This is a genomic window from Rathayibacter sp. RFBD1 (assembly GCF_002932915.1).
Lineage (GTDB): Bacteria > Actinomycetota > Actinomycetes > Actinomycetales > Microbacteriaceae > Rathayibacter.
On sequence record NZ_PSWQ01000020.1, the window covers coordinates 171,274 to 279,759 of the forward strand.

Here is a 108,486-nt window from a genome sequence, read left to right on the forward strand (position 1 = left end):
CCGAGGCGGTCGACGCCCTCGACTACGCGCTGGCGAGCGACATCTCGGCCGTCGCCGCCGGCCGCGCGAAGTACACCCTCCTCCTGGAGCGCACGGGCGGCGTGATCGACGACCTCGTCGTCTACCGCACGGGCGAGGACCGCTTCATGGTCGTCGCGAACGCGGCCAACCGGCACATCGTCGTCGAGACGCTCCGCGACCGCACCGCGATGTTCGAGTGCGAGCTGTTCGACGAGAGCGACGACGTCGCCCTCATCGCGCTGCAGGGCCCGCGCTCGCTCGAGATCCTGCAGAACGTCCAGGGCCTCGCCGTCGAGACCGAGCGGGGAGCGGAGTCGGTGCTCGACACGGACGACGCCGCCCGCCTGCTCGCGGAGCTGCGCTACTACCGCGCCGTGCCCGCGACCTTCGAGGCGCACCCGATCCTGATCGCGCGCACCGGGTACACGGGCGAGGACGGCTTCGAGATCTACGTCTCGCCCGACTCCGCTCCCACGCTCTGGCAGGCTCTCGCCGAGACCGGCGCCGGAGCGGGCCTCGTCCCCGCCGGCCTCGCCGCCCGCGACACCCTCCGCCTCGAGGCGGGCATGCCGCTCTACGGCCACGAACTCTCCCGCGACGTCTTCCCCGCACAGGCCGGCCTCGGCCGCGTCGTCGCCTTCGGGAAGCCGATCGACTTCGTCGGCCGCGCGGCCAGCGAGGAGGGTCCCTCCGGAGACGCTCCCGTGCTCGTCGGGCTCGTCGGCGAGGGCCGCCGCGCCGCCCGTGCCGACTACACCGTCCTCTCCGGCGACGACGAGGTCGGAGTGGTCACCAGCGGCGTCCTCTCGCCGACCCTGGGCGTCCCGATCGCGATGGCCTACGTCGCCCCCGCCTCCGCGCAGCCCGGGACGGCGCTCGCCGTCGACATCCGCGGCACGCGCCTCCCGATGACCGTCACCGAGCTCCCCTTCTACTCGAGAAAGAAGAACTGACATGGCCGTGCCCACCGAGCTGCAGTACACCTCCGACCACGAGTGGATCCGGGTCGACGGAGAGGTCGCGACCGTCGGCATCACCGCCTACGCCGCGGACAAGCTGGGCGACGTCGTCTTCGTCGAGCTCCCCGAGGCGGGAGCCCGCGTCGAGGGCGGCAGCGTCGTCGGCGAGATCGAGTCGACCAAGTCGGTGGGCGAGCTGTTCGCCCCCGTCGACGGCGAGGTCCTCGAGACCAACACGGCCGTCGTCGACAGCCCCGAGCTCGTCAACTCCGACCCGTTCGGCGAGGGGTGGCTGATCCGGGTCCGCTTCGACGCCCTGCCCGACGGCCTCCTCGACTCGGCCGCCTACACCGAGCTGGTCGGCGAGTAGATGGCGGCCACCAGGACCCCCGGCGCCTTCGAGTCCCGCCACATCGGGACCGACGCCGACGCGCAGCGCACCATGCTCGCGGCTCTCGGCTACGACTCCGTGGAGGAGCTCGTCACCGCCGCCGTCCCCGAGTCGATCCACGTCCGCGACCTCCCGCAGGTGCTGCCCGCTCCGGCCACCGAGACGGAGGCGCTCGCCGAGCTGCGCGCCCTCGCCGCGAAGAACACGGTGCGTCGGCCGATGATCGGCCTCGGCTACTACGGCACGCACACCCCCGCCGTGATCAAGCGCAACGTGCTCGAGAGCCCCAGCTGGTACACGGCCTACACGCCGTACCAGCCCGAGATCTCGCAGGGGCGCCTGGAGGCGCTGATCAACTTCCAGACGATGGTCTCCGACCTCACCGGCCTCGACACGGCCGGCGCGTCGATGCTCGACGAGGGCACCGCCGTCGTCGAGGCGATGCTGCTCGCGCGCCGCGCCTCGAAGGCGCGCACCGACGTCTTCGTCGTCGACTCCGACGCTCTCCCGCAGACCCTCGCGCTGCTGCGCGGCCGCGCGGAGGCCGTCGGCATCCGCATCGTCGAGCTCCCGCTCTCGCGCACCGCCGCGGAGGAGGTGCCGGAGTGCTTCGGCGCCCTCGTGCAGTACCCCGGCGCGTCCGGGCACCTCTGGGACCCGTCGGCGGTGCTCGCCGCGGTGAAGGCACACGGAGGCCTGGCGGTCGTCGCCGCCGACCTGCTCGCGCTGACCCTGGTGCGCTCGCCGGGCGAGCTCGGCGCGGACGTCGCCGTCGGCACCACGCAGCGCTTCGGTGTCCCGCTGGGCTTCGGAGGACCGCACGCCGGCTACCTCGCCGTCCGCAAGGGACTCGAGCGCCAGCTGCCCGGCCGCCTCGTCGGCGTCAGCCAGGACGCGGACGGCCACCCCGCCTACCGCCTGTCGCTCCAGGCCCGCGAGCAGCACATCCGCCGCGAGAAGGCGACCTCGAACATCTGCACCGCGCAGGTCCTCCTGGCCGTCATGGCGGCGATGTACGCGGTCTACCACGGGCCGGACGGGCTCGCCGCGATCGCCGAGCGCGTGCACGGCCGGGCCGCGCTCCTCGCGCGCCTCCTCCTCGACCGGGGCCACTCCCTCCGGCACGCCGACTTCTTCGACACCGTCTCGGTCGTCGTGCCCGGCGGCGCGGAGGCGGCGGTCGCCCGCGCCCGCGAGGCCGGCTTCGACGTGCGCCTGGTCGACGCCGACACGGTCTCGGTGTCGATCGACGAGACGGTCACCGACCTCGAGGTGATCGCCGTCGCGACCGCCGTCGGGCAGCTGCACTCGTCGTTCGGCTTCCTCGGCGGCTCCGCGCGGAGCATCCCCGCCGAGCTCGACCGCCGCACGCCCTTCCTCGTGCACCCGGTCTTCAGCAGCCACCACAGCGAGACCTCGATGATGCGCTACCTCAAGCGCCTCGCCGACTCGGACTACGCGCTGGACCGCGGCATGATCCCGCTCGGCTCCTGCACCATGAAGCTCAACGCCGCCACCGAGATGGAGGCGGTCAGCTGGCCCGAGTTCGCGGACCTGCACCCGTTCGCCCCCGAGGCGGACGTGCAGGGCTCCCTGGCGCTGATCGACCAGCTGGAGGGCTGGCTCGCCCACCTCACCGGCTACGACTCCGTGTCGCTCCAGCCCAACGCCGGCTCGCAGGGCGAGCTCGCGGGCCTGCTGGCGATCCGCGGCTGGCACCGGTCGAACGGCGACGAGGACCGCACGGTCTGCCTGATCCCCTCGAGCGCCCACGGCACCAACGCCGCGAGCGCGGTCCTCGCCGGCATGCGCGTCGTCGTCGTGGCCTGCGACGAGCTCGGCAACGTCGACCTGGACGACCTCCGGGCGAAGATCGCCGAGCACGCGGGCTCCCTCGCCGCGCTGATGATCACCTACCCGTCGACCCACGGCGTCTACGAGCACGAGGTCGCCGAGATCTGCCGCCTCGTCCACGAGGCCGGCGGACAGGTGTACGTGGACGGCGCGAACCTCAACGCGCTTCTGGGCTTCGCCCGCTTCGGAGACTTCGGCGGCGACGTCTCGCACCTCAACCTGCACAAGACGTTCTGCATCCCGCACGGCGGAGGCGGTCCCGGCGTCGGTCCCGTCGCCGCGAAGGCGCACCTCGCGCCGTTCCTGCCCGGCCACCCGCTCGCGCAGCGGCTCGAGCACGGCGTGGGCACGCAGGGCGAGCGGATCGTCCACGGCGCCGCACCGGTGTCGGCAGCGCCCTACGGCAGCCCCGGCATCCTGCCGATCTCGTGGGCGTACGCCCGGATGATGGGCGAGGAGGGCCTGCGGGCCGCGACCGGGGCGGCCGTCCTCTCGGCCAACTACGTCGCCGCGCGCCTCCGCGAGCACTACCCGGTGCTCTACACGGGGGACAACGGGCTCGTCGCCCACGAGTGCATCCTCGACATCCGTCCGCTGACGGCGGCGACCGGAGTGACCGTGGACGACGTCGCCAAGCGCCTCGTCGACTACGGCTTCCACGCCCCGACCATGAGCTTCCCCGTCGCCGGGACCCTGATGGTCGAGCCGACGGAGAGCGAGGACCTCGCCGAGATCGACCGCTTCATCGACGCGATGATCGGGATCCGGGCGGAGGCCGACCGCGTCGGCGCGGGGGAGTGGCCGGTGGACGACAACCCGCTGCGCGGCGCCCCGCACACCGCCGAGTGCCTGACGGCCGAGGAGTGGACGCACCCCTACAGCCGCGAGCAGGCCGTCTACCCGGTCCGCTCGCTGGTGCGCGGCAAGTACTGGCCGCCGGTCCGCCGGATCGACCAGGCCTACGGCGACCGCAACCTCGTCTGCGCCTGCCCGCCCATCGAGGCCTTCGCCTGATCCGCCCGCACGCGCTCGTCCGCAACCGAGGGTGAGAGAGCAGGAACGGAGCCCCGAGCCCGTCCTCGGCTCTCCGACCCTCGGTTGCGGGCACCGTCGGTCCCTCACAGGTGCGGAGTGGGGCGCAGTCCTCCCGATCCGGGGGGAACGGCGCACGGCGGCTCCGATGCACGAGGGAGCCCGACCGTGTGGAACGCGTGGTGGAGGTGCCGGCAGGGCTCGACGGAGTAGTGACGAGCGAGCAGCTCGACCGTGCGGGCGTCACGCCGCGGCAGCTGAGAGCCGCCGTCGAGCGCGGCGCGGTCCTGCGGCTCCTCGGATGCGATCGGTCCGTCGTCACGTCCGCGGAGCCGGCGGCGCGAACAGCTCAGGCCAGAGGGCGACGGCCAGCGGGTACCCGACGAACGAGACGATGTCGATGATCGAGTGGGCGATCACCAGGGGCAGGGTGCGGCCGAAGCGCTGGTAGAACAGTCCGAACACCAGGCCCATGACCACGTTCCCGATGAAGGGCCCGATGCCCTGGTACAGGTGGTAGCTGCCCCGGAGCAGCGCACTGGTCACCAGGATCCGCCACCGCCCCCAGCCCAGATCGCCCAGGCGGGCGAAGAGGTACCCGATCACGACGACCTCCTCCTGCACTCCCGCCCGGATCGCGGAGAGCACGAGCACCGGCACCGTCCACCAGTACGCGTCCAGCGGCGAGGCCACCACCGCCACGGTGATGCCCAGCGCGCGTCCGACGGCGTACAGCGCGATGCCCGGCGCGCCGATCGCCACCGCGAGGACGGTCCCGGTCCCCAGGTCCGCGAACGGCCGGCGCAGGTCGAGCCCCAGGCGCCCGAGCGGACGGCCCGAGCTCTGCCAGAGCAGGAACGCGCAGAGGGCCACCGGCACCAGGTCGAAGAAGAGCGCGAGCAGCTGGTAGACGAGGTCGAAGCCCGGGCGGTCGCTGAGGGCGCCGTTGATCGTCGCGGTCTGGTCGGCCAGTGCGGTCGAGCGGGTGAGCCGGTTGGCGATGGAGACCACCGAGTAGACCGCGGAGGCGCCCAGCGAGAGCCCGAGGACCAGCAGGATCTCGATGCGGATCCGGCGCCGTCCGGGCGCGGATCCTGACAGGTCGGTGGACACTCCGTGCGTCTCCTCTGAAGTCGATGTGTTGCGCGACGGCCGCCCGGTACGCACGTTTCGTGCAGAACAGCGCAAGGATTCCACCTCCCGGTTACCGCTGTGTAACGGTTGCCACATGCTTTTGTGCAGATAGCGGGCGAATACATAGTCTCGTTGAAGGCATCCGCGCGACGGCCACCAGTCTCGTGCGCCGCCGCCGTCGCCACGCGCACGGCACTCCACGCGTCAGGGAAACCACTTCTCGCGCGCCCCCACATCACTGGAGGAATAGTGAACATCAGACGTTACGGATTCGGGGCTCTGGCGCTCGTCGCCGCGAGCACGCTGGTCCTGGCCGGCTGCAGCAGCTCGAACGACTCGGGCGGAGGTGCATCGGGAGGCGACGCCGCCGCGATCATCTCCACGAACGGCTCCGAGCCGCAGAACCCGCTGATCCCGACGAACACCAACGAGGTGGGCGGCGGCAAGATCCTCGACGAGATCTTCGCGGGCCTGGTCTATTACGACGCCAAGGGCGCCCCCGAGAACGACGTCGCCGAGTCCATCGAGTCGGACGACGCGCAGAACTACACGATCAAGATCAAGTCGGGCCTGACCTTCACGAACGGCGACCCGGTCACCTCCAGCTCGTTCATCGACGCCTGGAACTACGGCGCCAAGCTGTCGAACAACCAGCTCAGCGCGTCGTTCTTCTCGAACTTCGAGGGCTTCAGCGACACCGAGGACAGCGAGCTCACCGGCCTCAAGGCCGTGGACGACACCACCTTCACCGTCGCGCTCAAGTCCCCGCAGTCGGACTTCCCGATCAGCCTCGGCTACTCGGCGTACTACCCGCTGCCCGCCGCCGCGTTCGACGACATGGCCGCCTTCGGTGAGAACCCGATCGGCAACGGCCCGTACAAGCTCGACGGCGACGACGCGTGGCAGCACGACGTCCAGATCGAGCTCGTCAAGAACGACGAGTACACCGGCCCCCGCGAGGCCCAGAACGGCGGCCTGAAGATCGTCTTCTACGCCACCCAGGACGCCTCCTACGCCGACCTCCTCGGCGGCAACGTCGACGTGATCGACCAGATCCCGGACTCCGCCTTCGGCACCTTCGAGAGCGACCTCGGCGACCGCGCCGTGAACCAGCCCTCGGCCGTGTTCCAGTCCTTCACCATCCCGGGCCGTCTCCCGCACTTCGACGGCGAGGAGGGCCAGCTCCGCCGCCAGGCGATCTCGATGTCCTTCGACCGCAAGGAGATCACCGACGTGATCTTCGAGGGCACCCGCACCCCGGCCTCCGACTTCACCTCCCCGGTGATCGACGGCTACAGCGACGCCCTCTCCGGCGCCGACGTGCTCGAGTACAACCCCGACGAGGCCAAGGCGCTGTGGGCTCAGGCCGACGCGATCAGCCCCTGGGACGGCACCTTCAAGATCGCCTACAACGCCGACGGCGGCCACCAGGGCTGGGTCGACGCGGTGACCAACTCGATCAAGAACACGCTGGGCATCGACGCCGAGGGCGACGCGTACCCGACCTTCGCCGAGGCGCGCACCAAGATCGTCGACCGCTCGATCGAGACCGCGTTCCGCACCGGATGGCAGGCCGACTACCCGAGCCTCTACAACTTCCTCGGACCGCTCTACGTGACCGGCGCCTCGTCCAACGACGGCGACTACTCGAACCCCGAGTTCGACACCCTGCTCCAGCAGGGCCTGTCGGACGCCGACGCCGACGCTGCGAACACGACGTTCCAGCAGGCCCAGGAGATCCTCCTGAAGGACCTCCCGTCGCTGCCCCTGTGGTACGCGAACGTGACCGGCGGCTACGGCGAGGGCGTGTCGAACGTCGAGTTCGGCTGGAACTCGGTGCCGCTCTACTACGAGATCACCAAGAACTAAGCTCGAACCACTGGGGCGCTTCGCCCGTGCCGTCGGCCACCAGGTCACGGCACGGGCGGAGCGCCCTGTTTCGGTCACAATCGAATGAGGTCCCCATCCATGCGACTCCGGAACCGGCTGGGCTGACATGCTCGCCTACATCGTCCGACGCATCCTGCAAGCCGTCCCCGTGCTCATCGGCACCACGTTCCTCATCTACTTCATGGTCTTCTCCATGCCGGGGAACCCGCTCCTGTCGCTCTTCGGCGACAAGACGCCGAGCCCCGCACTCCTCGCCCGCCTCGAGGAGCAGTACCACCTGAACGAGCCCTTCTTCGTCCAGTACCTGTACTACCTGGGAGGCGTCGTCCGCGGCGACTTCGGCATCTCGTTCTCCGGCCAGTCCGTCAACGAGATCCTCGCCCGCACCTTCCCGGTCACCCTGACGCTCGCCATGATGGCGATCGTCATCGAGATCGTCGTCGCGCTGACCATCGGTCTCATCAGCGGTCTGCGCAAGGGCAGCTTCTTCGACGCGAGCGCGCTGGTCGTCAGCCTCCTGCTCGTGTCGGTGCCGATCTTCGTGCTCTGCTTCATCGCGCAGTCCTTCTTCGCGATCCAGCTGGGATGGTTCCCTCCGACCGTCGGAGCCGACGCGTCGTTCCAGAGGCTGCTGCTGCCCGCGATCGTGCTCGCCCTCTTCGTGGTCGCCTCGGCCATCCGCCTCACGCGCGGCTCGGTCATCGAGACGGCCGGCTCGGACTTCGTCCGCACCGCGTACAGCAAGGGGCTCTCGCGACGCCGCGTCATCCCCGTGCACGTCCTGCGCAACTCGCTCATCCCGGTCACGACGCAGTTCGGAGCCGACTTCGGCCTCCTGATCGTCGGCGCGACCGTGACCGAGGGCATCTTCAACGTTCCCGGAGTCGGGAACACGCTCTATCAGGCGATCATCCGAGGTGAGCGGCCGACCGTCGTCTCCTTCGTCACGGTCATGGTGCTGTTCTACCTCGTGGTGAACATCCTCGTCGACCTGCTCTACGCCGTACTCGACCCGAGGATCCGCTATGCCAAATGAGTCCACCGGCGGCGCGCAGAAGGCCCGCCGCATCGACCACTTCGTGGCCCCGCTCGAGGAGACGCCGATCGCGTCGGTCGACGCCGTCAGCCTCGACGAGAAGCCCAGCAACCTCTGGACCGACGCGTGGCGCGACCTGCGCAAGCGGCCCATGTTCTGGATCTCGGGCGTCCTGATCCTCGTCATCATCGCCGTCGCGCTGTTCCCGGGCCTGTTCACCTCGGTGGACCCCCGCCAGTGCGCGCTCTCGTTCAGCAACCAGGGCCCCGGCGACGGCAGCCTGCTCGGCTACACCAAGCAGGGCTGCGACGTCTTCTCGCGGATCATCCACGGCACGTCCACGTCGCTGACCGTCGGCCTCATCGTGATCGTGATCACGACTGTCTCCGGCGTCATCGGCGGCGCGCTGGCAGGCTTCTTCGGCGGCTGGGTCGACACCGTGATCATGCGCCTCGGCGACATCTTCTTCTCGATCCCCTACATCCTCGCCGCAGTCGTCATCATGTCCGTCTTCTCGGCCTACCGGAACGTGTTCGTCATCGCCCTGGCGATCGGCGCGTTCGCCTGGCCGACGACGGCGCGCGTCCTGCGCTCCGAGGTCCTCCGCGTGAAGCAGGCCGACTTCGTCGGCGCCGCCACCGCGACCGGCCTCTCGCGCATGGCGATCCTGTTCCGGCACGTGCTGCCGAACTCGATCGCCCCCGTCATCGTCGTCACGACGATCTCGCTCGGCGCGGCCATCACCGCGGAGGCGACGCTGTCGTTCCTCGGCGTCGGCCTGCCCGGCTCGGTCATGTCGTGGGGCAACGACATCAGCCAGGCCCAGCGCGATCTGCGCACCAACCCGCAGACGCTGATCTACCCGTCGATCGCCCTGACGGTCACGGTGCTGAGCTTCATCCTCCTCGGCGAGTCGCTCCGCGACGCGCTCGACCCGAAGGCGAGGGCCCTCCGATGACCGCCACGACACCGAACGCACCGCAGGGGCCGCTGCTCGAGGTCACCGACCTCGAGGTCGGCTTCCAGACCGGCAGCGGACTGGTCCCCGCCCTCCGCGGCGTGAGCCTCACGATCGAGCACGGCCAGACCGTCGCGATCGTGGGGGAGTCGGGCTCCGGCAAGTCGACGACCGCCGCCGCGATCATCGGCCTGCTCCCCGGCACCGGCCAGGTCACCGCCGGCTCCGTGCTGTTCGACGGCAAGGACCTCGCGAAGGCGACGAGGACCGAGCTCGAGGACATCCGCGGCCGCCGGATCGGCTACGTCCCGCAGGACCCGATGTCGAATCTGAACCCCGTGTGGTCGGTCGGCTTCCAGGTCGAGGAGACCATCAAGGCCAACGGCCTCGCGACCGGTCGCAAGGAGGTGCGCGCCAAGGCGATCGAGGTCCTGCAGAACGCGGGCCTCGCCGACGCGGAGAAGCGCCTCAAGCAGTTCCCGCACCAGTTCTCGGGCGGCATGCGCCAGCGCGTGCTGATCGGCATCGGCCTGGCCGCGGCTCCCCAGCTGCTGATCGCCGACGAGCCCACCTCGGCGCTCGACGTCACGGTCCAGCGCCGGATCCTCGACCACCTCGAGACGCTGACGAAGACCGACGGCACCGCGCTGCTCTTCATCACGCACGACCTGGGCCTCGCCGCCGAGCGCGCCGAGAAGCTCATCGTCATGTACAAGGGCCGCATCGTCGAGTCCGGCGCCTCGGTGGAGGTGCTGCAGAACCCGCAGCACCCCTACACGCAGCGCCTGATCGCGGCGGCGCCCAGCCTCGCGTCGCGCCGCATCCAGTCGACGGCCGGCCGGGCCGTGGAGTCGGTCCCCGGCGAGTCGGAGGCCGTCCGCGAGGTCGACCTGGTCGGCGCGGGTGCCGCGCACCACGCCGGCGCGGTCGCCTCGGGCGCCCCGATGATCGAGGTCGACGGCCTCACCAAGGTCTTCAAGATCCGCCGCGGCGGCCTGAAGGCCGAGGACTTCACGGCCGTCGACAACGTGTCGTTCTCGATCCCGAAGGGCACCACCACGGCGCTCGTGGGCGAGTCCGGATCGGGCAAGTCGACCATCGCCCGCCTCGTGCTGGGCCTCGAGACGGCGACGTCCGGAGCGATCTCGATCGCCGGCCGACGGACCGAGAAGCTCAAGGGCCGCGACATGCTGGCGCTCCGGCGCTCCATGCAGCCGGTGTTCCAGGACCCGTACGGCTCGCTCGACCCGCTGCACAACATCGGCAACACCATCTCGGAGCCGCTGCGGGTGCACAAGGTCGGCGACCGGACGTCGCAGCGCGAGCGCGTCCTCGAGCTGCTCGACCAGGTGTCCCTCCCGCGCGTGATCGCGAGCCGCTACCCGAACGAGCTCTCCGGCGGCCAGCGCCAGCGCGTGGCGATCGCCCGCGCGCTCGCGCTGAAGCCGGAGATCGTGGTGCTCGACGAGGCCGTGTCGGCTCTGGACGTCCTCGTCCAGGCGCAGATCCTCCGCCTCCTCGCCGACCTGCAGGCCGAGCTCGGGCTGACCTACCTGTTCATCACGCACGACCTGGCGGTGGTCCGCGTGATCGCCGACGACGTCTGCGTGATGCAGAAGGGCAGGATCGTCGAGCACGCCCCGACGGACACCGTGTTCGACTCGCCGCAGCAGGAGTACACCCGCGAGCTGCTCGACGCCATCCCCGGCGCCGGCATCGAGTTCGCGGTCTGAGCGACCGTCACCAGGGCCCCGGCCCCGCCTGGAGCGCTCCTCGGAGCCCTCCGGAGCGGGGATCCGGGGCCCTTCGCCGTGCGGACGCCTCGCTGCGGTACGATGGATGGTCCCCCTTTTGCACGAGAACACGAGACGAGTCCGTATCCATGGCAAGTGCCACCCGCTCCGACCTGCGCAATGTCGCGATCGTCGCCCACGTCGACCATGGCAAGACCACGCTGGTCGACGCCATGCTCAAGCAGACGAACTCCTTCGACGCGCACGCCCACGTGGACGAGCGCGCGATGGACTCCAACGAGCTCGAGCGCGAGAAGGGCATCACGATCCTCGCGAAGAACACCGCTGTCTCGTACAGCGGCAAGCACGCGAGCGACGGTCCCATCACCATCAACGTCATCGACACCCCGGGCCACGCCGACTTCGGCGGCGAGGTCGAGCGCGGCCTGTCGATGGTCGACGGCGTCTGCCTCCTCGTCGACGCGTCCGAGGGCCCGCTGCCCCAGACCCGCTTCGTGCTGCGCAAGGCGCTCGAGGCGAAGCTCCCCGTCATCCTCCTGGTCAACAAGACCGACCGCCCCGACGCGCGCATCGACGAGGTCGTCGCCGAGAGCCAGGACCTGCTCCTCGGCCTCGCCTCGGACATGGCCGACGACGTGCCGGACCTCGACCTCGACGCGATCCTCGACGTCCCCGTGGTCTACGCCTCCGGCAAGGCCGGCCGCGCCTCGGCGAACAAGCCCGAGGACGGCACGCTGCCGGACGCCGAGGACCTGGAACCGCTGTTCGAGGCGATCCTCAAGCACATCCCCGCGCCGACCTACGACGACGACGCGCCCCTCCAGGCCCACGTCACCAACCTCGACGCGTCGCCGTTCCTCGGCCGCCTCGCCCTCCTCCGCGTCTTCAACGGCACGATCAAGAAGGGGCAGACGGTCGCCTGGGTCCACCACGACGGCACCCACACCAACGCGCGCATCACCGAGCTGCTGATCACCAGGGCGCTCGACCGCTACCCGGCCGAGTCCGCGGGCCCCGGCGACATCGTCGCGATCGCGGGCTTCCCCGAGATCACCATCGGCGAGACCATCGCCGACCCCGAGGACATCCGCCCGCTGCCGGCCATCACGGTCGACGACCCGGCGATCTCGATGACGATCGGCACCAACACCTCGCCGCTCGTCGGCAAGGTGAAGGGCCACAAGCTCACGGCGCGGATGGTCAAGGACCGCCTCGACCGCGAGCTCATCGGAAACGTGTCGCTCAAGATCGTCGACATCGGACGCCCCGACTCCTGGGAGGTCCAGGGCCGCGGCGAGCTCGCGCTGGCCATCCTCGTCGAGCAGATGCGCCGCGAGGGCTACGAGCTGACCGTCGGCAAGCCCCAGGTGGTCACCCGCCAGGTCGACGGCAAGACGCACGAGCCCTTCGAGCACCTGACCATCGACGCTCCGGAGGAGTACCTCGGCGCGATCACGCAGCTCCTCGCCGCCCGCAAGGGCCGCATGGACGGCATGTCGAACCACGGCACCGGCTGGGTCCGCATGGAGTTCATCGTCCCGTCGCGCGGCCTGATCGGCTTCCGCACCGAGTTCCTCACCACCACGCGCGGCACCGGCATCGCGAACGCGATCCTGCACGGCTACGAGCCGTGGGCCGGCGCGATCGTCACCCGCAACAACGGGTCGATCGTCGCGGACCGCAACGGCGTCGTCACCCCGTTCGCCATCATCGCGCTCCAGGAGCGGATGACCTTCTTCGTGAACCCCACCGAGGAGGTCTACGAGGGCATGGTGATCGGCGAGAACTCGCGCAACGACGACATGGACGTCAACATCACCAAGGAGAAGAAGCTGACCAACATGCGTCAGTCCACCTCCGACACCTTCGAGTCGATGACGCCGTCGCGTCAGCTGACGCTCGAGGAGTGCCTCGAGTTCGCCCGCGAGGACGAGTGCGTCGAGGTCACCCCCGAGGTCGTCCGCATCCGCAAGGTGGAGCTCGATGCGAACGCCCGCGCGCGCATGACGAGCCGCCTCAAGAAGCAGGGCTGAGCCCCGGGCGCCTCGGCGCCCGCCCACGACGAGACCGGCCGGAGCGATGCTCCGGCCGGTCTCGTCGTCTCCGCCCGGTGCTGCAGCGTGCAGCGCCGATCCCGTCCCTCGCGGTCCGGATCAGCCCGCCGGACTCGGAGAGGCAGAGGGGGTCGCGGACTCCGCCTCGAGCGTCGAGGTGACGAAGGAGACGAACGCCGCCGCGTCGTCCGGCTTCCCCGTGTACTGCTCGCCGTTCACCAGCACGGTCGGCGTCGACTCGAGCTTCGGAAGGGAGGAGTTCGCGAGGGGGAGCGAGGTGGCCCGCTCGGTCGCGGCCTTCACCCAGGGCCGGAACTCGCCCGCGGTCATGCAGGCGAGGACGTCGTCGTCGGTGACGCCCGCTCCGGTCACCAGCGCCCGCAGAGCGTCGTCGTCGAGGCCGGTCGTCCCCTCCGCCGGCTGCTGCGCGAAGAGCGCCGCGTTCACGGCGAGGAAGCGGTCCGGATCCTCGTCGGCGACGCACGCCGCGGCGTTCGCGGCCCGGCTGGAGTACTCGGAGCCGGCCGAGGAGGAGTCGAGGATCGCCACCGGGTGGATCTCGAGCGTGATCGCCCCCTTCGTCAGCCACGACTGCAACTGCTCGGCGTTCGCCTTCTCGAACTGCCCGCAGTACGGGCAGAGGTAGTCGACGTAGAGGTCGACGGCGACGACTCCGCCCGCCCGCGTGGCGCTCTCGTCGGTCGGGACGGGGGAGGCTCCCGGAGCGAGTGCCGCGGTCGTCGTCGCCGTCACGGCCGAGCCGTCGCCCGCGAGGACGATGCCGTCGCTGAGCATGTTCGCCGGGCCGGCGCTCGCGACCTCCTGCTGGGACCAGACGTTCCAGCAGACCAGGGCCACGACCGCGAGGAGCCCGACGACCGCTCCGCCCTGCCCGAGCAGCCGGTTCCGAAGCCGCCGGCGCCTCTCCGCTTCGCGGCGATCCCGCGCCTGCGCTCGGGCGAGCTCCTGGCGCTCGCGCTTGGTCAGGCCGCTTCTCGCACTGTTCCCGGACATCGCCGACGACGCTACGGGCGCAGGCTTCGGCGCGCCGTGGAGTGCGCCCGCCGGATCCTGGGACGGAGTGCGGGTCCTCTCAGGGATCAGGCGAAGAGGCCGGAGCCGAGGAAGTCGGTCTCGTCGCGGGCACCGGGCGGCACCGCGAACACGGCCGAGCCGACGTGCTTCACGTACTCGTTCAGCGCGTCCGTCGCGAGGTTCCGCTGCACGGTGACGAACTGCTCCGGGGAGCGCTGGAACGAGAGGAAGAACAGCCCTGCGTTCAGGCGTCCGAGCTCGTCGTTGCCGTCGACGAAGTTGTAGCCGCGCCGCAGGAGGCGCACCCCGTTGTTCACGCTCGGGTGCGCGAGACGCACGTGCGACTCCTGATCGATCAGCGGGGCACCTGTGGCGCCGGCCGCTGCGAAGTCGGGCTCGGTGGACTCCGTGCCGCCCGAGAGCGGGGCTCCGGACCCCTTGCTGCGGCCGATGACCCGCTCCTGCTCGCCCAGCTGGCTGCGGTCCCACGTCTCGATGATCATCCGGATCTTCCGCGCGACCAGGTAGCTGCCGCCGACCATCCACGCGGGGCCGTCGGAGGACGGGACCCAGACGTGCTCCTGGACGGCGTCGGCCTCCTCGGACTTCACGTTCGCCGTGCCGTCCTTGAAGCCGAAGAGGTTGCGCGGAGTCGCCTGGGCGGTGGACGTCGAGGAGGTGCGGCCGAAGCCGAGCTGCGACCAGCGGAGCGAGGCCCGGCCGAACGCGATCCGGCTCAGGTTGCGGATGGCGTGCACGGCGACCTGCGGATCGTCGGCGCAGGCCTGGATGCAGAGGTCCCCGCCGCCGGCCGAGGGGATGAGCGCGTCGCCGCGGAAGCGGGGCAGTGCCTGCAGCTGCGGAGGCCGGCGGTCGGCGAGGCCGAAGCGGTCGGCGCCGGACTCGTCCGTGAAGAGGGTGGGTCCGAAGCCGACCGTGACGGTGAGCGACGCGGCGTCGAGCCCGAGCGCCTCCCCGGTGTCATCCGGGGGAGCCGTGTCCGGCCCGTCCACCGCGCCGGTCTCGCCGACCTCGAGGCCCTGGGTCATCCGCGAGGCGGCGAGCGTCCAGTCCTTCAGGAGCTCGACGAGGTCCTCGCGCGTGGTGCCCGCGGCGAGGTCGAACGCGGCGAAGTGCAGCCGGTCCTGCGCGGCGGTGGTGATGCCCGCCTGGTTCGCGCCGAAGAACGGCACGGTGCGCGGGGCGGAGGAGGCCGTCGCGCTCGAGGACGATGTGACGGCCACTGTGCCGCCCACTCCGGCGGCCAGCCCGGCCGTCCCCGCCGAGACGAGGCCGAGCAGCCCGCGCCGCGAGAGGCGGCGGGGTTCGTCGGCGGGCTGCTCGGACTCCGTCGGCCGGGCTCCCTCGTGCTGCTCGGCGTCCACTACGCGGCCGGCTCCTCGACGCCCAGCACCGTGTGGGTCAGCTGCGAGAGCGGCTCGGAGAGAGCGTTGACCGCGTCCGAGAGCTCCTTCTTCTGCTCCGCGGTGACGGTGGAGTACGCGGCGAAGCCGGAGTCGATCGAGCCGTACTGCGCGAGCAGGGCGTCGAGCTCGGAGAACCGCTGCGTGATCCGTCCGGTGAGGTCGGCGCCCTCGTCGCCGCTGGCGGTCGCGATCGGCTCGACGTTGCCGAACGCCACCTCCGCGCCCTGGACGTTCGCGGCGAAGTCGGTGAGGTCGGTGCTCGACCACCAGTCCTCCTCGCCCGTGATCTTGCCGGCCGCGACCTCGTCGAGCAGGCCGATGGCGCCGTTCGAGATGTCGCCCACCGAGACGGTGAAGCCGGGCGCGTTCACGAGGTCGGCCAGGCTCTGCACGTCGTCGACGAGGCCCTGGCCGAACTGCGCGCGCTGCTCGGGGGTGGAGGGCGCCCAGTCGAGGAGCGCGCTCGTGCCGTCGGAGTTGAGCGCACCCTCCGCGGGGGCCCACAGGTCCTTCTCGATGCGGTGGAAGCCGGTCCAGTCCAGGCCCTCGGCGACGGCGTCGACCTCGCGGTAGTCGATGCGCGGGTCGAGGTCGCCGAACGCCTCCGCGGTCGGCTCGATCCGCTCGTAGAAGACGCGGGTCGACGCGAAGAGGCCGCGCGCCTTCTCGTCGTCGCCGGCCTCGTAGGCCTGGGCGAACTCGGCCACCGCGGGGAGCAGCTCGCCCACCTGCGACTTCACGTACGCCACGTAGTTGGTGACCGCCGCCTCCGTCGCCGCCTTCTCGTCCGCCGACTGCGCGGTGGCCTCACCGGTCACGGTGAACTCGCTCAGCCCGACCGGGGCGCCGACCTGCTGGAACTTGCAGGCGGTGTAGTAGGTGCCCGGCTCGAGCTGAGCGACGTAGGAGACGCTCTGGCCCGGGGTCACGTTCTCCTTCTCGCCCACGATCCGCAGCTTGTCCTCGGCCAGGATCTCGAACTCGTTGACGTCCGAGCCGCCGTTGGTCAGTGAGAACGTCACCGCTCCCGCCTCGGCGGTCGCCGTCGACACCTCGCAGGCGTCGTCCCTGATCGCGACGTCGAGCGCGACGGAGGAGGAGGACGCGGGGGTGTTCGGCACGCAGCCCGTGAGGATCAGCGCCAGGGCGCCGGCGCCGGCGAGGCCGAGGGTGACGCGGGGGAGGGTGGGACGAGCGCGCGAGGACATGCTTCTCCTGGATCGGGGCGAGTGCGCCGGCGGTGCCAGAGCGGGTCAGACGGAGGTGGGAGCGGGAGCGGCGACCGGGGCCGCGCTGCCCCGTCGCGGGCCGCGCAGGCGGACCTGGCGGACGAACAGGGCGCCGACGACGACGAGGTAGAGCAGCCAGGCGGCGAACTGCAGAGCGGTCGGCTCGGGCGTGTAGTTGAAGAGGCCGCCGACCACGGCGGTCACGGGCGGCGGGAGGATCGGGCCGAGCGAGAACAGCGGGGTGCCCCAGCCGGGCAGGAGCGACGCCTCCTGCAGGTCGCCGACGCCGTAGGAGAGGACGCCGGCCGCGACGAGGATGAGGAAGCCGCCCGTCCAGGTGAAGAAGCGCCCGAGGTCGATCCGGACGAAGCCCCGGAAGATCAGGTACGCGATGACGACCGAGCTGAGGATGCCCAGCAGCGCGCCGACCGTGCCGACCCACGCACTGGATCCGGACCCCGCACTGCTCGAGGACACGCTCGCCCAGACGAAGAGGGCCGTCTCGATGCCCTCGCGCCCGACGCTGATGAAGCCGAGGACCACGATGCCGAGGGCCGAACCCGCGACGGCGCCGTCGAGCCGGGACTCGAGGTCGCCCTTCATGCTGCGGGCGTTCGCGCCCATCCAGAAGATCATCCAGGTGACCAGCCCGACCGCGAGGATCGAGAGGCCGCCGCCGATGAGCTCCTGGGCCTGGAACGACAGGGTCGAGGGGCCCCAGGTGAGGATCGCACCGGTGACGAGCGAGATCGCGATCGCCGCGGCGATACCGGTCCAGAGCCGCGGCAGCACGTCGCGCCGGCCGAGCTTGGTCAGGTAGGCCACGAGGATCCCGACCACGAGGCCGGCTTCGAGGCCTTCGCGGAGGCCGATGAGGTAGTTTGCGAGCACGCGTGTTCTCTTGGTCGATGGTGGACGAGGAGGGGGCGACTCCCGCCCCGAGTCGATCCGGTCGGCGGGCCTCCGTTGTTCGGTAAGCCTTGCCTAACCCGGGTCGACTGTAGTCCGCTGCCCGGTCGCTGTCCAGAAGCGCCCGCAGCGGAGGCCGCGCAGGACGAGAGGCGGAGAGTGGACGCGGGCCGGGACGCAGCAGCGGAGCGGGTGGTGGCGGTGCACGCCCACCCCGACGACGAGACGATCACCATGGGCGGGACCCTGGCGCGGCTGGTGGCGCAGGGCGCCTCCGTCACCGTCGTCACCGCCACGCGGGGCGAGTGCGGCGAGGTCATCCCCGAGGACCTCGCTCCGCTCGAGGGCTCGGCCGAGCTGGCCGCGCACCGGACGACCGAGCTCGTCGTCGCCCTGACGGCCCTCGGCGTCGCCGACCACCGCTTCCTCGGCGAGGCGGGCGCCCGCGCACCCGGCCTCGCTCCGCGCGTCTACAGGGACTCCGGCATGCAGTGGGGGCCCGGCCGCGTCCCGGTGCCGCTCGAGCCGGTGCATCCCGCGTCCTTCACCGCCGCGCCCGAGGACGAGGAGGTGGCGGATCTCGTCGCCGTCCTCCGGCAGGTCGACGCGGGCGTCGTGCTGTCCTACGACGCGGGCGGCGGCTACGGCCACCCGGACCACGTCCGCACCGCCCGGGTCGCCGAGCGCGCCGCCGAGCTGCTGGGCCTGCGCTTCCTCGCCGTCCTCCCCGACGCGGCCCCGCCCCTCCCCGAGGACGTCGTGATCGAGCTGTCCGCCGAGGACCACGCCCGCAAGCGCGCGGCCCTCGAGGCGCACGCGACGCAGCTGGTGGTCGAGGGCGACGAGGCCCGCCTCTCGAGCGGTCCGCCGTTCCCCATCGGCCGCATCGAGCGCTTCCGCCCGGTCGCGCAGGCGGGCCGTCCGGCGCCGCTGCCGGAGGAGCGTCCGACGCTGGGATCGCGCGTGCTGTCGGGCGTCGCCGGAGTCCTGGTCGGCGCGGTGGTCGGAGCGATCACGACGGTCGCTCACCAGAGCACCGTGTCGGTCGGCGGAGTCGTCCTCCCGGTCGGCCTGGCCGCCTCCCTCGCCGGCGTGCTGCTGCTCCTGCTCGGGCTGCGCCTCGTGCTCATCGACCGGTTCGTCGCGTTCTGCACCGCGATGGGCCTGCTCGGGATGATCGGGCTGCTCGCCCTGCGCAGCACCGGCGGATCCGTCCTCGTCCCGGCGAACGGCCTCGGCGTGGCCTGGACCTTCCTCCCCGCCCTCATCGCCCTCGTCGTGATCGCGTGGCCACGGCTGCGGGCGGCCTCTCCCGCCGCCGCCCCGCGGCCCGCGGACGCCGACGCCCCGTCGGCCCCCGTACGATAGAGACACTGTTCGAAGGGACCTGGAGCACCGTGACCTACGTGATCGCACTTCCGTGCGTCGATGTCAAAGACCGCGCCTGCATCGACGAGTGCCCGGTCGACTGCATCTACGAAGGCGAGCGCTCGCTCTACATCCACCCGGACGAGTGCGTGGACTGCGGTGCCTGCGAGCCGGTCTGCCCCGTCGAGGCGATCTACTACGAGGACGACCTCCCCGAGGAGTGGTCCGACTACTACAAGGCCAACGTCGAGTTCTTCGACGAGATCGGCTCCCCGGGCGGAGCCGCCAAGGTCGGCGTGATCGCGAAGGACCACCCGGTCATCGCGGCGCTGCCTCCGCAGAGCCACTGAGGCCGCTCCCGTGGCCCTCGGCGCGCTGCCCGACTACCCCTGGGACCTGATGGCGCCCTTCGCCCGCACGGCGGCGGAGCACCCCGGCGGGATCGTCGACCTGTCGATCGGCTCGCCGGTGGACCCGACGCCCGCCCCGATCCGCGACGCGCTCGCCCGCGCGACGGACTCGCACGCGTACCCCACGACCGTGGGCACGCCCGCTCTTCGCGAGGCGATCGCCGCCTGGTACGCGCGGCGGCGCGGAGTCGAGGGCCTCGGAGTCGACGAGGTCCTGCCGACGATCGGCTCCAAGGAGCTCGTCGCCTGGCTGCCCTTCCTCCTCGGACTCGGGGAGGGGGACGTGGTCGTGCATCCGCGCGCCGCGTACCCGACGTACGCGATGGGCGCGGCGATCGCCGGGGCCGAGGCGCTCGCCTCCGACGACCCCGCCGAGTGGCCCGCGACGACCCGCCTGGTCTGGCTCAACTCTCCCGGCAATCCCGATGGCGCCGTGCTCGACGTGCCCGCCCTGCAGCGCGCCGTCGCGCGTGCCCGTGAGCTGGGCGCTGTGATCGCGGGGGACGAGTGCTACGCCGAGCTCGGCTGGGACGGCCGCTGGGCCGACGAGCCGATCCCGAGCGTCCTCGACCCGCGCGTGGTGGGGGAGGACCGCACCGGGGTCCTCGGCGTCTACTCGATGAGCAAGCAGTCGAACCTCGCCGGCTACCGCGCCGCCTTCGTCGCCGGGGACGCGGCCCTGATCGCGCGCCTGGTGACCGTCCGCAAGCACGCGGGCATGATCGTGCCCGGTCCGCTGCAGGAGGCGATGATCGTCGCCCTCGCCGACGACGAGCACGTCGCCGCGCAGAAGGAGCGCTACCGCTCCCGCCGCGACCGCCTCCGGCCCGCCCTCGAGTCCGCGGGCTTCCGGATCGACCGCAGCGAGGCCGGCCTCTACCTGTGGGCGACCGAGGGCCGCCCGGCCTGGGAGTCCATCGACCGCCTCGCCCGCCTCGGCGTCCTCGCGGGCCCCGGCGTCTTCTACGGGGAGGGCTTCCCCGAGCACGTGCGCCTCTCGCTGACGGCCTCCGACGAGCGGATCGACGCGGCCGTCGAGCGCCTGTCCGGCGGCCTCTGAAGGGCTCGACCCGGCCGATCCTGGCGGGTTCCGACAAGGCCCCGGCCCCAGCGCTGGGCGATGTCACAGTGCCCCCGCTTTGCCCATAGGCTGTATGTGGTTCGGTCGACGGCGCCTCGCGAGGCCCCGGCTGCACCACGATCCAGACCCGGCGCCGCCCGCTCCGCGCGAGCGCTTCCGGGGTGCGACCGCGACGACCTGGGAGGCGTTGTGACCGAATCCGGCACGCAGAGCGACGGAACCGCGACGGTGGGCTCCACGGAGCCCGCGACCGGGAGCGCCACGACGCCGCCGCCCGCGCCGGCGGAGCAGGAGCTCCCCGAGAAGGTCACGCTCACCTTCGGCGACCGCACCGCGGACTTCCCGGTCCTGCGCAGCGTCGACGGCTCCTCGAGCATCGACTTCTCGACCCTGTCGAAGCAGACCGGCTTCATGTCGCTCGACTACGGCTTCGTGAACACGGCGGCGACCAAGTCGCAGATCACCTACATCGACGGCGACCAGGGGATCCTCCGCTACCGCGGCTACCCGATCGAGGAGGTGGCCACCAACGCGACCTACCTCGAGGTGGCCTGGCTCCTCATCTACGGCGAGCTGCCGACGGCCGACGAGCTCGCGGGCTTCGACGAGCGCATCCGCCGCCACACGCTCCTCCACGAGGACCTCAAGCGCTTCTTCGACGCGCTCCCGCACAGCGCGCACCCCATGTCGGTGCTCTCGGCCGGAGTCTCGGCCCTGTCGACGTACTACGAGGACAGCTCCAACCCGAAGGATCCGGAGGCGGTGGAGCTCACCACGATCCGCCTCCTGGCGAAGCTGCCCGTGATGGCGGCGTACGCCCACAAGAAGGCGATCGGCCAGGCGTTCCTCTACCCGGACAACTCGCTGAGCTTCGTCGACAACTTCCTCCGCCTCAACTTCGGAACGATGGCCGAGCAGTACCAGGTCGACCCGGTGCTCTCGAAGGCGCTCGACCGCCTCCTGATCCTCCACGAGGACCACGAGCAGAACGCGTCGACGTCGACCGTCCGCCTCGTCGGCTCCACCGAGGCGAACCTCTACGCCTCCGTCTCGGCCGGCATCAACGCCCTGTTCGGCCCTCTGCACGGCGGAGCGAACGAGGCGGTGCTCACCATGCTCGGCCGGATCCGCGAGTCGGGCGAGAGCGTGTCGACGTTCGTCGAGCGGGTGAAGAACAAGGAGGAGGGCGTGCGCCTGATGGGCTTCGGCCACCGGGTGTACAAGAACTACGACCCGCGCGCGAAGCTGGTCAAGGAGAGCGCCTCCGAGGTCCTGCAGGCCCTCGGCGTGAAGGACCCGCTGCTCGACATCGCGATGGAGCTCGAGGCCCTCGCTCTCGAGGACGACTACTTCAAGGAGCGGCGCCTCTACCCGAACGTCGACTTCTACACGGGCGTCATCTACAAGGCGATGGGCTTCCCGACCCGGATGTTCACCGTGCTCTTCGCGATCGGCCGCCTGCCCGGCTGGATCGCCCACTGGCGCGAGATGAACACCGACAAGCAGACCAAGATCGGCCGCCCGCAGCAGCTCTACATGGGGTCACCCGAGCGCCACTGGCCGACCGACCGCTGACCGGTCCCCGAGAGCCCGTCCCCGCCGGGGGCGGGCTCTCGCTGTGCAGCGCACCCGCCTCTCGTCAGCCGTCCGAGGCTCGAACCTCTCCTTCGAGGCGGGACGCAGAGCGGCGTGGTCGCCGCGGACTCGATCAGCACGGTTCGTCCCGGGGTGCCGCCTGCTGGGCCCGGCGGCGCCGGACGCCCGTCCTCAGGCGTGCAGGGCGGCGTTCAGCTCGATGCCGGCGCCGGTGCGGGGGAGGACCTCGACAGCTCCGGTGAGTGAGTTGCGGCGGAAGAGCAGGTTCGGCACGCCCGAGAGCTGCACGGCCTTCACGGTCTGCGGGGCGCCGTCGGCGCGCGGCGCTCCGCCGACCACGACGACCTTGGTGCCGGCGGTCACGTAGAGGCCGGCCTCGACGACGGTGTCGTCGCCGAGGGAGATGCCGATGCCCGAGTTCGCACCCAGCAGCGCCCGCGCGCCGATCGAGACGCGCTGCACTCCTCCGCCCGAGAGGGTGCCCATGATGGACGCGCCGCCGCCGATGTCCGAGCCGTCGCCGACCACGACGCCCTGCGAGATGCGCCCCTCGACCATCGAGCTGCCGAGGGTCCCGGCGTTGAAGTTGACGAAGCCCTCGTGCATCACCGTCGTGCCGGGTGCCAGATGCGCCCCGAGGCGGACGCGCGAGGTGTCCGCTATGCGCACCTTCGCGGGGGTGACGTAGTCGGTCAGCCGCGGGAACTTGTCGATGCCGGTGGCCTGGATGCCGTGGCGCCGGAGCGAGGGGCGCAGGCGGGTGAACGACTCCGGCGAGACCGGACCGGCGTTCGTCCACACCACGTTCGGCAGGTGGGCGAAGACGCCGTCGAGGTTCACCTCGTTCGGGCGGACCAGGAGGTGCGAGAGCAGGTGCAGCCGCAGGTAGGCGTCGGACGTGGAGGCGGGCGGCGCCTGCACGTCGATCTGCAGCGTGACCACGTCGATGCGGACCTCGCGGCGCGGATCCTCGCCGGCCTGCTCCTCGAACTCCGCCGGCACGATCCAGGGGTCGCGGCCGGCCGGGATGGTGCCGAGGCGCGGCTCCGGGAACCAGGTGTCGAGGACGGTGCCGTCGGCGGCCACGGTGGCGAGCCCGTATCCCCAGGCGGAGGCGGGCGCGGAGGAGTCTGCGGAGTGCTCGAGGGTCATGCCGATCAGGGTAGCGCGGAGCGTCCGGCCGCTACCCTGGGGCGCATGGCCGATCCGACCACCGCCCCTCCGCTCGATCTGCGCACCGATCCGGTCGCCCTGACGCGGATCCTCTGCGACATCCCGTCCGTCTCGGGCGACGAGCTCGAGATCGCGGACGCGGTGCAGTGGGCGCTCGAGCAGTACGACCACCTCGAGGTCATCCGCGACGGCCACACCGTCGTGGCGCGGACGAACCTCGGCCTCGCCCAGCGCGTCGTGATCGCCGGGCACCTCGACACGGTGCCGGTCAACGGCAACCTGCCCGTCGTCGCCGAGACGATCGACGGCGTCGAGCACCTGGTCGGCCGCGGGACCGTCGACATGAAGGCCGGAGTGGCGGTGCAGCTCGTCCTCGCCGCCGAGCTCTCCGATCCGGCCGTCGACATCACCTGGATGTGGTACGACAACGAGGAGGTCGCAGCGGACCTCAACGGCCTCGGCCGTCTCTCCCGGCACCGCCCCGACCTCTTCTCCGCCGACTTCGCCGTGCTCGGCGAGCCGACGAGCGGAGCAGTGGAGGGCGGCTGCAACGGGACGCTCCGGGTCGACGTGGTCACCCGCGGCGTCCGCGCCCACTCCGCCCGCAGCTGGGTCGGCGAGAACGCGATCCACGCGGCGGCGCCGATCCTCGACCGCCTCGCCGCCTACGTACCGCGCGAGGTCGAGGTCGAGGGCCTCGTGTACCGCGAGGGCGTCAACGCCGTGCGCGTCACCGGCGGGGTCGCGGGCAACGTGATCCCGGACCTCTGCACGGTGCAGGTCAACTACCGCTTCGCCCCCGACCGGTCCGGGGAGGAGGCGCTCGCTCACCTCGAGGAGCTCTTCGAGGGGTTCGAGGTGACGGTGGACGATCTGGCCGAGGGCGCCCGCCCGGGGCTGGACGCACCTCTGGCCCAGGCCTTCCTCTCCGCCGTCGGAGCCGAGGCGAAGCCCAAGTACGGCTGGACCGACGTCGCGCGGTTCTCCGCCATGGGCATCCCGGCTGTCAACTACGGACCGGGCGACCCGCTCCGGGCCCACGCCGACGACGAGCGCGTGGCGGTGCACGAGATCACCGAGTGCACCGAGGGCCTCCGCCGCTGGCTGACCGCGTCCTCGTGAGCGCGAGCGCCACGGCCGTCCCCGTCCGCCTCCGCCTGCGCCTGGTCCCGTGGTGGGCGCGGGTCCTCCTGGTGTACATCGCGACCCGCGTGGTCACGACGGTGATCCTGCTGCAGTTCGCCGCGCACCAGCTCGCGAACCCGTGGACCGGACCCTCCCCGTCCTACTCGGCCTTCGCATCGATGTGGGACGGCCGCTGGTACGAGATCATCGCGGCCACCGGGTACCCCGGCTTCCTGCCGATCACGCAGGACGGCCACGTGGGGGAGAACGCCTGGGCCTTCATGCCGCTCTACCCGGGCGTCGTGAAGGCGCTGATGGCGGTCACCGGCCTCACCTGGGCTCCGGCCGCCGTGACCGTCTCCGTCCTGTGCGGAGCCGGAGCCTGCCTCGTCCTGTACCGCCTCTTCCGGCACTCCCTCGGCGAGTCGCAGTCGCTGACGGCGGTGCTGCTGTTCTGCGTGGCGCCGACCTCGCCGCTGATGCAGCTCGCCTACGCGGAGTCGATGGCGATGCTCCTGACCGCGGTCACGCTCCTCCTCCTGGTGCGGCGGCGCTGGCTCGCGGTCGTGCCCGTCGTGCTGCTGCTGGGCCTGACCCGGCCGAGCGGGCTCGCCTTCGCCGCCGCGCTCGGCCTGTACGTCGTCTACCGGTTCGTCCGGCGCCGCACGGAGCCGTTCCCGCGGTCGGAGTGGCTGCCGGCTGTGGGCCTGACGGCGTGGGGGCTCGTGGTCGGCTTCCTCTGGCCCGCCGTGGCGTGGGCCGTCACCGGGTCGATGACCGCGTACACCGATACCGAGCTGGCGTGGCGTGCGGTCTACATCGGCTACCAGGAGCTGCTCCCGCTGACCCCGTGGTTCCAGGGCGGCGCCTGGTGGGGCTCGTGGTGGTTCGGTGCTCCGGCCGTCGGCGTCGTGCTGGTGGTGCTCCTGCTGGCGGCGTTCGTCGGGATCCTCGCCGCACCGTGGACACGGCGGCTCGATCTCTTCAGCCGGGCCTGGGTCGCCGGGTACGGCGTCTACCTGCTGGCGTTCTTCTTCCCGCAGTCGAGCACCTTCCGGCTGCTGGGCCCGATGTTCCCGCTCGTCGGAGCGCTGGCGGTGCCGCGCTCGCCGGTCTTCCGCGTCGCGCTGGTCCTGCTCGGGATCGGCGGCCAGATCGTCTGGATCTCGATCTGCTGGGCCGTCGCCGGATCGGACTGGACTCCGCCGTGATCGTGCCGCGCGCCCGCCCGGCGCGGTGCTCCTCCGGGGACTCCCGACTCCCGCACGGGTATGCTCGTCGGAATGTCTCCCCTCACGCCAGCCGGTGAGCCGCGACACGCGTCGCCCCTCCTCCGGCCGACCCGCCGGCGAGCCGCGGCGACACCCGCCCGCTCCCCGCTGACGACCGCCTCCTCGACGGACCGCGGGCCGCTCGCGTGAGCGCCACCGCGATCGCGCCGGAGACGGAGGACGCCTCCCCGTCCCGCTCCCGCTGGGGTCTGCTCCGGAGGATCCCGTGGTGGATCCAGGTGCTCCTGGTCTTCGCCGTGTCCCGGGTCGTCACGACCGTGATCATGCTCCGCGTCGGCGCCGTGCGTCAGGGCGTCGAGTGGACGGGACTCCGCGACACCTACGTCCGGTTCGCGACGACGTGGGACGGCGGCTGGTACGAGCGGATCGGGATGACGGGGTACCCGTCGGTCCTGCCGCTCTCGCCGTCCGGAGCCGTGGAGCAGAACCCCTGGGCGTTCATGCCCGTCTACCCGTTCACCGTCCGCGGCCTGATGAACATCACCGGGCTCGACTGGGCGAACGCGGCGGTGCTCGTCGCCCTGGTCTGCAGTGCAGCGGCGTGCCTGGTGATCTACCGGCTGTTCCGCGTCTCGCTCAGCGAGGGCCAGGCGCTGATGGGGATCGTCTTCTTCTGCGTCGCTCCGACGTCCCCGATCCTGCAGATCGGCTACGCGGAGTCCGGCGGCATCCTCCTGACGGCCGTGCTGCTCCTCCTGCTGGTTCGCCGCAAGTGGATCTGGACGTTCCCCGTCGTGCTTATCGTGGGGCTCCTGCGCCCGAGCGGCCTCGCGATCGCGGCGATGACGGGCCTCTACTTCCTCTACCGCGTCTGGCGCCACGTGCGCGGCACCGAGCCGTTCGCCCGCCGGGAGTTCGCCTTCACGGTCTCCCTCACGGTCTGGTCCCTCGCGGTGGGCTTCGCCTGGCTGCTCATCGCCTGGGCCGTGACCGGCTCCTTCACCGCTTACACCGACACCGAGCTCGCCTGGCGCAGCGTCTTCATCGGCGAGGGCGAGCTCATCCCCTTCACCTCCTGGTTCGCCGGTGGGGGCTGGTGGGGAGGCCTCTGGTTCGGCTCGCCGATCACGGGCATGGGCATCACCGTCGTGGTGGTGCTCGGATTCCTGGCGATCCTGTTCTCGCGGGCCACGCGCAGCCTCGACGTCTTCTCGCGGCTCTGGGTCGGCGGCTACGCGATCTACCTCTTCGCGTTCTTCTACCCGCAGTCGAGCACGTTCCGCATCCTGATGCCGATGTTCCCGCTGGCCGGGGCGCTCGCGGTGCCGCGGTCGACCCTCCTGAGGGTGTTCGTGGTGGCCGCATCGATCGTCGGGCAGATCGTCTGGGTGCTGCTGTGCTGGGTGTTCACCCCCGGCGACTGGTCCCCGCCGTGATCGGCTGACGCCCGACTTCCGGGCGCGGTTCGGAACACCTCCGCGGATGCACGATAATAGGGGGATACGTCACGAAAGGGGAACTCTATGGCGGCCATGAAGCCGAGGACCGGAGACGGACCGATGGAGGCTGTTAAGGAGGGCCGACTCATCGTCGTGCGCGTTCCGCTCGAAGGAGGCGGACGCCTCGTCGTCTCGGTCAACGATGCAGAGGCGAAAGAGCTGCACGACGCGCTCGCGTCGGTGGTGTCTCCCGCCTGATCCGCACCGTCGTGAACGCCCGTCGCACACCGTGCGGCGGGCGTTCCGTCTGTCCCCGGTCGGCCGCGCTCGTCAGGCGCGGCGCTTGTTGGCCTGCAGCAGGCCGTCGCCGATCGGCGAGAGCACGCTGACCACGGCGGGGGAGGCGCAGACCTCGGCCACCAGCGTGCGGAACGCCGTCGCGATCTCGTCGCGCTGCGCGGGGTTGGCCACGCGTCCGCGCCAGAGCGCGTGGGGGACGAGGACCGTCCCGCCCGGACGGACGAGCCGCAGCGCGTGCTCGACGTTCTCGATGACCTGCAGCGGATCGCCGTCGACGAAGACGATGTCGTAGGAGTTCTCGTTCATGCGGGGCAGCACCTCGAGGGCGCGGCCCGGGATGAGCCGGAGCCGGTTGGGCGAGATGCCCGCCTCGTGGAACTGGGCGCGCGCGTGCTGCTGGTGCACCGCCTCGGAGTCGATCGAGGTGAGCATGGCCTCGGGGGCGCCGTCGAGCAGCCACAGGCCGCTCACTCCGGTGCCGGTGCCGATCTCGATGATGGAGGTCGCGCGCGCCGCGGCGGCGACCAGCGCGGCCTGCGCGCCGATCGAGGGGGAGACGGCGTCGATGCCCAGCTCGACCGAGAGCCGGCGGGCCGAGGCGATGGCCTCCGACTCGACGACCGCGTCCTCGGCGTACTTCCAGTTGGCATCCTTGTCGGACACGGGGGCGCTCCTCTGATCGGTGCACCGGGCGGATCGCGCCCGGGCATCGTCAGGGTACGGTGGCGCGCGGGCTCCGCGAGGGAGGCGCGGCGGGTTAGTGTTGTCCTCGTGTTCGGTCTGACGTTCGACAAGCTCCTCATCATCGGGGTCATCGCCGTCTTCGTGCTGGGTCCCGACCGCCTCCCGCACTACGCCGCCCAGCTCGGGCAGCTCGTGCGCAAGGTGCGCGGATTCGCCACGCAGGCCCGGGAGCGCGTCAAGGACGAGATGGGCGACGAGTTCAACGACGTCGACTGGAAGAAGCTCGACCCGCGCCAGTACGATCCCCGCCGCATCATCCGCGACGCCCTGCTCGAGGACGACCCGGTCCCCACCGTGAAGCCGCCCACCGCTGTCGCCGCTCCGGTCGTGCCGGGCGGCACCGGCTCCGCGCAGGACAGCTACTACACGACGATGCAGCGCTCCGTCTCCTCCGGCACGCTCTCGAGCGTCGCGCCGCCGCCGATCGACTCCGAGGCCACCTGAGCCCTGCTCCACGAGTAGCCCCGGGCGGGCCCCTCGACCGACGCCGCCCGCACGAAGCCGCGCGGAGGCGTCAGCCGACGGCAAGCGGAAGCCGACGGCCGGTCAGTCCCCGCGGCCGCGCGGCGAGCGTCGCCGCCAGGGCGTCGATCGCCCGGGCAGCAGGATCCTCCGGATCGCCGACGACGACGGGCACGCCCTCGTCGCCCCCCGCCCGCAGCGCGACGGAGATCGGCAGCGACGCGAGCAGCGGCACCTCGTCGCCCGTCGCGGTGAGCCGACGCGCGACCTCGGCCCCGCCTCCGCTGCCGAAGAGCTCCAGCACCGAGCCGTCGGGCTGCGGGAGTCCGGACATGTTCTCGACCACTCCGACGATGCGCTGACCCGACTGGCGGGCGAGCGCGCCGCTGCGCTCGGCCACGTCGGCGGCCGCCGGCTGCGGCGTGGTGACGATGAGGACCTCCGCATGGGGGAGCAGCTGCCCGATGGAGATCGCCACATCCCCCGTGCCGGGAGGCAGGTCGAGCAGGAGCACGTCGAGGTCGCCGAAGTACACGTCGGTGAGGAACTGGGAGATCGTGCGGTGCAGCATGGGCCCGCGCCAGGAGACGGCCGCCCCGCGGGTGTCGCCCTCGAGGAACATCCCGATCGAGATGACCTTCACCCCGTGCGCCACCGGCGGCAGCATCAGCTCGCCGACGCGGGTGGGCCCCGCGACGCGCCCGTCGTGCATCAAGCCGAGCAGGCCGGGGATGGAGAAGCCGTGCACGTCGGCGTCCACGAGGCCGACCGCGAGACCCCGCTGAGCGAGGGCGACCGCGAGGTTGGCGGTGACGGTCGACTTGCCGACGCCGCCCTTGCCGCTGGTGACCGCGTACACGCGGGTGAGCGAGTCCGGGCCGAAGGGCATGCTCCGGCGGCCGCCCTGGAGGCGCTCGGTGAGGGCGGTGCGCTGCGCCGGCGTCATGACTCCGACCACGACGTCGACCGCCGTGACTCCGGGAGCCGAGGCCGCGGCCTCGCGTACGTCGCGCTCGATCGCGGAGGCGGCCGGGCAGCCGACGATGGTCAGCCGGATCGCGACGCGGACGGCTCCGTCGGCGGCCGCCTCGACCGACTCGAGCATGTCGAGATCGGTGATGGGCTTCCGGATCTCCGGATCGACGACGCGGGCCAGCGCCGTCCTGACGGCGGTCTCGATGGCGGCGACGTCAGGCATCGCGCCGCTCGGGCTCCTGCGCCCGATCCTTCTCGAGCTCCTCGAGCAGGCCGCGCAGCTCCGAGCGGATGAAGTCCTTGCTCGCCATGTCGCGGATCGCCAGGCGCAGGGCCACGACCTCGCGCGCGAGGTACTCGGTGTCCGCGAGGTTGCGCTCGGCCCGCTGCCGGTCCTGCTCGATCTGCACGCGGTCGCGGTCGTCCTGTCGGTTCTGCGCGAGCAGCAGCAGCGGCGCGGCGTAGGAGGCCTGCAGCGAGAGGATCAGCGTCAGCACCGTGAAGCCGAGGGCCTGAGAGTCGAAGCGAGCGTCCGCGGGCCCGTAGGTGTTGAACATCAGCCAGAAGACGCAGAAGATCGTCATCCCGACCAGGAACCACGGCGTGCCCATGCCGCGGGCGAACGACTCGGTCAGGCGGCCGAAGCGGTCACTGCTCGGGCGGTTCCGCCGGGAGAGGACGCGGGTGCGCAAGCCCTTCGGAGCGTCCAGGCGCCGGTCCTGCTTGGTGTCCCTAGCCACGCGCGCCCCTCCGTCCCCGTCGTGTCCTGCCTGTCGCCGCGGGTGCCGGCGGCACGAGCGGGACGCCCTGCGTCGCCGTCGTCACCGGCTTCCTCGGTTCGTCGTCGTCGCCGTGGCTGCGCCAGTCGTCGGGGAGGAGGTAGTCGAGGACGTCGTCGATGGTCACGACGCCGACGAGGCGGTGGGACGCGTCGACGACGGGCACCGAGACGAGGTTGTAGCTGGCCAGGATCCGGGCGACCTCGGCCGCCGAGGTCTCGGGCGTGATCGGGTCCATGCTCTGGTCGAGCAGGGTGCCGAGGCGCTCGTGCGGCGGGTAGCGGAGCATCCGCTGGAAGTGCACCATGCCGAGGAAGCGGCCGGTCGGCGGCTCGTAGGGCGGCAGCGTGACGCAGACGGCGGCGCCGAGGGCCGGGGCGAGCTCGTGGCGGCGGATGAGAGCGAGGCCCTCGGCGACGGTCGCCTCGGAGGAGACGATGATCGGCTCCGTGGTCATCAGACCGCCGGCGGACTCCGGAGCGTAGGTGAGGAGCATGCGGACGTCGTCCGCCTCCTCGGGCTCCATCAGCTCCAGGAGCGCCTCGCCGCGCTCCTCCGAGAGCTGGGCGATCAGGTCGGCCGCGTCGTCCGGCTGCATCTGGTCGAGGACGTCGGCGGCGCGGTCGTCGTCGAGCCGGCCGAGGATCTCGACCTGCTCGCTCTCGGGCATCTCCTCGAGCACGTCCGCGAGGCGGTCGTCCGAGAGCTCGCCGGCGACCTCGAGCATCCGCTGCTGCGGCAGGTCGAGGAGCGTGCTGGCGAGGTCGGCGGGCTTGAGCTCGGAGAGGCTGGCGACGTACTGCTCGGCGGACTGCGCCTCGGTCGAGACGCTCTCGCGGACCTCGCGCCAGCCGGCGAAGGCGGTCGCGCCCTTGGCGAAGGGGGAGGGGCTGGTCTTGGGCCGGCGGACGAAGAGCTGCGCGAGCTCCCACTCGCCGGGAGCGGCCTCCTCGATCGCGACGTCCTCGACGACCGCGTCACCGGAGCCGTCCACGAAGCTCACCCGGCGGCCGAGGAGCTCGGCGATGACGCGGACCTCGCCGCCCCGCTGCTCGAAGCGGCGCACGTTGATGAGCCCGGTGGTGATGATCTGGCCGCTGCCGATGCTGGTGACCCGGCCGATCGACACGAAGACGCGACGGCGCCCGGGGATCTCGACCACCAGGCCGACCACCCGCGGGGCATCGTTCTGCCGGTAGACCAGGAGCACGTCGCGGACCTTGCCGACGCGATCGCCGGCCGGGTCGAAGACACTGCATCCGGCCAAGCGCGCGACGAAGACTCTGGCGGAACTCACGGCTACAAACCTAGTCCCGTGCAGCCGGGCGGACGCCGAGCGTTCCCGGCTCGCCCTCGGCCGGTTCTCCGAATCCGTTCAGAGACCTTCAAGTGGCCTGTGCGATTCTGTCCGGGTGACTCAGCAGACGCCGTTCAGCGGCCGAGGGCCGGCCTTCCCCACGATCCCGCGCGGGGAGATCCTCGCCACGTTCGACACGTACCAGGAGGCGCAGGCCGCCGTCGACGTGCTCGCCCGCGCCGACTTCCCGGTGCGCCAGCTCGCCATCATCGGCAACGAGCTCAAGAGCGTCGAGCGGGTGACCGGCAAGCTGACCTGGGGCCGCGTCGCCCTCGCCGGAGCGGCCTCCGGCGCCTGGCTCGGCGTCTTCCTGGGCCTCCTGCTCATCATCTTCTCGCCGACGACGGAGCTCTCCTTCCTCATCGCGGCGGTCCTCCTCGGCGCCGGCTTCGGGATGCTCTTCGGGCTCGCCTCCTACGCCGTGAACCGCCGCCGTCGCGACTTCACCTCGACCATGCAGGTGATCGCGACCAGCTACTCCGTGCTCGTGGACCCCGAGGTGGTCAACCGCGCGCGCAACCTGCTCGACGGCGGCACCTCCCCGGCGGAGGCGCCGCAGACGACCTGGGCTCCGCCGCCCGCCGCGGTCGGCGACCCGCAGCCGCAGCCCGTCCGCCCCGAGGACGACCCGCGCTGACGATCCTCCACGAAGGCCCCCGGTCCGCCGGGGGCCTTCGTCGTTCCCGGGGCGGGGCGGCTCAGGCGGAGCCGACGGGCGGGAGGACGATGTCGACCGCGAGACCCCGGGGGGAGCGGTTGACCAGGGCGACCGTCCCGCCGGCCGAGAGCACGGTGGTGTGCACCAGGGCCAGTCCGAGACCGCTGCCGCCGGAGGCGAGGGTCCGGGAGTCGTCCGGGCGGGAGAAGCGGTCGAAGGCGACCGGGATGAAGGCGTCGGGCATCCCCGGTCCGTCGTCCGAGACGCTGAGCATCAGGCGCCCGTCCGACTGCGAGAGGGAGGCGACGATCATGCCGCCGCCGTTCATCGCCTGGATCGCGTTCCTCACGAGGTTGTCGATCACCCGGCCGAAGTCCTGGGACGCGACCGCGTAGAGCCGCGCGGGCTCGCGCTCGTCGATCTCGTAGTCGATCTCCACCCCCGACTCCGAGGCGAGCAGGCGGGTGCGGTCGACGGCGCCCACCAGCTCGTCGACGAGCTCGGCGAAGGGAGCGGTCGGGCGGACGGTGCGGCTCTCGATGCGCGAGATGTCGAGGAGGGCGGATGCGAGGCGCACGAGCCGGTCGACGCTCTTCTGCGCGTCGAGGATGACCCGGTCGACCGCGACCGGGTCGTCGACACGGTGGTGGGCGATCTCGAGCTGCGCGGAGAGCGCGGCGAGGGGAGTGCGGAGCTCGTGGCTCGCATCCGACACCATCTGCTTCTCCCGGGCCAGCGACGCGGTCTGCTTGGTCAGGAACGCGTTCAGCGTCACCGCGAGCTCGTCGATCTCGTCGCGCGTGCCGACGACCGGGAGCTGGTCGCCCTGCCCGGGCTCGGCGGCGATCTGATCCGCGCGCGCCCGCATCCGGCGCACCGGGGCGAGGGCCGCGCCCGTCAGGATCCACGAGGCGAGCCCGAACGTGACGACGAGGAAGATCGCGGCGTAGACGAGCACGTGGGCGAAGTCGTCGAGGACGAGCTGCGACGCGGCCTGATCGCGGGCGGAGGCGACCTGCCAGACGCCGCGATCGCTCTCGATGGCCGTGAAGCGGACCAGGTAGCTGCCGTTCGCCGTCGTCACGTCGGCGTACCGGGGCGAGGTGTCGGCGGGCTCCTCCGCCAGAGCGCTGAGCACCTCGCCGCTCAGGCGCGAGGGCATGGTCGAGGTGCTGACGCTCCCGTCGGGCGCGAGGGCGAGGAACAGCTGGCCCGTCGACGAGCCCTGCGTCCGCGGGACGTTGCCCGCCGAGATGTCGCGGCGCACCTCGTCCTCGATCGACATCAGGATCGTCCGCTCGCTGCGGTCGACGATGCCGGTGACCACCTGGTAGAAGAGCAGCGCCGCGAGCGCGAAGAGGGCGGTCGCCACAGCGACCGTTCCCACGGTGATCCTCGCGCGGATCGAGAGCGCGCCGACCCGGCGGCGTGCCGTGCTCATCCGCGACACGGGCTACTCGACCGGGCGGAGGAAGTATCCCTTGCCGCGGACAGTCACGATGCTGACGCCCGTGTCCTCGGTCGGGAGCTTCTTGCGCAGGTAGCTGACGTACTGGTCAACGATGTTGTTGTCGACGATCTCGCCGCCGCCCCAGATCTCGGAGAGGATCCGCTGGCGGGTCACCACGGAGCCGACGGGAGTGATGAGGAGCTTGAGGAGCTCGAGCTCCTTCGGGCTGACGTGGATGCGCGAGCCGTCGGCGGTGCGCCGGATGCTCGATCCGTCCACGGTGATGCGTCCGACGTCGATCGAGGTGGACATCAGCGACGGGCTGCGGCGCAGGAGGGCCCGGAGCCGCGCGTTGAGCTCGGTGAACGCGAACGGCTTGGTGAGGTAGTCGTCCGCTCCGGCGTCGAGCCCGAAGACGCGGTCCTCGATCGCGTCCCGCGCGGTCAGCAGCATGATCGGCGTGGGCCGGCCGAGCTCGCGGATCCGGCGGCAGATCTCGAAGCCCGACATCGCCGGGAGCATGACGTCCACGATGGCGGCCGAGAACTCGGCGTTGCTGAACGCGACGAGCGCGTCGATGCCGTTCGTGGTGAGCACGGCCTCGTAGCCGGCGTCTTCGAGGCCGCCGACGAGGGCCTCACCCATGGCTGGATCGTCTTCGACGACAAGGATCTTCACGCGCTCACCCTACGGCCCGGCTCTTCGGAGGACGCACTGCGCGGGCCGTGTGTCGATCGGATGCGGGATCGACCCATCCGATCGGCGCTGGGCGACGAATGAGGAGTAATAGACCGCTCGGGGGCGTGGCGGGAGAGGCGCGATCAGTGGCGCAATTCTACTCTTCTCCCCCCGTCGGCCCGATGATACTGTTCGCGAAGTTCACCTCTACCGTCACCCGAAGGCGGCACAAACATGCTCAATATTCTTTCCATCTGGGCGCGTCTCGCGCTGTCGGTCCTCCTGTGGATCGTCCTTCTCCCCGTCATGCTCGTCCTGCTGCCGTTCCGCACGGGCAGGAGCGCCTCGCTCCCCGCCCTGCGACCGGCGCCGGTTCCCGCACAGACGGTGGCGATCGACACCCGGAGCACCAGCGGCGCGTACTAGGCCCACTTCCCGGTCGTTCCGGGCCCGACGCTCCGCTCCCATGAGCTCCGGCGTCGTCCGCCCACCGATCCCCGACACCCGAACAGCCGTGCCTCTCTCCGCCAGGAGGGGGCGCGGCTGTTCGTCGTTCCCCGGGTCGATCCCGACTGACCGACAGATGTCGATTTCGGCTACTCTCGATCGCGAGCCGCGTCAAGCCCTTCGCAGAATCTCAGGGACTGGCAATACAGTGCTCGCACATGGTTCACCGATCGGAAGGAACACGGATGCTTCGCGCCACGCTCGACACCGCTGGGATCCAGCTCGATTCGACCACGGGAGCCCCCGTGCGCCCCGACACCCCGGTCTCGGTGGTCGCGTCGGCGCCTCAGAGCCTGATCTCGCGGATGCTCGGACGCCGCCGCTGCGAAGCCTGCGGAGCGGCCTCGGCCCGTCGCCGCGACGGCTTCTGCTCGGCCGACTGCGCCGGCACCTTCCACCTCTACGAGTGAGCCCGACCGGCCGAGTGCCGGTGGTGAACGTTCCGAAGGCCCGTGATCGACGATCGCGGGCCTTCGTGCTGTCTCGGGAGTGTCGGAGCGCCGGGTGAGGAGCGCCACGGTCGGACTCGGTCGCCCACCGGGTGACGCCGCTCGGTCCGTGATGGAGGGGTGCGCCTCGAGGGGCGTCGAGCACCGGGGCTGAGCGCCCATGTGCGAGGGAGGGGAGCGGAGGACCGCCGATGTGCCCCCAGTAGGATTCGAACCTACGCCCCTGCCTCCGGAGGGCAGTGCTCTATCCCCTGAGCTATGGGGGCCAGGAGTGCCTGACCACATTAGCACCCGGGCGGGGCGGGCCCCGACGCCGGGAGCGGTCCTCGCGCATGCCACGATGGAGCCATGCTGCGCACCGTCTCCGCCTCGCTGGATCTGCGTCTGAACGGCCCGACCGACCTGATCTTCCTGGTGGCGGCGACGCCCACGGGCGACTCGTTCGAGGACTCCTTCACCGTCCGGCTCGACGGGCAGGACGTGCCGGTGCGGGAGTTCCCGGCGCGGCACGGCGCCCGCGTGCACCGCGTCGCGGGGAACGAGGGCGACCTGCGGGTCGAGTACCGGGCGCGGGTCGCCGGCCACGGCGCTCCGGACGAGCCGAGCGAGCTCGAGCTCGTCGAGTACCTGCGGCCGAGCCGGTACGCCGAGGCGGACGTGCTCGGCGGGATCGCCCGGCGCGAGTTCGGGCGGGCCCGGGGCTTCGAGGCGCTGACGGCCGTCGAGGAATGGGTGCACGGCCACCTGTCGTACGTCTACGGGTCGACGGTCGGCACCGGGGGAGCGGCGCAGGTCATCGAGAGCGGCCAGGGCGTGTGCCGGGACTTCGCGCACACGGTCGCCGGGCTGCTCCGCGCCCTCGACATCCCCGCCCGGGTGACGGCGGTCTACGCGCCGGGCCTCGAGCCGCGGGACTTCCACGCGGTCACGGAGGCCTGGGTGGGCGGCGCCTGGCACGTCGTGGACGCGACCCGGCTGGCTCCGCGCGGGTCGATGCTGCGCATCTCGTCCGGCCGGGACACGGCGGACACCGCGTTCCTCAGCAGCTACCTGACGGACCTGCGCCTGACCGGGATGAGCGTGGAGGCCGACTGCGACGCGGCGCTCGTCGACGACCACGTCTCGCCGGTGCGCCTGGGCTGACGCCGGGGCTCAGCCGGCGAGGACGCCGATCGCCGACCGCACGAGCGGCTCGGGGTCGCCCGGCTCGACGAAGGAGGCGCTGGACGCCTCGATCCAGTACTCGCCGACGAAGGCGTCCGCGACGCCCCGCCCCTCGGCCACCTGGTAGTAGCCCTCGATCTCCGGCGGCTTGCCGTAGGTGGGGACGGCCTTGCTGGTGGTGAAGAACTCGTTCTTGAGCGCCTCGATCACCGCGGGGTCGAGGTGGGCCACGGCCAGCTGCAGCTCGGCGCCCGAATCGTCGGACCATCCGCAGACCAGGCCGTCGTACTGGGCGATCTCCTCGGAGACGGCGGTGGTCCCGATGCCGTCGTCCGGGGAGAATCCGCCCCACAGGCCCGCGAGCGCCGAGGCCGGGACCAGCTGCTCGCAGGCGAGGGGGATCGGCGTGCCGCTGACGGCGCCGCTCGCGCTCGGCTCCGGGTCGGCCGCGGGGGAGCAGCCGGAGAGGGCCGCCGCTGCGAGGGCGACGAGGAGGAGGGCGGCGGGACGGCGCATGCGTCGCACCCTAGCAACGCCGCCCTGCCGAGCGGCCCCGCGGTGCAGGAGGGACGGGGGGCGCGGGCGCGGCGGCCGGTAGAATCGCTCCCCGTGACTCCCGAACAGCTCGCCGCCTCCCTGCACGCCCTCGTCCTCGACGCCGTGCAGCGACGGGGGAGCGATGCGGGCGTCGAGCTCTCGGACGTCGTGCTGGAGCGCCCGAAGAACCGCGACCACGGCGACTGGGCCTCGAACATCGCGATGAAGCTCGCGAAGCGGGTCGGCGCGAACCCGCGCGAACTCGCCGCCGAGCTGGCCGAGGGGCTGGGCGCGGTCGAGGGCGTCGCCACCGTCGAGGTCGCCGGTCCCGGCTTCCTCAACGTCCGGCTCGAGGCCGCGGCCGCGGGCGCACTTGCCGGCGCGATCGTCGAGGCGGGCGAGGCCTACGGCACCGGGTCCGCCTACGCCGGCGTCCGGATGAACCTCGAGTTCGTCTCCGCCAACCCCACCGGCCCCATCCACATCGGCGGGACGCGCTGGGCGGCGGTCGGCGACAGCCTGGCCCGGATGCTCCTCTCGCAGGGCGCCGAGGTGACCCGCGAGTACTACTTCAACGACCACGGCGCGCAGATCGACCGCTTCACGCGGAGCCTCCTCGCCGCCCACCGCGGCGAGCCGACCCCGGAGGACGGCTACGGCGGCGCCTACATCGGCGACATCGCCGAGCGCGTCGCGGCCGCCTACCCGGGCGACCTCGCCGTCCTGCCCGAGGAGGAGCTCGCCGAGACCTTCCGCTCGATCGGCGTCGAGCTGATGTTCGGCGAGATCAAGCAGAGCCTGCACGAGTTCGGCGTCGACTTCGACGTGTACTTCCACGAGAACTCCCTGCACGAGTCGCGTGCCGTCGACCGCGCGATCGAGCGTCTCCGCGAGCTCGGGCACATCTTCGAGGCGGACGGCGCCACCTGGCTGCGGACCACCTCGTTCGGCGACGACCGCGACCGCGTCATCATCAAGAGCGACGGGGAGGCGGCCTACATCGCGGGCGACCTCGCCTACTACCTCGACAAGCGCGAGCGCGGCTTCGATCGGGCGATCATCATGCTCGGCGCCGACCACCACGGCTACATCGGCCGGATGATGGCGATGTGCGCGGCGTTCGGCGACACCCCGGGCGTGAACCTCGAGATCCTGATCGGCCAGCTGGTCAACCTGCTCCGCGACGGCGAGGCGGTCCGGATGTCCAAGCGGGCGGGGACCGTCGTCACGATGGAGGACCTCACGGAGGCCGTCGGCGTGGACGCCGCACGCTACTCGCTGGTGCGCTCCTCGGCCGACTCGACCCTCGACATCGACCTCGACCTGCTGACCAAGCGGAGCAACGACAACCCCGTCTACTACGTGCAGTACGCCCACGCGCGCACCCGCCAGGTCGCGGCGAAGGCCGCGGCGTCGGGCGTCCCCGTCGAGCCGTTCGCGCCCGAGACGCTGGTGCATCCGACCGAGTCGGCGCTGCTCGGCGGCCTGCAGGAGTTCCCGCGCATCGTGGCGCACGCCGCGGAGCTGCGCGAGCCGCACCGCGTCGCGCGGTACCTCGAGGAGGTCGCCGGCCTCTACCACCGCTGGTACGACAACTGCCGGGTCGTGCCGCAGGGCGAGGACCCGGTCGAGGCCGTGCACTCGACCCGGCTGCGCCTGAACGAGGCGACCGGGCAGGTGCTCCGCAACGGGCTCTCCCTGCTGGGCGTCACGGCCCCGGACCGGATGTGAGCGCGTCGGGGGCGGCGCCGCGGCGCCGGCGCGGGGGACGCGCGGCCGTGGTGGTCGTCGTGGTGCTGGTGCTGCTCGTGGTCGCGGCGGTGGTGGGCGACTCGCTCGCCCGCCGCGCCGTCGCGGACCGCGCCGCCGCGAGCCTCCGCGAGGCGCTCGCACTGCCCGCGGACCGGGCGGTGGACGTCGACGTCGCCGGCTGGGCCGTGCTCCCGCAGCTCGTCTCGGGGCGGCTGGACCGGCTCGACCTGCGCAGCTCGGACGTGACGTTCGGCGAGCTCGACGGCGACGTCGCCGCGACCCTGATCGGGGTGCCGGTGAGCGGCGTCGGAGCGGTCGAGTCGGGCAGCACGACGGTCGCGATCGACGCGGCCTCGGTCTCGCGGCTCGTCACCGAGCGCAGCACCGTTCCTGTCGACGAGGTGACCCTGGACGCTCCGCTCGTGCGCGTGACCGCCTCCGTCGAGGTGCTGGGCCTCCGGCTCGGCGCGGGCGTGGGGATGGAGCTCGCCGCCGTGGACGGCGCCATCCGGCTGACCCCGGCCGAGGTCTCCGCCGCCGGTGCGACCTTCTCGGCGACCGACTTCCGCGACCGCTTCGGCGCCGTCTCCGGCGACCTGCTCGCTCCGTCCTCCGTGTGCATCGCGGACTCGGTGCCGCGCGGACTGACGCTGACCGGGGTCGAGGTCGCCGACGAGTCGCTGAACGCGAGCTTCGCGCTCTCTCCGGCGTTCCTCAGCGACCCCGCGGAGCAGGAACCGGGCACCTGCGCCTGAGCCCGCGCGGCGCCGCCGCCCCGGACCGGTAGGATCGGAGCCCTGTGCCGGCGTCTTCCGCGGGCCGAACACTGACATCGCTGGCTTCAGGGGTCAATCCGGACCCGCTCGCCCCGCAGTGACGCTCCCACTCTCTCCTGTGAGGTCTCACCCGTGGACACCGTCGACGCCCGCGCCCGCGCCCCCCGGCATCCGCTCGCGCCTGAGTGGCTGCACACGCCCGCCGACCCGAACGCCCTGGCCGACGGCGTGTGGCCGGACAGCGCCGAGCGCGGCGAGGACGGCGGGATCCGGATCGCCGGAGTGCCCGTCGCCGAGCTGGTGCGCGAGCACGGCACTCCTCTCTACGTGGTGGACGAGGCCGACGCCCGCCGCCGGGCCGTCGAGATGCGCGAGGTCTTCGCCCGCGAGCTCGGCCGCATCGGCACCGGCGTCACGGTCTACTACGCGGGCAAGGCGTTCCTCTCGACCGAGGTCGCCCGCTGGATGCGCGACGAGGGCCTGAACCTCGACCTCTCCAGCGGCGGCGAGATGGCAGTGGCCCTCGCCGCAGGGATCGAGCCCGAGCGCTTCGGCCTCCACGGCAACAACAAGTCGCTCCGCGAGATCGACCGGGCCGTCGAGGTGGGCGCGGGCACGATCGTGCTCGACAGCCTCGTCGAGATCGAGCGCGTCGCAGCCGCGGCCGAGCGGCACGGCCGCGTGCAGGCGGTGCGCCTCCGTGTCAACAGCGGAGTGCACGCGCACACCCACGAGTTCCTCGCCACGGCGCACGAGGACCAGAAGTTCGGCCTCGCACTCGCCGACTGCCCGGCCGCGGTCGCTCGCATCCGCTCCTTCTCCTCCCTGCGGTTCCTCGGGCTGCACTGCCACATCGGATCCCAGATCTTCGGCTCCGCCGGGTTCGCGGAGTCGGCGTCGCGCCTGCTCGACGTCCACGCGGCACTGCTCGCGGACGGCCCCGTGCCGGAGCTCAACCTCGGGGGCGGCTTCGGCATCGCGTACACCAGCGCCGACGACCCGACCCCGATCGCCGAGATAGCGGCCGCCGTCGCCGACGCGGTCGCCGAGCAGTGCGCCGCCCGCGGCGTCCCGGTGCCTCACATCGCGATCGAGCCCGGCCGCTCGCTGATCGGGCCCGCCGGCGTCACCCTCTACGAGGTGGGCACCGTGAAGGACGTGACGGTCGGCTCCGAGGGCTCGACCGCGGTCCGCCGCTACGTCAGCGTCGACGGCGGCATGAGCGACAACGCCCGTCCGGCGCTCTACGGCGCCGACTACACGGCGCGGATCGCCGACCGCTCCTCCTCGGCCGAGCCCGCCCTCGTGCGGGTGGCCGGGAAGCACTGCGAGTCGGGCGACATCGTCGTCCACGACGACTTCCTGCCCGCGGACGTGCGGCCGGGCGACCTGCTCGCCGTCGCCGCGACCGGCGCCTACTGCTGGTCGCTCGCCAGCAACTACAACTACCTCGGGCGCCCCCCGGTGGTCGCCGTCCGCGACGGGCGCTCGCGCGTCCTCGTGCGCGGCGAGACCGAGGAGGACCTCCTCCGCCGCGACGCCGGCATCGAACGAAAGGCCACCTCCCGATGATCGAGTACCGCAGCCTCCGCGTCGCCCTGCTGGGCGCCGGGTCCGTCGGTGCCCAGGTGGCGCGCCTCCTGCTCGACCACGGCGACGAGCTCGCCCAGCGCGTGGGGGCGCCGCTGGAGCTCGTAGGCGTGGCCGTCAGGGACGTGGACGCGCCCCGCACCGCCGACATCCCGAAGCACCTGCTCACCACCGACGCCGAGTCGCTGATCCTGGGCGCCGACATCGTGGTCGAGCTGATCGGCGGGCTCGAGCCCGCCCGCAGCCACATCCTCACGGCGATCTCGTCGGGCGCGGACGTGATCACAGCCAACAAGGCGCTGCTCGCCGCCCACGGCAACGAGCTCTTCGAGGCCGCCGACCAGGTGGGCGCCCAGCTCAACTACGAGGCGGCCGTCGCCGGCGCGATCCCGATCATCCGGCCGCTGCGCGACAGCCTCGCCGGCGACCGGGTCCACCGCATCCTCGGCATCGTCAACGGCACGACCAACTACATCCTCGACCGGATGGACACCGAGCACGCGAGCCTCGAGGACGCGCTCGCCCGCGCGACCGAGCTCGGCTACGCCGAGTCCGACCCGACCGCCGACATCGAGGGCTACGACGCGGCGCAGAAGGCGGCGATCCTCGCCCGCCTCGCGTTCCACACCGACGTCCCGGTCACCCTGGTCCACCGCGAGGGCATCACCGGCATCACCAAGGCGCAGGTCGACCAGGCCCGCGACTCCGGCTACGTGATCAAGCTGCTCGCGATCTGCGAGCGGCTGACCGACGCCAAGACCGGCGTGGAGGGCGTGTCCGCGCGGGTCTACCCCGCGCTCGTGCACCGCTCCCACCCGCTCGCGGCCGTGCACGGGGCCAACAACGCGGTCTTCGTCGAGGCGGAGGCGGCCGGCGACCTGATGTTCTACGGCGCCGGCGCCGGCGGGATCGAGACGGCCTCCGCCGTCCTCGGCGACGTCGTCTCGGCCGCCCGCCGCCACGTCGTCGGCGGCCCCGGCCTGGTGACCAGCGCGAGCTCCGGGCTCGCGGTCCTCCCGATCGGCCACGTCACGACCCGGTACCAGGTCACCCTCGAGGTGCTCGACCGCCCCGGCGTGCTCGCGCAGATCGCGGGCGTCTTCGCCGACCACGGCGTCTCGGTCGAGACCCTGGTGCAGACCCCGCCCGGTGCCGACCCGCTGGAGGAGCAGGGCGGTGCGGAGCGGCGCGAGCCGACCGCTACCCTGGTCATCGGCACGCACGCCGCGGCGGAATCCGATCTGGCGGCCACCGTCACCGCCCTCCATTCGCATGGTTTCGTCGGCGCCGTGACGTCCGTTCTACGAGTTGAAGGAGCCTGAGATGGCCAAGCAGTGGCGCGGAGTCCTGCACGAGTACGCGGACCGCCTCGATGTCACCGAGTCGACCCCGGTCATCACTCTCGGCGAGGGCGGCACGCCGCTCATCCCCGCGGCGGCGCTCTCGGCGCGCACGGGCGCGAAGGTGTGGGTCAAGTACGAGGGCATGAACCCGACCGGCTCCTTCAAGGACCGCGGCATGACCATGGCGATCTCGAAGGCCGTCGAGCACGGCGCGAAGGCCGTCATCTGCGCTTCGACCGGCAACACCTCCGCGTCGGCCGCCGCCTACGCGACGCACGCCGGCATCACCGCGGCCGTCCTGGTGCCGGAGGGCAAGATCGCCCTGGGCAAGCTCAGCCAGGCGATCGCGCACAACGCGCAGCTGCTGCAGGTGCAGGGCAACTTCGACGACTGCCTCGACATCGCCCGCGACCTCGCGAAGAACTACCCGGTCCACCTGGTCAACTCGGTGAACCCGGACCGCATCGCCGGACAGAAGACCGCGGCCTTCGAGGTCGTCGAGGTGCTGGGCGATGCTCCGGACTTCCACATCGTCCCGGTCGGCAACGCGGGCAACTACACCGCCTACTTCCGCGGCTACTCGGAGGAGCTGGAGCGCGGCGAGTCGACCCGCCTCCCGCGCATGTTCGGCTTCCAGGCCGAGGGCTCCGCTCCGATCGTGCACGGCGCCCCGGTCCGCCACCCCGAGACGATCGCCAGCGCGATCCGGATCGGCAACCCGGCCTCGTGGGAGCTCGCCCTGAACGCGCGCACCGTCAGCGACGGCTACTTCGGCGCGATCAGCGACGAGAAGATCCTCGAGGCGTACCGCATCCTCGCGGGCGAGGTCGGCGTCTTCGTCGAGCCGGCGTCGGCGATCAGCGTCGCGGGGCTCCTCGAGCGCGCCGAGGCCGGAGCGATCCCGAAGGACGCCACCGTCGTCCTGACGGTCACCGGCCACGGGCTCAAGGACCCGCAGTGGGCGCTCCGCACGGCCGACGGCGCGGACATCACGCCGACCGTCGTCCCCGTCGACACCGCCGCGATCGCCGACGTGCTGGGGCTGGCCGGCGCATGACCTCGGCGGTTCCCGTCGGCCGCACCGTCCACGTCAAGGTCCCCGCCACCTCGGCGAACCTGGGCCCCGGCTTCGACACGCTCGGCCTGGCGCTCTCGTTCTACGACGAGCTCGACGTGACGGCCGTCGCGGCCACGGGTGCGCGGGTCACCGTGCACGGGGTCGGCGAGGGCGAGGTGGCGACCGACGAGACGAACCTCGTCGTGCAGGCCATCGCGTACACGTTCGCCGACCAGCGGCAGGAGATGCCCGGCATCGAGGTGATCGCGCGCAACATCATCCCGCACGGCCGCGGGATGGGCTCGTCCGGCGCCGCGATTGTCTCCGGCATCATGGCCGCGAAGGGCCTGCTCGAGGGCGTCGTCGAGCTCGACTCGGACGACCTCCTCCGCATCGCCACCGAGATGGAGGGGCACCCCGACAACGTGGCGCCCGCGCTGTTCGGCGGCCTCACCATCGCCTGGGTCGAGCCGCACGCCTCCGGCGCCGACGACTCGCCGCTGCGCCCGCGCTCCAAGAAGCTCATGGTCCACCGCGGCGTGTCCCCGGTCGTCTTCGTGCCCGAGCACACCATGTCGACGCGGCTGGCCCGCTCGCTGCAGCCGCAGAGCGTGCCGCACGAGGACGCGGTCTTCAACGTCTCGCGCTCCTCGCTCCTGATCGCCGCCCTCATCCAGAGCCCGGAACTGCTGTTCGCGGCGACCGAGGACAAGCTGCACCAGAACTACCGCGCGGCTGCCATGCCCGAGACCTCAGCGCTGATCGCGCTGCTGCGCTCGCACGGCTACGCGGCGGTCGTCTCGGGTGCGGGACCGAGCGTCCTGGTGCTCTGCAGCGACCCCGCGCAGCGCCTCGCCGCCGCGGATCTGGTGGAGCGGGAGGCCCCCACGCCGTGGCGCGCGCACATGCTGGCCGTCGACTTCAAGGGTGCTACAGTGGGGACCGCATCCCGAGGAACCGCGTAACGAGCGGAATCTGTCCGACGGATCGTCCCGACAACCACGGCCATCACATCGTGTGAAGGGCGCCCCTGCTCCTCTTGCAGACCGGCGCCTGGTCTCCGGGCCCTCTCCTCGCTCTCTGCGGCAGTCGGTCCCGGCGGCCGAGAGCATCGCGTGGATCAGAACACGCGATGGCACCGCACGGTCGATGAGCTCTCCCGGTGAGCACTCGTTCCCGGGGGGAAGGAACCCTCTCCAGTGACAGACGTCAACACCCACGGCTCGGCCGTGGACCTCGCCGCCGACCTCTCCGGTCTGCGCGTCGCCGAGCTCCAGGCTCTCGCGACGCGGCTCGGCCTCGGCGGCGCCTCCAAGCTCCGCAAGGGCGAGCTGGTCCAGGCCATCTCGGACCTGCGCGCCGCCTCCGCCGAGGACGCGCCCGCCGCGATCGCCGACGCGGTCGGTCCGGACGACGCAGCGGTCGCCCCGGACGTCGACGCCACCGGCGTCGAGGCCGAGCCGGCCGATGTGGCCGAGCAGTCCGCTCCGCAGCCCGAGGCGCCGGCGGAGCTGCCGACGCCCGTCGAGAGCACCGAGGCCGACACGGCCGACGTCCTCGAGCAGGCCGCGCCCACCGTCGACGAGCCCTCCGCGACGGCCGCCGAGTCGGCCCCCGTCGAGCTCGAGCTCCCCGCGGCGGCCGAGCCGGTCGCCGAGCCCGCCGAGCGCGCGCCCCGCCGACGCAGCTCGCGCCGCGCCTCCAGCGGCACCGTCGCCGCCGGCGAGCACCTCAACATCCCCGGCGGGACCGGCGTCGAGTCGCTGATCCCCGACCTCCCCGTCATCGAGCAGGACCGCGACGCCGACCAGGCCGCGAAGCCCGTCATCGACATCGAGCTGCCCAACGGGCCGGAGTCGGACGACTCCTCCCGCGAGGGCGGCCAGCGCGAGCGCCGCGGACGCCGCCGCAGCCGCGGGGGCGCCTCCGAGCAGAGCGAGCAGGCCGAGCAGGCGCCCGCCGAGAACGACGCCGACTCCTCCGACTCCGGCGACCAGCAGGAGCAGCAGGGCGGCGACCAGCAGCAGAACGGCGACCAGCAGGGCACCGGCCGCGGTCGCAACCGCCGCAACCGGAACCGCAACCGCGGGGACGACCGCCAGAACGACGCTCAGCAGAGCCCCGCCGCGCAGTCCCAGCCGCAGAACGGTCAGGGCGCGCGCGCCGCGCAGTCCGAGGGCCAGCAGGCTCCTCAGCAGAACGGCTCCGGACAGCCCCAGAACGGCCAGCAGGCCGAGGGCGAGGACGGCCGCCGCAGCCGCTACCGCGACCGCAAGCGCCGCGGCGGAGCGATCGGCGACGACTTCGAGCCCGAGATCGGCGAGGACGACGTCCTCATCCCGGTCGCCGGCATCCTCGACGTCCTCGACAACTACGCCTTCGTGCGCACCACCGGGTACCTGCCCGGCGTCAGCGACGTCTACGTCTCCCTCGGCCAGGTCAAGAAGTACAACCTGCGCAAGGGCGACGCGGTCGTCGGCGCCATCCGCCAGCCCCGCGAGGGCGAGGGCGGCGGCCGCCAGAAGTACAACGCGATCGTCCGCGTCGACTCGATCAACGGCCAGACCGTCGAGGAGGCCGCTGCGCGCGTCGAGTTCCAGAAGCTCACGCCGCTCTACCCGACCGAGCGCCTGCGCCTCGAGACCGAGCCCGGCAAGCTGACCCAGCGGATCATCGACCTGGTCGCCCCGATCGGCAAGGGACAGCGCGGCCTGATCGTCGCGCCGCCCAAGGCCGGCAAGACCATCGTCCTGCAGCAGATCGCCAACGCGATCGTGCAGAACAACCCCGAGGTCCACCTGATGGTCGTCCTGGTCGACGAGCGTCCCGAGGAGGTCACCGACATGCAGCGCACCGTGCGCGGCGAGGTCGTCGCCTCCACCTTCGACCGCCCGGCCGAGGACCACACGACCGTCGCCGAGCTCGCTATCGAGCGCGCCAAGCGCCTGGTCGAGCTGGGCCACGACGTGGTCGTGCTGCTCGACTCCATCACCCGTCTCGGCCGCGCCTACAACGTGACCGCTCCTCCCTCGGGCCGCGTGCTCTCGGGCGGCGTGGACGCCTCGGCGCTGTACCCGCCGAAGAAGTTCTTCGGCGCGGCGCGCAACATCGAGAACGGCGGCTCGCTCACCATCCTCGCGACGGCGCTCATCGAGACCGGCTCGAAGATGGACGAGGTGATCTTCGAGGAGTTCAAGGGCACCGGCAACATGGAGCTCCGCCTCTCCCGTCACCTCGCCGACAAGCGGATCTTCCCCGCCGTCGACGTGAACGCCTCCGGCACGCGCCGCGAGGAGATGCTGCTCAGCGCCGACGAGGTCAAGATCACCTGGAAGCTGCGCCGCGCCCTCGCCGGGCTCGACCAGCAGCAGGCGCTCGAGATCATCCTGTCGCGCCTGAAGGAGACCTCGTCCAACGTCGAGTTCCTCATGCAGGTCTCGAAGTCGGCCGTCGGCCCGGCCACCGCCGGCCACGGCAACGGCCACCACTAGCGCCCCGACGTCCGCGGTCGCCCCTGTCACCGGGGGCGGCCGCGGACGTTTTCGCGTCCCCGGGCGATGAGCCCGACCCCGACCACCTCCGGAAGCCAGGACCCCATGTTCGAATCCGTCAGCGTCCTCCTCGCCGAGCACGAGGACCTGCAGACGCAGCTCTCCGACCCGGCCCTCCACGCCGATGCCGCCCGCGCGAAGAAGGTCAACCGGCGCTACGCGGAGCTGAGCCAGATCAAGGCGGCCCACTCCGCCTGGATCCAGGCCGGCGAGGACCTCGAGGCCGCGCGCGAGCTCGCCCGCGAGGACGAGGCCTTCGCGGAGGAGGTCCCCGAGCTGGAGGAGTCGCTGCGGGTGGCGCAGGAGAAGCTGCGGCGCCTGCTCATCCCGCGCGACCCCGACGACGGCCGCGACGTCATCATGGAGATCAAGGGCGGCGAGGGCGGAGCCGAGAGCGCGCTGTTCGCGGCCGACCTCCTCCGGATGTACCTGCACTACGCCGAGGCGAAGGGCTGGAAGACGGAGATCCTCGACCGCGACGAGTCCGACCTCGGCGGCTACAAGAACGTGCAGGTCGCGATCAAGAGCAACGCCACCGATCCCTCGCAGGGCGTGTGGGCGCACCTCAAGTACGAGGGCGGCGTGCACCGGGTGCAGCGCGTCCCCGTGACCGAGTCGCAGGGGCGGATCCACACCTCGACCACGGGCGTGCTCGTGTTCCCCGAGGTGGACGCGCCCGAGGAGGTCGCGATCAACCAGAACGACCTGAAGATCGACGTCTACCGCTCCTCCGGTCCCGGCGGGCAGTCCGTCAACACGACCGACTCCGCCGTGCGGATCACCCACCTCCCGACCGGCATCGTCGTGTCGATGCAGAACGAGAAGAGCCAGCTGCAGAACCGCGAAGCGGGCATGCGCGTGCTGCGCGCCCGCATCCTGGCCCGCCAGCAGGAGGAGATCGCCGCGGCGGCCTCGGACGCGCGCAAGACGCAGATCCGCACGATGGACCGCTCCGAGCGCATCCGAACCTACAACTTCCCCGAGAACCGCATCGCCGACCACCGCACCGGCTACAAGGCGTACAACCTCGACGGAGTGATGAACGGCGCGCTCGACCCGGTGGTGGAGAGCGCCATCCAGGCCGACGAGGAGGCCCGCCTGGCCGACATCGGCTCCGAGGAGGCGTGACCCTCGTGACCACCGGCGTCGACGCGCGCACCCTCCTCGCGGACGCGGTCGCCCGCCTCGCCGCCGCCCGCGTCCCCACACCGGACGTCGACGCGGAGCTGCTTCTCGGGCACCTGCTCGGGCTCGGCCGCGGCCGGCTGCAGGCGCGCCTCATCACGGGGCTGACCGTCGATGACGAGCACGCCGCGGCGTTCGCGAGCGCGATCGAGCGCCGGTCGGCTCGCGAGCCCCTGCAGCACATCACCGGGATCGCGCCGTTCCGCTCGCTCGAGCTCGCGGTCGGACCCGGCGTGTTCGTGCCGCGACCCGAGACCGAGGGCGTCGCGCAGATCGCGATCGACGCGCTCCGTGCGGTCGTCGACCCGGAGCCGATCGCCGTCGACCTCGGCACGGGCAGCGGAGCCCTGGCGCTCGCGCTCGCGCACGAGGTGCCGCACGCGCGCGTGATCGGCGTGGAGAACGCTCCCGAGGCGTTCATCTGGGCCCGCGGCAACCGCGAGCGGCTCGGGCTCGAGAACGCCCGCATCGTCTTCGACGACCTCGCCCGCGCGCTTCCCGAGCTGGACGGCACCGTCTCCGTCGTCGTCTCCAACCCGCCCTACATCCCGGCCGCCGCCGTCCCGCGCGACCCGGAGGTGCGCCTGTTCGACCCGCCCTCGGCGCTCTACGGCGGCGAGGACGGCCTGGACGTCGTCCGCTCGCTCTCGGCGACCGCCCTCCGCCTGCTCCGCTCCGGGGGAGTGCTGGTGATGGAGCACGGCGAGCTGCAGGGCGCCGAGATCCGCGCCCTGCTCACCGCCGACGGCTGGCGCGGAGCGACCACGCAGCGCGACCTCACCGGCCGCGACCGCGCGACGGTGGCGGTGCGCTGAGGCGTCGCGGAGCTCTGGCCTGGCCGCCCGGGCCGTCCGATCTCAGTCGCCGAAGGTGATGTCGAGGTAGGGGGTGGTGGTGGATTCGCGGGTCTCGATGCGGACGACGCTGCCTGCTGTTCCCGGGGGGAGGTGGGCTTGGTCGATGCCGAGGGAGAGGGTGGGGGTGGAGGCTGCGGCTTTGGCGGCGAGGGCGTCGGTGAGGTCGGTGGTGCGGGCGGTCTTGGTGGTGTCGACGAGGGTGCTGCCGAGGATGGGGCCGAGGGCGGGGCGGTTGGTGAAGGTGAGTCCCTTCTCGGTCCAGGTGGTGGGGGTGTCGTGGAAGTCGAGGAGGACGGGGGATCCGTTGTCGGTGATGGCGGCGGTGGTGGTGAGGGTGGCGCCGGTGACGGTGCGGCCCTGGAGGGCGCTGAGGTCGAAGCGGAGGTAGCCGACGCGGGTGTAGCTCTGGTCGGTGGTGGTGGAGGCGCTGGTCTTGACGAGCATTCCGGTGATGGCGCCGTAGTTGGTGCCCGCTGATGCTCCGCCCTGGACGTAGGAGTCGGCGGTCGGGTAGAGACGGACCTTCGTCCTGTCGACCACCGTCACCGGAACGCTCTTCGACGCGGTCACGCCGTTCAGAGTCGCCGTGACCGTGAGGGTGCTGGATCCGGGCGCGAGCGCGGTGAGTGCGCCGGTCGGATCGACGCCGAGCACCGGGGTACTGGACGAGGAGTAGGCGAAGGCGACGCCGGTGCTGTCCAGTGGCGCACCCGTCGTGTCCGTGGCCGTCGGCGCGAGCTGGACCTGTGCGCCGAGGTCGAGCGTCGTCACTGTCGGTGCGATCCCGACCCCGCCCGGGTACAGCGGCGCCCGAACCGGCGGCGGGGTGTCGAAGGTGATGTCGAGGTAGGGGGTGGTGGTGGATTCGCGGGTCTCGATGCGGACGACGCTGCCTGCTGTTCCCGGGGGGAGGTGGGCTTGGTCGATGCCGAGGGAGAGGGTGGGGGTGGAGGCTGCGGCTTTGGCGGCGAGGGCGTCGGTGAGGTCGGTGGTGCGGGTGGTCTTGGTGGTGTCGACGAGGGTGCTGCCGAGGATGGGGCCGAGGGCGGGGCGGTTGGTGAAGGTGAGTCCCTTCTCGGTCCAGGTGGTGGGGGTGTCGTGGAAGTCGAGGAGGACGGGGGATCCGTTGTCGGTGATGGCGGCGGTGGTGGTGAGGGTGGCGCCGGTGACGGTGCGGCCCTGGAGGGCGCTGAGGTCGAAGCGGAGGTAGCCGACGCGGGTGTAGCTCTGGTCGGTGGTGGTGGAGGCGCTGGTCTTGACGAGCATTCCGGTGATGGCGCCGTAGTTGGTGCCCGCTGATGCTCCGCCCTGGACGTAGGAGTCGGCGGTCGGGTAGAGACGGACCTTCGTCCTGTCGACCACCGTCACCGGAACGCTCGCCGAGCGGATGACGCCGCCCGATTCGACGAGCACGCCGATCATGGCGGTCCCCGCGGTGCGCCCGGTGACCGAACCCGACCGGTCGACGGAGGCGACGGCGGGATCGGAGGAGCCCCAGGTGAGCCTCACCGAGGACGCGGGGAGCGTCCGCCCGTCCGGCCCGGTACCCGTCGCCGAGGCCGCGGCCGTTGCGCCGGCCTGCACCTCGGACGCGGAGATCGCGGCCGTCGCGAACGAGAGGCTCTTGTCCGGCACGTGCACGTGCGCGTCCTCGGTGAAGCTGTAGATCCTGACCTCCCGCAGCGCCGTCCAGACGTCCTTCGTGCCGTCCCCGTGACCGACCAGGCGGACGAACCGGGTATCGGAGGGCATCGCCGCAGCGACGGAGGCCCATCCGCCGGTCCCGAGGTAGGACCCGGAGGTACGAGCGGTCCACGTCCGGCCGTCGGGGGAGCTGAGGAGATCGAACTTCGACAGTCGACTGGAGTTGGCGACCCAGGAGAGGTCGAGGCGCTCGACCGCCGTGGCGCGCGCGAGCTGCCACGTGATCGAGTTGTCGCCCCACGTGGACCAGTACGCTCCCTCGGTCCCGTCGAAGGTCACCTCCGGTGACCCCGCCGTCGTCCGGGAGGCGACCGCGCTCTCGATCCGGATCGGCCCCGGTGTGAGGAGGACGCGGTAGGTGGTCGGAGTCCTGCCGGGCTCTGTGATGGTGGTCGAGGCCCAGCCGGGAACGGCGGCGGGCGAGGTCGAGGTGACGACCGATCCGGCCGCGGCCTGCGCGGCGACCACGGGCACCGGGCCGGTCGGGTCGACTGCTGCTGTGTAGGCGACGTCGTCGCCCGCGAAGGACGGGAGGGGGGTGCCGCCCACCGTCACGCCGGTGGCCCGGCTCGTCCCGACCGCATCCAGTGACCACGATGACAGGCCGACCACCGGGGCTGCCGCTGCCACGGGGGCGTCGCCGTGGAGCGGGGAGAACTGCACGGCGATCCGGACGCTGTCGGTCCCGGAGGCCGCGATGGTCAGCTTCCTGTCGGCGAGGTTCGAGCTCTGACCGGCCGGTCGCGGTGAGGTGGCCAGGGGAGCGGCGTCCATGACGGAGAACCGGAAGGAGTCGTCGGTGACGATGCGGGCCAGCATCCGTTGGCCGTCACGGTAGAGGGTGGCGCTGCGGCCGTCGTCCGAGACGTCGATCAGGGCCTCGGTGTTCATGGACCAGAGCGCCTCGACGGGGCCGGACCGCTCGACCTCGTCCTGCACGAGGAACTGGTCGCGTCCGTCGAAGAGCTTCACGCCCCGCTGCCAGGTGGTGCCGCCCGGGAGAAGGGCGGACAGGTCGCTGACCGCCAGCGACGAGGAGGCGTTGGCGTCCGAGCGGACCATCGTCGACCGCCCGGTCGCGTAGGCGGTCGAGCTTCTGAAGGGGTCGACGAGGAGGGTGCTGTGCGCCTCCTGCCTGTTCCGGTAGTAGGTCCACCGGGACTCGCCCTCGAAGTAGCCGGCGAGGCTGTAGTCGTCCCGTCCGAGGTCGGAGGACCACCTCTCGCCCAGAGCGTCGAGGATGAAGGAGCCGGAGTCCTGGTGCTGGTGCCCGCTCGTGGGGCTGCTGGCCGAGCGGAAGCCGACGGAGGTGCCGTCCGCGTCCCAGGACGATCTCATCGTGCTCACGCCGGCGGCTGCGGAGAAGGAGTCCCTCGACGCCCCGGGGCCGGCCGCGGCGGTCGTGGCGGCCCGGTACCAGATGAGCCGCTGCGCATCGCTGCCGGTCTGCTTGCCGCCGACGGAGAGGAAGTCGGCGTTGTCGAACTTCTTCGCCAGGTACAGCTGCGACGGCGGGTTGAGCTGCGTCGAGTCGCTGTCGCCGAAGTCGTACATCTCCTTCGACGCCCCGAGCATCTGCACGGGGAAGTAGCCCGTCGTGCTGACGCCGGGCGAGGCTGCCAGGCCCCAGTCCGTCCCGGTTGCGACATCGAGTGTGCTCAACGCAGAGGCGAGATACCGCGTCGCGTACTCCCAGTACGTCGGCCCCTCGGCGTACCCGCCGTCGGGCCCGAACTGCGCGAGGCCCCGGCGGAGACTGGGGGTCGCGTAGCCGAGGATCCGATCGGAGAGGCCCGCATTGTCCTGCGCCGTCGCGACTGCACCGGCGATCATCCCTCCGTTCGCCACGATGTTCCAGTTGTTGGTGACGACGGCCCAATTGCCGCCGTACGCGTAGGGGCCGGAGGTGTTCGCCGGCGCGGAGTAGACGGGCACGGACGGCTGGAGGCCGAGCCGTTGGATGGCGGAGCTCAGTGTGCTCCGCTGGGAGGGTGTCCAGCGGGCGTAGAGCCAGTCGTAGCCGATGGCCATCCCCTGCGTCATCTCGGCGGTGTCGAGGAAGTGATCCGGATTCCAATCGGCGAACTTCGATGCCGCGTCGAGATCGAGCCAGAGCCGGTCCGCGTAGGCGGGGGACCCGGTCACCAAATAGCTGATGCCCAGAGTCCGGGCGCGCTGGACGAGGGTCTGCGACGTCTCCAGGATGCGGATGCCGTCCGGAGAGCTCCGCTTCAGAACCGGTTCAGTGAGCATCCGGTCGGCCTCCGCGCGGACGCGGTTCCATACGGCGGTGACGGCGGGATCGGACGACACCGACGCTCGCAGATCGACGACCGACTGCTGGTCGAGCTCGAGCCTCGGGTGCGCCGTCGTGACGTCGGCGGCCGTGGGGCCCGTGCCCGCTGCGGCTGCGCTGCCGGCCGGTGACACCGCGCCGAGAACGGCCAGCAGAGCGATGACCGAGGACACCGCGAACGCCTTGCCGAAGCGGAGGAACCGCCGGCGCGAGGAGGAGGACCGGTCCGGCCGTCGGTGAGAGCGGTCGTGCAGGGGAGTCGCTTCAGGGGCGTCGAGCATGATGGCGCGTCCTCCCGGGATTGCCGATGCGGTGCGCTTGCGACGGTATCCACGGTGAGGAGCGATCGGGCCGGACTGACGAAGCCTCGAGGCCGGTGACCCTCGAAAGGGTAGGAGGAGACGCGGGTCGTCCGCTCCGGGTACGGGCTCAGCGCTTCCGAGCGCGGAGCAGGAAGACGATCTGGACGATGAGGACGGTGAGCTCGGTGACGACCTCGGCGGCCAGACCTCCGGGCGCGCCGAAGGTCCGGGACAGCAGCCAGATGAGCACCGGCCCCGTCGCCGCTCCGACGAGCGCGCTGTTGCGCAGCGCCTTCAGGCGACGGAGAGCGACCAGGCCGAGACCGCCGGTAGCCCGCGACACGCAGGTGATGGCGATGACCCCTCCGCAGAGAGCGGTGATGGGGAGCGGGAGGGTTATCTCCCCGCTGAACAGGATCTGAGCCGCGAAGCCCCCGAAGAAGGCGAAGCCGGTTCCGGCGACGAGCCCGAGGACGGCGTTGGCGCCGACGGCGCGCGCGATGCGGCGGAAGCGGTCGGCATCGGATCCGGGCGCCCCGACCCACGCCTGCAGCGCATTGGGGAAGGCGGCGAGCAGCGCCAGCACCAGGCGCTGGAGCCGCTCCGCGGCGGAGAAGACGACGAGAGCTCCCGGCGCGGCCGCTCCGACGATCGCCACCGGCAGGGCGATGTAGGCCGCGCTGGCCAGTCGTCCCTGGAGGGCGACGTTCTGCGCGCGGACGGCACGAAGGATCCGGCGCGGGCCCAGAGAGCGCAGGAACCCGAGTCGGCTCCCTGCAGCGAACCAGCCGAGGACCGGAGGCACGATCGTACCGACGGCGAGTAGCACCGGATAGACCGCCAGCGGCGCTCCCGCGGCACTGATCAGGAGCACGGTGAGCCCGTTGGCGGCCAGTCTGGGCAGGGCGTCGAGGAGCAGGATGTTCCGCGGCTGGCCTGCGCCGATGAAGAACCACGCCGGCGACAGCGTGCTCAGTGCGACTGCGACGGCGATCCACACGGCCGCGACCGGATCCGCCGGCGCGAGCAGGCCGGTGACGATCACCACGGGGACGACCAGCGGCAGGAAGACGAGGACTTTCGTCGCCGTGGCCAGAGCATAGGTCTGCGATCGGGCCCGCCGCCCCATCCGGGCGATCCGCTGGGGGCCGTTCAGGCCCCAGCCGAGTTCGACGACGACCGCTGCGGCGGACCCGATGGACTGGGCGACGGCGACGGACGCCCACGCCGTCGCTCCGAAGGAGCTGGTGATGGAGGGGATGACGATCAGCGGGCTCAGGGCGCTGATCAGAGGGATCAGGACGAAACCGAGGAGGCGCAGGATCGGCTTCGAGCGCCGCGGACCGTTCGGAGCGGCTCCCCGCATCTACTTCTCCACGAGACCGTGGAGACCCACGATCATCGCGGCGACGTGGGGTCGGCGGCGGGACAGCTCCGCGACCGAGGCGGCGACTCCGCGCGGATCGCGGGCGCTGAGGGCGCCCCGCAGCATCTGCGTGGCGACGAAGTCTCCGTAGGCGCGGGAGTCCAGGGCGTCGCCGTGGCGGGCGAGCCAGGCGGCACTCGCGCGCCAGTCCGCCGTCTTCGAGATCGAGGCGGCGGAACCCTGCTGGACGTGCACGAGAGCGAGGGGGACGTAGGTCATCCGCGCGTCGGCCGCAGCCCACCGCGCGACGAGGTCCCAGTCCTGGTGCTTCTTCATCGAGGGGTCCCACGGGTACTCGTCCAGGAGGCGCCTGCTCGCGAGCAGGGAGCTCGTCTGGATGTACCCCGTGCCGTGCTTGAGGCTCGGACGGGCGACGAGATAGGACGCGACGGACTGACCCGCCGCGAGCTCGCGCGTCGGCAGCCGGCGCACGCCGTCGCCCGACTCGTGGAAGTAGGTGGCGGTGTAGCAGACATCGGCCGAGGACTCGGAGAGCGCCTTCACCTGGCGGGCGAGCTTCTCCGGCTCCCACCAGTCGTCGTCGTCGAGGAACGCGACGTGCGAGGTCTCGGCCGCTCGGGCTCCGGTGCTGCGGGCGTTCGCCCCGCCGGTTCTGCCCGCCGTCACCAGGAGGACCTCGTCCTCGAGAAGACTCCGCACGTGGTTCTCGCGGGAGGGGTCGTCGAGGACGACGACCGTCCGGCCTCCAGCGCCCGTCTGTCCGCGCACCGACTGCAGAGCGCGAGCGAGCGCAGTTCTGCCGAGGGTCGGGACGACGGTGGTCACGTCGCGGGTGGTGAGGCTCATCGGGTCCCCGCTCCGCGGAGCGTGTTGCGGAGGATCAGTCCGGCCAGCGCGAACGGCTCCACGAAGTACCGGGTGCAGAGGCGCCGCGGATCGTGCAGGAACCTCCACGCCCACTCCAGGCCGACAGAGCCGAGCCAGCGCGGACTCAGCTCGACAGCGCCTGCGATGTAGTCGACGGCCCCGCCCACGGTGGCGATGTACGCGTCGGGAAGGTCGTCCCAGTGCTCGTCCAGGAATCGCTCCTGCTTCGGCATTCCGAGGCCGACGATGAGGAGGGTCGGCGCGTGGCTGCGGATCGCGTCGACCACCGACTCCTCGTCCTCCCGTGCGAAGTACCCGGACGTCCCGGCCACGTCGTCGACGGCACGCGCCCTGCTCCAGGCGCTGACGGCCGCGGCGTTGATCTCCTCGGTGCCGCCGAGGATGAAGACCCGGCGGCCGGGCGAGCGCGTGTCGGACCAGAGCGCGTGGATCCAATCGGTCGACCCGATGCGCTCCTCGGTCGTGACCCGGCGCTTCAGTGAGGCCAGGGCCAGGACGGGCCACCCGTCGATCACCGCGATGTCGCTGCGCTCGTAGAACCTGCGGAACCAGGCGTGCTTGAGGTGGAGGTAGCTGCTGTGCAGATTGTGGTTGAGGATCAGCGTCGGCCCGGAGGGCTCGCTCGACACGAGGTCGGCGACTCGCGCAGCGGTCATCGGAGTGACCTTCACGGAGAGAAGGGGGACCTGGACGGCTGCCGGTCGTTCATGCACGGTGGGTGCTCTTTCTGATCAGTGCCTTCTGGACAGCGGTGTCGAGAGTGTCGGCTGTTGCTTCGGGGGAGAGAAGAGTGGTGAACCTCGCCTGGAGCGCTGCTCCCAGCTGCTCCTTGTCGGCGGTTCTGATCGCTGCGAGGACGCCGACGGGATCCGACCAGTCGGTGACCGGCAGGAAGGCTCCGGCCGCGAACTCCTCGATCGGCGGGGTCGGCGTCGCCGCCACGGCAGTCCCGAACACGGCCGCGTCCACGAGCTTCGCGGGGAGCTGGTAGAGCGCTGCCGGGCTGCGGATGTCCATGGGGAGGACGAGCACGTCCACGTCCGCGTAGATCTCGGACAGCGGTGTCGTTGGAGGCCGCATGACCCACTGCGCCGCCACATCGGAGGGCGGCGTCCATGACTGGGCGAAGGTGACGATGCCGACGTCCGGATCGGCCCGCAGCAGGGCGTTCAGAGTGTCCGCGCCCTTGTAGCTGCGGACGGTCCCGATGAAGCCAAGAGTCAGACGGCCGTCGGTGGAGGGCCCGCGCGGCCGATCTCGCGTCGTCGACACCCGGGTGTGGGGGATGACCGCGGACGCGTCACCGAGATCGAAGCGCTCGGCGTACACCCCGCGGAGTCCCGCGCTCGAGAAGGTGACGAGGCCGGCGTCGCGCGCGATCCTGGCCTGGCTCCGGCGGAGCCGGGACGGAGCCTTCCGGCGCAGCGGATTCGCCTTCGCCCGGTTGAGGAGGGACTCGGATCGGAAGGCCTCCATGATCGAGACGTCGTCGTCGTCGAAATCCGCGACCACGACGGTGTTCGGGATGCGGGAGAGGCGCCGAGCCAGACGCGGCAGGGGGTCCGTCCCCTTCGAGAACCAGACGATGGTCCTCCGCTCCGACGCTGACGCGCGGACGTCCCGCTCGATGCGCGCCAGATCTCTCCGCCCGAAAGGAACGACCTCCGCAGGGAACTGTCCCGCTCCGGCCCAGAGCTCCCCGTCCTCGAAGGCGAGAACCCGCACGCGTCCGAGCTCAGCCGCGGTGAGCGCCATGCTCAGCGCACGGCCCAGAGAGTTCGTCTTCGTCGAATCGCCGATGACGAAGGTCTCGGTGTCGATGATCTCAGGCATGTGAGCTCCGATCGGCTGGTCTGGTGCGGTCTGGTCGGGCAAGGGGGAGCGTGCTGTCACCGCGAGGAGCGGGGGAGGGTCCTCACGCGGGTGCGGTCCCCTCCGCGCTGAGGACTCGGCGTCCCCCGCCGCGTCGGAGGCGGTTCCGCTTCGCGGGGCGGAGCCGGGCGGGCGAGCGCGATCAGGTCCGGCGGCAGCGTCAGCGAGATCACGAAGACGCTCACTGAGACGACCCACGTCATCAGGTCGAAGGAGAAGGCCATCGCGAGCATCACGGCGACCTGGGCCCGGCCGAGGCGGTCGGAGCCGATCCACGCGCCCCCCATCGCCAGCACCATGAGGGCGAGCCCGATGCCACCGCTGATCGCGAGCGTCCAGATGAAGTGGTTGTCGATGACCAGGAAGCCGTCCTGCTGCAGCAGGCCCTGCGCGAAGATGCTCAGCTCCGAGAAGAAGCCGCTGCCGATCGCTCCGGTGGGAGAGCCGCGGTGCAGGAGCTGATCCGCGCTCGCCCATCCTTCGAGGCGGTGGCCGAAGGAGTCCGAGGTGGCCGCCTGAGTCGCGACGGCCGAGAGCCCGAAGTCGCCGAGGAAGATCGCGACTCCCGCCCCGATGACGATCAGGACGTTCTTCACCCGCGTCCGGGTGTTGGGAGCGAAGAAGAGGTAGACGACGAAGCCGATGGCCGCTGCGACGAACGCACTGCGCGTCCCCGAGAGGACGAGGCCGGCGACCGCAGCAGCGAGCGAGACGAGCCGGACCGTTCGGGACAGCTTCGACCCGAGAGCGAGGATCAGGAAGAAGCCGAACATCACGATGAGCGAGAAGATGATCGGGTGGCCGGTCGTGCCCTGGATCCGGATCAGGCCGGGGAGGAACGGGTTGTACCGGATGACGGGAAGACCCGCCGTGGTGAGGTTGCGGTAGCCCCAGACCGGCTCGGGCAGGACGGTGAGCTCGGCGATGCCGACGGCGACCTGCACGAGGACGGTGAGCGCCGTCCAGCGCAGCAGCGGCACCAGGTCCTGCTCGCCGAGGCGGGACACGACGGGGAACAGCAGCAGCGGCACCGCGATGAGGGCGAGGACGGTCGCCGGGGAGCTCGAGGAGATCAGGAGGCTCACCCCGGTCGTCCAGACGAACCAGGCGAGCAGGAGGAGCCGCGTGCGCTTCCTCGGCCGCGTCCGCTCGCCGAACGCCCAGGCCAGGATCAGGAACACCGCAGCGACGCCCGTCGAGGCGTAGCGGACGGCGTCCGGAGCGGAGGTGCTCGCGCCGATGCCGAGGACGAAGATCGAGAGGCCGACGGCGTAGCCGCGGAGGCCGACGGCGCGCCGCGGGAAGGTGACGACCAGGAACAGGAGAGCGAGGGCGGCGGCGACGATCAGCATGCGGCACGCCCCGTCCCCCGGAGTCCGGCGGCGCGCGGATTCCGGTGACGGAGGCAGGGCGATTCGGCCGAGGCCACTGGTCCCCGGTTCCACGCAGCGGCCGACCTCGAGTACGGTCCGGTCACGCTGTCCGCACCGCGTACTTCTCCTCGGTGGCGGCCTTTGCGGGGCGCCACCAGTCCTCGTTGGCGCGGTACCAGTCGATGGTGGCGGCGAGTCCGGCGTCGAAGTCGGTGTAGCGGGGGCGCCAGTCGAGTTCGGTGCGCAGGCGGGTGGAGTCGATGGCGTAGCGGAGGTCGTGTCCGGCGCGGTCGGTGACGTGGTCGAAGGCGTCCTCGGGTTGTCCGAAGGCGGTGAGGATGCGGGTGACGACGTCGAGGTTGCTCTTCTCGCCGTCGGCGCCGATGAGGTAGGTCTCGCCGATCTCGCCGCGGTCGATGATGGCCCAGACGCCGGTGTTGTGGTCGTCGACGTGGATCCAGTCGCGGACGTTGGCGCCGGTGCCGTAGAGCTTGGGGCGGATGCCGTCGATGGCGTTGGTGATCTGGCGGGGGATGAACTTCTCGACGTGCTGGTAGGGGCCGTAGTTGTTGGAGCAGTTGGAGATCGTGGCGCGCACGCCGAAGGAGCGCACCCAGGCGCGCACGAGGAGGTCGCTGGCTGCCTTGGTCGAGGAGTAGGGGCTGGAGGGGTTGTAGGGGGTGTGCTCGGTGAAGCGCGCGGGGTCCTCGAGCTCGAGGTCGCCGTACACCTCGTCCGTCGAGATGTGGTGGTACCGCACGTCGTGCGCGCGCACCGCCTGCAGGAGCGCGAAGGTGCCGATGACGTTCGTCGCGAGGAAGGGCGTCGGGTCGTGCAGGGAGTTGTCGTTGTGCGACTCCGCGGCGAAATGGACCACCAGATCCGCATCGGCGACCAGCCGGTCCACCAGCTCGGCGTCGGCGACGTCGCCCTCGACCAGCCGCACTCGGTCGGCGACGGGGGCGAGGGAGTCGCGGCTGCCCGCGTAGGTGAGCTTGTCGAGCACGGTGATCCGTGCGTCGGGACGCTCGCGCAGGGTGAGGTGGACGAAGTTGCTGCCGATGAAGCCGGCACCGCCGGTGACGAGGATCCGCACGGGTTCTCCTGGAGGTCGGGAAGGTCGGGGGAGGCCGGGCTCAGCGGCCCGCGTTCACGCCTTCGAGGCTGAGCAGGCGGTGGAGGTAGGCGCCGTAGCCGCTCTTGACCAGCGGTGCGGCGAGCTCGGCGAGGCGGGCGTCGTCGATCCAGGAGTTGCGCCAGGCGATCTCCTCGATGCAGCCGATCTTGAATCCCTGCCTCTGCTCGATCACGCGCACGAACTCCGTCGCCTCGATCATGGAATCGAAGGTCCCGGTGTCGAGCCAGGCCGTTCCCCGATCGAGCACCTGGACGTTCAGCCGCCCCGCCTCGAGGTAGCGCTCGTTGATCGTCGAGATCTCGAGCTCGCCGCGGGCCGAGGGCGTGATCGTCTTCGCGATCGCCACGACGTCGTTGTCGTAGAAGTAGAGGCCGGGCACGGCGTAGTTGCTGCGCGGCTGCTCGGGCTTCTCCTCGATGGAGACGGCTCGGAAGTGCTCGTCGAACTCGACGACTCCGTACGCGCGCGGGTCGGCGACCTGGTAGGCGAAGATCACGGCGCCCTCGATCGTGGTGTTCGCCGCGAGGGCGGTGCCCAGGGCGGTGCCGTGGAAGATGTTGTCGCCCAGGACGAGGGCGACGGACTCGTCGCCGATGAACTCCTCGCCGATCAGGAACGCCTGCGCGAGCCCGTCGGGGGAGGGCTGCACCGCGTACTCGATCCGCATGCCCAGGCTCGACCCGTCGCCCAGCAGGGCGCGGAACTGGTCGTTGTACTCGGGGGTCGTGATCACGAGGACCTCGTCGATCCCGGCCATCATCAGCGTCGACAGCGGGTAGTAGATCATCGGCTTGTCGTAGATCGGCATCAGCTGCTTCGAGATGCCCTTGGTGATCGGCCACAACCGCGACCCCGAACCACCCGCGAGGACGATGCCCCTCATCGGAGCAGCCCCGGGTGAGGAGCGGCGGCGGGGGTCCGCTGCACCGCCGAGGGGAGCGTGAAGATCTGCGGGGAGAGGGTCACGGAGCCGACTCTATCGGCGGCGCCGCGGTGCCTCCGCATGCCGGTGCGGCGGGCGCGGAACCCGTGGCGGGGACTGACGGTCGAGCGACCGCTGCCGACGCGATCCGACTCCGTGAGCGGCGCGCACGCCGCCCCCGCCTCCGTATCGCGCCTCCCACTCGGAGGCCGCCGGGCACGGGGATAACTTCTCCGACGTCCGCGGCTCCGCCTGCCGCGACGGAGAGAGGTACCGCCCTGTGCACGAGGTCATCGACCAGCGGGACTCCGCGCTCCTCCCGTCTCCCGGTCCCTGCCGCCGATCCCCCCTGACGGGGGGAGTCCGCCCGTGCTGACCATCGGGATCGTCGCCCTCGACGCCTGGCACGCGGCTCCGCTCGAGCGCGCCTGGCGCCGCCAGGGACACCGCGTGGTCGTGGTGACCGGTGACCCGGAGGGGTTCAGCGGGGCGGAGCTCCGCCCCAGCGTGCTCGCCCGCTTCCTCGAGCCCGCCGGCCGGAGGGGCGCCGGGTCCGTCGGGCTCGCCGTCGTCACGCACCGGGCCCGCCGACTGCTCGCCCCGGAGCGGCCCGACCTCGTGGTGGCTCTCCCGGGGACGGCCGTGGAGCTCGCCGGGCTCGCTCCGACGACCGTCCTCCTGGCCGACGACCTCCCGGCGCTCCCGCGCTTCCGGTTCGAGGAGGAGCGCCGCGGTGCTGTCGTCGTCACCCCGACGGAGCGGCTCGCGTCCGCCCTCGCGGGAACGGTCGTGCCCCTGGGCCTGCCGGACGCGTCGTTCCCGACACCGTCCGCCCCCGACGGGCCCCTCCGCTTCGCCGCCGTGGGAGCCTCCGGTCTCGACCGGGGCGCCGAGCGGCTCGATCTCCTCGCCCGGCTGGACGGCACCGAGTACGTCACCGTGATCGACGACGGCGGCGCGATCGCCGACGACCTCGCATCGGGGCTGCGCTCCGTCGGCGAGCAGGACCGCGACGGCGTCGTCGAGGTGCTCCGCCACTCCCACGCGTACGCCCATCTGACGCCGTCGACGACCGGCGCGGCCGCCGGACTCGACGCGCTGGCGAGCGGGCTGCCGGTCCTCGCGATCGAGTCGAGCGTCCTGGCCGATCTCTGCGCGGCGGGGGCGGGCGTGGTCCTCTCAGACGACGCGACGCGCGAGGAGTACGAGGACGCCCTCCACCGGCTCCGACGCGAGTGGACGGCTCTCTCCCGGGGGGCCGCCGAGCTCGCGCGGGAGCGCCCGTGGTCCGTCGCGGCCGAGGAGATCCTCGCCCTCGCGGAGGGACGCGTCCGTGTCCCTTGAACCGGTCCCGGCTGTCGGCGCCTCCGCCGACGCGATGCTGCCGAACGCCGTCGCCCTGCGCCTGGCCGCCGTGCTGGTGCAGTACACCCTGCGGACGCACGGCGTCCGCAGCCTCGTGGTGAAGGGCGAGGGTCTGCACCGCCAGGGGATCCGCGCGCCGATGACGTCGGCCGACGTCGACCTCTGGGTCGACCCCGAGCGCTTCGACGAGGCTCTCGGGCTGCTCGCCTCGATGGGCTGGCGCCGACGCGCCGAGGCTCTCAGCTGGACCCTCTTCGTCGACCACTCGATCACGCTCGTCCACCCCTCGTGGCCGTGCGACGTCGACGTCCACCGCTCCTTCCCGGGTGCCTTCGAGGAGGAGCGGATCGTCTTCGACCGCCTCTGGGCGGCCGCCGAGGATCTGCCGCTGAGCGACGAGACCCTGCGGATCCCCGGGCGCGCGCACCACCTCGTGCTGCACGCCCTGCACCAGCTGCGCAGCGCGCGCTCCGCCTCGGCTACCACGGCGCTGGCGGTTCTGAAGGCGCACGGCGCCGGCCTTCCGAGCGAGGAGCGCGAGGCGATCCGCGACGCGGCCGTCGAGCTCGGCGCGCAGACGCCGATGACGGAGCTCCTCACCTCCTGGGGAGTCCCCGCCGCGCCCGAGGAGCGCTACCGGCACGCCCAGACTCTCTGGGACGTGCGCCGCAGCTCCGACCGGCACACCTTCAACTGGCTGCACGCCGTGGCGTCCGCTCCCTGGCGCCTGAAGGGAGGCCTGCTGCTGAGAGCCGCCTTCCCCACCCGCGCGGATCTCGAGGCGAGCCATCCCGAGGCGACGACGGTCCGACGTCGGCTCCGGCTCCGGGGGGAGCGGACCCTGCGGGCGCTCCGAGGCCTCCCCTCCGCCCTCACCGGTTTCGCCAGGGTGGCGCTGAGCGGCCGCAGCGAGGAGCAGGGCCCGGCGTCCTCGTTCGAGGCGATCGCGGCGACCACGGCGCCGGTGAGCGACCTCCCGGCCTCGTCCGATCCCGCGGCGAGCGCCGTGCATCCGGTGGAGGCCTCCGCCGAGGCGCAGGGTGGCAGCGCGCCGCCGGCCCAGCGCTTCGCCGTCGAGCGCACGGACCGTCAGGTCTACGTGCTCGACCTGTCCCGCCCGTCGGTGCCCCCGATCGTGCTCTCGCTGAGCGCCGCCTCGGTCTTCGAGGCCGTGATCCGGCAGCGCCGGCCCCGGGACGAGGTCGTCGACCTCCTCGCCGATCACTACGATGTCGACCGCGGGACGATGGGCCGCGACGTCGACGCCGTCCTGGCCGAACTCGACGTCCGCTTCCCGGGCGCGGTTCCCGACAGGGCGCTCTCATGAGGGCCGCCCGTTCCCGATCCCTGCGGATCCTGCACGTCCTCGACTCCTTCGAGGACGGCGGAGCGCAGCGTGTGGCCCTCTCCCTGGGCGCGTGGAGCCGCGAGCACGGCTGCGAGACCGCCTACTGGGGGCGTCCCGGGCCGCTCAGCGACCGCGCCGCGCAGGAGTCGCCCGTCTTCGTGGTGCCGAGACCCGGACAGGGCTTCGCGGCCGATCTGCGCGAGCTCGCACTCGCCGTCCGCCGGTTCCGCCCGCACGTCCTGCACGCCCACCAGCGCCGCGAGGCTCTGCTGGCCCTCCTCGTCGGCGCCGCGCTCGGTGTCCCCGTGGTCGAGCACGCGCACACCGAGCTGCCCGGGATCGACAGGCGAGCGCTCTCCTTCCGCTCCCGGCGGGTGTTCGCCGTCTCCGCCTCCGTGGGGCGGATGGTCGTCGAGGGCTACGGCCGCCCGCAGGATCGCGTCGTGGTCACCGGCAACGCCCCGGCGAACGTCACCGCGGAGCCCGCGAGCGCGCCGGAACTCGCCGAGCCGGTCGTCCGCGTCCTCGGCATCGGGCGGCTCGCGGAGCAGAAGGACCCGGTCCGCTTCCTCGCGGCCGTCGAGGCCCTCGCCCGGGTCCGGCCCGTCACCGGCACCTGGCTCGGCGACGGTCCGATGCTGCCGGTGCTGCGCGAGCGCGCCCGGGGAGCCGGAGTGGTCGACTTCGCCGGTCCGTCGGCGGACGTGACCGGAGCGCTGGACGCGGCGCACCTCCTCCTGTCGACCTCGCGGTGGGAGGGGACTCCGCTCGTGATGCTGGAGGCGATGGCCCGCCGTCGCCCGGTCGTGGCGACCGACGTCGGCGGTGTGGGTGAGCTGCTCGCCGACGGTCGGGGCCTCCTGCTCCCCGCCGACGCCGACGGGGAGCGGATCGCCGAGCTCCTCGCCGCCGCTCTGGAGCGACCCGAGGGGCTCCTGATGCAGGCCGACCGCGCGAAGGCGTGGGTGGACGAGGCCGCCTCGCCCGACGCCGTCTTCGGCCCCGTCGTCGCCGCCTACCGCGAGCTCGGGGGCCGACGGTGAGCGGGCGCGTGCACTCGGTGACCGTCGTGGCTCCCTGCTACAACGCGATCGCCCGGCTCGACGGCTTCCTCGCGCGGCTCGCACTCACTCTCGGACCGGGGATGCGGGTCGTCCTCGTCGACGACGCGTCCTCGGACGGCACGGCGGAGGTGCTCGAGAAGTGGGCCGAGGGACGCGAGGACGCCCGGGTCCTGCTCCTCGAGCAGAACGGCGGCGTCGCTGCCGCCCGGAACCGCGCCCTCGACGGCATCGACTCCGAGTTCGTCTGGTTCGTGGACGTCGACGACGAATGGGACACGGAGATCCTCCGGACCCTCACCGCCGAGGCCGAGCGGACGGCGGCCGACGTCGTCGTCTGCCGGGCGCTCTACCGCACCCGGCAGTCGACCTCCGGACGCGTGATCGACGGTCTCGACCGGCGCGAACTGGTCTCGTCCGAACTCGCTCTCGAGCGGATGGCGTCCGGGCGCCTGCACGGCTTCCTCTGGAACAAGCTCTTCCGCCGCGCCGTCCTGCAGGAGGAGCTCTTCCCGCGCTTGAGCTCCCAGTCCGACTTCGTCGGTGTGCTGCGGGCGGTCCAGGCGTCGGAACGGGTGCTCTTCGTGCCGGAGGTCCTCTACTCCTACGTCCACACGGCGTCCTCGATCACCCGTCGGCGCGACCCGGACCTCCGGAACCTCCTGGTCTGCGCCGAGGAGATGCGCGCGGCGCTCGCCCGTACGTTCGAGGAGGTGCCGCGCCCGCTGTCGGACTGGTTCACGACCTGGTTCTACGCCGTCCCCGTCGCGCTCACCCCGATCCGCCAGAACTCCGACGCGGCGCTCGTCGAGACCGGCGTCCGGCTCGGGTCCGAGGCGCTGCGCGACGTCCGCGTGCTCCGCTCCGCGCGGTCGCCGCGGCTGCTCGTCCTGGGGCTGGTGCTCAAGCACGTCCCCGCCGCCTTCACGGCGCTCAGCCGGATCCTCTACGCCGTGCACGACACCCGCCGCCGGCTCTCCGATCGGAGGAGCACGCGATGGACGACGTGACCGGCCCCGTGCACGCCGCCGCGACCGGCCCCTTTCCGCACCTCCGCTCCGTTCCCTCCCTCCCGCACCGACCCCCGAGGAGCACCGGCATGACCTCCTACATCACCGGCCGCATCGAGCGGATGCCGGCCAGCATCACCACGCTCGACGAGGCGGCGGAGGCCGTGCTCGAGCTGTCCCGGAGCGGCCGCGACGAGCTGGTCGTCACGCCGAACACCGACCACTTCGTGCGCTGGAAGCACTCCGGCGAGTTCCGGCGGTACTACGGCCGGGCGTCCCTCGTGGTGCTCGACGGGGCGCCTCTGGTCTGGCTGGCCCGCTCGTACGGTCACCGCACGGCGAGCCGCGTGACAGGCATCGACCTCTTCACCGAGGTCTGCCGTCGCGCGGCGCTCGAGGGCGCGCCGATCGCTCTCATCGGCGGACGCCCCGGAGTCGGCGATCGCGCAGCCGCCGAGCTGCAGCAGCGCTTCGCCGGGCTGCAGGTGCCGGTCGTCGTCTCGCCGGAGCCGGCCGAGCTCGCGGACGACGCCTACCTCGCCCGCCTCTCCTCGACCCTGCGCGCGGCCGACGTCCGCATCGTCGCGCTCTGCCTCGGCTCCCCCAAGCAGGAGGAGGTCCGCGAGCGCCTGCTCGCCGTCGGCGGCACGGGAGCGGTGTGCCTCGGCGTCGGCGCCGCCGTGGACTTCCTCGCCGGCGAGATCCCGCGGGCGCCGCTCGTGGTGCAGCGCCTCGGCCTCGAGTGGGCGCACCGGCTCAGCCGGGAGCCCGGCAGGCTCTGGCGGCGCTATCTGGGCGACGCCGTGCGGGTGCTGCCGAGCGTGGTCGCGGCCCTCCGCTACCGGGTGCGCCGTGCCGTCCGCTGAGCACGCGGGCGGCGTCGCCGGCGAGAGGCCGCTGGTCCTGGTCTGGAAGCGCGCGTGGCTGCAGGACTCCGAGACGTTCGTCCGCAATCAGATGCACGGACTCGAGCGCTGGCGCGCCCTCGGAGTGGGCCTCGAGCGCACCGGCTCGGGCGTCCTCCACGACCGCACGGACATCGTCCTGCACGATCCGATCACCCCTCGCGGGCGGCGGTCCCTCCTCCTGCGGTGGCTCGGAGTGTCACGACGGCTCGACGCGATCGTGGATGAGCACCGGCCCGCCCTCATCCATGCGCACTTCCTCATCGACGCCGTCTCCATCGCCCGGTACGCACGGAGGAGGCGCCTTCCGCTCGTCGTGACGGGGCACGGCTACGACGTGACCAGCTGGCCGCTCGCGACCGGAGCTCCGCGCCTGCTCCGACCCCTCGCCCGAGCTCACCGCGCCCTCGAGGCCCGCACCGTCTTCCGCACCGCGCACGCGGTGATCGGGGTCTCCCGATTCATCACCGACGGGCTCCTGCGCCTGGGGGCGGACCCGCGGCGCACCGGAGTGGGCTACATCGGCGTCCCGACCTCTCGCCCTGAGGCCGCACCGGCTGCGGAGCGCGCGGGAATCGTCTTCGTCGGACGCCTCACCGACAAGAAGGGCGTTCCGGATCTGCTCGAGGCGGTCGCCGCCCTCCCGGGACCGATCCGCGACGTCCCCCTGACCGTCGTCGGCGACGGCCACCTGCGGGAGGCGCTCGTCGAGCAGGCGGCGCGGCTGGGCCTGCGGGTGACCTTCACCGGCTCCCTGCCCCCCGCCGAGGTCGCCCGCATCCTCGCCGGCGCCGCGGTCTTCTCCGCACCGTCTCGGACCGCGGCGACGGGCGACTCCGAGGGCTTCGGCATGGTCTTCCTCGAGGCTGCGCTCGCCGGCGTCCCTGTCGTCTCGTACCGCCACGGCGGCGTCCCGGAGGCGGTCGAGGACGGCGTCACCGGGCTGCTCGTCCCGGAGGGGGACGTGCCCGGCCTGACCGGGGCGCTCGCCGCCCTGCTCCGGGACCCGGACCGCGCGGAGCGGATGGGCGCGGAGGGGCGGGAGCGCGTGCTCGCCTCGTTCGACCTCGCCGAGCGGATCCGCGACCTCGAGGACCTCTACGACCGGGCGGCCGGCCGATCGATGCCGACGACGACGGACGGAGATCGCGGATGAGCCGCGCCGAGCACCGCGCCGACGATCCGCGACCGGGCCTCCGTCCGGCCTCCGCCGGGCGGGAAAGGTGAGCCTGCGCCGGAGCACCGTCGACGCGACCGCCTGGACGGCGGTCTCGTTCGCCGTCGCGCTCGTCGTGCAGCTCGGGCAGTTCGCGCTCCTGGCGAGACTGCTGGACCCCTCCGAGATGGGGATCATCGCGATCGTCGCCCTGCTCAACGCGTTCGTCGACATCTTCCTCGGCATGGGGGTCGCCCAGGCGATCATCCAGCGCCGGCGGGCGACCAGCTTCGAGCTCTCGTCGGTCTTCTGGCTCAACCTCTCCGTCGGGCTCCTGGTCACCGTCGCCGTCCTCCTGGGTGCCGCACCGATCGCCTCCCTGCTCGGGTCCGCCGCCGCGGCGCCGGTCCTCACCGTCGCCTCGCTCGTGTTCGTGGGCAGCGCAGTCGGGCAGGTACCGAGAGCGGTGCTCGAGAAGGGGATCCGGTTCCGAGCGGTCGCCGTGTCCGAGACGATCGCTCTCGTCGGCGGCTTCGCCGTGACGGTCTGCCTCGCGGTCTCGGGCGCGGGGGCGCTCTCCTACGCGTGGGGGCTCGTCGCGACCGCGGCTCTACGCTCCGTGCTCGCCCTCGTGCAGGCCCGCCGCTGGTTCCGGCTGCGGTTCCGGTTCCGGATCCGCGAGACCGCCCGCTTCCTCTCCTTCGGCGTCTTCCAGACCCTCGACGGCATCGTCAACTACCTGGGCTCGAACGCCGGCTCGCTCGCGATCGGCCGCCTGCTCGGACCGGCCCAGCTGGGCGGATACACCCTGGGATACAACCTCGCCGTGAACCTCCCCGCGAGGGTCAACCCGATCGTGACGCGAGTGATGTTCCCGGTGTTCTCCTCGATCCAGCACGACCGCGAGCGCGTCGCGCGGAACCACCTCCGCGTCACCGCGGTGCTCAGCATGGCGAGCATCCCGCCGCTGATCTTGGTGGCGCTGCGCTCCGAGGAGATCGTGCGGCTGTTCTACGGACCCGGCTGGGGCTGGATCGCGGGCATGACGAGCGCGCTGACGGTGGTGGGCGCGGTGCGGGCCATCGGCAACCCGGTCGGCTTCATCCTGATGGCGATGGACCGGGTGCGGTTCGGGCTGATCGTGAACATCGTGAAGACCGCGATCACGATCCCGATGATCGTCGGCGGGGGAGTGCTGTTCGGACTCGACGGCTTGATCGGCGGGCTGCTGCTCTCGAGCGCTCTCGGCTTCGCCGTCACCTGCGCCGTGCTGCGGGTGGTGCTCGGAGTGCGCCTCGGCGCGTTCCTGCGCGCGTGCGCCGCGGGGCCGCTGCTCGCCGCACCGATGGCGATCGTGCTGCTCCTGCTCCGCCTGCTCCCCGAGGGCGCGCCCCTGCGGCTGCTCCCGGTGGAGCTGGCGCTCGCGGGCCTCGTGCTGGGAGCGACCGTCCTCCTGGCGCCGGGGCGCGACATCGCCGAGGCGCGATCGCTCGTCCTGTCGCGACTGCCCGCCCGGCTCCGGCTCGGCTCCGCCGCCCCGGTCGAGGTCGCCGTGGTGCTGGCCGCCGAGGAGCGCTTCGACGGCAGCGGGGGAGCCGTGGCGACCTGGGTCCGCGAGACGGTGTCCCGGTCCTCGCTCCGGATCGCCGTGCACGCGCCGTGGTCGTCGGCGTCACCGGGCGTGGACGTCCGGCCGCACCGCCTGTACCGGCGGATCTACGCGGTCCAGCGGCGCGCGGCACTCCTCCTGGCGCGTCGGCGCGACAGCGACCCGGGCGCCGAGCTGCGTCGGCTGTCCTTCGGTGGCCGCTTCTGGCTGCTGGTGCTAGCTCCGTCGCTGCGCCGTGTCCCGACGGTCTGGATCCACAACCGCCCCCGCTACGCCGTGCGCCTGCGCCGCCTGGGCTACCGGGGGCGGATCGTCGCACACCTGCACAACGACCTGCTCGATCACCTGCCGCCCGATCCCGCCGCGGCCCGGCGCTACCTCGACGCGGTCGACGAGTGGATCTTCTGCAGCGAGTTCCTGCGCGCCCGGGCGGTCGACCGGTACGGCCTGATCGCCACAGCCGTCCTGTACAACGGGGTCGTCCCTCCGCCCGAGGTCCCGCCGGCGCCGCTCGGCGGTACTGCGGAGGCGGTCTTCGCCGGGAGGCTGGTGGCCGAGAAGGGAGCCCGCGAGGCCGTCGAGATCGTGAGGCGGATGCGGACCGAGCACGGCGCCGATCTGCGGCTGGTCATCGCCGGCGCATCGGGCCTCGGGGACGACGCGACGCCCACCACGTACGTCCGAGCGCTCGACGAGGCTGTCGCCGCCCTGCCCGGCGTCGTGCGCCGGCTCCCGTTCCTCCGGCACGAGGACCTGCTGGAGCTGTTCGGCTCCTCGGCGCTCCTGCTCTACCCCTGCCGCTGGGACGAGCCGTTCGGGATGGTGGTGGTGGAGGCGCTCTCGCGGGGGATCCCCGTCGTGACGGTCGAGCGCGGAGGCCTCCCCGAGATCCTGCGCACCTCCGACGGAGTGGTCGACGGATCCGTCCTCGTCCCGCCGGGCACGGAGGAGGAGGTCGCGGACGCCGTCCTCGCGGAGCTCCCCGCCCTCATCGCCTCGCTGCGCGATCCCCGGCGACGCGCGGAGGTCGCTGCGGCGTCGCGGCGCCGAGCGGCGGACTTCCGCTGGCCGGGCATCGCCCGCCGCGCGGACGAGCTGCTCGCAGACCCTCGTGGCTGAGGCGCGGGGACGCCGCGCGCACGCGGATCGACGTTCCGCGCCAAGCCCGTCGAGGCTCGTGCCGCGCGATTAGTGTCGGCGCGACATGCCACCTGCATCCCCTCTCCCGCCCGCGTCCGCCGACGCCACCGCCTCTCCCGTGCTGCTCGATCCGCCTCCCGCCCCGGACCGGCGCCCGCGGACGACCCTCCCGCCGCGAGAGGTCGGCCCGTCGTCCCGGAATCGGCGCGCCGCTCCTCCGCTCCGCCAGACGGAGGCCGCCACCGGCACCTCCGCGGAACGGCTCTGACATGGGCCGCCACGCCGACGACGCCCTCCTCCGCCGCCCGACCGCCTCTCGTCCCTCCGTCATCGCCGCGACCCGCGTCACCGACGCTCCGGAGACCCGCGGGCTGCCCTCGCGCGCGCCGGCGGATCCCGCTCAGCGGCGGCACGAGCGGATCGTGCTCGTCTTCCTCGCGGTGCTCCTGGCGCTGAGCGTCGTGCAGCTCTACACCCTGGGGCCCGTCACCGCTCCGGTCGCCTGGAGCCTGCTCTTCCTCCCGTACTCCGTCGCGCGGCTGCGCGGCGGGCGGATCGACCGGTTCGTGGTCGTGGTCCTCCTCGTGATCGCCGGCACCCTCTTCGCGCTCACCTACTCCGGAGCACGCGCGGCCGCGCTGCGCGACGTGGTCTCCGTCGTCTCCTTCCTCACTCCGTACCTGGCCGTCCGCGGGCTCGGCGACGGCGCCTGGCGTGTCGTCGGCCGCGCCCTCAACTGGGCGGCGCCCGTGTTCCTCCTCCAGGTGACGCTCACGATCCTCTTCCAGCTCGATCCCGTGCAGGAGACCGCCTACCTCCGGTGGCCGGACGCGGTGCTGTTCTCCGACATCTACGTGCGGGACATCTTCACGACGTCCTTCAACAACGTCCTGCAGGAGAAGTCGGGAGGGTTCTTCCTCAACGGCAACATCGCCTCGATGTACATGGCCACGACCGGCGCGCTGGCCTTCGCCGTCTGGAGACGGCAGCGGGGGAGGCTCCTCCTGCTCGTCGCCGTCGCCGGGCTGGTCGGCGCCCTCTTCACGCTGTCCAAGACCGCGATCGTCCTCGCGATCGTCCTGCCCCTGCTGGTCGCCGCGATCCGCGGACTCAAGGGACGCAGCCTCGGTCCGGTCGCCTGGATGATCACCATCCCCTCCGGGATCACGGCCGTGTACGCCGTCGCCGTGTCCTTCCCGCAGCTGGCGGAGGCCGGCCTGCTCACGCTCGGGGCCCGCGGCGACTTCCTGCGCCTGGCTGCGAGTGCGTTCCCCGACAACTGGCTTCTGGGGCTGGGGTACGGCGGATGGCAGGAGCTGTGGCTGGCGCGCGGGTCGCAGTTCACCCAGCACAGCGAGCCGCGCCCGCCTCACAACCTCCTCGTCACCGCGTGGACCAACGGCGGGCTCCTGATCGCGCTCCCCGTCCTCGCGTTCCTCCTCCTGGCCACCGTCGCCGTTGTGCGCCTGCTCCTCCGGGTCGCCCGGAAGGAGGCCGTCGCCGTCGGGGCGCTCGCCGTCGCCGTCCTCTGGACGTTCCTGCACGGGATGGCCGACAACACCACCTGGTTCGGCGATCAGCACTCGCTCGCGACGCTCGCGGTCTCCGTGGCGCTCGTGGGCGTCCTGTCGGCGGAGGCGCCCGCCGCGCCGGGCCGAGTGCCTCATGGAAGCGCTCCGGCGGCCTCGGCCGGCGCGGGTCGGGCGCCGCTGCGACGGCCGCCGAGCCCCCGCCTCGGGCGGCGCTGACGCGACCGCCGCGCCGCAGCCGGTCCGGACACGGACCGCGCCGGTATCATCGACCCGTTATGGCACGCATCTACGACTGCTCCGTCGACACGGACCTCCTGACCGGCACCCGTCTCGCACGGACGGCCATCGGCCGCGGCGAGCTGGTGGTGATCCCCACCGACACCGTCTACGGCGTCGCGGCCAACGCGTTCGACGCCGCCGCGGTCCAGCGCCTGCTCGACGCGAAGGGACGGACGAGGCAGTCGCCGCCGCCCGTCCTGATCGGGGACGTGGCCGCCCTCGACGCCCTCGCCGAGAACGTGCCGGAGGCGGTGCGCGACCTCGCGCGCGAGTTCTGGCCCGGCGGGCTCACCATCGTCCTGCACGCCCAGCCCTCACTCGTCTGGGACCTGGGCGAGACGCGCGGGACCGTGGCGCTGCGCATGCCGGACAACCCGGTCACGATCGAGCTCCTCGCCGAGACCGGCCCGCTGGCGGTCTCCTCCGCCAATCGCACGGGGCAGCCCTCGGCCACGACCGCACAGGAGGCGTTCGACCAGCTCGGCGACTCCGTCGACGTCTATCTCGACGCCGGCGCCGCCGGATCGCGCTACAGCGACCGCCCCGCGGGCGCCAGCGAGTCCTCCACGATCGTCGACGCGACAGCGCTGAGCTTCGAGGGCGGCACCCTGCGCATCCTGCGCCAGGGCGTCGTGTCGGCCGAGCGGATCCGCGAGGTCGTCGGCGACCTGCTGCCGGATCCGGACGCGCCCCGTGCCGAGACGTCGGAGCGCGACGCCTCGACGGCCGGCGCGGCGCAGGCCGAGGACCAGCAGGAGCCCGCCGAGACCGCGACCGGCAGCGACCCGTACGCCTTCGAGCGGACCCCGACAGCGCGCCCCGACTGGGCCTCCGGCGCCCGCCTGCAGGACGACTCCGCTCCCGGCGATTCTGCGCCCGTCGATTCCGCCGATGCGACGGACCCTGGCTCGTCGAGCACGAACGCGCCGACGCCCAACACCGGCACCGGCGCCGCCCGCACCGACTCCGCTCCGGGTGAGTAACCGGTGATCACCTTCGCCCTCGTCTCGCTCGCGGTCGCGCTCGTGACCGGAGCGCTGTCGTGGGTCATCTGGAAGCTGAGCCTGAAGTACCGGCTCTACCCGAAGATCCGCGTCAGGGACATGCACACGCGGCCGACCCCCCGCCTGGGCGGCATCGCGATGTTCCTCGGGATCCTCGTCGGCTTCGGCATCGCCTCCCAGCTGCCCTACTTCCGGCTGGTGTTCGCCAATCCCGAGCCGATCCTCGCGATCCTCGGCGCGAGCCTGCTCATCGTCCTCATCGGCGTCGCCGACGACATCTGGGACCTGGACTGGACCACGAAGCTGGCCGGTCAGCTGATCGCCGCCGGCCTGATCGCCTGGAAGGGCGTGCAGATCGTCTCCCTGCCGATCGGCGGCCTGACCGTCGGCTCGCCGTGGATGTCGCTGATCATCACCGTGCTCGCGATAGTCCTGGTCACCAACGCTCTCAACTTCATCGACGGCCTCGACGGCCTCGTGGCGGGCGTCGCCCTGATCGCCAACGGGGTCTTCTTCCTCTACAGCTACCTGCTGGTGCAGCAGACCTCGCCCACCGACTACTTCAACCTGGCCTCGCTCATCGCGGTCCTGCTCGTCGGCGCCTGCGCCGGATTCCTCCCCATCAACTGGCGTCCGGCGCGGATGTTCATGGGCGACAGCGGCGCACTGCTGATCGGGATGCTGATGGCCACCTCCGCGATCGCGGTCACCGGCCAGATCGACCCGGCCCAGCTCGCTGCGAAGGAGCTCCTGCCCGCGTTCATCCCGATCATCCTGCCGTTCGCGATCCTCGTGGTGCCGCTGATGGACTTCGGCCTCGCCGTGATCAGGCGCCTGCGCGCGGGAAAGTCGCCGTTCAGCGCCGACCGGAAGCACCTGCACCACCGCCTGCTCGACATGGGGCACTCCCACCTGCACGCCGTGCTGATCTTCTACGCGTGGACCGCCGTCGTCGCCGTCAGCTGCCTGCTGATGTTCGTGGTCGACGTGCTGTGGGTCCCGCTCGTCTTCCTCGGAGTCGGTCTGCTGGTCTGCACCGTCGTCACGCTCGCCCCGCTCAGCCGCCGCAAGCGGCTCGAGGCGGCGGCGCAGTCCGCGGAGGCCTCACCCGTCCTCGACCCCCTCGACCGCGCGTCCTCGACGGAGCTGCTCCGTCCGCCGGCCGGACTCCCGATCGACCGGGACACGACAGCGCCGACCACGGCGCGGAAGGAAGCATCATGACCGGAGCCTCCCCGGCCACCCCCCGTCCGCAGCCCGCGTCCGTCCCCGTCCTGCGCCGCGCGCTGGTCGTGGGCGGCCTCTTCGTGCTCGCCCTGGCCGTTCTCGGCACCGTCGTCGGCGGGATCGCCGCCGGGGGAGAGGGCGCGATCGGAGCCCTCCTCGGCGCGATCGTCGGCGGCGTGATGGTGCTCCTCACCGCCGCGAGCATCCTCGTCGCCAACCGCCTCGACATCGGCGGGTTCTTCGCCGTCGTCCTCGGCACGTGGCTCGCCAAGTTCGTGCTGTTCGTGATCGCCGCCCTGGTCCTGCGCGATCAGCCGTGGCTGAACAGCATCGCGATGTTCGTCACGATCATCGTCGCCGTCCTGGGGTCCCTGGTGATCGACGTCCTCGTCGTCTCGCGCTCGCGCATGCCGAACGTCAGCGACATCGCTCGATGAGGACGAGCCGAACGGTTCCTGAGAGGACCACGATTCGGCTCTCAGGCCGTTCTGTTGCTACAGTAGGGACGAATCCCGCAGGCGAACGTGTCCTCAGATCGTCTCATCGTTGATGGCGGTCGTCGAGCACGATCGCCGTCCGAGCGGAAAACCCCACCTTTCGTCGTCGCGAGAGCGTTGCGTCCGAATGATTCGATTCGGTCGGCTGCAACGTGCCACGCCCCGAATTCCAGGAGCTAGCGCTGTTTGCTAACGCTGTGACCCTGTTGGTCTCGTCCTCGACCGGTGAGAGTGACTTCCACACCCCGTCGATCTCCGAGTTCTTCCCGCCCGGTTTCCTCTTCGAGGGAACCCCTTTCGAGATCAACCGCGTCATGCTGGTCCGCTTCATCGCGGTCATCGCACTGATGCTGTTCTTCTGGCTCGGGACGCGCAAGCTGCGCCTCGTCCCCGGCCGCTTCCAGAACGTCGTCGAGCTCGCGTTCGACTTCGTCCGCGTCACCATCGCCAAGGACATCCTCGGCGAGAAGGACGCGCGCCGGTTCCTCCCGATCCTCGTGACGATCTTCTTCGCGATCATCTCGATGAACCTGACCGGCATCGTCCCGTTCCTGAACATCGCGGGCACCTCCGTGGTGGGCATGCCGCTCTTCCTCGGCCTGGTCGCCTACGTGACGTTCATCTACGCGGGCATCAAGGACCGGGGGATGGGCTTCTTCAAGAACGCCCTGTTCCCGCCCGGAGCGCCGTTCCTGATCTACTTCATCCTCACGCCGATCGAGCTGCTGCAGACGTTCATCATCCGTCCGCTCTCGCTCGCACTGCGGCTCGTGATGAACATGATCGTCGGCCACCTCCTGCTGGTGCTGTGCTTCTCGGCCACGCAGTTCTTCCTCTTCAGCTCCCAGATCGACCCGGGCTTCAAGCTCTTCGGCGTCGTGACCTTCGCCTTCGGCGGTGCGTTCACGCTCTTCGAGCTCCTCGTCGCCGTGCTGCAGGCCTACATCTTCACCCTCCTCGCTGCGGTCTACATCCAGTTGGCCGTCGCCGAGGAGCACTGACCCCACTACTCACGGGCTCCCGCCCGTTCTCACGATCACCCCACTGAAAGGACCCACTCGTGGACTCAGTCACCGTTCTCGCCGAACTCACCGGCAACATCGCGACGGTCGGTTACGGCCTCGCAGCGATCGGCCCCGGCATCGGTGTCGGCATCGTCGCGGGCAAGACCGTCGAGGCCATGGCGCGCCAGCCCGAGATGGCCGGCCGCCTCCAGACCACGATGTTCCTCGGCATCGCGTTCACCGAGGTGCTCGCGCTCATCGGCCTCGCCACCTACTTCATCTTCGCGGCGTAGTCGTGTTCAGCACCGCTGTGAACATCGCTGCGGAAGAAGGTGACGTCCCCGCGGTCATTCTGATCCCGGAGTTCTACGACTTCTTCTGGTCGGGGGTGATCTTCCTCATCCTGCTGTTCTTCTTCTGGAGGCTGGTCCTGCCGCGCCTGCAGAAGATGCTCGACGCGCGCTCCGCCGCGATCGAGGGGAACATCGCGAAGGCCGACGAGGCCCAGCGACAGGCCGAGGCCGCCCTCGAGAAGTACACCGCCCAGCTGGCCGAGGCCCGCGCCGAGGCCGGAGTGATCCGTGAGAAGGCGAACGCCGACGGCAACGCGATCGTGGCGGCGAAGAAGGAGCAGGCGCAGGTCGAGGCCGAGCGCATCCTCCACAACGCGCACGCCCAGATCGAGGCGGACCGTCAGGCCGCCGTGGTCTCGCTCCGCTCCGAAGTCGGAACCCTCGCCATCGACCTCGCCTCCGGCGTGATCGGCGAGAGCCTCAACGACGACGCGAAGGCGTCCGCGATCGTGGACCGCTTCCTCGCCGATCTCGAGGCCTCGGAGAAGGCGAACAACTGATGGGCAGCGCGTCCAGGCAGGCACTCGCATCGGCGAAGGCGGAGCTCTCCGCCCTCGCCGGTCAGGCGTCCCTCGACACGGCCCAGCAGCTCTTCGAGGCCGCACGGGTCATCGACGGCCAGGCGCAGCTGCGCGCGGCCCTCGCCGACCCGAGCGCCGACTCGAGCAGCAAGCAGGCTCTCGTCGCCCGCGTGTTCGGTCCCTTCGGCGAGCCGGCCAAGCGCCTGCTCACCGTGATCGTCGGCCACCGCTGGTCGAGCCCGAGCGACATGGTCGCCGGGGTCGAGGAGGTCGGGGTCCGCGCGATCGCGTCGTCCGCTCCGGAGGGCGTCAACCTCGAGAAGGAGCTCCACTCCTTCGGCGAGGTCGTCGCCTCCGACGCCCAGCTCGAGCTCGCGCTCGGCAGCAAGCTCGCCGCCGCCGACTCGAAGGTCGCGCTCGTGCAGCGCCTCCTCGAGGGCAAGGCCGCGGCCGAGACGCTGGCGATCCTCCGGCAGCTGATCGCGCACCCGCGCGGTCGCCGCATCCCGGAGCTCGTCCGCTTCGCAGCAGGCGTGGTCGCCGACCAGGGCGGGTTCATCCTCGCCACGGTCTCGGTCGCCGCACCGATCGCCCCCGAGCAGCTCGACCGGCTCCGCTCGGCGCTCACGCGCCAGTACAGCCGACCGGTCTCCGTCAACGTCGTGGTCGATCCCTCCCTCCTGGGCGGGATGCGCCTGCACGTCGGCGACGAGGTCATCGACGGAACCGTCTCCGCACGGCTGTCCGACCTGAAGCTCCAGCTCGCGTCCTGACGGGCGCACGTATCCTCAGAGGGCACTGCCCTCGACCCCCGCACCATCCAGGTCAGGCCCCGACGACCTCTTCGGCTCGCACGGACCCAACGAATAGGAATTCCCATGGCAGATATCACCATCAGCCCGGATGAGATCCGCGACGCGCTGAAGGACTTCGTCTCGTCGTACGAGCCGGGCAAGGCCTCCACCACCGAGGTCGGCTACGTCATCGACGCCGCCGACGGCATCGCCCACGTCGAGGGCCTCCCCGGCGTCATGGCCAACGAGCTCATCCGCTTCTCCAACGGTGTCCTGGGCCTGGCCCAGAACCTCGACGAGAACGAGATCGGCGTCGTCGTCCTCGGCGAGTTCTCCGGCATCGAGGAGGGCATGGAGGTCACCCGCACCGGCGAGGTCCTCTCGGTCCCCGTCGGCGACGGCTACCTCGGCCGCGTCGTCGACCCGCTCGGCAACCCGATCGACGGACTCGGCGAGATCGCCTCCGAGGGCCGCCGCGCCCTCGAGCTCCAGGCTCCCGGCGTCATGTCGCGCAAGTCGGTCCACGAGCCGCTGCAGACCGGCATCAAGGCCATCGACGCGATGATCCCGGTCGGCCGCGGCCAGCGCCAGCTCATCATCGGGGACCGCCAGACCGGCAAGACGGCCATCGCGATCGACACGATCATCAACCAGAAGGCCAACTGGGAGTCGGGCGACACGAACAAGCAGGTCCGCTGCATCTACGTCGCCATCGGCCAGAAGGGCTCGACCATCGCCTCGGTGAAGGGCGCGCTCGAGGACGCCGGAGCGATGGAGTACACGACCATCGTCGCGTCCCCGGCCTCCGACCCCGCCGGCTTCAAGTACCTCGCCCCCTACACCGGCTCGGCCATCGGCCAGCACTGGATGTACGGCGGCAAGCACGTCCTGATCATCTTCGACGACCTGTCGAAGCAGGCCGAGGCCTACCGCGCCGTGTCGCTCCTCCTGCGCCGCCCGCCGGGACGCGAGGCGTACCCGGGTGACGTCTTCTACCTGCACTCCCGTCTGCTGGAGCGCTGCGCGAAGCTGTCCGACGAGCTCGGCGCCGGCTCGATGACCGGTCTCCCGATCATCGAGACCAAGGCGAACGACGTCTCGGCCTACATCCCTACCAACGTGATCTCGATCACCGACGGCCAGATCTTCCTCCAGTCCGACCTCTTCAACGCCAACCAGCGTCCCGCGGTCGACGTGGGCATCTCGGTCTCGCGGGTCGGCGGCGACGCGCAGGTCAAGTCGATCAAGAAGGTCTCCGGCACGCTGAAGCTCGAGCTGGCGCAGTACCGCTCGCTCGAGGCCTTCGCGATGTTCGCCTCCGACCTCGACGCCGCCTCGCGCCGTCAGCTCGCCCGCGGCGCCCGCCTCACCGAGCTGCTCAAGCAGCCGCAGTACTCGCCGTACCCCGTCGAGGAGCAGGTCGTCTCGATCTGGGCCGGAACGAACGGCAAGCTCGACGAGGTCCCGGTCCCCGACGTGCTGCGCTTCGAGCGCGAGCTCCTGGACTACCTGGGCCGCAACACCCAGGTGCTGAACACCCTCCGCGACACCAACGTGCTCTCCGACGACACCGTCGCCGAGCTCAACCGTGCCGTCGACGGCTTCAAGCTGGAGTTCCAGACCGGTGAGGGCAAGCCGCTCGCCTCGGTCGGGCGCGAGGAGCACCAGGCCATCGCGGCCGACGAGGTCGGCCAGGAGAAGATCGTCAAGGGCCGTCGCTGACCAGCGGCACCCCGACGATTCGCCACTTTTAGGACAACAGGAGACACATGGGAGCGCAACTCCGGGTCTACCGGTCGAAGATCCGCTCGGCCCAGACGACCAAGAAGATCACTCGGGCCATGGAGCTGATCTCGGCCTCGCGCATCCAGAAGGCGCAGAACCGCGTCGCTGCCGCGGCGCCGTACTCGAACGCGATCACGCGCGCCGTGTCCGCTGTCGCGACCTACTCGAACGTGGAGCACCCGCTCACGACCGAGCGCGAGAAGCTGGACACGGCCGCGATCGTGATCTTCACCTCCGACCGCGGCCTCGCCGGCGCGTTCTCCTCGAGCGTGCTCAAGGAGGCCGAGGAGCTGGCCGCGCTGCTGCGCAGCGAGGGCAAGGAGGTCGTCTTCTACCTGGTCGGCCGCAAGGCGAACGCGTACTTCTCGTTCCGGAAGCGGGCCAGCGTCCGCGTCTGGACGGGCGGCACCGACCAGCCCGTGTTCGAGACGGCGAAGGAGATCGCGGACGCGGTCGTCGAGTCGTACAACCTCGATGACGAGGAGGGCGGCGTGGACGAGATCCACCTCGTCTACAACCGCTTCGTCAGCATGGTCACCCAGCAGCCGACCGTCGTCCGGCTGCTGCCGCTCGAGGTCGTCGAGGGCGCTGAGGAGCAGAACAGCGAGCTGTACCCGCTCTACGAGTTCGAGCCCGACCCCGAGACGGTCCTCGACCGCCTCCTGCCCGTGTACGTCGAGAGCCGCATCTTCAACGCGATGCTGCAGTCGGCGGCCTCGGAGCACGCGGCACGCCAGAAGGCCATGAAGTCGGCGAGCGACAACGCGGACACGCTGATCAAGACCTACACGCGTCTCGCCAACAACGCCCGCCAGACCGAGATCACGCAGCAGATCGCCGAGATCGTCGGCGGCGCCGACGCCCTGTCCTCCTCCAAGTAAGAGGGCTCCGCTCCACACAGTTTCGACTCCGCCCTCCGGGAGCGGTGAGACCACAGAAGGAAGTAGCAATGACACTGACCGCACCTGAGGCGGCGACCGGGACGTCGGGCGGGGCCATCGGCCGCATCGCCCGCGTCACCGGCCCCGTCGTTGACATCGAGTTCCCCCACGACGCGATCCCCGAGGTCTACAACGCGCTCTACACGCACGTCGAGGTCGAGGGCGTCTCGAGCAAGCTGACCTTCGAGGTCGCGCAGCACCTGGGCGACGACCTCGTCCGGGCCATCTCCCTGAACCCCACCGACGGACTCGTCCGCGGCCAGGAGGTCCACGACACCGGCCTGCCGATCTCGGTCCCGGTCGGCGACGTGACCAAGGGCAAGGTCTTCAACGTGATCGGCGAGGTGCTCAACGCCGACGCCGACGGGAAGATCAACGGCGAGTCGTTCGAGATCACCGAGCGCTGGCCCATCCACCGCAAGCCCCCGCAGTTCGACCAGCTCGAGTCCAAGACCGAGCTGTTCGAGACCGGCATCAAGGTCATCGACCTGCTCACTCCGTACGTGCAGGGCGGCAAGATCGGCCTGTTCGGCGGCGCGGGCGTCGGCAAGACCGTCCTCATCCAGGAGATGATCCAGCGCGTCGCGCAGGACCACGGTGGAGTGTCGGTGTTCGCCGGCGTCGGCGAGCGCACCCGTGAGGGCAACGACCTCATCGCCGAGATGGAGGAGGCGGGCGTCTTCGACAAGACCGCGCTCGTCTTCGGCCAGATGGACGAGCCGCCGGGAACGCGTCTGCGCGTCGCCCTGTCGGCACTGACCATGGCGGAGTACTTCCGCGATGTGCAGAAGCAGGACGTGCTGCTCTTCATCGACAACATCTTCCGCTTCACGCAGGCCGGCTCGGAGGTGTCGACCCTCCTGGGCCGCATGCCCTCCGCGGTGGGCTACCAGCCGAACCTCGCCGACGAGATGGGCGTGCTCCAGGAGCGCATCACCTCGACGCGCGGACACTCGATCACCTCGCTGCAGGCGATCTACGTCCCCGCCGACGACTACACGGACCCGGCGCCGGCGACCACCTTCGCCCACCTCGACGCGACCACCGAGCTCTCCCGTGAGATCGCTTCGAAGGGCCTCTACCCGGCAGTCGACCCGCTCACGTCCACCTCGCGCATCCTCGACCCCCGCTACCTGGGCGCCGACCACTACCGTGTGGCGACGAACGTGAAGCAGATCCTGCAGAAGAACAAGGAGCTGCAGGAGATTATCGCGATCCTCGGTGTCGACGAGCTGTCGGAGGAGGACAAGATCACGGTGTCGCGTGCGCGCCGGATCCAGCAGTTCCTCTCGCAGAACACCTACATGGCGAAGAAGTTCACCGGTGTCGAGGGCTCGACCGTCCCGCTGAAGGACACGATCGAGTCGTTCGACGCGATCACCAAGGGCGAGTTCGACCACGTGGCCGAGCAGGCGTTCTTCAACGTCGGCTCGATCTCGGACGTCGAGGAGAAGTGGACCCAGATCCAGAAGGAGAACGGCTGATCATGGCCGGGACCCTGAAGGTCAGCGTCGTGTCCGCGAACGCCGAGGTGTGGTCCGGAGAGGCGAAGCAGCTCACGGCTCGCACGGTCGAGGGCGAGATCGGCATCCTCGCCGGCCACGAGCCGATGCTCGCGATCCTCGCCACCGGCGAGGTGCGCGTGACGGCCCTGGACGGCACGCGTCTCACCGCGCAGGCCGACGACGGCTTCCTGTCCGTCGAGAACGACGTGGTGACCGTGGTCGCCCGTCAGGCATCGCTGGTCTAGTACACCGCCGTTCACCGCGGCACGGAGGGGCCGGACGATCATCGCGATCGTCCGGCCCCTTCGTCGTGCCGCCCGTCCCTCTTCTCCGAAGGAGTCCTGTGCACGTCCTGCTGCCACCGTCCGAGACGAAGCGCGACGGCGGCGACGAGCCGTTCGTGCTCGAGTCGCTCGCCTTCCCCGAGCTCCACGCGAAGCGGCGCGAGCTGGCGGAGGCGCTGATCGCGCTGGCCGGGGACCGCGAGCTCTCGGCCCGGGCGCTGAAGCTCGGTCCGCGTCAGCTCGGCGAGATCGATCGCAACGCGGCGCTCGCGACCGCGGCAGGCCTCCCCGCGGTCGACCGCTTCGACGGGGTGCTCTTCGATGCGCTCGACGCGCGCAGCCTCGATTCCGGTGCACGGGAGGTGCTCGCTCGGACGGCGATCGTGCAGTCCGCGCTCTGGGGGCCGATCCGCGCCCTCGACCTGATCCCTGCATACCGTCTGTCCCACGACTCCCGTGTGCCGGGGAGGCCGCTCAAGCGCTGGTGGGCGGCGGAGGCCGGGCGGGTGCTGAGCGCGCTCGACGGGCTCGTCCTCGATCTGCGGAGCGAGGCGTACGCGGCGCTCGGACCGGTTCCTGCGGGCGAGGGGCGGTTCTTCGTCCGCGTCCGCTCGCGCGGGGCCGACGGCGCCCTCCGGTCGCTGAACCACTTCAACAAGCAGGGCAAGGGGCGCTTCGTCAGGGCGCTGGCGGAGGACCGGGTGGCGACGGAGTCGCTCGGCGAGCTCTCGGCGTGGGCGGCCGGGCGCGGGTTCCTGCTCGCCGAGAACCGGCACACGGGAGAGCTCGACCTCGTCGTGCCGGAGTCGTAGGCGTCAGCGTCGGCGCCAGCAGCCGGTGAGGTGATCGTCGACGACTCCGGCCGACTGCATCAGCGCGTACGCGGTGGTCGGTCCGACGAAGCGGAGCCCCGCGGCCTTCAGCGCTCGCGCGAGCGCCGTCGACCCGGGCGTCGTCGCAGGGACGTCGGCGGCTCGGACCACCCGGTCCTCGACGTCCGGATCGTGGAAGGACCACACGAGCTCGTCGAGCGCGCCCTCGCCTCTCTGCTCGAGGAGCGCGAGCACGGCCCGGGCGTTGTCCCGGGTGGCTATGATCTTCGCGCGGTTCCGGATGATGCCGCTGTCCTCCATCAGCCGCTCGACATCGGTGTCGTCGTACCGGGCGACCCGGGCCGGATCGAAGCCGTCGAAGGCCTCGCGGAACCTCGGCCGCTTGCGGAGGATCGTGATCCAGGAGAGGCCGGACTGGAACGCCTCGAGGGAGATCTTCTCGAACAGCGGGCGATCTCCGTGCAGCGGGGTGCCCCATTCCTCGTCGTGGTAGCGGCGGTACTCCGGATCCGCGCCGCTCCAGGCGCAGCGGACCAGGCCGTCCTCTCCCTCGACGAGTCCGTCGGCCGTGCTCATCGGTGGGGGATCCCCTCGTGATCGAGAAGCCAGGCTTTCGTGGCGACGCCCTCGCCCGCGCTGAAGCCGGTGATCCGTCCGTCGCTCGCGAGGACGCGGTGGCAGCCCACGATGATCGGCACCGGGTTCGCACCTACCGCTCCGCCGATCGGCCGGCCCGCCCGGGGGCGACCGGCGGCCGTGCCCAGTGCGCCGTAGGAGGTGATCTCCCCGAAGCCCAGAGCCTGGAGCCGCTGCCAGATCTCGAGCTGGAAGGGCGTGCCGCGCAGAGCGACCGGCAGATCGAAAGAGCGGCGGGTCCCGTCGAAGTACTCGTCCAGCTGCTCGACGGCCCGCAGGAGCACCGGGAGGTCCGACTCCGGGAGGTGCTCGTGCGGGAGCAGACCGGCCTGCTCGATGGCGAGCGAGACGATCGCATCGCCGTCGCTGCCGACCTCGATGCGGCCGAGGGGGCTCGTCGTCCGTCGGACGTGAAGGGGAGTCGTTCTCATGCGTCGAGAGTATCCGCGGGACTCCCCACCGACCGGCGGGAATCGGACACCGGTGCAGAACTCGGCCGATCGGTCCCTGTGGAGGAATTCCTGGGGGCCGGAGGGCGCCATCCGTGCGCCGGCGATTCGGTGTCGATGGGACCTCTCCCTCCACAGGCGGCGATCTCGAGATCCTTCCGATGATCCCGAGGGCCGTCGCTCCTGGCGGGTGCGAGGGTCGGCAGGATCGCAGCATGACCTCCTCAGCGATCTTCCTCCACCCCGCTCCCGCCTCGCGTGTCCCGGCCTCACCCGACGACGCCGCCCTGTTCCACGCCGCTCACGGGTCCCGGCGGGGTGCGGCCGAGGCGAGCCTCGTGCTCGTCCCGTTCCGGGCCGGCGCGCCGAGCGGCTCGCTCCGCTTCGAGCTGTCAGGGGCGGATCCGTCCCTGATCGCGCGGGCCAGCCTCGGTGCGCTCGGCCGGTTCGGGCGGGTGCAGCGAGCACTCGCGCTGGTGCATCCCGGCGAGGCGGGTCCGGAGTCGTGCGAGGGACTCGTCGTCGCCCTCGAGGAGCGTGCGCGCCGGCTCCCCGGCCTCGCCCTCCGCGTCGCCGTGCTCCCGTCGTCCGGCCGCGACGACGGGCTCGAGGCCGGCGACCGGGACGACCCGCGAGCGGTGGCCGCCTCGGTCGACCGTCTCCTCGACCGCCACCCGCGGGCCGAACTGCCCGACGTGCTGTTGCGCGGTGTCGACGACCTCGTCCGGCGAGCTCTCGCCGGTCCCGATCCCGAGGTCCGGCCGGCGGGCCTGGCTGCGCTCGTCGTGGCCGTGCAGCGCAGCCGCGGTGCGGACCGCGTGCTGCGGTCGGCGCGGAGCGGTGACCCCGGCGCGGCGGGAGCGCTCGCCCCGCTGCTCCGCCGTGCCGCCGTCGTCGCACCCCCGAGTGAGCGAGCCGGAGTGCTCGTCCTCCTCGCCCGGATCCTGGCCGGTGAGGGCCGTGCCGACGAGGCCGGACGGCTCGCCGACGAGGCCGTCGCTCTCGATCCGCACCACGCAGGTGCGCGCCGAGTCGCGGCCGCACTCGCCGCCGATCGGCGGGAGCGCGCCGCGTGAGGGCGCTAGAGCCGCGACCAGGCCTCGGTGAGCACGCTCCGGAGGATCTGCTCGATCTCGTCGAACTCGCGCGGGCCGATGGTGAGCGGCGGCGCGAGCTGGACGACGGGATCGCCTCGGTCGTCCGCCCGGCAGTACAGCCCCGCGTCGAAGAGCCCCTTCGAGAGGAATCCGCGCAGCAGCCGCTCCGACTCGTCCTCGTCGAACGTCTCCTTCGTCGCCTTGTCCTTCACCAGCTCGATGCCGAAGAAGTAGCCGTCGCCCCGGACGTCGCCGACGATCGGCAGGTCGAGCAGCTTCTCGAGCGTGGACCGGAAGACGGGCGAGTTCTCGCGCACGCGCTCGTTCAGGCCCTCCTCCTCGAAGATGTCGAGGTTCTCGAGCGCGACCGCGGCCGAGATGGGGTGGCCGCCGAAGGTGTAGCCGTGCGGGAAGACGACCTGACCGTGGCGGAAGGGCTCGTAGATCCGATCGCTGACGATCGTCGCGCCGATGGGGGAGTAGCCGCTGGTCATCCCCTTAGCGCAGGTGATCATGTCCGGCACGTAGCCGTACTCGTCGCAGGCGAACATGTGCCCGATGCGGCCGAACGCGCAGATCACCTCATCGGACACCAGCAGCACGTCGTGCTTGTCGCAGATCTCGCGGACCCTCTGGAAGTACCCGGGAGGGGGCGGGAAGCAGCCGCCCGAGTTCTGCACGGGCTCCAGGAACACGGCGGCCACCGTGTCCGGCCCCTCGAACTCGATCATCTCCTCGATGCGGTTCGCCGCCCACAGGCCGAACGCCTCCAGGTCGTCGCCGTGCTCGGGAGCCCGGTAGAAGTTGGTGTTGGGGACGCGGAAGCCGCCCGGCACCAGCGGCTCGAACATCGACTTCATCCCGGGGATGCCCGTGATCGCGAGCGCTCCCTGGGGAGTGCCGTGATACGCGACCGAGCGCGAGACGACCTTGTGCTTGCCCGGCTTGCCCTGCAGCTTCCAGTAGTGCTTGGCGAGCTTGAAAGCCGTCTCCACAGCCTCGCCGCCGCCGGTCGAGAAGAAGACCCGGTTGAGGTCGCCCGGCGCGTGGTCGGCGAGCCGGTCGGCCAGCTCGATCGCCGAGGGGGTCGCGTAGGACCAGAGCGGGAAGAAGGAGAGCTCGGACGCCTGCTTCGCCGCGGCCTCCGCCAGTCGGCGCCGCCCGTGTCCCGCATTGACGACGAAGAGGCCGGACAGGCCGTCGAAGTACTTGCGCCCGGTGCTGTCCCAGATGTGGTGTCCCTCGCCGCGCGTGATGATCGGCACGCCCGCGCCGGAGTCCATCGTCGACTGACGGGTGAAGTGCATCCACAGGTGGTCCTTCGCCTTCTTCTGCAGGGAGGCGTCGTCGATCCCCCCAGGCGCGTCGGTCCCGCGGACGGGATCGCCCGACTCGAGGCCGGAGGTCGAGAAGGCTGTCTCGGTGGTCATCTTTTACCGCGTTCCCCAGTTGTAGAACTGCTTGTGGAGCTTCAGATAGACGAAGGTCTCGGTCGAGAGCACGCCGGGAAGCGACCGGATCTCCTGGTTGAGCAGGGCGATCAGATCGTCGTCGTTCTCGCACACGACCTCGGCGAGGATGTCGAAGGAGCCGGCCGTCAGCACGACGTAGTCGACGGCGGGGATGGAGGCGAGCCGGTCCGCGACGTCGCGGGTGTCGCCGGTGACGCGCACACCGATCATCGCCTGGCGGTAGAAGCCGAGCTGCATCGGATCCGTCACCGCGACGATCTGCATGACGCCCGACTCGGTGAGCTTCTGCACCCGCTGCCGGACGGCCGCCTCGCTCAGGCCCACGGCCTTGCCGATCTCGGCGTACGAGCGCCGACCGTCGGCCTGCAGCTGCTCGATGATCGCCTTCGACACCTCGTCGAGCTGGACAGGACGCTGAGAGGGCGGGCGAGACGGGGCCATGCGGCGATTCTGGCAGTCCACGGGTGCCCGGGCAAGTGGATCCGCACGTCGGAGCTCGATCCGGCATCGGATCCGGTGGTCGGAGCGTCGACCCGTCTGCGCGACGGACATCGGGCGACAGCGATGGCGGCCGGCTCGGCGGAGGGCCGTCAGCGACTACCATCGGGAGGCGGCCGGGCACCCCTGGCGCCGGCGGTCACGGGCCGTCGGACCGGACGGCCGCGGGCCACGGGGATGCGAGGAGCAGCGATGACGCAGATCGGCCGCAGCCGCGCGTCCGTCACCGTCCCCGTCTCCGCCTGGAGCTCCGACGCACCCTCGGCCGAAGTCACCCTCGGCTGGGCCGCGCGCACCGAGACCGGCCACGTGCGCAGCGCGAACGAGGACAGCTACCTCGCCAAGAGTCCGCTCTTCGCTGTCGCCGACGGGATGGGCGGGCACGCGGCAGGAGAGGTCGCCAGCGACGCGGTCGTGTCGCGCCTGTCCACCGCGGCGCTCGGCGCGACCGTCGGAGCGGAGGAGATCGACCGGGCGCTTCGGGAGGCGGTCGGGGACATCGCCCGGCAGTCGCACACGGCCGACGTCGGCACCGGGACCACGGTCACCGGGATCGCGCTCACGGTAGTCGGGGGAGAGCCCTACTGGTCCGTCTTCAACATCGGCGACTCGCGCGTGTACCTGAGCGTCGCCGGGACCCTCGTGCAGCTCACCGTGGACCACTCCATCGTCCAGGAGCTGGTCGACGCGGGCCTGATCTCCCGCGACGAGGCCGACGTGCATCCGCACAGCAACGTGATCACCCGCGCGGTCGGCTTCCACGAAGCGCCCGTCCCCGACTACCGGCTCGTGCCCGTCCTCGCCGGATCGCGTCTGCTGATCTGCTCGGACGGACTCACGAAGGAGCTGACCGATGCCGGCGTCGGCCACCTGCTCAGCGGCACCGGCTCCGCTCAGGAGGCGGCCGACGCCCTGGTCGACGCCGCGCTGGACAACGGCGGGCGCGACAACGTCACCGTGATCGTCGTCGACGTCCTCGCGGTCACCGGCGACGAGGAGGCCGGCGCACCGGTCTGACGAGCAGCGCCCCGGCACGGGGCGGCCGCGGTCGTGGTGCCGCCGGACCGCCCGCACGCGCCGAACGGCCGCACGACGGTCCTGCGCCTGCCGGTTCGCGTCGGGTTCGGCCGGCTCGGGGCTCCCCGCGCCGGCGCTGGGTACGATGGTGAGCGGAAGGGCGTTCTCGGTGATCTGCAGCACGTGTGGCTCCAACCTCGCTCCCGGGGCGATCCTCTGCGGCGAGTGCGGTTCGTCGGTGGCGGCGCATGCCACGACGGGTGCGTCCCGCCCCTCGTCCTCCGGCGACACGACGGTCCTCGACCCGTCCCGCCGTGCCTGGCTGCCGGGCCTGGCCCCCGGCCGGCACCGGCGTCCCGCCCCCGGCGCTCCGATGGCGCCGCCCTCGCAGGGGCTCGTGCGCCTCAGCTTCGCGACCGGGCAGCACGCGATCGTGACCGGCAACGGCCTGATCGGACGCCAGCCGCTCCCGGACCCCAACGAGACGTTCCGGCACATCCTCGCGATCCCGGATCCGTCTCGATCCCTCTCCAAGACCCACCTCGAGTTCGGCTTCGACGAGGGCGGGCTCTGGGTCAGGGACCGCTGGTCGGCCAACGGGTCCGTGCTGGTCGCGCCGACCCAGGCGCCGCTCCCGCTCGAGGCCGGCCGCCGCTACCGCGCGAAGCTCGGCAGCCGGATCCTGCTCTCCTCGGTCGAGATGGCGGTCGAGCGCGTCGACGGGTCCGCCAGCGGCTCGGGACGCCCGCCCCTCACCCGCTGACGGCACGGCCTCCGGGGACCGAATCGGCGGTCGACACGGCCTCCGGGTGCGGAATTCGTGACGATCATGTTTCCGGATGAGCGTTCTCCTCCGTTCGCCGTGACAGGCGGATGAGCGCTGTGCCAGTATTTCCCCACGTTCGGCCCCCGAGGCACGAGCCCCGACGCAGTCAGGAGCCCCCGCCATGACCCGTCCCCTCCCGAGGGATCCCGTCCTCCGCCGGGCCGTCGCCGCGGCACGCTCGCACGAGCGCGAGCGCCGGGCGGTCCTCTCGCGTCGGGCGGTCCTCGGCGGGATCGGCCTCGGAGCGGGTGCCCTCGCCCTGGCCGCCTGCGCCCCGCAGACCCGTGCCGCTCCGACCGCCGCCGCCGACGGATCGGCCGGCGACCCGCGCCTGGTGTGGGACAACTGGCCCGCCTACATGGACGAGGACGACGACGGGAACCACCCCACGCTCCAGGGCTTCGAGGAGCAGACGGGCATCGCGGTGACCTACAACGTCGCCGTCGACGACAACAACTCCTACTACGGCAAGGTGAAGGACCAGCTCGCGCTCGGGCAGTACATCGGCGCCGACACGGTCTGCCTGACGGAGTGGATGGTCTCGCGCCTGGTCCGCCGCGGCTACGTGCAGGAGCTCGACCACGCGAACATCCCGAACATCGCCAACCTCACGCCCTCGCTGGCGAACCCCGACTTCGATCCGGGCCGCCGGCTCTCCCTCCCGTACCAGGCGGGGTTCTCGGGCATCTGCTGGAACAGGGAGAAGCTGCCGAACGGGCTCTCGAGCATCGAGGAGCTGTGGGATCCGTCGCTCCGCGGCCGCGTCGGCGTGCTGAGCGAGATGCGCGACACGATCGGGCTCATCATGCTCGCTCAGGGGACGGACATCGCCGGTTCCTGGGGCGACGACGAGTACATGAACGCGATCGACGTCTTCCGCGAGCAGGTCGACGCCGGACAGATCCGCAACATCAAGGGGAACGCGTACCTCAACGACCTGCAGAACGAGGACACCCTCGCGGCGATCTGCTGGTCCGGCGACATCACCCTGATCAACGCCGAGGCCGGCGACAAGTGGGAGTTCGCCTTCCCCGACTCGGGCGGCGCGCTCTGGAACGACACCTTCGTGGTCCCGATGGGCTCCGAGCGCAAGGCCAACGCCGAGGCCCTGATGAACTACTACTACGAGCCCGAGGTCGCCGCCGAGGTGGCCGCCTGGGTCAACTACATCACCCCCGTGGATGGAGCGAAGGACGTCATGGAGAGCATCGATCCGGAGCTGGCCGAGAACCAGCTGATCTTCCCCGACGAGGACACGCTCGCGCAGGCGCACGTGTTCCGGACCCTGACCGCCGCGGAGGAGAAGGAGTACCAGGCCGAGTTCCAGAAGGTGCTCCTGGGCATCTGATGGCGATCGGGACCTTCGCCGAGAGCGGCGCCGACCTCCAGCTGGTCGGGATCAGCAAGCAGTACCCGGGCTTCACGGCCATCGACTCCCTGGACCTCACCATCCCGGCGGGCTCCTTCTTCGCCCTGCTGGGCCCCTCGGGCTGCGGCAAGACGACGACGCTGCGCCTGGTCGCCGGGCTCGAGGAGCCCTCCGCCGGCCGGATCCTCATCGGCGGGCGGGACGTCACCGAGACGAAGACGTACCAGCGGCCCGTCAACACCGTGTTCCAGTCGTACGCGCTGTTCCCGCACATGTCGATCCTCGAGAACGTCGCCTTCGGCCTGAAGCGGCGGAGGATCGCCGACCCCGTCGGCAAGGCGCACGAGGCGCTCCGCCTGGTCGAGCTCGACCACCTCGCCCAGCGCCGCCCCGCGCAGCTCTCCGGTGGTCAGCAGCAGCGGGTCGCCCTCGCACGCGCCCTCGTCAACCGGCCCGCCCTGCTCCTGCTCGACGAGCCGCTCGGCGCCCTCGACCTCAAGCTCCGCCGGCAGATGCAGCTGGAGCTCAAGTCGATCCAGGAGGAGGTTGGCCTCACCTTCCTCCACGTCACGCACGACCAGGAGGAGGCCATGACGATGGCCGACACCGTCGCGGTGATGAACAAGGGCAGGATCGAGCAGATGGGCGCGCCGGAGGAGCTCTACGAGCTCCCGCGCACCGCGTTCGTCGCGAACTTCCTCGGCCAGTCCAACCTCTTCACGGGTGAGGTGGTCGGCAGCACCGACCGCGCACTCACCGTCGACGCGGGCGGGCACCGGATCGTCGTGCCCGTCGCCCGCTGCGCCCGCACGAGCGGGGAGATCACCGTCGGCGTCCGCCCCGAGAAGCTCCTGCTGCTGACGCAGGAGCCGCCGCCGGACTCCGGCCGGAACGTGCTCGGGCCCGGCCGCGTGGTCGACGTCTCCTTCAGCGGGGTCAGCACCCAGTACACGATCCGGATGCCGGGCCTGGGCCCGGTGGTCGTCTTCGCGCAGAACATGGTCTTCGGGCCGGTCGTCGGCGAGGGAGCGGAGGTGTGGGTCGGCTTCAGCACCGAGCACGGCTTCGGACTCGCGGACGAACCGGGCTCGGTCCCGCGCTTCGAGGCGGACGACTCCACCAGCGCCATCGCCGTGCAGCGCCGGGGGCTCCTGGCCGGTCGCAGCGGGGGAGCGTAAGCATGGCCTTCGCCGCCTTCGCCACGGGGCAGGCGGATCCTCAGGACGCTCCGGTCCGCCGGCGGTCGACGATCGCGCTGGTCCTGCTGCTGCCGGGCATCGCCTACATGCTGCTGTTCTTCCTGGCGCCGCTCATCTCGCTCGTGCTCACGTCCTTCCAGGCCGAGGTGCCGGACGGGGACATCGGCGAGTACGCCCCCGGCTTCGCCTGGCAGAACTACCTCGTGGTGATGGGCGACTACTGGCCGCACGTGCTCCGCTCCTTCGGCTACGCGCTGATCGCGACGGTGCTCGCGCTGGTGATCAGCTACCCGCTGGCCTACTTCATCGGAGTGAAGGCGCGGCCCTGGCCGCTGCTGCAGAACCTGCTCCTCACGCTGGTGATCGCGCCCTTCTTCATCAGCTTCCTGCTCCGGACGCTGGCGTGGAAGCAGATCCTCGCGGACGAGAGCCCGCTCGTGCAGGCGCTCAAGGCCGTGGCGGTCCTGCCGAGCGACGGCCACCTCACGGGGACGCCGATCGCCGTGATCTTCGGCATCACCTACAACTTCATCCCGTTCATGACGCTGCCGCTGTACACGACGCTCGAGCGCCTCGACGTGCGCTTCCTGGAGGCAGGGTCGGATCTCTACGCGCACCCCGCCTCCGTGTTCTGGAGCGTGACCGTCCCCCTGTCGATGCCGGGCATCGTCTCGGGCACGCTGCTGACGTTCATCCCCGCGGCTGGCGACTACATCAACGCGAGCCGGGACTTCCTCGGCTCGTCGCAGACCTCGATGGTGGGCAACGCGATCGAGGCGAACTTCCTCACGCTCGAGAACTACCCGGCGGCCGCCGCGCTCTCGATCGTGCTGATGGCCGTGATCCTGGTCATCGTCGGCTTCTACGTGAAGCGCAGTGGAACGGAGGACCTCCTGTGACCGCGACGGCCGACCGTCCGCCCGCGAGCGCCCAGGAGGCGCTCGGCGCGCCGCCCCCCGCCCCGGTCCGGGGCCGCCGCCGCTTCCGCGGCCTCGGGCTCGGCGTCTACACGGCTCTGGCGCTGCTCTTCCTGCTCATCCCGATCGGGTACACCTTCGTCTTCTCCTTCAACGACTCGGGGAAGAGCAACCTCGCCTGGCGCGGTTTCACCCTCGACAAGTGGGTGTCGGCCTGGACCAGCGAGGAGGTGATGACCGCCTTCGGGAACAGCCTGCTGGTCGGTGTGATCGCCACTGTGCTGGCCACCGCGCTCGGCACCATGATCGCCATCGCGCTCGTGCGGTTCCGCTTCCGGTTCCGGTCGGCGATCAGCCTGCTGCTGTTCCTCCCCATGGCGACTCCGGAGGTGGTGCTCGGAGCCGGCCTCGCCGCGCAGTTCCTCAGCGTGGGCGCCGAGAAGGGGCTGGTCACGATCGTGCTGGCGCACACGATGTTCTGCATCAGCTTCGTCGTGGTCACCGTGAAGGCGCGGGTGGCGAGCCTGGACCCGAAGCTGGAGGAGGCGGGACGCGACCTCTACGCGTCGCCGAACCAGGTCTTCTGGCGGATCACCTTCCCGCTGCTGCTGCCCGGCATCCTCGCCGCGGCGCTGCTCTCGTTCGCGCTGAGCTTCGACGACTTCATCATCACGAACTTCAACTCCGGATCGGTCACCACGTTCCCGAAGTACATCTACATCGCGGCGGCGCGCGGCATCCCGGCGGAGGCGAACGTCATCGCGTCGGCGGTGTTCGTCCTGGCGATCCTCGTGGTGGTGATCACGCAGGTCTCCGCGGCGGCCCGGGCGAAGCGCCTCGCGCGCGAGCAGTAGCTCAGAGCGTGCCGGGAGGTGCGGTCAGACGTAGGAGGCGCGGATCGCGCCGACCGGGCGCCCGCCGCCCGACACGACCGGGTTCAGCCGCACCAGCACGTCGTTCGCCGCGGTCCGGTCCACCGCGTCCGCCTCGACCAGGAGCTTCAGCGCGACCACCGTCGCGGCGCGCAGGCTCCCGTCGAGGATCTTCAGGGCGACGGTGGTGCCGTCGGGCGAGGCCATCACGAGCACGCCCTCGGCGCCGAGCTTGGCGACCAGGCCCAGGCGCTCGATCACGACGGTGTTGTCCCGGCCCGGGCCGTCGATCGCCCACGCGTTCTCGAGGATCGCAGCGGTGAGGACGCCGGCCTGGCGGTAGAGGCCGAACGGTGAGGCGGGGGAGGAGGACACGATCCGCGAGACGCCCTTCGCCAGCGCGGTCAGAGGAAGGGCGTGCACGGGAGCTCCGCAGCCGTCGATCCCCGAGGCCACGACGCGCTCGCCGGTGAGGCGCTCGATCGTGTCGACGATGTGCTGCTGCAGCGGGTGCGTCCGCTCGAGGTAGTCCTCGGTGCTCCAGCCGTTCTGCACGCAGGCCAGCAGCATCGCCGCGTGCTTGCCCGAGCAGTTCATGTAGAGCGGGTCCGGAGTGGCGCCCGCCCGCAGCAGCTGAGCGCGGGTGCCGGAGTCGCCGGGCCAGTCGGCCGGGCACTGCAGGGCGGTGTGGTCCAGGCCGGCGCGGAAGAGCAGGTTCTGCACCAGCGCCACGTGCTGGGGGATGCCGGCGTGGCTCGCGGTGGCGATGACCGCCTCCGCGCCGTTCAGCTCGACTCCGGCGGTCATCACCGCGAGGGCCTGAAACGGCTTGAGGCAGGAGCGGGGGAGGACGGGAGCCGTCGGGGTGCCGAGGCTGCGGGCGACGCGGCCCTCGGAGTCGAGGAGGACGGCGGAGCCGGCGTGGCGCGACTCGACGAACCCGGATCGCTCGACGACGGCCAGCTCGACGGACTCGGCGACGGTGAAGGTTCCTGCTGGCATCCCCCCATCCTGCCCGATGCGCCGACCGGTCCCGCGCTCCCGGAGACGCCGAAGGCCACCGGGGAGCGCCTCGGCGCCCGCGGTGGCCTTCGGAGGATCGCGCCTAGAGGGTGGCGAATGCGTCGGCGATGACCGACACGGCGTCGTCGAGCAGCTCGTCGGTGAGGGCGAGGCTCGGCAGGAAGCGGACCACGTTGCCGTAGGTGCCGGCGCTCAGCACGAGGACCCCGTGCTGGGCGGCGTAGTCGATGATCGCCTGGACTGCGACGGCGTTCGGCTCCTTCGTGGTGCCGGCGGTGCCGGGCTGCACGAGCTCCATCGCCATCATCGCGCCGATGCCGCGGACGTCGCCGATGATGTCGTAGCGCTCCTGCAGGCCTCGCAGCGCCGCGCCCAGGCGTGCGCCGATCCGGTCGGCCTCGGCGAGGAGGCCCTCGCGCTCGATGCGCTCGAAGACCGCGACGGCGGCGGCGGCGGCGACGGGGTTCCCGCCGAAGGTGCCGCCCAGTCCGCCGGCCTGCGCCGAGTCCATGATCTCGGCGCGGCCCGTCACGCCCGCGAGCGGCAGGCCGCCGGCGATGCCCTTGGCCGAGAGGACGAGGTCGGGGACGAGGCCGAGGTGCTCGCTGGCGAACCAGGCGCCGGTGCGGGCCATGCCCGACTGGATCTCGTCGGCGACGAAGACGATGCCGTTGGCCGTGCACCACTCCTGCAGTGCCGGGAGGAAGCCGTCGGCGGGGACCATGAAGCCGCCCTCGCCCTGGATGGGCTCGGCGACGAGGCAGGCCAGGGCGGACGCGCCGACGGTCTTCTCGAGGTACGAGATCGCGCGCTGGGCGGCCTCGGCTCCCGACAGGCCGTCGTGGTACGGGTACGAGCTCGGCGCACGGTGGACGTCGCTGGCGAAGGGTCCGAAGCCCAGGCCGTAGGGCAGCGCTTTGAAGTTCATGGCCATCGTGAGGTTCGTGCGTCCGTGGTACGCGTGGTCGAGCACCGCGACGCCGGGGCGGCCGGTGTGCTTGCGCGCGATCTTGACGGCGTTCTCGACCGCCTCGGCACCGGAGTTGACCAGGACGGTCTTCTTGGCGAAGTCGCCGGGGGTGTGCTGGGCCAGCAGCTCCGCGACGCGGATGTAGGGCTCGTACGGAGTGACGGTGAAGAGGGTGTGCGTGAGGCGTGCGAGCTGCTCCGCGGCGGCCGCGACGACGGAGTCGTCGGTGTGCCCGATCGTCGTGACGCCGATGCCGGCGCCGAGGTCGATGAAGCTGTTGCCGTCGACGTCGACCAGGATCGCGCCGTGCGCGCGGTCGATGTAGACGGGGAGCGCGGTGCCGACGCCGGTGGGCACGACGGCGAGGCGGCGCTCGTGCAGGGCCCGGGATCGCGGCCCGGGGATCTCGGTCGCGACGCGCCGCTCCTGGGGGACTGCGGACGTGGGAACCTGGGGGGCGAGCGTGTCTGTCATGGTCCTCGGAGTCTACCCGCGGGGGTTCCGCGTCCAGAGGTCCAGACCGGCGCGACCGGCCTGATCCACCGCCGTCGAGGAGGAGCCCGATGAAGTCCGAGCACGAGTACGCGGTGTCCGTCGTCTGGGAGGGCGACCGGGGCACCGGCACGAGCGGCTACCGCGAGTACGGGCGCCAGCTGACCGTCACGGCGGAGGGCCCGGCGCCCATCCTCGCCTCGGCCGACACGCCCTTCCGGGGCGACGCCGACCGCTGGAACCCGGAGCAGCTGCTCCTCGCGGCGCTCGCGCAGTGCCACCTCCTCTCCTACCTGCACGTGGCGGTCAAGAACGGAGTCGTCGTCACCGGCTACACGGACGACGCGGTGGGCTCGATGCTGCAGGAGGGGGAGAGCGGCCGCTTCACCTCGGTGACCCTCCGGCCCCGCGTCACTGTCGCCGAGGAGTCGATGGTGGCGATCGCCCAGACGCTGCACGCCGAGGCCTCCCGGCTCTGCTTCATCGCGAACTCGGTGAACTTCCCCGTCGCCCACGAGCCGGAGGCGTCCGCGCGCTGAGGCTCAGCGGCGCTCGTGCGGGAGCGCCCGGCGGATGCGCTCGACCGTGGTCGTCGGCGGCGACTCGTTGTACGCACCGGCGAGCTCCTGCCCGGAGAGCGCGTGGACGGCCGCCATCACCTCGTCGGTGGCGTGGCGTCGGGCGCGGCCGGAGTCGGCGGAGCCGTGCCGCGAGAGGTCCAGCGGAGCCCCGAAGCGGACCGTGATCCGGTGCAGGCGCGGCACCCTCGTGCCCACCGGCTGGAGCTCCTGCGTGCCGATCATGCCGACGGGGACCACCGGCGCGCCCGTGGTGAGGGCGAGCCATGCCACTCCGGTGCGGCCCTTGTAGAGGCGCCCGTCGCGGGAGCGGGTGCCCTCGGGGTAGACGGCGAACGCCTCGTCCCGCTCGAGGATCGCCCGGCCGAGGTCCAGCGCCTCCTGAGCGGCCTGGCCGGCGCCTCGCTCGACCGCGACCGCTCCGACGCTCGTGAAGAAGGCGCGCGAGAGGGCGCCCCGCACGCCGGTCCCCGTGAAGTAGTCCGACTTGGCCAGGAACTGCACCGGCCGCGGGGCGAGCAGCGTCAGCACCGGGGAGTCGATGAACGAGAGGTGGTTGGCCGCCAGGATCACGCGTCCCTCGGCCGGGACGTTGTCGCGCCCCTCCACGATCGGCCGGTAGACCAGCCGGCCGACGCCGCCGATGGACAGGCGCGCCAGACGCGCGGAGAGGCCGATCCCCGGGGGAGTCGGCCTCTCGTGGTCGTCGTCGATCCGCATTCCGACGAAGCTACCGGGGCGTCCATGCCGCTCCGGTCATGCGGCGGATCAGCCGAACTGGGCGAGCGCCTCCTCGATGACCGTCGCGGCGTCGTCGATGAGCTCCTCGCTGATGACCACGCTCGGCATGATCCGCAGCACGCTGTCCCAGCTGCCCGCGTCGAGGACGATCACGCCGTTCGTGGTGGCGTGCTTCAGGATCGCAGTGAGCGCCTCCGGGTACTGCTTCTTCGTGCCCGGGTGGACGAGCTCGACGCCCCACATCGCGCCCTTGCCGCGGACCTCGCCCACGACCGCGAAGCGCTCGGCCCAGTCGCCGATCCGCGCCTGCAGCAGGCGCTCGACCCGCTGCGCCTCCTCCAGCAGGCCCTCGGACTCGATCGCCTCGAACGTCGCGAGCGCCGCGGCGGTGGAGACGGGGTTGCCGCCGAACGTGCCGCCGATGCCGCCGGGCTGCACGGCGTCCATGATCTCGGCGCGGCCGGTGACGGCGGCGAGCGGGAAGCCGCCGGCGATGCCCTTGGCCGTCGTGATGAGGTCCGGGACCACGCCGTGGTGCTCGATGGAGTACCAGGTGCCGGTGCGGGCGATGCCGGCCTGGATCTCGTCCGCGACGAAGACGATGCCGTTCTCGGTGCAGAACTCGGACAGGCGGCGGAAGTAGCCCGGCGCCGGGATGATGATGCCGCCGTCGCCCTGGATCGGCTCGACGAAGAGCGCGGCCAGCTCCTGCGCGCCGATGTGGGTGGTGATGTAGTCGATGGTGCGCTCGGCCGCCTCCTCGCCCGTCATGCCCTCGGGGTCGCGGAACGGGTAGCTGATCGGGAGGCTGTAGATCTCGCCCGGGAAGGGGCCCATGCCCGCGCGCTCCGGCCAGGGGCGGTAGGTCATCGCCATCGTGAGGTTGGTGCGGCCGTGGAAGGCGTGGTCGAGCGTCGCGATGGCGCGGCGGCCGGTGAACTTCCGCGCGATCTTGACGGCGTTCTCGACCGCCTCCGCGCCGGAGTTCACCAGGATCGAGTGCTTCTCGAAGTCCCCGGGGGTGATCTCGGCGAGCTTCTCGGCGACCCGGACGTAGTTCTCGTACGGAGTGACGGTGAAGAGGGTGTGCGTCAGCTTCTCGGCCTGCGCGGCGGCCGCCGCGGCGACCGCGGGGTGCGCGTGGCCGATGGTGGTCACTCCGATGCCGCAGCCGAGGTCGATCAGGCGGTTGCCGTCGACGTCGACCAGGACCGCGCCCGACGCGTGGTCCATGTAGATGTTCGCGAGCGTCCCGGCGCCGCGGGAGACGCTGGCGACGCGGCGCTCCTGGAGGGCGACGGAGCGCGGGCCGGGGAGCTCGGTGACGAGCTCTCGGGACTGGGGGACCGAGAATTCACGCATTCCCCGATGGTAGGCCTGGGACCGTTCGAGGACCCGCACCCAGCGCGTTGCGAGGCGCGCCGTGCAGGATGGAGGCGATCCCCGAACGTCCACCGGCCGCCGCCGGTCACGAAAGGTGCCCCTGTGCGCAGAACCCTCGCGATCCTCGCCGTCCTCGGCGCCTCCCTGAGCCTGGCGGCCTGCACCCCCGGGGAGCCGGATGCAGCGCCGTCCGCCTCCGCCACCCCGCTCGGCTGCGCGACCGAGGGCGAGGCGACCGCCGCGGTGCAGACCAGCGGCGACTTCGCCACCAAGCCGGTCACCGTGTTCCCCAGCCCGGTCAGCGTGGACGTCACCGAGCGCTCGGTCGCGATCGAGGGCGCCGGCGAGGAGGTCGCCGAGGGCGACACCGTGCTGGTCGACTACACGCTCTACAACGGGACGAGCGGTGCCGAGTTCTCGGCGAGCAGCTACGCGTCCGGTGGCCGCGCGGCCTTCGAGGTCGACACCGACCAGTACCTCGCCGGCCTCGTGAAGGCCGTCAACTGCGCGACCGTCGGCTCGCGCGTCGTCGCCGTCGTTCCCCCGGCCGACGCGTTCGGCGACGCCGGGCAGAGCCAGTTCGGCATCGCCGCGACCGACTCGATCGTCATGGTGATCGACGTCGAGCAGATCGTGCCGACCGCCGCCGACGGCGAGCCGCAGCCCCCGGTCGACGGCCTGCCGACGGTGGCGCTCGCCGAGGACGGGGCGCCCACCGTCGCCATCCCCTCGACCGACCCGCCCGCCGACCTGCAGCTCGCCGTCCTCAAGAAGGGGAGCGGCACGACCGTGGCCGACGGCGACCAGCTGATCGTGCAGTACCAGGGCGTGGTCTGGGGCACCGGCGAGGTGTTCGACCAGAGCTGGGGGAAGCCCGCTCCCGCCGCCTTCGGCACCGGCGACGTGATCGAGGGCTTCAAGGAGGCCGTGGTCGGCCAGACCGTCGGCTCGCAGGTGCTCGTCACCATCCCGCCGTCGAAGGGCTACGGCGACCAGGGCAACCAGAACGCGGGGATCAGCGGGACCGACACCCTCGTCTTCGTGGTCGACATCCTCGCCATCAGCTGACCGGGAGGCGCTGGGCGCTCCGTGCCAGGATGGGCGGATGCGCAGGGTCATCATCCTCGGCTCGACCGGGTCCATCGGCACGCAGGCTCTCGACGTCATCGGCGCGAACCGCGAGCGGTTCGAGGTCGTCGGCCTCGCCGCCGGCTCGAACCAGGCGGCGGTCGCCGAGCAGGCGTCCGCGTTCGGCGTCGAGCACACGGCGTTCGGTGCGGAGGAGGCCGAGCAGCTGATCCGCTCGGTCGACGCGGACGTCGTGCTGAACGGGATCACCGGCTCGGTGGGGCTCGGCCCGACGCTCGCGGCGCTCGAGGAGGGCAGGACGCTCGCCCTCGCCAACAAGGAGTCGCTGATCGTCGGCGGCGAGCTCGTCACCTCGCTCGCCGGTCCCGGCCAGATCGTGCCGGTCGACTCCGAGCACTCCGCGATCGCCCAGGCCCTCCTCGCGGGCGAGCACCGCGAGGTCCGCCGCCTCGTGCTGACCGCGTCCGGCGGGCCGTTCCGGGGACGCGACCGCGCCTCCCTCCGCGACGTCACCCCGGCGCAGGCGCTCGCGCACCCGACCTGGGACATGGGCCTGGTCGTCACGACCAACTCCTCCACCCTGGTCAACAAGGGGCTCGAGGTGATCGAGGCGCACCTGCTCTTCGACGTCCCCTACGACCGGATCGACGTCACCGTGCACCCGCAGTCGGTGATCCACTCGATGGTCGAGTACGTCGACGGCTCGACGATCGCCCAGGCCTCGCCGCCGGACATGCGGCTCCCGATCTCGCTCGGCCTCGACTGGCCGCACCGCGTCGCCGGGGTCGGCGTCCCGCTCGACTGGACCCGCTCCCACTCCTGGACGTTCGAGCCGCTGGACGAGGAGGCGTTCCCCTCGGTCCGGCTCGCGAAGCGCGTCGGGGAGGCGGGCGCCTCCTACCCGGCCGTGTTCAACGCGGCGAACGAGCAGGCCGTGCAGGCGTTCCACGCGGGGCGGATCGGCTACCTCGACATCCTCGAGACGGTGGAGGCGGTGGTCGACGCGCACAGCGTCGACGGCACGCTGACCCGCGAGTCGCTGGCCGCGGCGGAGGAGTGGGCGCGCCGCACGGCGGACGAGCGGATCGCCGGAGTCTGACCAGGGGTCATCCGGACGGGCTCCGTCTCCGCGGATCCGTGTCGGCGGACGTCGCGCCGCTGATCCGCTCGGCCGCGGAGTTCATCGGATCCGTGCAGGCGCACCCCAGCGTGGACGGGCAGGCCCGGCCTACAGTGTGTCGGTGGAATCCGTGCTGCTCTTCGTCCTCGGCGTCGTCATCATCGCCGTCGGCGTCGCCCTCTCCATCGCCCTGCACGAGGTCGGGCACCTGCTCCCCGCCAAGCTGTTCGGGGTCAAGGTCACGCAGTACATGATCGGGTTCGGGCCGACCCTCTTCTCCCGGCGCCGAGGCGAGACGGAGTACGGCGTCAAGGCGATCCCGCTCGGCGGCTACATCGCCATGATCGGCATGTACCCGCCGAAGCACCCGGGGGACCGGCCCACGGAGTCGAGCACCGGCTTCTTCAACGGCCTGGCGTCCTCCGAGGCCCAGCTCGAGGAGCCCCGGCGCGGCGCCTACGCCACGATGATCGACGAGGCCCGCGCCGCCAGCGCCGAGACGATCGGCGACGGCGAGGACCACCGCGCGTTCTACCGGCTCCCCGTGTGGAAGCGCGTGATCGTCATGGCCGGCGGCCCCTTCATGAACCTCGTGATCGCCACGGTCCTCTTCACCGTCCTCCTCTGCGGCATCGGGATCCCGCAGAGCACCAGCACCCTCGCCGCGGTCTCGCAGTGCGTGGTCCCGGAGTCGCAGCGCGCGACCGCGACCTGCACCGCCGACGACCCGCTGGCACCCGGAGCCGCGGCGGGCCTGCTGCCGGGCGACACGATCACGGCGATCGACGGCACTCCGGTGAGCACCTGGAACGACCTGACCCCGATCATCCAGCGCTCCGCGGGCGTCCCGCTCAGCGTGTCCGTCCAGCGCGACGGCGCCCCGCTGACCCTCACGATCACCCCCGCCGAGAACGAGGTCGCGGTGACCGACGCGAACGGCGCCCCCGTCACCGACGCCTCCGGTGCGATCGAGACGCAGACGGTCGGCTTCATCGGCATCTCGCCCACATCGGCCCTCGCGCAGCAGCCGGTCACCGCGGTGCCCGAGACGGTCTGGTCGAACATCACCAGCGTCGCCCACGTCATCCTCAACCTGCCGCAACGCCTCATCGACGTCGCCCAGGCGGCGTTCGGCTCAGAGGCGCGCGACGCCAACGGCCCGATCAGCGTCGTCGGAGTGGGCCGGATCGCGGGCGAGATCGCCGCCTCCGACCAGCTCCCCGTCGTGTCCAAGGTGCAGACGATGGTCGGCGTCCTCGCCTCGCTCAACGTCGCCCTCCTCGTCTTCAACCTGGTGCCGCTGCTCCCCATGGACGGCGGCCACATCGCCGGCGCCCTCTGGGAGGGCCTGCGCCGCCGGATCGCCAAGCTCTTCGGACGCCGCGACCCCGGCCCCGTCGACATCGCCCGCCTGCTCCCGCTCACCTACGTCGTCGTCCTCGTCCTCGGCGGCATGAGCGCCCTCCTCATCTACGCCGACATCGTCAAGCCGATCACGCTGTTCTGAGTTGGATTCCACGCCGGGCCTCGCCCGGCGGGGCGCGGTCGGCTTCTCGGGGTGGGGCGTGGGTGGAGCGGGCCGCAGGCGGCTAGGGCGAATCGCTGGGACGCGATTCACCCGTTCGCCTCGCGGGTGGCAGGACGGGCCTCGCCCGGCGTGGTGCGGTCGGCTCTGCGAGGTGGGGTGTGGGTGGAGCGGGATGCAGGCGGCTAGGGCGAATCGCTGGGACGCGATTCACCCGTTCGCCTCGCGGGTGGCAGGACGGGCCTCGCCCGGCGTGGCGCGGTCGGCTCTGTGAAAGGGAACGGGCTGGCAGCGTCTGCGGTGAATCGCTCGGACGGGATCGGCGGTTCGGCTCGGGAGCGAGGCGACCGCGGATCGTGCGGTCTCGGGCTGAGAGCAGGTGCGGTGGACGGGTTCCGAGGCGCGCAGGAGGGGCGGCGGCTGGGAAGGTGCGGCGAGCGGACGAGGGGTCCCGCGGCGCGCGTACGATGGGGCGCGTGCCAGCAGTGAATCTGGGTCTTCCCAAGGTCCCCATGACCCTCGCCCCCCGCCGCAAGTCCCGCCAGATCAAGGTGGGCAAGGTGCTCGTGGGCGGTGACGCGCAGGTCAGCGTCCAGTCGATGTGCACCACACCGACGACGAACATCAACGCGACCCTCCAGCAGATCGCCGAGCTCACCGCGTCCGGCTGCGACATCGTCCGCGTCGCGGTGCCGAGCCGAGACGACGCGGAGGCGCTGCCGATCATCGCCAAGAAGAGCCAGATCCCGGTCATCGCCGACATCCATTTCCAGCCCAACTACGTCTACGCCGCGATCGACGCCGGCTGCGCCGCGGTCCGCGTGAACCCGGGCAACATCCGCAAGTTCGACGACCAGGTCGGCAAGATCGCCGCCGCCGCGAAGGCCGCCGGCGTCTCGATCCGCATCGGCGTCAACGCCGGCTCCCTCGAGCCGAGCATCCTGCAGAAGTACGGCAAGCCCACCCCCGAGGCCCTCGTCGAGAGCGCCGTCTGGGAGGCCAGCCTCTTCGAGGAGCACGACTTCCACGACTTCAAGATCTCGGTCAAGCACAACGACCCCGTCGTCATGGTGAAGGCCTACCGCCAGCTCGCCGAGCGCGGGGACTGGCCCCTCCACCTCGGCGTCACCGAGGCCGGCCCCGAGTTCCAGGGGACCATCAAGTCCGCCACCGCCTTCGGCATCCTCCTCGGCGAGGGCATCGGCGACACCATCCGCGTGTCCCTCTCGGCCCCGCCCGCGCAGGAGGTCAAGGTCGGCCTGCAGATCCTCCAGTCGCTGAACCTCCGCGAGCGCAAGCTCGAGATCGTCTCCTGTCCCAGCTGCGGCCGCGCGCAGGTCGACGTCTACACGCTCGCCAACGACGTCACCGCCGGCCTCGAGGGCATGAGCGTCCCGCTGCGCGTCGCCGTCATGGGCTGCGTCGTCAACGGACCCGGCGAGGCCCGCGAGGCCGACCTGGGCGTCGCCTCCGGCAACGGCAAGGGCCAGATCTTCGTCAAGGGCGAGGTCATCAAGACCGTCCCCGAGGCCGAGATCGTCCAGACCCTCATCGAGGAGGCCAACCGCCTGGCCGCCGAGATGCCGGCCGACGACACCTCGACCGGAGCCCCGGTCGTCACCGTCGGCGCGAACTGACGGCGCGGGGCGGATCGACGTGGTCCGCCCCGCACTGCGCCTCGCGCTCGTGGTCGTCGCCGCCGCGCTCCTCGCCTCCGGTGTCGCCGCGCTCCGCAGCGGCCCGTCCTCCGAGGCCGGCGAGTGCATCGACAGCCGCACCCCGCAGGACCCCTTCGGCTGCGACCGCTGGGTGCTGACCGCGGCAGAGGGGGAGACCCCGTACACGGCCTGGGTCGAGGACGCCCGCGTCCGCCTCCGCTCCGAGAGCGTCGGGGGTGCGCCGACCCTGGTCGTCGGCACCGGCTGCCTCGTGGTCAGCGCCGCCTACCGGATCGACGACGGCGTGCTGATCCCCGGCGACGAGGTGACCGGCTCCGACACCTGCTCCGACACGCCGAGCCCCGAGGCCATCCGGCTCCGGGCGCTCCTCTCCGGCCCGATGACGATCGGCGGCACCCCCGACGACGTGCTGCTGGACGGCACGGGCGGAGCGATCGTCTTCTCGCGGATCCCCGACTGAGGCTCCCGGCGCCCTCGCGAGCCGGGGGAGCGCAGCGGATAGGATCGTCCCTCGTGGTCACCCGTCTCTCGCATCTGTTCGTCCGCACGCTCCGGGAGGATCCCGCCGACGCCGAGGTCGCGGGCCACCGCCTCCTCGTCCGCGCGGGCTACATCCGCCGTCAGGCGCCCGGCGTCTTCGCCTGGCTGCCGCTGGGACTGCGCGTCAAGCGCCGCATCGAGCGGATCATCCACGAGGAGATGGAGGCCGCCGGCGCCCAGGAGGTGCACTTCCCCGCGCTCCTGCCCCGCGAGCCCTACGAGCTCTCGGGCCGCTGGACCGAGTACGGCGACGGCGTGTTCCGCCTGAAGGACCGCAAGGACGCCGACTACATGCTGGCTCCCACGCACGAGGAGTTCTTCACGCTGCTCGTGAAGGACCTCTACTCCTCCTACAAGGACCTGCCCCTGTCGATCTACCAGATCCAGGACAAGTACCGGGACGAGGCGCGGCCCCGCGCGGGCCTCCTGCGCGGCCGCGAGTTCACGATGAAGGACGCGTACTCCTTCGACTACACCGACGCCGGCCTCGACGCGAGCTACCAGCGCCAGCGCGACGCCTACGAGCGGATCTTCGCCCGTCTGGGCCTGGAGTACGTCATCGTGCAGGCCGACGCCGGAGCGATGGGCGGCTCCCGGAGCGAGGAGTTCCTGCACCCCACCCCCGTCGGCGAGGACACCTTCGTCCGGTCGGCGGGAGGGTACGCGGCGAACGTCGAGGCGTACCGCACGCCCGTCCCCGCGGCGCTGCCCGTCGAGGGCCTGCCCGAGGCGCGCGTCTTCGACTCGCCCGACACCCCGACCATCCAGACCCTGGTCGACCTGGCGAACGCGACGCAGCCCCGCCCCGACGGCCGCGCCTGGACCGCCGCCGACACCCTGAAGAACGTCGTCCTCGCGCTCACCGCGCTCGACGGCACCCGCGAGCTCGTGATCGTCGGCCTGCCCGGCGACCGCGACGTCGACCTCAAGCGCGCCGAGGTGGCCTTCGCCCCGGCCGAGGTCGAGGCCGCCACCTCGGAGGACTTCGCGAAGCACCCCGGACTGGTCAAGGGCTACATCGGACCCTGGTCGGCCGAGGGAGCCGTCCTGGGCGAGGAGTCGGCGACCGGCGTCCGCTACCTGCTCGACCCGCGCGTGGTCGACGGCACCGCCTGGATCACCGGGGCCAACGTCTCCGGGCAGCACGTCCTCGACCTGGTCGCCGGCCGCGACTTCCACGGCGACGCCACCGTCGAGGTCGCGGACGTCCGCACCGGCGACGAGGCGCCCGACGGCTCGGGCCCGATCGAGACCGCCCGCGGCATGGAGATCGGCCACGTCTTCCAGCTCGGCCGCAAGTACGCCGACGTCCTCGGGCTGAAGGTGCTCGACGAGAACGGGAAGCTGGTCACCGTCACGATGGGCTCCTACGGCATCGGCGTGACCCGCATCCTCGCCATCATCGCCGAGGCCACCCACGACGACCGCGGACTGCTGTGGCCCGCGAACGTCGCGCCGTTCGACGTGCACGTGATCGCGACCGGCAAGGACGCGGCGGCTCTCGAGCTCGCCGAGTCGATCGGCGCCTCCCTCGAGGCCGCCGGCCGCGATGTGCTGATCGACGACCGCCCGAAGGTCTCGCCCGGCGTCAAGTTCGGCGACGCCGAGCTGATCGGGGTGCCCGTGATCGTCATCGCGGGCCGAGGAGCGGCCGACGGGATCGTCGAGCTGTGGGACCGCCGGTCCGGCGAGCGCGAGCAGCTCCCGGTCGCCGAGGCGCTCGCCCGGCTGGGCGCCTAGACCCGACACGCCGAGGGCCCCGCCGCCGCTTCCCGCGGCAGGCGGGGCCCTCCGTGCGTCGGCAGGATCCGCGGGTGGAACCCCGGGCCGCGTCGGGTACCCTTGAGGGCTGATCCGGGTGAGAGCCCGGCAGGCGAACGACCGCGGTCACCACCGCGGCATCCAAGTGAATAGAGAGAAAGGCCCGCCCGTGGACATCGACCTGAGCGTTCTGCGACTCATGGAGCGCGAGCGCGAGATCCCCTTCGAGGAACTCGTGCAGATCATCGAGCAGGCGATCCTGACCGCCTACCTCAAGCACATCGGCCAGGCCGACGACGCCGACAAGGCCACCGCCGTCGACGCGCGAGTGCACCTCGACCGCAAGACCGGTCACGTCTCGGTCTTCGTGCCCGAGCTCGACGAGGAGGGCGCCGTCGTGGGCGAGGCCGAGGACTCCCCGCGCGACTTCGGCCGCATCGCCGCCTTCGCCGCGAAGCAGGTCATCAACCAGCGCCTGCGCGACATCGCCGACGAGCACGTGCTCGGCGAGTTCAAGGGCCGCGAGGGCGACATCGTCGCCGGCGTCATCCAGCAGGGCCCCAACCCGCGGATGATCCACGTCGACCTCGGCTCCATCGAGGCGATCCTCTCGCCCGAGGAGCAGGTGCCCGGCGAGGACTACAGCCACGGACGCCGCATCCGCGTCTACGTCACGAGCGTCGGCCGCGGACCCAAGGGCCCGTCGGTCCAGGTGTCCCGCACCCACCCGTCGCTGGTGCGCAAGCTGTTCGCCCTCGAGGTCCCCGAGATCGCGTCCGGCGTGGTGGAGATCGTCTCCCTCGCCCGCGAGGCCGGCCACCGCACCAAGATCGCGGTGCGCGCGACCGAGCCCGGCGTGAACGCCAAGGGCGCCTGCATCGGCGAGCTCGGCCAGCGCGTGCGCGCGGTGACCGCCGAGCTCAACAACGAGAAGATCGACATCGTCGACTACTCCTCCGACCTGCCGACCTTCGTCGCCAGCGCGCTCTCGCCCGCCAAGGTGACCAGCGCGTTCGTGATCGACCAGAGCCTCAAGGCCGTCCGGGCGCTCGTCCCCGACTACCAGCTCTCGCTCGCCATCGGCAAGGAGGGCCAGAACGCCCGCCTCGCCGCCAAGCTGACCGGCGCGAAGATCGACATCCAGCCCGATTCGGTGATGGACGGGGAGTGATCCCCGAGCATCGGCCGGGCGGGGGAGCGGTCCCGGAGGGGAGGGAGTAGAGTGGAAGCCGTCAGAACGTGCGTCGGCTGCCGTCTGCGCGCCCCCCGGGCCTCTCTTCTGAGGCTGGTCCTCCACTCGAACGTCCTCGCGGTAGACCCGCGTGCCGTCCGTCCTGGTCGGGGAGCGTGGCTCCACGACACAGCCGACTGCTACGAGCTCGCGGTCAAGCGCCGCGCGTTCGGAAGAGCGTTCCGGACGCGCGAGAGCGTGGACGCGAGCGAGCTGGAGCAGTACATCGCACGATCCGACCGGCTCGGCCCCTCGACCGGAGGGGCCGGAGCAGCGCACGATCACACCATAGAGAACAGGCAGAACGGCCCGTGAACTGATCATGAGCGAAGACTGATGAGCGGCTCGAAATGAGACCCGTCCGTTCGTGACGCCTGCCCCCGTCTTGGGTGCAGGCCCAAGACAGGAGAGAAGTGGCAAAACCACGCGTACACGAGATCGCATCCGAACTGGGTGTCGATAGCAAGGTCGCACTTGCGAAGTTGAAGGAGCTCGGCGAGTTCGTCAAGGGCCCGTCCTCGAGCATCGAACCCCCGGTGGCGCGCAAGCTCCGCCAGGCCCTCCAGGGCCAGGGCGGTTCCTCCGCGGGAGCGTCGGCGACCCCGGCCGCCCCCGCCCCCGCCGCCGGCGCCGGAGCGGGCGGCTTGGCCGGTCCGGGCGTGGGCGCGGACGGACGCGCGCCGGAGGGG

96 protein-coding genes, 1 tRNA gene and 1 pseudogene (1 of these 98 only partly in view) are annotated in these 108,486 nt (G+C 71.6%); 68 read left to right on the forward strand and 30 right to left on the reverse strand.

Features of this window, described 5'->3' with window-relative positions:
* The 4 genes from gcvT to C5D50_RS17000 all read left to right on the forward strand — a co-directional run.
* Positions 1-974, forward strand: the 3' portion of a protein-coding gene (gene gcvT / locus C5D50_RS09960) for a glycine cleavage system aminomethyltransferase GcvT (protein WP_104222970.1). It extends 205 nt beyond the left edge of the window; 974 of the gene's 1,179 nt are visible here — the last part of the coding sequence; its start codon lies off the left edge, out of view; its stop codon occupies positions 972-974.
* Position 975: 1 nt separating this feature from the next.
* Entirely contained in the window at positions 976-1,350 is a 375-nt protein-coding gene (gene gcvH / locus C5D50_RS09965) for a glycine cleavage system protein GcvH (protein WP_104225540.1), read from the forward strand.
* Entirely contained in the window at positions 1,351-4,239 is a 2,889-nt protein-coding gene (gene gcvP, locus C5D50_RS09970; protein WP_104283408.1) for an aminomethyl-transferring glycine dehydrogenase, read from the forward strand.
* A gap of 230 nt (positions 4,240-4,469) precedes the next feature.
* Complete coding sequence (locus tag C5D50_RS17000; protein WP_374955345.1) at positions 4,470-4,661, forward strand: hypothetical protein; 192 nt, start codon at positions 4,470-4,472, stop codon at positions 4,659-4,661.
* Here C5D50_RS17000 and C5D50_RS09975 read toward each other — a convergent pair.
* A complete protein-coding gene (locus tag C5D50_RS09975; protein ID WP_258059269.1) occupies positions 4,576-5,370 on the reverse strand; it encodes a CPBP family intramembrane glutamic endopeptidase in 795 nt (264 codons plus the stop codon). The genes C5D50_RS17000 and C5D50_RS09975 overlap by 86 nt on opposite strands.
* A gap of 270 nt (positions 5,371-5,640) precedes the next feature.
* Between C5D50_RS09975 and C5D50_RS09980 the strand changes: the two genes are divergently transcribed.
* The 5 genes from C5D50_RS09980 (at position 5,641) to typA (ending at position 13,062) form a co-directional block, all read left to right on the forward strand.
* A complete protein-coding gene (locus tag C5D50_RS09980; protein ID WP_104260131.1) occupies positions 5,641-7,260 on the forward strand; it encodes an ABC transporter substrate-binding protein in 1,620 nt (539 codons plus the stop codon).
* Between the two features lie 127 nt (positions 7,261-7,387).
* Complete coding sequence (locus C5D50_RS09985; RefSeq protein ID WP_104222975.1) at positions 7,388-8,317, forward strand: ABC transporter permease; 930 nt, start codon at positions 7,388-7,390, stop codon at positions 8,315-8,317.
* Positions 8,307-9,275, forward strand: a complete 969-nt coding sequence (locus C5D50_RS09990; protein WP_104222976.1) for an ABC transporter permease — start codon at positions 8,307-8,309, stop codon at positions 9,273-9,275. The genes C5D50_RS09985 and C5D50_RS09990 overlap by 11 nt, the downstream gene beginning before the upstream one ends.
* The gene (locus tag C5D50_RS09995; RefSeq protein ID WP_104283409.1) at positions 9,272-11,008 is read left to right on the forward strand and encodes an ABC transporter ATP-binding protein; all 1,737 of its coding nucleotides are present in this window, start codon (positions 9,272-9,274) and stop codon (positions 11,006-11,008) included. Before C5D50_RS09990 ends, C5D50_RS09995 begins: the two co-directional genes overlap by 4 nt.
* Positions 11,009-11,157: 149 nt before the next feature.
* On the forward strand, positions 11,158-13,062 hold the full coding sequence (typA, locus tag C5D50_RS10000; protein WP_104225544.1) for a translational GTPase TypA: 1,905 nt from the start codon (positions 11,158-11,160) through the stop codon (positions 13,060-13,062).
* A gap of 120 nt (positions 13,063-13,182) precedes the next feature.
* Here the strand turns inward: typA and C5D50_RS10005 are convergent, their stop codons facing one another.
* The 4 genes from C5D50_RS10005 to efeU form a co-directional block, all read right to left on the reverse strand.
* Positions 13,183-14,097: a thioredoxin domain-containing protein gene (locus tag C5D50_RS10005; RefSeq protein ID WP_104283410.1), complete on the reverse strand. Its 915-nt coding sequence runs from the start codon at positions 14,095-14,097 to the stop codon at positions 13,183-13,185.
* An 86-nt stretch (positions 14,098-14,183) separates the two neighbouring features.
* The gene (gene efeB / locus C5D50_RS10010) at positions 14,184-15,503 is read right to left on the reverse strand and encodes an iron uptake transporter deferrochelatase/peroxidase subunit (protein WP_104283411.1); all 1,320 of its coding nucleotides are present in this window, start codon (positions 15,501-15,503) and stop codon (positions 14,184-14,186) included.
* Positions 15,503-16,753 carry an iron uptake system protein EfeO gene (efeO, locus tag C5D50_RS10015; RefSeq protein ID WP_104283412.1) on the reverse strand — a complete coding sequence of 417 codons (1,251 nt, stop codon included), beginning with the start codon at positions 16,751-16,753 and terminating at the stop codon, positions 15,503-15,505. The genes efeB and efeO overlap by 1 nt, the downstream gene beginning before the upstream one ends.
* 45 nt (positions 16,754-16,798) lie before the next feature.
* Positions 16,799-17,665 (reverse strand): iron uptake transporter permease EfeU, encoded by an 867-nt coding sequence (efeU, locus tag C5D50_RS10020; protein WP_104222982.1) that lies wholly within the window; start codon positions 17,663-17,665, stop codon positions 16,799-16,801.
* 177 nt (positions 17,666-17,842) lie between these two features.
* Here efeU and C5D50_RS10025 point away from each other — a divergent pair, with 177 nt between their 5' ends.
* The 4 genes from C5D50_RS10025 (at position 17,843) to C5D50_RS10040 (ending at position 22,117) form a co-directional block, all read left to right on the forward strand.
* Positions 17,843-19,051 (forward strand): PIG-L family deacetylase, encoded by a 1,209-nt coding sequence (locus C5D50_RS10025; protein ID WP_146087928.1) that lies wholly within the window; start codon positions 17,843-17,845, stop codon positions 19,049-19,051.
* A 29-nt stretch (positions 19,052-19,080) separates the two neighbouring features.
* On the forward strand, positions 19,081-19,401 hold the full coding sequence (fdxA, locus tag C5D50_RS10030; RefSeq protein ID WP_104222984.1) for a ferredoxin: 321 nt from the start codon (positions 19,081-19,083) through the stop codon (positions 19,399-19,401).
* A 10-nt stretch (positions 19,402-19,411) separates the two neighbouring features.
* Positions 19,412-20,521, forward strand: a complete 1,110-nt coding sequence (gene dapC, locus C5D50_RS10035) for a succinyldiaminopimelate transaminase (protein ID WP_104283414.1) — start codon at positions 19,412-19,414, stop codon at positions 20,519-20,521.
* Positions 20,522-20,731: 210 nt separating this feature from the next.
* Entirely contained in the window at positions 20,732-22,117 is a 1,386-nt protein-coding gene (locus tag C5D50_RS10040; RefSeq protein WP_258059270.1) for a citrate synthase, read from the forward strand.
* Between the two features lie 192 nt (positions 22,118-22,309).
* Here C5D50_RS10040 and dapD read toward each other — a convergent pair whose 3' ends face one another.
* Entirely contained in the window at positions 22,310-23,290 is a 981-nt protein-coding gene (gene dapD / locus C5D50_RS10045; RefSeq protein ID WP_104232738.1) for a 2,3,4,5-tetrahydropyridine-2,6-dicarboxylate N-succinyltransferase, read from the reverse strand.
* A gap of 45 nt (positions 23,291-23,335) precedes the next feature.
* Here dapD and dapE point away from each other — a divergent pair, with 45 nt between their 5' ends.
* From dapE to C5D50_RS10065, 4 genes are all read left to right on the forward strand, one after another.
* Complete coding sequence (gene dapE / locus C5D50_RS10050) at positions 23,336-24,433, forward strand: succinyl-diaminopimelate desuccinylase (RefSeq protein ID WP_104249555.1); 1,098 nt, start codon at positions 23,336-23,338, stop codon at positions 24,431-24,433.
* A complete protein-coding gene (locus tag C5D50_RS10055) occupies positions 24,430-25,647 on the forward strand; it encodes a hypothetical protein (protein ID WP_244229451.1) in 1,218 nt (405 codons plus the stop codon). The genes dapE and C5D50_RS10055 overlap by 4 nt, the downstream gene beginning before the upstream one ends.
* A 206-nt stretch (positions 25,648-25,853) precedes the next feature.
* On the forward strand, positions 25,854-27,104 hold the full coding sequence (locus C5D50_RS10060; RefSeq protein WP_104283415.1) for a hypothetical protein: 1,251 nt from the start codon (positions 25,854-25,856) through the stop codon (positions 27,102-27,104).
* A gap of 87 nt (positions 27,105-27,191) precedes the next feature.
* Positions 27,192-27,365, forward strand: coding sequence for a DUF3117 domain-containing protein (locus C5D50_RS10065; RefSeq protein ID WP_068208299.1), 174 nt, complete (start codon positions 27,192-27,194; stop codon positions 27,363-27,365).
* Positions 27,366-27,437: 72 nt separating this feature from the next.
* Here the strand turns inward: C5D50_RS10065 and C5D50_RS10070 are convergent, their stop codons facing one another.
* Positions 27,438-28,070, reverse strand: a complete 633-nt coding sequence (locus tag C5D50_RS10070; protein ID WP_104222989.1) for an O-methyltransferase — start codon at positions 28,068-28,070, stop codon at positions 27,438-27,440.
* 108 nt (positions 28,071-28,178) lie between these two features.
* On the opposite strand from C5D50_RS10070, the gene C5D50_RS16365 reads away from it, so the two are divergent.
* Positions 28,179-28,595, forward strand: coding sequence for a twin-arginine translocase TatA/TatE family subunit (locus tag C5D50_RS16365; protein ID WP_146079582.1), 417 nt, complete (start codon positions 28,179-28,181; stop codon positions 28,593-28,595).
* Positions 28,596-28,665: 70 nt separating this feature from the next.
* Here C5D50_RS16365 and C5D50_RS10080 read toward each other — a convergent pair whose 3' ends face one another.
* The 3 genes from C5D50_RS10080 to C5D50_RS10090 are packed head-to-tail and all read right to left on the reverse strand — an operon-like array spanning position 28,666 to position 31,664.
* Entirely contained in the window at positions 28,666-29,811 is a 1,146-nt protein-coding gene (locus C5D50_RS10080) for an Mrp/NBP35 family ATP-binding protein (RefSeq protein WP_104283416.1), read from the reverse strand.
* Positions 29,804-30,328 carry a DUF1003 domain-containing protein gene (locus tag C5D50_RS10085; protein ID WP_104222991.1) on the reverse strand — a complete coding sequence of 175 codons (525 nt, stop codon included), beginning with the start codon at positions 30,326-30,328 and terminating at the stop codon, positions 29,804-29,806. The genes C5D50_RS10080 and C5D50_RS10085 overlap by 8 nt, the downstream gene beginning before the upstream one ends.
* A complete protein-coding gene (locus C5D50_RS10090) occupies positions 30,321-31,664 on the reverse strand; it encodes a magnesium transporter MgtE N-terminal domain-containing protein (RefSeq protein WP_104225554.1) in 1,344 nt (447 codons plus the stop codon). Before C5D50_RS10090 ends, C5D50_RS10085 begins: the two co-directional genes overlap by 8 nt.
* A gap of 115 nt (positions 31,665-31,779) precedes the next feature.
* Here C5D50_RS10090 and C5D50_RS10095 point away from each other — a divergent pair, with 115 nt between their 5' ends.
* A complete protein-coding gene (locus tag C5D50_RS10095; protein WP_258063841.1) occupies positions 31,780-32,361 on the forward strand; it encodes a general stress protein in 582 nt (193 codons plus the stop codon).
* Between the two features lie 61 nt (positions 32,362-32,422).
* On the opposite strand, the gene C5D50_RS10100 is transcribed toward C5D50_RS10095, so the two are convergent.
* Together C5D50_RS10100 and C5D50_RS10105 are read right to left on the reverse strand one after the other, a co-directional pair.
* On the reverse strand, positions 32,423-33,823 hold the full coding sequence (locus tag C5D50_RS10100; RefSeq protein WP_146076469.1) for a cell wall metabolism sensor histidine kinase WalK: 1,401 nt from the start codon (positions 33,821-33,823) through the stop codon (positions 32,423-32,425).
* A 12-nt stretch (positions 33,824-33,835) separates the two neighbouring features.
* Positions 33,836-34,510: a response regulator transcription factor gene (locus tag C5D50_RS10105; protein ID WP_258059273.1), complete on the reverse strand. Its 675-nt coding sequence runs from the start codon at positions 34,508-34,510 to the stop codon at positions 33,836-33,838.
* Positions 34,511-34,744: 234 nt separating this feature from the next.
* On the opposite strand from C5D50_RS10105, the gene C5D50_RS10110 reads away from it, so the two are divergent.
* Both C5D50_RS10110 and C5D50_RS10115 read left to right on the forward strand, forming a co-directional pair.
* Positions 34,745-34,936 carry a hypothetical protein gene (locus tag C5D50_RS10110; protein WP_104232732.1) on the forward strand — a complete coding sequence of 64 codons (192 nt, stop codon included), beginning with the start codon at positions 34,745-34,747 and terminating at the stop codon, positions 34,934-34,936.
* Between the two features lie 266 nt (positions 34,937-35,202).
* The gene (locus C5D50_RS10115; protein ID WP_104249561.1) at positions 35,203-35,427 is read left to right on the forward strand and encodes a hypothetical protein; all 225 of its coding nucleotides are present in this window, start codon (positions 35,203-35,205) and stop codon (positions 35,425-35,427) included.
* A gap of 233 nt (positions 35,428-35,660) precedes the next feature.
* Here C5D50_RS10115 and C5D50_RS10120 read toward each other — a convergent pair.
* Positions 35,661-35,732 (reverse strand) — tRNA-Arg (locus C5D50_RS10120).
* An 82-nt stretch (positions 35,733-35,814) separates the two neighbouring features.
* Between C5D50_RS10120 and C5D50_RS10125 the strand changes: the two genes are divergently transcribed.
* Positions 35,815-36,609 carry a transglutaminase family protein gene (locus C5D50_RS10125; RefSeq protein ID WP_104232730.1) on the forward strand — a complete coding sequence of 265 codons (795 nt, stop codon included), beginning with the start codon at positions 35,815-35,817 and terminating at the stop codon, positions 36,607-36,609.
* A 9-nt stretch (positions 36,610-36,618) separates the two neighbouring features.
* On the opposite strand, the gene C5D50_RS10130 is transcribed toward C5D50_RS10125, so the two are convergent.
* Positions 36,619-37,146, reverse strand: coding sequence for a hypothetical protein (locus C5D50_RS10130; protein ID WP_104237561.1), 528 nt, complete (start codon positions 37,144-37,146; stop codon positions 36,619-36,621).
* A 93-nt stretch (positions 37,147-37,239) separates the two neighbouring features.
* Here C5D50_RS10130 and argS point away from each other — a divergent pair, with 93 nt between their 5' ends.
* The 9 genes from argS to prmC all read left to right on the forward strand — a co-directional run bounded on the left by argS (position 37,240) and on the right by prmC (position 49,236).
* The gene (gene argS / locus C5D50_RS10135) at positions 37,240-38,898 is read left to right on the forward strand and encodes an arginine--tRNA ligase (RefSeq protein WP_104222999.1); all 1,659 of its coding nucleotides are present in this window, start codon (positions 37,240-37,242) and stop codon (positions 38,896-38,898) included.
* A 47-nt stretch (positions 38,899-38,945) separates the two neighbouring features.
* Positions 38,946-39,674: an LmeA family phospholipid-binding protein gene (locus tag C5D50_RS10140; RefSeq protein WP_181137331.1), complete on the forward strand. Its 729-nt coding sequence runs from the start codon at positions 38,946-38,948 to the stop codon at positions 39,672-39,674.
* Between the two features lie 153 nt (positions 39,675-39,827).
* Positions 39,828-41,267 (forward strand): diaminopimelate decarboxylase, encoded by a 1,440-nt coding sequence (gene lysA / locus C5D50_RS10145; RefSeq protein ID WP_104255072.1) that lies wholly within the window; start codon positions 39,828-39,830, stop codon positions 41,265-41,267.
* Positions 41,264-42,607 (forward strand): homoserine dehydrogenase, encoded by a 1,344-nt coding sequence (locus C5D50_RS10150; protein WP_104223002.1) that lies wholly within the window; start codon positions 41,264-41,266, stop codon positions 42,605-42,607. Before lysA ends, C5D50_RS10150 begins: the two co-directional genes overlap by 4 nt.
* 1 nt (position 42,608) lies before the next feature.
* On the forward strand, positions 42,609-43,685 hold the full coding sequence (gene thrC / locus C5D50_RS10155; RefSeq protein WP_104283418.1) for a threonine synthase: 1,077 nt from the start codon (positions 42,609-42,611) through the stop codon (positions 43,683-43,685).
* Entirely contained in the window at positions 43,682-44,650 is a 969-nt protein-coding gene (thrB, locus tag C5D50_RS10160; RefSeq protein WP_104223004.1) for a homoserine kinase, read from the forward strand. The genes thrC and thrB overlap by 4 nt, the downstream gene beginning before the upstream one ends.
* Before the next feature lie 234 nt (positions 44,651-44,884).
* Entirely contained in the window at positions 44,885-47,176 is a 2,292-nt protein-coding gene (rho, locus tag C5D50_RS10165) for a transcription termination factor Rho (protein ID WP_104283419.1), read from the forward strand.
* Between the two features lie 105 nt (positions 47,177-47,281).
* The gene (gene prfA, locus C5D50_RS10170) at positions 47,282-48,364 is read left to right on the forward strand and encodes a peptide chain release factor 1 (RefSeq protein WP_104232724.1); all 1,083 of its coding nucleotides are present in this window, start codon (positions 47,282-47,284) and stop codon (positions 48,362-48,364) included.
* Positions 48,361-49,236 (forward strand): peptide chain release factor N(5)-glutamine methyltransferase, encoded by an 876-nt coding sequence (gene prmC / locus C5D50_RS10175; protein WP_104232723.1) that lies wholly within the window; start codon positions 48,361-48,363, stop codon positions 49,234-49,236. The genes prfA and prmC overlap by 4 nt, the downstream gene beginning before the upstream one ends.
* Positions 49,237-49,278: 42 nt before the next feature.
* Here prmC and C5D50_RS10180 read toward each other — a convergent pair whose 3' ends face one another.
* From C5D50_RS10180 to rfbA, 8 genes are all read right to left on the reverse strand, one after another.
* On the reverse strand, positions 49,279-53,451 hold the full coding sequence (locus C5D50_RS10180) for a DNRLRE domain-containing protein (protein ID WP_181137332.1): 4,173 nt from the start codon (positions 53,449-53,451) through the stop codon (positions 49,279-49,281).
* 256 nt (positions 53,452-53,707) lie between these two features.
* Positions 53,708-54,946, reverse strand: coding sequence for a hypothetical protein (locus C5D50_RS10185; RefSeq protein WP_104283966.1), 1,239 nt, complete (start codon positions 54,944-54,946; stop codon positions 53,708-53,710).
* Positions 54,947-55,813 carry a glycosyltransferase family 2 protein gene (locus tag C5D50_RS10190; protein WP_104283967.1) on the reverse strand — a complete coding sequence of 289 codons (867 nt, stop codon included), beginning with the start codon at positions 55,811-55,813 and terminating at the stop codon, positions 54,947-54,949.
* Complete coding sequence (locus tag C5D50_RS10195) at positions 55,810-56,511, reverse strand: WecB/TagA/CpsF family glycosyltransferase (RefSeq protein WP_146083591.1); 702 nt, start codon at positions 56,509-56,511, stop codon at positions 55,810-55,812. Before C5D50_RS10195 ends, C5D50_RS10190 begins: the two co-directional genes overlap by 4 nt.
* Positions 56,512-56,560: 49 nt before the next feature.
* Entirely contained in the window at positions 56,561-57,688 is a 1,128-nt protein-coding gene (locus tag C5D50_RS10200; RefSeq protein ID WP_104283968.1) for a hypothetical protein, read from the reverse strand.
* Positions 57,689-57,744: 56 nt separating this feature from the next.
* Entirely contained in the window at positions 57,745-59,079 is a 1,335-nt protein-coding gene (locus C5D50_RS10205) for an O-antigen ligase (RefSeq protein WP_104255063.1), read from the reverse strand.
* Positions 59,080-59,200: 121 nt separating this feature from the next.
* Positions 59,201-60,196 carry a dTDP-glucose 4,6-dehydratase gene (gene rfbB, locus C5D50_RS10210; RefSeq protein ID WP_104283969.1) on the reverse strand — a complete coding sequence of 332 codons (996 nt, stop codon included), beginning with the start codon at positions 60,194-60,196 and terminating at the stop codon, positions 59,201-59,203.
* A gap of 40 nt (positions 60,197-60,236) precedes the next feature.
* Positions 60,237-61,121, reverse strand: coding sequence for a glucose-1-phosphate thymidylyltransferase RfbA (gene rfbA, locus C5D50_RS10215; RefSeq protein WP_104223010.1), 885 nt, complete (start codon positions 61,119-61,121; stop codon positions 60,237-60,239).
* 408 nt (positions 61,122-61,529) lie between these two features.
* On the opposite strand from rfbA, the gene C5D50_RS10220 reads away from it, so the two are divergent.
* The 20 genes and pseudogenes from C5D50_RS10220 (at position 61,530) to C5D50_RS10315 (ending at position 83,292) form a co-directional block, all read left to right on the forward strand.
* A complete protein-coding gene (locus C5D50_RS10220) occupies positions 61,530-62,504 on the forward strand; it encodes a hypothetical protein (protein WP_104283421.1) in 975 nt (324 codons plus the stop codon).
* A complete protein-coding gene (locus tag C5D50_RS10225; RefSeq protein ID WP_104283422.1) occupies positions 62,494-63,852 on the forward strand; it encodes a PqqD family peptide modification chaperone in 1,359 nt (452 codons plus the stop codon). Before C5D50_RS10220 ends, C5D50_RS10225 begins: the two co-directional genes overlap by 11 nt.
* Positions 63,849-64,916: a glycosyltransferase family 4 protein gene (locus C5D50_RS10230; protein WP_104283423.1), complete on the forward strand. Its 1,068-nt coding sequence runs from the start codon at positions 63,849-63,851 to the stop codon at positions 64,914-64,916. The genes C5D50_RS10225 and C5D50_RS10230 overlap by 4 nt, the downstream gene beginning before the upstream one ends.
* Entirely contained in the window at positions 64,913-65,944 is a 1,032-nt protein-coding gene (locus C5D50_RS10235) for a glycosyltransferase family 2 protein (protein ID WP_181137333.1), read from the forward strand. The genes C5D50_RS10230 and C5D50_RS10235 overlap by 4 nt, the downstream gene beginning before the upstream one ends.
* Before the next feature lie 89 nt (positions 65,945-66,033).
* Positions 66,034-66,810, forward strand: coding sequence for a WecB/TagA/CpsF family glycosyltransferase (locus tag C5D50_RS10240; protein ID WP_104272658.1), 777 nt, complete (start codon positions 66,034-66,036; stop codon positions 66,808-66,810).
* Entirely contained in the window at positions 66,797-68,005 is a 1,209-nt protein-coding gene (locus C5D50_RS10245) for a glycosyltransferase (RefSeq protein WP_104283426.1), read from the forward strand. The genes C5D50_RS10240 and C5D50_RS10245 overlap by 14 nt, the downstream gene beginning before the upstream one ends.
* 67 nt (positions 68,006-68,072) lie before the next feature.
* Positions 68,073-70,733 (forward strand): MOP flippase family protein, encoded by a 2,661-nt coding sequence (locus tag C5D50_RS10250; protein ID WP_104283427.1) that lies wholly within the window; start codon positions 68,073-68,075, stop codon positions 70,731-70,733.
* A gap of 290 nt (positions 70,734-71,023) precedes the next feature.
* Positions 71,024-72,502 (forward strand): O-antigen ligase, encoded by a 1,479-nt coding sequence (locus tag C5D50_RS10255; protein ID WP_104283428.1) that lies wholly within the window; start codon positions 71,024-71,026, stop codon positions 72,500-72,502.
* A 59-nt stretch (positions 72,503-72,561) separates the two neighbouring features.
* Positions 72,562-73,242: pseudogene (locus C5D50_RS10260) on the forward strand (L-threonylcarbamoyladenylate synthase); the annotation flags it as partial.
* A gap of 309 nt (positions 73,243-73,551) precedes the next feature.
* Entirely contained in the window at positions 73,552-74,793 is a 1,242-nt protein-coding gene (locus C5D50_RS10265) for an MraY family glycosyltransferase (RefSeq protein WP_181065442.1), read from the forward strand.
* The gene (locus C5D50_RS10270; protein ID WP_104255053.1) at positions 74,790-75,233 is read left to right on the forward strand and encodes a hypothetical protein; all 444 of its coding nucleotides are present in this window, start codon (positions 74,790-74,792) and stop codon (positions 75,231-75,233) included. The genes C5D50_RS10265 and C5D50_RS10270 overlap by 4 nt, the downstream gene beginning before the upstream one ends.
* 257 nt (positions 75,234-75,490) lie before the next feature.
* Complete coding sequence (gene atpB, locus C5D50_RS10275; RefSeq protein ID WP_068254016.1) at positions 75,491-76,294, forward strand: F0F1 ATP synthase subunit A; 804 nt, start codon at positions 75,491-75,493, stop codon at positions 76,292-76,294.
* Between the two features lie 59 nt (positions 76,295-76,353).
* Entirely contained in the window at positions 76,354-76,590 is a 237-nt protein-coding gene (locus tag C5D50_RS10280; RefSeq protein WP_055794702.1) for an ATP synthase F0 subunit C, read from the forward strand.
* Positions 76,591-76,592: 2 nt separating this feature from the next.
* On the forward strand, positions 76,593-77,150 hold the full coding sequence (locus C5D50_RS10285; protein WP_244229449.1) for a F0F1 ATP synthase subunit B: 558 nt from the start codon (positions 76,593-76,595) through the stop codon (positions 77,148-77,150).
* Entirely contained in the window at positions 77,150-77,944 is a 795-nt protein-coding gene (locus tag C5D50_RS10290) for a F0F1 ATP synthase subunit delta (protein ID WP_104232703.1), read from the forward strand. Before C5D50_RS10285 ends, C5D50_RS10290 begins: the two co-directional genes overlap by 1 nt.
* A 105-nt stretch (positions 77,945-78,049) precedes the next feature.
* Positions 78,050-79,687: a F0F1 ATP synthase subunit alpha gene (atpA, locus tag C5D50_RS10295; protein WP_104223023.1), complete on the forward strand. Its 1,638-nt coding sequence runs from the start codon at positions 78,050-78,052 to the stop codon at positions 79,685-79,687.
* Between the two features lie 47 nt (positions 79,688-79,734).
* Complete coding sequence (locus C5D50_RS10300) at positions 79,735-80,631, forward strand: F0F1 ATP synthase subunit gamma (RefSeq protein WP_104223024.1); 897 nt, start codon at positions 79,735-79,737, stop codon at positions 80,629-80,631.
* 68 nt (positions 80,632-80,699) lie between these two features.
* The gene (gene atpD / locus C5D50_RS10305) at positions 80,700-82,175 is read left to right on the forward strand and encodes a F0F1 ATP synthase subunit beta (protein ID WP_104223025.1); all 1,476 of its coding nucleotides are present in this window, start codon (positions 80,700-80,702) and stop codon (positions 82,173-82,175) included.
* A gap of 2 nt (positions 82,176-82,177) precedes the next feature.
* Positions 82,178-82,441 carry a F0F1 ATP synthase subunit epsilon gene (locus C5D50_RS10310; protein WP_104223026.1) on the forward strand — a complete coding sequence of 88 codons (264 nt, stop codon included), beginning with the start codon at positions 82,178-82,180 and terminating at the stop codon, positions 82,439-82,441.
* Between the two features lie 98 nt (positions 82,442-82,539).
* Entirely contained in the window at positions 82,540-83,292 is a 753-nt protein-coding gene (locus tag C5D50_RS10315) for a YaaA family protein (RefSeq protein WP_104283431.1), read from the forward strand.
* A gap of 3 nt (positions 83,293-83,295) precedes the next feature.
* On the opposite strand, the gene C5D50_RS10320 is transcribed toward C5D50_RS10315, so the two are convergent.
* Positions 83,296-83,889 carry a DNA-3-methyladenine glycosylase I gene (locus tag C5D50_RS10320; protein ID WP_104260210.1) on the reverse strand — a complete coding sequence of 198 codons (594 nt, stop codon included), beginning with the start codon at positions 83,887-83,889 and terminating at the stop codon, positions 83,296-83,298.
* Positions 83,886-84,380, reverse strand: a complete 495-nt coding sequence (locus tag C5D50_RS10325; RefSeq protein ID WP_104223029.1) for a methylated-DNA--[protein]-cysteine S-methyltransferase — start codon at positions 84,378-84,380, stop codon at positions 83,886-83,888. The genes C5D50_RS10320 and C5D50_RS10325 overlap by 4 nt, the downstream gene beginning before the upstream one ends.
* A gap of 233 nt (positions 84,381-84,613) precedes the next feature.
* On the opposite strand from C5D50_RS10325, the gene C5D50_RS10330 reads away from it, so the two are divergent.
* Complete coding sequence (locus C5D50_RS10330) at positions 84,614-85,474, forward strand: hypothetical protein (protein ID WP_104283432.1); 861 nt, start codon at positions 84,614-84,616, stop codon at positions 85,472-85,474.
* A 5-nt stretch (positions 85,475-85,479) separates the two neighbouring features.
* Here C5D50_RS10330 and C5D50_RS10335 read toward each other — a convergent pair whose 3' ends face one another.
* Together C5D50_RS10335 and C5D50_RS10340 are read right to left on the reverse strand one after the other, a co-directional pair.
* A complete protein-coding gene (locus C5D50_RS10335; RefSeq protein ID WP_104283433.1) occupies positions 85,480-86,925 on the reverse strand; it encodes an aspartate aminotransferase family protein in 1,446 nt (481 codons plus the stop codon).
* Positions 86,926-86,928: 3 nt separating this feature from the next.
* Entirely contained in the window at positions 86,929-87,408 is a 480-nt protein-coding gene (locus C5D50_RS10340) for an Lrp/AsnC family transcriptional regulator (protein ID WP_104223032.1), read from the reverse strand.
* A gap of 249 nt (positions 87,409-87,657) precedes the next feature.
* On the opposite strand from C5D50_RS10340, the gene C5D50_RS10345 reads away from it, so the two are divergent.
* From C5D50_RS10345 to C5D50_RS10370, 6 genes are all read left to right on the forward strand, one after another.
* On the forward strand, positions 87,658-88,482 hold the full coding sequence (locus tag C5D50_RS10345; protein WP_104225583.1) for a PP2C family serine/threonine-protein phosphatase: 825 nt from the start codon (positions 87,658-87,660) through the stop codon (positions 88,480-88,482).
* A gap of 238 nt (positions 88,483-88,720) precedes the next feature.
* The gene (locus tag C5D50_RS10350) at positions 88,721-89,245 is read left to right on the forward strand and encodes a hypothetical protein (RefSeq protein WP_104283434.1); all 525 of its coding nucleotides are present in this window, start codon (positions 88,721-88,723) and stop codon (positions 89,243-89,245) included.
* Positions 89,246-89,429: 184 nt separating this feature from the next.
* A complete protein-coding gene (locus tag C5D50_RS10355) occupies positions 89,430-90,656 on the forward strand; it encodes a PotD/PotF family extracellular solute-binding protein (protein ID WP_104283435.1) in 1,227 nt (408 codons plus the stop codon).
* On the forward strand, positions 90,656-91,855 hold the full coding sequence (locus tag C5D50_RS10360; protein ID WP_104262501.1) for an ABC transporter ATP-binding protein: 1,200 nt from the start codon (positions 90,656-90,658) through the stop codon (positions 91,853-91,855). The genes C5D50_RS10355 and C5D50_RS10360 overlap by 1 nt, the downstream gene beginning before the upstream one ends.
* A gap of 2 nt (positions 91,856-91,857) precedes the next feature.
* Complete coding sequence (locus C5D50_RS10365; protein WP_104223037.1) at positions 91,858-92,775, forward strand: ABC transporter permease; 918 nt, start codon at positions 91,858-91,860, stop codon at positions 92,773-92,775.
* Positions 92,776-92,891: 116 nt separating this feature from the next.
* Positions 92,892-93,647: an ABC transporter permease gene (locus C5D50_RS10370; protein ID WP_258060352.1), complete on the forward strand. Its 756-nt coding sequence runs from the start codon at positions 92,892-92,894 to the stop codon at positions 93,645-93,647.
* Between the two features lie 24 nt (positions 93,648-93,671).
* On the opposite strand, the gene C5D50_RS10375 is transcribed toward C5D50_RS10370, so the two are convergent.
* Positions 93,672-94,667: an asparaginase gene (locus C5D50_RS10375; RefSeq protein WP_104283437.1), complete on the reverse strand. Its 996-nt coding sequence runs from the start codon at positions 94,665-94,667 to the stop codon at positions 93,672-93,674.
* A gap of 103 nt (positions 94,668-94,770) precedes the next feature.
* Complete coding sequence (gabT, locus tag C5D50_RS10380) at positions 94,771-96,132, reverse strand: 4-aminobutyrate--2-oxoglutarate transaminase (RefSeq protein ID WP_104223040.1); 1,362 nt, start codon at positions 96,130-96,132, stop codon at positions 94,771-94,773.
* An 89-nt stretch (positions 96,133-96,221) separates the two neighbouring features.
* Between gabT and C5D50_RS10385 the strand changes: the two genes are divergently transcribed.
* Positions 96,222-96,689 (forward strand): OsmC family protein, encoded by a 468-nt coding sequence (locus C5D50_RS10385; RefSeq protein ID WP_104223041.1) that lies wholly within the window; start codon positions 96,222-96,224, stop codon positions 96,687-96,689.
* Between the two features lie 3 nt (positions 96,690-96,692).
* On the opposite strand, the gene C5D50_RS10390 is transcribed toward C5D50_RS10385, so the two are convergent.
* Together C5D50_RS10390 and C5D50_RS10395 are read right to left on the reverse strand one after the other, a co-directional pair.
* The gene (locus C5D50_RS10390) at positions 96,693-97,448 is read right to left on the reverse strand and encodes a 1-acyl-sn-glycerol-3-phosphate acyltransferase (RefSeq protein WP_104223042.1); all 756 of its coding nucleotides are present in this window, start codon (positions 97,446-97,448) and stop codon (positions 96,693-96,695) included.
* 48 nt (positions 97,449-97,496) lie between these two features.
* A complete protein-coding gene (locus C5D50_RS10395) occupies positions 97,497-98,831 on the reverse strand; it encodes an aminotransferase class III-fold pyridoxal phosphate-dependent enzyme (protein WP_104223043.1) in 1,335 nt (444 codons plus the stop codon).
* A 123-nt stretch (positions 98,832-98,954) separates the two neighbouring features.
* Between C5D50_RS10395 and C5D50_RS10400 the strand changes: the two genes are divergently transcribed.
* The 9 genes from C5D50_RS10400 to C5D50_RS10440 all read left to right on the forward strand — a co-directional run.
* A complete protein-coding gene (locus C5D50_RS10400; RefSeq protein WP_181137334.1) occupies positions 98,955-99,920 on the forward strand; it encodes an FKBP-type peptidyl-prolyl cis-trans isomerase in 966 nt (321 codons plus the stop codon).
* 37 nt (positions 99,921-99,957) lie between these two features.
* Positions 99,958-101,040 carry a 1-deoxy-D-xylulose-5-phosphate reductoisomerase gene (gene dxr / locus C5D50_RS10405; RefSeq protein ID WP_104283439.1) on the forward strand — a complete coding sequence of 361 codons (1,083 nt, stop codon included), beginning with the start codon at positions 99,958-99,960 and terminating at the stop codon, positions 101,038-101,040.
* Between the two features lie 142 nt (positions 101,041-101,182).
* The gene (locus C5D50_RS10410; RefSeq protein ID WP_258062217.1) at positions 101,183-102,568 is read left to right on the forward strand and encodes an RIP metalloprotease; all 1,386 of its coding nucleotides are present in this window, start codon (positions 101,183-101,185) and stop codon (positions 102,566-102,568) included.
* A gap of 494 nt (positions 102,569-103,062) precedes the next feature.
* Positions 103,063-104,223 carry a flavodoxin-dependent (E)-4-hydroxy-3-methylbut-2-enyl-diphosphate synthase gene (gene ispG, locus C5D50_RS10415; protein WP_173244694.1) on the forward strand — a complete coding sequence of 387 codons (1,161 nt, stop codon included), beginning with the start codon at positions 103,063-103,065 and terminating at the stop codon, positions 104,221-104,223.
* A 19-nt stretch (positions 104,224-104,242) separates the two neighbouring features.
* Positions 104,243-104,725, forward strand: coding sequence for a hypothetical protein (locus C5D50_RS10420; RefSeq protein WP_104283440.1), 483 nt, complete (start codon positions 104,243-104,245; stop codon positions 104,723-104,725).
* 53 nt (positions 104,726-104,778) lie between these two features.
* Positions 104,779-106,545: a proline--tRNA ligase gene (locus C5D50_RS10425; protein WP_104283441.1), complete on the forward strand. Its 1,767-nt coding sequence runs from the start codon at positions 104,779-104,781 to the stop codon at positions 106,543-106,545.
* A gap of 190 nt (positions 106,546-106,735) precedes the next feature.
* The gene (gene nusA, locus C5D50_RS10430; protein ID WP_104225180.1) at positions 106,736-107,737 is read left to right on the forward strand and encodes a transcription termination factor NusA; all 1,002 of its coding nucleotides are present in this window, start codon (positions 106,736-106,738) and stop codon (positions 107,735-107,737) included.
* A 51-nt stretch (positions 107,738-107,788) separates the two neighbouring features.
* The gene (locus C5D50_RS10435) at positions 107,789-108,112 is read left to right on the forward strand and encodes a YlxR family protein (RefSeq protein WP_104225593.1); all 324 of its coding nucleotides are present in this window, start codon (positions 107,789-107,791) and stop codon (positions 108,110-108,112) included.
* 98 nt (positions 108,113-108,210) lie between these two features.
* A partial coding sequence (locus tag C5D50_RS10440; RefSeq protein WP_146087929.1) for a translation initiation factor IF-2 N-terminal domain-containing protein occupies positions 108,211-108,486 on the forward strand: 276 nt, incomplete at its 3' end.

Bases quoted from the DNA above. Each gene is read 5' to 3' on its own strand.
- C5D50_RS10365 (WP_104223037.1), top strand. From the start codon at position 91,858: ATGGCCTTCGCCGCCTTCGCCACGGGGCAGGCGGATCCTCAGGACGCT.
- C5D50_RS10355 (WP_104283435.1), top strand. From the start codon at position 89,430: ATGACCCGTCCCCTCCCGAGGGATCCCGTCCTCCGCCGGGCCGTCGCC.
- C5D50_RS10270 (WP_104255053.1), top strand. From the start codon at position 74,790: ATGACCGGAGCCTCCCCGGCCACCCCCCGTCCGCAGCCCGCGTCCGTC.
- C5D50_RS10065 (WP_068208299.1), top strand. From the start codon at position 27,192: ATGGCGGCCATGAAGCCGAGGACCGGAGACGGACCGATGGAGGCTGTT.
- C5D50_RS10320 (WP_104260210.1), bottom strand. From the start codon at position 83,889: ATGAGCACGGCCGACGGACTCGTCGAGGGAGAGGACGGCCTGGTCCGC.
- C5D50_RS10185 (WP_104283966.1), bottom strand. From the start codon at position 54,946: ATGCGGGGAGCCGCTCCGAACGGTCCGCGGCGCTCGAAGCCGATCCTG.
- C5D50_RS10335 (WP_104283433.1), bottom strand. From the start codon at position 86,925: ATGACCACCGAGACAGCCTTCTCGACCTCCGGCCTCGAGTCGGGCGAT.
- C5D50_RS10080 (WP_104283416.1), bottom strand. From the start codon at position 29,811: ATGCCTGACGTCGCCGCCATCGAGACCGCCGTCAGGACGGCGCTGGCC.
- C5D50_RS10395 (WP_104223043.1), bottom strand. From the start codon at position 98,831: ATGCGTGAATTCTCGGTCCCCCAGTCCCGAGAGCTCGTCACCGAGCTC.
- C5D50_RS10200 (WP_104283968.1), bottom strand. From the start codon at position 57,688: ATGCCTGAGATCATCGACACCGAGACCTTCGTCATCGGCGATTCGACG.
- atpA (WP_104223023.1), top strand. From the start codon at position 78,050: ATGGCAGATATCACCATCAGCCCGGATGAGATCCGCGACGCGCTGAAG.
- C5D50_RS10195 (WP_146083591.1), bottom strand. From the start codon at position 56,511: ATGACCGCTGCGCGAGTCGCCGACCTCGTGTCGAGCGAGCCCTCCGGG.
- C5D50_RS10375 (WP_104283437.1), bottom strand. From the start codon at position 94,667: ATGCCAGCAGGAACCTTCACCGTCGCCGAGTCCGTCGAGCTGGCCGTC.
- C5D50_RS10115 (WP_104249561.1), top strand. From the start codon at position 35,203: ATGCTTCGCGCCACGCTCGACACCGCTGGGATCCAGCTCGATTCGACC.
- C5D50_RS09995 (WP_104283409.1), top strand. From the start codon at position 9,272: ATGACCGCCACGACACCGAACGCACCGCAGGGGCCGCTGCTCGAGGTC.
- C5D50_RS10150 (WP_104223002.1), top strand. From the start codon at position 41,264: ATGATCGAGTACCGCAGCCTCCGCGTCGCCCTGCTGGGCGCCGGGTCC.
- C5D50_RS09985 (WP_104222975.1), top strand. From the start codon at position 7,388: ATGCTCGCCTACATCGTCCGACGCATCCTGCAAGCCGTCCCCGTGCTC.
- C5D50_RS10130 (WP_104237561.1), bottom strand. From the start codon at position 37,146: ATGCGCCGTCCCGCCGCCCTCCTCCTCGTCGCCCTCGCAGCGGCGGCC.
- C5D50_RS10385 (WP_104223041.1), top strand. From the start codon at position 96,222: ATGAAGTCCGAGCACGAGTACGCGGTGTCCGTCGTCTGGGAGGGCGAC.
- efeO (WP_104283412.1), bottom strand. From the start codon at position 16,753: ATGTCCTCGCGCGCTCGTCCCACCCTCCCCCGCGTCACCCTCGGCCTC.
- atpD (WP_104223025.1), top strand. From the start codon at position 80,700: ATGACACTGACCGCACCTGAGGCGGCGACCGGGACGTCGGGCGGGGCC.
- C5D50_RS10340 (WP_104223032.1), bottom strand. From the start codon at position 87,408: ATGGCCCCGTCTCGCCCGCCCTCTCAGCGTCCTGTCCAGCTCGACGAG.
- C5D50_RS10300 (WP_104223024.1), top strand. From the start codon at position 79,735: ATGGGAGCGCAACTCCGGGTCTACCGGTCGAAGATCCGCTCGGCCCAG.
- C5D50_RS10125 (WP_104232730.1), top strand. From the start codon at position 35,815: ATGCTGCGCACCGTCTCCGCCTCGCTGGATCTGCGTCTGAACGGCCCG.
- C5D50_RS10205 (WP_104255063.1), bottom strand. From the start codon at position 59,079: ATGCTGATCGTCGCCGCCGCCCTCGCTCTCCTGTTCCTGGTCGTCACC.
- C5D50_RS10190 (WP_104283967.1), bottom strand. From the start codon at position 55,813: ATGAGCCTCACCACCCGCGACGTGACCACCGTCGTCCCGACCCTCGGC.
- C5D50_RS10230 (WP_104283423.1), top strand. From the start codon at position 63,849: ATGAGGGCCGCCCGTTCCCGATCCCTGCGGATCCTGCACGTCCTCGAC.
- gcvH (WP_104225540.1), top strand. From the start codon at position 976: ATGGCCGTGCCCACCGAGCTGCAGTACACCTCCGACCACGAGTGGATC.
- C5D50_RS10240 (WP_104272658.1), top strand. From the start codon at position 66,034: ATGACCTCCTACATCACCGGCCGCATCGAGCGGATGCCGGCCAGCATC.
- gcvP (WP_104283408.1), top strand. From the start codon at position 1,351: ATGGCGGCCACCAGGACCCCCGGCGCCTTCGAGTCCCGCCACATCGGG.
- dxr (WP_104283439.1), top strand. From the start codon at position 99,958: ATGCGCAGGGTCATCATCCTCGGCTCGACCGGGTCCATCGGCACGCAG.
- C5D50_RS10330 (WP_104283432.1), top strand. From the start codon at position 84,614: ATGACCTCCTCAGCGATCTTCCTCCACCCCGCTCCCGCCTCGCGTGTC.
- C5D50_RS10360 (WP_104262501.1), top strand. From the start codon at position 90,656: ATGGCGATCGGGACCTTCGCCGAGAGCGGCGCCGACCTCCAGCTGGTC.
- C5D50_RS10345 (WP_104225583.1), top strand. From the start codon at position 87,658: ATGACGCAGATCGGCCGCAGCCGCGCGTCCGTCACCGTCCCCGTCTCC.
- gabT (WP_104223040.1), bottom strand. From the start codon at position 96,132: ATGACAGACACGCTCGCCCCCCAGGTTCCCACGTCCGCAGTCCCCCAG.
- dapD (WP_104232738.1), bottom strand. From the start codon at position 23,290: ATGACCCTCGAGCACTCCGCAGACTCCTCCGCGCCCGCCTCCGCCTGG.
- thrB (WP_104223004.1), top strand. From the start codon at position 43,682: ATGACCTCGGCGGTTCCCGTCGGCCGCACCGTCCACGTCAAGGTCCCC.
- C5D50_RS10110 (WP_104232732.1), top strand. From the start codon at position 34,745: ATGCTCAATATTCTTTCCATCTGGGCGCGTCTCGCGCTGTCGGTCCTC.
- C5D50_RS10310 (WP_104223026.1), top strand. From the start codon at position 82,178: ATGGCCGGGACCCTGAAGGTCAGCGTCGTGTCCGCGAACGCCGAGGTG.
- C5D50_RS10390 (WP_104223042.1), bottom strand. From the start codon at position 97,448: ATGCGGATCGACGACGACCACGAGAGGCCGACTCCCCCGGGGATCGGC.
- thrC (WP_104283418.1), top strand. From the start codon at position 42,609: ATGGCCAAGCAGTGGCGCGGAGTCCTGCACGAGTACGCGGACCGCCTC.
- C5D50_RS10100 (WP_146076469.1), bottom strand. From the start codon at position 33,823: ATGAGCACGGCACGCCGCCGGGTCGGCGCGCTCTCGATCCGCGCGAGG.
- rfbA (WP_104223010.1), bottom strand. From the start codon at position 61,121: ATGAGGGGCATCGTCCTCGCGGGTGGTTCGGGGTCGCGGTTGTGGCCG.
- typA (WP_104225544.1), top strand. From the start codon at position 11,158: ATGGCAAGTGCCACCCGCTCCGACCTGCGCAATGTCGCGATCGTCGCC.
- C5D50_RS10005 (WP_104283410.1), bottom strand. From the start codon at position 14,097: ATGTCCGGGAACAGTGCGAGAAGCGGCCTGACCAAGCGCGAGCGCCAG.
- C5D50_RS10325 (WP_104223029.1), bottom strand. From the start codon at position 84,380: ATGAGAACGACTCCCCTTCACGTCCGACGGACGACGAGCCCCCTCGGC.
- prfA (WP_104232724.1), top strand. From the start codon at position 47,282: ATGTTCGAATCCGTCAGCGTCCTCCTCGCCGAGCACGAGGACCTGCAG.
- C5D50_RS10290 (WP_104232703.1), top strand. From the start codon at position 77,150: ATGGGCAGCGCGTCCAGGCAGGCACTCGCATCGGCGAAGGCGGAGCTC.
- C5D50_RS10255 (WP_104283428.1), top strand. From the start codon at position 71,024: ATGGGCCGCCACGCCGACGACGCCCTCCTCCGCCGCCCGACCGCCTCT.
- C5D50_RS09990 (WP_104222976.1), top strand. From the start codon at position 8,307: ATGCCAAATGAGTCCACCGGCGGCGCGCAGAAGGCCCGCCGCATCGAC.
- dapE (WP_104249555.1), top strand. From the start codon at position 23,336: ATGGCCGATCCGACCACCGCCCCTCCGCTCGATCTGCGCACCGATCCG.